Below are 105,470 nucleotides of genomic sequence, written 5' to 3' on the forward strand. Positions count from 1 at the left end.
CAGTCGCTGCCCGCCTCAACGAAGGCCAACCGCACCCAGGTTTTCCAGCTCAGATTCGGGATGCGATGCATCGGGCCAGCGCGCAGGTCGCCCGGCAGATGCATGCGTCCCAGGATCTCACCGACGGCGCGCAGCGGACGCTTGGGCGGYTCGTAGATGAAAGCYGGCACCTTGTCRGCGTGCCGMGCGATCARYAGRAAGCGYTTGCGGCTTTGMGCYAGRCCGCCAATYTCACCGCAGTCGTGGGCAGTTTCTCGCACGATGTAGCCGTAGTGACGCAGCAGCTGAACAATCTGATCCAGGAAGTCGCGTCCACGCGTGGCGATGCGYGGCACGTTCTCAAACAGRATGACCTCGACSGGGTCMTCCTTCCAYGCYTCCAGCATCAGCCACACGCCRCGCAGCGTCAGCGCATTGAGMGMCTGATACTTGGCCGTRAGGCTCAAGCTCTGCGAMAGMAGGCCGGAAAAGCCYTTGCATGGGGCAGACAAGAACACGATGTGAGGGCGGCGCCCACCAGCTGCGACACGCACGTCTGCCGGCAGCGCTTCGGCCCAGTCTGCGGGGGGCTCATGGCCATGGAATGCGAGGTACTGCTCACGGCTGAACAGGTCGCGCACCGTGCAGCGCACACCAGTGAATCGGTAGAAATCGGCGGCACCGGCAGGATCTACGTCAATCCCGCCCAGGCAAAACATGCGGCCTTGCAGCCCTGGAATGCTCGGTGTGGCATCTTGCATGCCCGCCGCTCCACTGCCGGCGCCAGCAAACAGGTGAAAGTGATTGATATCGGCCTGAATCATGACGGGTCGGCCTCTTGAACAGGGATCTGCATGCCCGCTACAGCCATCTGCCGCTCCACCGTCGCACGCGCCTGGCGCAACGCCACGATGGATTCCGATGTCTCGCGGTGGGCCTGAATCAATTCGTCCTTGGTGGCGCGGCCGTCGAGCAATGCCGCAAGTGCGGCGCTGGCCTCGGCCTGCTCTCGCAGAACATTGGCCAACTGCCCGACGCACAGGGTTTCGGCGCCTTCGGTAGCCAATGTCCGCACTGCCAAATTGAGCGGCCGCAAAAGGTCATCGACACAATGCCGGCGCCGGTCATGCGGCATCGCCGCCAGGACAGACGGCAGGAAATTCGCCGGCAGCAAGTTGTTGTCCTTGGTCTCGTCGTCCAGCCACCGGAACACTCGATCCGCGTTTACCTTCGTTCTCGCGAAGGTGTCTTGGGTGTGCGGTTCGAAGCGAATGCCCGTGGTGACTGGCCCTCCCCTCTGGTCGTGCACCTGGACAATGGCGTCCACCATCGTTTCCCGCGACCACCCGAGCGCCTTTCGCCAGGCTGTTGCGTGCTCACGCACGACGCCGATCAGGGTCTTGTTCGATTCATGTCGCATGCCGGCTGGACTCCTTGGCGCTACAGTGCGGCCATTCAGGCAAAGAGAATTTAGAAGACCAGCCCCAACACCTAGAATGAGTGCTCTCACACAACTCATCTTTAATGAAGGAGCTGGCCGTGACTGAAGCCAATACGTTGAGCAATGCGATTCTCAAAAGGCTTGCCGAAGTGCCCCTGACAGAGCCCGGGCGGACTGACGACGCATGGGCAGAAATTCAGCAGTTGGGAAGCACCGAAGCGCTCATCGCATCGCTGCAGAGCCTGGAAGAAGCAGGCCTTATCAAAAGCGGTTTGCAAAAGGGCGCGGATGGGGAATGGGCATTAAGTACAGGCATTCTTGCCATCACCGATCAAGGACGTCGTCAATACGAGCTTGTTCGCTGAACAACCCCTTGTCGCTTAGTTGGATGTGCCCGAAAGGTCGTCCCCACTCCCAGACGTCATCGGGCGGCGTCGTGCCCATGACGATCGCGGAAAGCTCGTAGGTAAAGCGGTCATGTGTGTTGCCTACCGGCCGAAAAGTGGCGTACCCAAGATGCTTGCCGGCGCCGTCAGTGAGGCGCATGCCCAACAAGGGAGGCGCCTGCTTTCGCATCTTGGGGCCGTCCAATATCAAGCGCACACCACCATTGGAGGGCTCGATGTGAACGTGAATGTCCAGCTCGGCGTAGGTCGAGAACGTGGCATCTGCCGGCCTCGACTTTTCATTCAAGGACGGGCGGATCATTGGATTGCGGTCGACCATAGCTGCCCTCCTCTGATGCTGTAGCAAATAGGTCATAGCGACGCTCCTTTAAACGCCTGTGGCCACGGGATCTCGTCGCCCCTTCGATTCCGTGCTGGCATCAGAAATCTGCTTGCGCACCTTTCCCGCATCAACGGTGACGAAATAGTTGTGGAGCGCTTGAACGGTCATAACGCGCGGGTCTTTGACCTCCCCATACCGAATCTTCCGCAGGGTGCTTTCRGGCACGCCCGACAGACGCGCGACTCCTCGAAGATCGGCATGTTTCAGCTCACGAAGCCGGGCTAGTACCTCTGATAGAAACTCGACATGGTCCATCGGCTTATCTTCAACCCATTTATGGGTTGTGTCAACCCACACATGGGTTACGAATCGCGGCATATTCCCATATATGGGCAACAGCGCAATGAAAACTCTCGCCGACAACCTCAACCGGCTTATCGGACCAGGCAAGAAATTTGCCTCCAACGAAGCCGCAGCAGCCGCTTCTGGAATTGGCAGATCGACCATTGACCGCGCTCGGCGTGCTGAAGTCGGCTTGCGCATCGATAATCTGGCTGAGTTGGCTCGCGCCTGCGGCTTGGAACCGTGGGAGTTGTTACACCCGAACTTGAACCTGCCGACGCTGACAGGTAGTCCGACAAGTGTCCCCGAGTGGCCTCTTCCTGGGATCACCGCCGAAGAATTCAGATTGATTCCGGCAGACGAACGGGACGAGGTCACTGCGCTGGCCAAGTCCAAAGTGAATAGGTACCAGGTGGGCCATTCGAAAAGTCCCTCACCTGGTGAAGCCGCCTAATTTAGCGCTGGTGTGGTCGTGTGGCCGCTTCTTGGAATGACTCAAGAAAGGCGTAAGAAAGCACTGCTCCACTAAGCGACAACGGCCCTCAGAATTATCAATGCCGCCCTCGGGCGGCTTTTTCTTCCCTTCAAAGCCCAAATTTGGGTTGCAATAACCCATATATGGGTTTATTGTCCCTGAATCAACCCATATATGGGTTTTCAAAACCTGCCGTTGACGGGCAAGCGACAAATTCAGGGAGGACACATGCGACACATGGATGGAGACGATCCCACACGTACAGCAGACCACGGCACCTTTCGCCGAGAAGGCACGGTCTGCGTCCCAAAGCTCTCCGACCAGGAAATCATCGGTGAACTCTGCGACCTCTTTGCCGGCCGTCAGAAATTGGCTTACGGCGAAACGCTCGAGTGGTGGATGGAAATCTGCGCCGACCTGCGCGCAGAAGACATGGCAGGAGCGTTGCTACCCGGCCTGAGCAAATGGCAGTTTGACCTCGACGCGGCCGCGCTGGGTATCCACACGGTTCGCTCGACGCTTGTCGCGCGAGCACGAGTGCTGATCGAAGCGAGCCTCCGCGAAACCGGCGAGTTGCCGCTGTGATTACCAAACTCGCTTGCTATGTGGTCCTCGCATATGCCATGGGCAAAGCCGGTGACCTTTGGATGGCTTTTCTACGCCGCACCGATCCGAGGATCGACTCATGAACGCCGTCATTTCTTGGGTCCTTCTGGCCTTCCTTCCACCGGGCCATGAGCGGCCGCCCGTCATGGTGATCGAGCGCTTCGAAACTCAGGGCGCATGCCTCGACGTGCTCGACATTTTTCCGCACACCACGCCCATCGAATTTGACTGCCTGCCGAGCCAGACAATTCGCACGGCTGCGGCGTCCGATCTGGAGAATCAAAAGTGAACGCTCCTCTTCTTAAGTTGCGGGTCGATCGCATCCAACGCGATGCGCTTGACCACATCATGCGTACCGCGCGCGCCAGCTCGACCCAGACCCGCCGTCTACGCTGGATAGCCAGCCGCGCCGAGGGCGCGCTCCAGGGCCTCCCCTACATCGCATCCGAGCATGTCCAACCCCGGATCGTCTCCGAGGCGGTATTGCAGACGAAGAATCTGCAACTGCGCCTGGCAAACGCTCGTCTCCGCGCCGCGCTCGCGCAGGTCGCAGGGGGTGCCACCGGCTATTCCGACCGAGATAGCGAGCTGGCACAAATTGCACAGGCCGCGCTCGATGCCGAGCGAGAGGCCCGCACATGACTTCCATCCGCAAGTTGATCCGAGTCGATGGAACCGAAACCGAGCTCATCGGACCGCACGCTTTGTGCGATGTCGCGCAGATGATTGGCGCGTCCTACGTGGGCGCTATTCGTCTCGCTGACCGCGTACACGTCATGCTCGTGGACGACGAAGGCCACTTCAAGCATCTGCCCGTCAATGACGTAGCAACGCGTCTTTATCACGCCGTCTGCGTACCGGGAACAACGCGCCCAATCGTCGGCGACGTCGTCGTGGTACCCGATGCCGACTACGCGAGAGCGGAATGAACCGCGTACTGCTCCATGTCGTCCGTCATCTGGACCGCTATGAATGGGTCGGAGTCGCGTGTGGCGTGATCCTGATCGCAGGGCTGACCGGTGTACTGGGTCCGACGATGGACGCGGCGGCCAACAACCAGCCGGGCGAACAACGCCAGGCCGCCCACAAATGACGGCCGCCATGAAATCCAACGTCTTCTCGGTTCGCGCCTCCAGCTGGGGCCGCCTTTTCGACTGCGCGCACATGTGGGAAGGCACGCACATCCTAGGCCTCAAGAAGCCTTCGGGCATACGCGCTCTGCTCGGTACCGCAGTGCACGCGGGCACCGCAGCGTATGACCGCGCACGCCTGGACGGCACCCAGTGCTCGCCGGACGATGCGGCCGGCGTCTTGGTCGATGAGCTGCACAACCCCGACTTCGAAGTCGATCAAGCAGCCGACAAGCTGACCATCCGCGATGCCGAGACCATCGCGCTCACGCTGCTGGTGCGCTATTGCGCCGACGTGGCACCGCGTTTCCATTACATCGACGTCGAGACACAGCTAGATCCTCTGGCCATCGATTGCGGAAACGGTCTGACGGTACGTCTGACCGGCACCATGGACCGCGCCCGCGTGGCCGAAGCCGACGGCGCAATCGTGATTCCAGACATCAAGACCGGCGCTCGGATCATCTCCGACGGCAAGGCCGTCACGCGTGGCCACGCCGCGCAGACAGGCACTTACCAGCTCATGTACGAGCACACCAAGAAGGTACGCACGGTCGGCGCCCAGATCATCGCCCTTTCCACTGGCGCGCAGGCGCTAACCGACGTCAGCCCGGTCTTCGATGCCCGGCGCGTCATGGTCGGCGAAGACGGTCAGCCTGGCCTCATCGAGCACGCCGCCGCGATGTTTCGCACCGGCCTATTCCCCCCCAACCCCTCCAGCATCCTGTGCAGCGAGAAGTACTGCGCGCGGTGGCGTACCTGCCTTTTCCATCGATAGGAGCCTGCATGTCCTTGCACCCCGTCAGCCGCGACGTGTTCGTCCGGCGTACCGACCCTACCGGCAAGCGCCGGCCGGTGATCACCCAGCACCTGGCATGGGACACGGCGTTGTTCGTGGCCTGCCAGGTCAAGCAGTACGACACCGAGGCCAAACCGAAAGACCGCCAGACCATTTCCATCGCAACCGTCGCGGAGTACCGCGCACAACAGAACAAAGGACGTTGAACATGACGACCGAAACAGCCACCGTCCAAGCGTTGCGTTCCCCTGCCGAAGCACAAATGCCTGCGGTTTCCCCCGGCTTCGGTAGCTTGCAAAGCTTTGAGCTGATGCAGCGCGCCGCACGCCTGCTTTCCAGCAGCGACCTGGTACCCGAGCAGTATCGGGCCACCATCGAAAAGCGCGACAAGTACGGCAACATCACGGACACGCGCGAGAACCCGAAAGCGCTGGCGAACTGCGTTGTGGCGCTCAACATGTCCGAGCGCATGCGGGCCGATCCCCTGATGATCATGCAGAACCTTCACATCATTGAGGGTCGCCCTTCATGGTCTGCGTCGTTCATCATCGCGATGATCAACAACTGCGGTCGATTCTCGCCGCTGCGTTTCGACATTCGCGATCGGGGCGAGCGCGAGATCGAGTACACGACGTTCGATTGGAAGACTGACGACCGCGGCAAACGGTACCGCGAAACCGTCGTCAGCAAGGCCGTCGTTCGTGATCGCTCGTGCGTCGCCTGGGTCATCGAGCGGGAAACCGGCGAGCGCCTGGAATCCGACGAGATCTCGATTGAACTCGCCGTGAAGGAAGGTTGGTACACAAAGAACGGCAGCAAATGGCAGACCATGCCCGGCCAGATGCTGCGCTATCGTGCCGGCGCCTTCTTCGGTCGCATCTATGCGCCCGAGTTGCTGATGGGGCTCCCGTCGGATCAAGAGGTCTACGACACCCTGGAGGCCCGCCCCACCTCGGACGGCACCATCACCGTGGACGTGGATCAGTTGCGTGCGCAAGCTGCTGAAGCGGTTGCCACCGACCGCACGCAGGCAAAACCCAAGCATCCCGACGCGACCGATCTGGATTCGCGCGAGCCGGTCCCCCCATCCAGCTCAGCGAGCTCGAAATCGCAAAGCAAAGCTTCCAAGTCAACAGCCGACGATTTATTCGAGGCTGACACCTCGACCGCCTCGAATCAACAAGAGCCACTCCACCACGATGATCCGCCCCTGACCGAGAGCATCAACCCTGCCCAGGTTGAAGCCCAATTGCGGACGGCTAAGGACATTGAGGTTCTGGACTTGGCGGCGGACTTCATCGGTGACGTTTCCAGCGAAGCGGAGAAGGAACGCCTGACGGCGCTCTACCAGCAGCTGCGCCTGTCAATGACGAACGTTCAACAGCGTACACGCCGCACGCGCGTAGTCGCACCTGAGTGAAAGGGAGCCAGAGATGAGAATCAACCGAATCACCATTGAGAACTTCCAAGGCGCTCGCACGGTAGACCTAGAGCTTCTCACGCCCGCCACGCTGATCGCCGGAGCCAACCACTCAGGCAAGTCCAGCATCGCCGAGGCCGTGCGCCTGGCGCTGCTTGGATCGCCCGAACGCGTCGGCCTGAAGAAGGAGTATGGCGCCTTGGTCAGCGATGGCGCGAAGCTTGGAGCCGTGACGTTGGATCTGGACGAAGGCGCCGTCGGTATCAGCCTGCCCAAAGGGGCGCAGTCCGGCGAAGCCCTGGTGCCGCAGTCGCCCGCCCTGCCCTTTGTGCTGGCGCCTGAGCGCTTCGCCGCCGCAAAGCCGGACGAGCGTCGCAGCCTGCTGTTTGCGATGACCGGAACCAACGTCAAGGCGGACGAAATCGAGCGCCGCCTGTTGGCGCGCGGCTGCGCCGCCCCGCTCGTCACTCAGATCAAGCCTATCCTGCGCACGGGCTTCGCTGGCGGCGCGGAATTTGCCAAGGGGCAAGCAACGGAGGCCAAGGGTGCCTGGAAGGCTGCGGCAGGCGAACAATGGGGCAGCCAGAAGGCCGAGGGCTGGAAGGCGGAGATCCCGCCGTTCGACCGGGCCGCGCTGGACAAAGCGCGAGCCGACTTGGCCACGCTGGACAGCCGTATCGACGCGACCGCGCAGTCCCTAGGTGCCCTGGAGCAAAAGGCTACGGCACACGCGGCTGCCCGCGACCAACTGGCGGCGTACCAAGCCAAGGCGACCCAACTGCCGGCGCTGCGCCAGAAGCTTGAGTTTGACCAGGCTGAGCATGCCAAGCTGGCCGCGCACGTTGATGCGCTGCAGGCCCGGGCCGGCTCCGGGCCGCGCGTAGGCCTGATCCATGACTTGGCCATCTGCCTGGACGAGGCCTACAACATCGACACGGTGAACGCGGCGCTGCACGGCACGCTCGATATGCGAATCCTGCAGGTGTTGGACCGCTACGAAGCTCAGTACGGGAAGCTGGACGCCAAGGGCGACACCGAGGCGGCGGGCGCGCTGCCGAAGGCCATCGAAGCCCGCGACCTGATGGAGCGCAGCGTCGAAAACGATCGGCGCGACATCGCCTCGGCCGAGGCGGCGGCCGAACAGCTGTTGGGGACGACCGAAGCGGAAGCGATACAGCCCGCCGACGTGGAGATAGTCCGCGCCAAGGTCACCGCGCTGCGCGCCGAGCGCAAGGCGATCGATGAGCGCGTCCAACTGCTGCTCAACGCCAAGCAGGCGGCCACTAGCGCTACCGAGCGCACGGCGAACGCCGCGCAGTACCACCAGGAAGTGCTGGCATGGTCCGCGATCGGCGACGCGCTGTCGCCCGATGGTATCCCGGGTGAAATCCTCGCCGAGGCGCTGCAGCCCGTGAATGACAAGCTGGCCGACCTGGCTGACCTGGCCGGCTGGCGCGTACCCGCAATCGGCGCCGACATGGTCATCACCTTCGCCGGTCGCCCGTACCGCCTGCTATCCGAGTCAGAGCGGTGGCGCGTCGACGCCCTGATAGGCGCGGCATTGGCAGAGATCTCGGGATTGCGTTGCATGATCCTGGACCGCTTTGACTGCCTGGACCTGCCCGGCCGCCAGGACGCGCTGGGCTTGGTTGACGCGCTGGCCAGCGACGGACGCATGGACACCGTCTTGGTACTGGGCACGCTCAAAACCGCGCCTGACGCGCCCACAGACGCCTTCACAACCTTTTGGATTGACCATGGCTCAGTGAGCCCGATCGCCGTTATGGAGGCTGCGTAATCATGAAACCGCACAACCGAACCGAAATGACCGCAGCGCGCCGCAAAGCGGGCGAAGAGTTGAGCAAGCTTGGACTTCACATCACACGCCACACGACGGCCAAAGTCATGGCCGGGATGATCGCCAATCACACTGGCTGGGCAGCGCCGCCGGCAGGATCGCTGTGCGAATTCCTGGAGCGATTCATTGAATCTCGTTCACATGGGCTGGTGGCGGCGCCCTACCGCCCGGTCGTGAGGAAGCCTTTGAGCTACGACAGGACCATGCGCGAGGCCGCGATACGTGCGGCTGCGGTGCAGCCTCCGATGGTCCACGCGGTCAGCAACGTGGTCACGTGGCGGGAGACGCCGATATGAACGTGACTAAGTTATCAGCTACGGGAGACGTTCCCGACCTGCACGTCGGGTACGCGCTCTCGCATGAGATTAAGCCGTCCAGCTTTGACGCAAGGTCCACACGCTCCAATAACCTTGCCCAAACCACTTTGCCCGTCACCGTTTATCGATGCGTCGACGAGCTCTCGGATCTGGCCGACGTACGGCTCTCGCACCCACAACCATGCATCAGAATCAGCAAACGAATGCCTATGGACCGTTGGGTGCTCGCTTGGAAGCACATGCAAAGTCCAGCTGTCGACCGGCTCGCCTTTCGAATCTCGCTTGTTGACGTAAAACGTCCACTCGTTCATGCCAATGCCTCCCGTGGCTCGACTGTTCTTCCAGGCAGCGATCTTCTCACGTCTGCCGTAAACACTGACATGCGGGGTCTAGAAGGTCATGCCTAATCTCAAGCCCCGCTTCATCCGGGCCGGAAAGGCCCCGGCATATCTCGGGATGTCCCGCACCGTCTTCACGCGCGATGCGAGGCCGCACCTTCTTGAGTTCTCGATAGGCAAACAAGGTATCGGATTCGATCGCATCGAGTTGGACCAATTCGCCGAACACTACAAGCAGGTACACGCGGTCGAAAAAGACATCCAGCCCTTGCTGCCGCGAGGCCAAGTGGATTCAGAATTGCAGGAAGGAATCACGGAGACATGGCGCAGAAAATCACAGGTCTATACCAGGAAGACGGGATCTGGCACATCGACAAACAAATCAAGGGGATCGGCAGAATTCGAGGCAGCACTGGCACAAGTTCTCGGAAGGCCGCCGAAACCCGCCTCCAAGAAGCGATCGACGAGGCTCGCGCCGCCGCGGTAAGCAAGAAGGAAGCCATACGCTCGCCGGTCTTCCGCGAAGCCGCTACCCGGTACCTCAAGGAATACGCTCATCAGCGATCCATCTGGCTATCTGCAACCTATCTAAAGCAGGTGGACCCTTACATCGGGGGGCTGCAGCTGCACGAAATCGATAGCGAGGCGCTGGAGCCCTATATCGAAGATCGTCTAGAAGCCGGGATCAAGGCACGGACTGTAAACATCGCATTGCAGCGCGTGGTACGCGTTTTGAATCTCTGCCAGCGCAAGTGGCGTACGGCAGAAAAGCGACCGTGGCTTAACGCCGTGCCGTTGATCGAGATGCTCGACGAGCGCACATCGCGCAAGCCTTACCCGATCTCGTGGGATGAAGAAGACCTTCTGATGAGCGAGCTGCCGCTGTATCTCAAGCGGATGGCGCTGTACACGACGAATACAGGCTGCCGCGAGCAAGAGGTATGCAAACTGCGCTGGGAATGGGAGATTCACGTACCTGAGCTCCGCACTTCGGTCTTCCTGTTGCCAGCAGACTTTGGTGGCCGGTTTGACGACTCAGGCGTGAAAAATCGCGAAGAGCGGCTCGTGGTGCTCAACGACGTCGCCAGTGAGGTCATCCGGCTTCAACGCGGTTTAGATAAGGAATGGGTGTTCCCATTCGAAGGAGGTCCGATGTCGCGAATGAATGCGACCGCATGGCGTAGCGCGCGCAAGCGTGCTGCGTCGGCTTGGGAGAAGAAATACGGCAAGCCGGCGCATCCGGACTTCGCACGGCTTCGCGTGCACGATCTAAAACACACGTTTGGGCGTCGGCTTAGGGCTGCGGACGTTTCGCATGAGGATCGTCAGGTGCTGTTGGGCCACACGAATGGCAGCGTCACGTCGCACTACTCTGCTGCGGAACTGGGCAAGCTGATCGAATTGGCCAATCGCATTACACGCACCAATGATCACACGCCTACGTTGACGGTATTGCGCCGACAACAATAGAGCAAAGTCCCCAGAAAGTTCCCACAATGAGAAAGGGGGTTAGTGATTACTATCACTAACCCCCTAGGGTATTGCTGGTCGGGACGGCGGGATTCGAACTCGCGACCCCTTGCACCCCATGCAAGTGCGCTACCAGGCTGCGCTACGCCCCGAAAGAAAAAGAGTATAGCAGAACAAAAATAAGTTTGCACGCATTGGTGCAAAAAAAGTGCTGAATACTCAAAAAAATTTGCGCCTCGTGTTCGTCGCTTGCACTAACGTCATGCAAAGCGGCGCGCGAGGCGCAACGTACTGCGGTGTGCAATGCGCATGGCTTCAAGAGCAACGCGCGTTGCGGGGCATGGCTTCAAGAGCAACGCGCGTTGCGGGGCATGGCTTCAAGAGCAACGCGCGTTGCGGGTACTGCGATCAATCAAACCATCTTGGACGACGAAGAAATCAACGCTCTCAAGCCGTGGTGCTGGCGTTGCTGCTGGCGTTGCTGCTGGCGTTGGCGGACACGTTGGCAGGCAAGCCCAAAGCATCAGCAAGCATCGTCGAAACGTTGCCGAGCTCGTTACGCAAGGCTTGCATCTCGGCGCCCGACAAACGCACGGCGGCGTCTTGATCGTGCGGCATATCGCGCGCATCGCCTAAGCGATTGCGAGCGCCGCTGATCGTGAAGCCTTGTTCGTACAGCAAGGAACGGATGCGGCGGATCAGCAGCACTTCGTGGTGCTGATAGTAGCGGCGGTTGCCGCGCCGCTTCACCGGCTTGAGCTGCGTGAATTCCTGTTCCCAGTACCGCAAGACGTGAGGCTTGACGCCACACAGCTCGCTGACTTCACCAATGGTGAAGTAACGCTTGGCGGGAATGGGCGGTAGGGTAACGGTGGATTCAGTACGTGTCATAAGCGAATTTTATGCCGCGAAGGCGCCGGGAGCCGATAACAATTACCGACAAAGCGTATCACTCCGCGGCTTCGGGTGCAGCAGGGGTTGCCTGCTCCACCACGCTCTTGAGTTTCTGACTCGCGTGGAACGTAACCACGCGGCGTGCGGCGATGGGAATGGTCTCGCCGGTCTTGGGGTTGCGGCCCGGGCGCGGCGGTTTGTCGCGCACCTGGAAGTTGCCAAAGCCCGAGAGCTTGACGGAGTCTCCGCGCGCCAGGGCGTCGCGGATTTCTTCGAAGAAAGTATCGACGATGTCCTTGGCCTCGCGCTTGTTCAGACCGACCCGCTCAAAGAGCAGTTCGGCCAGCTCAGCCTTGGTCAAGGTGCGTGGCTCGGCAGCAAGCATACTGTTCCCCATGGTTCATGTACGCTGGCGCGCGCCGTGAGCACTGACCAATGCATCCTTGATGCGGGACAGGCATTCCGCCACACGGGCTTCGTCCAGAGTGACTTCAGTGTCCTGTAGCCAGAATCGGAAAGCAAGGCTTTTCTCGGTGACGGGCTCGCTGCCGTGGGCCTTCTCGCGCCACACGTCGAACACGCGCACGTCCTGCACCACAGCCAGTTGCGCATCCGCTTTGACGGCGGCGGCAACGGTGTCGAGCATGGCTTGCGTGGACACGGGAGCATCGACCCACAAGGCCAGATCGCGCACCACCACCGGCTGGCGCGAGAGCTCGCGCACTTGCGGCAACTCACCTTCGGACAAGGCGTCAACATCGAGTTCGAAGACGACGGGCGCATGCGCCAGGTCTGCTTGCTGCGCCCAACGCGGATGCAGTTCACCGACCCAACCCACTTGCTTGCCGTCCAGTTCGATGCGAGCGCTGCGGCCCGGATGCAGCGCCGGATGCGCAGCGGCTTCAAAACGCAGACGGCGGCCGCGTGCGCCGAACAGCGCTTCGACATCCATCTTCACATCAAAGAAGTCCACTTGACGCGTGGCCACGCCCCACTGTTCTTCAACCGCTGGCCCCCACGCGGCGCCCGACAAACGCATCGGTTGACGCACGCCGGCCACTTCCAGCGGACCATCCTGTGCGGATGCATCACGCATGAACACGCGGCCCAATTCAAACACACGCACGCGCGACTGCTTGCGGTTGGCGTTGTGGCGAATGTTGGCGATCAGGCCACCGATCAGGCTCGAACGCATGACCGACAGATGGCTTGCAATCGGGTTCACCAGACGCACGGGCGTGTCGATACCAGCGTAGTCGCGCTCCCAATCTGCTTCGACGAAGCTGTAGTTGACGACTTCCTGGTAGTCCTGCGCAGCGGTCAGGCGGCGCAGCGCGTGCGCACCGCGATGCACTTCGGGCTGCGAGAACATCTTCGCGCGCGCCATCGGCGGCACGTCAGGAATGCTTTCGAAACCGTAGATGCGGGCCACTTCTTCGATCAGGTCTTCTTCGATTTCCAGATCGAAACGGTACGACGGCGGGCTGACAATGAAGTCGTCGCCTTCGACCGTGAATTCCAGACCCAGGCTGGCGAAAATCTTCGCGACCTGCTCTTGCGTGACGGGCACGCCCAGCACGCGATGGCAACGCGCCAGGCGCATGCGCACAGGCGGACGCGCCGGCAGGTTGACGATCTGGTCGTCGATGGGGCCGACCTGGCCGCCGCAGATGTCGACGATCAGGCGGGTGATGAATTCAAGGTGTTCAGGAATGCTGGCGTAGTCCACGCCACGCTCGAAGCGATGGCTGGCTTCGGAGCTGAACTTGTAGCGGCGCGCGCGGCCGGCGATGGCTTGCGGCCACCAGAACGCGGCTTCCAGATAGATGTTTTGCGTGTCCAGCGTGACCGAGGTTGCTTCGCCACCCATGATGCCGGCCAGGCTTTCCACCTGATCGCCGGCCACGACCACGCCGACCTTCGGGTCGAGCGTGATGGTCTGGCCGTTCAGCAGTTCAAGGGTCTCGCCTTCGCGCGCCCAGCGCACGGAGATGTCGCCGCCGATCTTGTCCAGATCGAACACATGCGACGGACGGCCCAGCTCAAGCATGACGTAGTTGGAGATATCCACCAGCGCCGACAGCGAGCGTTGGCCCGCGCGCTCCAGGCGCGTCTTCATCCAGTCGGGCGTTGCCGCGCGGGCGTTCACGCCGCGGATCACACGGCCACCGAAACGGCCGCACAAGTCAGGCGCTTCAATCTTGACGGGCAGGCGCTCATCCAGCGTGACCGGCACGGCGACGGCCGTCGGCACGGACAACGGCGCACCCGTCAGGGCAGCGACTTCGCGCGCCACGCCAAGGATCGACAGGCAGTCGGCGCGATTGGGCGTGAGCTTGAGCGTGAAGAGCGTGTCGTCCAAGTCCAGCGCTTCGCGGATGGACTGGCCGGGCACCATGTCGGCGGGCAGTTCCAGCAGCCCAGCGTGGTCTTGCGACAAGCCCAGTTCGCGGGCCGAGCACAACATGCCCGACGATTGCACGCCGCGCATTTTCGCCACGCCAATCTTCATGCCGCCAGGCAGTTCTGCGCCCACGCGAGCCAGCGGCACTTTCAGGCCAGCGGCAGCGTTCGGCGCACCGCACACGATTTGCAGGCGCTGGCCGGAACCATCGTCCACTTGGCAAACGCGCAGCTTATCGGCGTCGGGGTGCGGAGCGATCTCGACGATGTGGCCCACGACCACGCCAGTGAAGGCGGGTGCGGCGGGCGCGGTGTCTTCGACTTCCAGGCCAGCCATGGTGAGCCGGTGCGCGAGTTCGTCGGTTGCGATCGGAGGGTTGACCAGCGTACGCAGCCAGGATTCGGGAAATTGCATGATCAGCCGTCTGTTATTCGTTGAACTGGCGCAAGAAGCGCAAATCGCCTTCGTAGAACTGGCGCAGATCGTTGACGCCGTAGCGCAACATCGTCAGGCGCTCAAGTCCGGAGCCGAATGCAAAGCCGATGTAGCGCTCGGGATCAAGGCCGAAGTTGCGCACCACTTCGGGGTGCACCTGACCCGAGCCGGAGATTTCCAGCCAGCGGCCACGGTTGGGACCCGAGGTGAACATCATGTCGATTTCGGCGGACGGTTCCGTGAACGGGAAGAACGACGGACGGAAGCGCACGACGAGATCGTCGCTTTCAAAGAAGCAACGCAGGAAATCGGTGTACACGCCTTTCAGATCGGCAAACGAGATGTCCTCGGCGATCCAGAGCCCTTCCACCTGATGGAACATGGGCGAGTGCGTGGCGTCGCTGTCGACGCGATAAGTGCGCCCCGGCGCAATGACCTTGATGGGCGGCTTGTGCATGCGGGCGTAACGCACCTGCATGGGGCTGGTGTGCGTGCGCAGCAGCAGCGGCAGGCCGTCGGCGTCGTTCATGTCGACGTAGAACGTGTCCTGCATGGAACGCGCCGGGTGGTCCAGCGGGTTGTTCAATGCGGTGAAATTGGTCCAGTCATTTTCCACTTCGGGGCCGTCGGCCACGTCGAAGCCAATGGAACGGAAGATGGCTTCCACGCGTTCCCAGGTCCGGATCACCGGATGGATGCCTCCCGGCGCGCGACCGCGGCCAGGCAAGGTGACGTCAATGGTTTCGGAGGCCAGCCGGGCGTCCAGTTCCGCCTGCGCCAATGCGGCGCGGCGCGAAGTCAGGAGCTCTTCGACTTGTTGTTTGGCCTGATTGATCCGGGCGCCCATCTCGCGCTTCTGCTCGGGATCGAGCTTGCCCAGGCCTTTCAGCAGCACCGTCAGTGCGCCTTCCTTACCCAGGAATCGAGCCTTTGCGTTCTCAAGCGCGGCGGCATCCGTAGCCGCGGCGAACCGTTCTTGCGCCTGGGAGACCAGGTCGTCAACCAATAGAGTCATGAAATCCAGCCTTCAAAACGCAAACGGGGCTATTACAGCCCCGTTTGCAGCGATGCGCGATGAGTTAAAGCGCGCGATCAGGCAGCCAAGGCAGCCTTGGCTTGCTGCACGATGGCGGCAAAGCCGGCCTTATCGCGCACGGCCAGATCGGCCAGAACCTTACGGTCCAGTTCGATCGAAGCCTTCTTCAGACCAGCGATGAACACGCTGTAGCTAACGCCATGTTCGCGGACGGCAGCGTTGATACGCGTGATCCACAGAGCGCGGAAGGTGCGCTTCTTGTTACGACGGTCGCGGTAGGCGTATTGGCCAGCGCGCATGACTGCTTGCTTGGCAATACGGAACACATTACCGCGGCGGCCACGGTAACCCTTGGCGGCGGCAATGACTTTTTTGTGACGTGCGCGGGCAGTTACGCCGCGTTTGACGCGAGGCATATTAGATCTCCCTTATCAAGCGAAAGGCATCATGGCCTTGACGGAGGCCACGTTGGATTCATGAACGGCCGTCGAGCCGCGCAATTGACGCTTGGCCTTCGTGGTCTTCTTGGTCAGAATGTGGCGCTTGAACGCCTGACCGCGCTTGATGGAGCCGCTGCCGCGAACCTTAAAGCGCTTGGAGGCGCTTTTCTTGGTTTTCATCTTGGGCATGATGATTCCCTAAACTTAAACTCGTAGTTGATTTGACATGACGCGAGGTGTTTGGCGTTGCTGGCAAAAAGCCCTAGGGCTAGCACCGATGCGACGGCAAAACTTGTAAACCTGTTGCCACTTCTGAGGTACTTCTTGGCGTAGTGCCAACTTGCTGCGAACCGCGAAATGGCATTGCTGCCAGACACGGCTTCCTCCCAGGTCTTGGCAAAAAGGTAGCCGAGATCCGGGAAAGCCTTTGATTATATGGTGATTTCCTGGCTGTTGTCGAGTCAGCTGGTGCAAAAAGCTCAGCAGAACTGCGCCGGATGTTCCAGAGACGCATCATACGCCCGGACGCCGGTACTGCACCGCTTGCGCCACATGCCGGGCAGCCAGCGTTGCCTCTCCGTCCAGATCGGCGATTGTGCGGGCAACACGCAACGCCCGGTGCAGGGCGCGTCCAGACCCCGCCAGACGTCGCATCGCCTGGAACAGCAGTGTTTGCGCGTCCTTTTCCATCACACAGTGCTGATCAAGCTCCGGCCCCGCCAGCGCCGCATTCAGCTTGCCCTGCCGGGCCATTTGGCGAGCCCGGCAGCGCATGACGCGCTCCTGGACGGGCGCGGAAGCTTCGCCGGGCGGCCCTCCCATGGATTCGGGGTCGGATGGCGGCAACGCCATATGCAGGTCGATGCGGTCCAGTAAAGGGCCCGATATCTTGCCCACATAGCGCGCCACCTGATCCGGCGTGCAGACACAGGGCCGGCCGGGATGGCCGCGCCAGCCGCATGGGCAAGGGTTCATGGCGGCGATCAGCTGGAAGCGTGCGGGAAATTGCGCCGCACGCAACGCCCGTGCAATGACCACCCTGCCCGCCTCCAACGGTTCGCGCAGGGCTTCAAGCGTACGGCGACTGAACTCAGGTAATTCATCCAAAAACAAGACGCCATGGTGGGCAAGGCTGATCTCACCCGGACGGGGCCGGCTGCCGCCGCCCACCAGCGCGGCCACGGTAGCGGAATGGTGTGGAGACCGAAACGGCGGCTGCCCCATCAAGGCGTCGGGCAAGCCCGCTAGCGCAGCTACGGCCGCCGCCTCCAAGGCCTCGGCGCGTCCCAGGGGCGGCAACAGGCCGGGCATGCGCGCGGCCAACATGCTTTTGCCCGCCCCGGGCGGCCCGATCATCAACAAGCTATGGCCGCCTGCCGCCGCCACTTCCAGCGCTCGCCGGGCCGCCGGCTGACCGCGGACATCCGACAGGCATGGCGCGGGGGCCGCTTGCGGCCATGGCTTGGGCACGGCGTCCGGCAACAAACAAACCCCTGCGGCATGCGCGGCCACATCGGCCAGGCTACGCGCCGACAGGACACGCAAGCCCGGCACCCACGCCGCCTGTTCCGCGCTGCCCGCCGGCAGGATCAGCGTGGTGTGGGAGGCATCCCGCGCCACGCTTAGCGCGATGATCAGTGGCGACGCAACCGGCACCAACGCCCCCGTCAGCGAAAGCTCACCCGCCAACACCAGATTCGCCAGGGAGGGGTCTGGCGCCGGCAACACGGGATCACCACCATCGGTCGGAGCGGCCAGTTGGCCGGACGCCAGCAACAGCCCCAGCGCAATAGGCAGGTCGAATCGGCCCGACTCTTTCGGCAAATCGGCCGGCGACAAGTTGACGGTGATTCTGCCTGGCGGAAATGTGAAACCACTATTCAATATGGCGGCGCGCACGCGTTCGCGGCTTTCGCGCACCTCGGTGTCAGCCAAGCCGACCACATTGAAACTCGGCAACCCTGGGCCAAGATGCGTTTCCACGCGCACGGCATGCGCATGCAGGCCGCTAAGCGCCCGGCTGGCTAGAACGGCAAGCGTCAAGACGGTCTCCCGTGCGGAACAAGACCGTCAGTATCGGCAATCGGCAAGCGCTCGTGGACTGGGCTGGGACATAAACATCCCTTACCTAGCCACGATCAACCGCCCTTTTCGAACCACTACACCCAATGAAAAACGACCGCGATTAGCGGTCGTTTTGATATTCCTACGACAGGCGCCAGCTTACTTGTCCAGGGCCGACAAACGCGACTCCAGCTGCTGCACTTGCGCCGCCAATTGATCAACCTTGGCGCGTGTACGGGCAAGCAAATCCGCCTGCACGTCGAATTCTTCGCGGGTGACCAGATCCATCTTGGTGAAGGCTTGAGCCATCATCGCGCGCACGTTCTTTTCAACGTCGGCGGCCGGGCTGCGGGCGATCAGGTCGGAAATATTCTTCTGGATGTCTTCCATCCATTGGGTGCGATTGTTCATAGCGGCCTCTCTGTGTTCTTGATGCCTCAAGTGTAGTGCTTTGCCGATCCGGCGCAGAAGTCCGAAAAGGATTATGCAAAAAAAGAGGGCGGGCCGCATGCGGTGACCGCCCATCAAAGCACAGGAGAAAACCGGGCTGCCATGGCGGCAACCCCCTACCAACATCGTTACGGGCAGCCCATCTGGCTTGCCGATTGCGTGAACAGATCCGACGACTGCTTGCATTGCGCCGCCAACTGCGTCTTGTCGGGAATGGACGCCCATTGCGTTTTGGCCGCATCAAGCTGCTGCTTGATGCTGGCTGCGGCCGGGTTGCTGCTGCCTAATTTATCCATGCATGCGTTGACCTTGGCCAGATACGCTTCGCACTCCGCCGGCACCGCTGCCGCACTTGCCACGGGAGGCGACGCAGCCGGCCAGCGCCCCTATTGACGCGGCCAGCGCCAACACGCCGATTAACTTGCGTTGACTCTTCATTGTGTCCTCTTTCCGTTCTTGCTTTTTATTAAGAGCCACATCACCGGAACCCCTTATGCGGCCCGATCCGCTCATCAGAAAACATGAGCTGGTCTTGATTCTTCTTCAGCCAGCTGCCGTCAACAAGCTGATGGGTGTAAACCCCCGTATCAAGCCCTCCCCCATTTTGGGCACCTTGCAACATCGCTGGCTGGCAACTGAATTCGTCGCCACGTTGGGCTGCACGCCCGGCCCGTAAGGCTGTGCGGCCTGCGGAACAGGCGCCGAGGGTGCTGTTCATCGATGCAAAATCCAATACAAACCGCAACCGCCACAGCATCAACTGGCTACAAATGCCAGCGGCGAAACATATTTCGTTGCATCACCGGCATTCACCACGTTACGCACCACATTGAGGCTGACGCGTGGTGCATGGCGCACTATATTGGTGCAAACAGGCACAACTCATGCGCCTGCACCTCCCCTTTCCGGGTACGCACCAACATGGCATGGATCTTGCTTGATAGTCGAGGCCAACGTGCAACCATGAGAGGAAATGCCATGAAACTCATCATCGCCATCATCAAGCCCTTCAAGCTCGACGAAGTGCGGGTGGCTCTATCCGGGATCGGCGTCCAGGGCCTGACTGTTACCGAAGTAAAGGGTTTTGGCCGCCAAAAGGGCCATACCGAGCTGTATCGCGGCGCTGAATACGCCGTCGACTTTCTGCCCAAGCTGCGAGTTGAAGCGGCCGTGCCCGACCACCTTGTCGATCAGGTCATCGAAGCGATTGAACAAGCCGCCCGTACCGGAAAGATCGGCGACGGCAAGATCTTCGCCGCGCCCCTGGAACAAGTGATCCGTATCCGCACGGGTGAAGCTGGCGAAGCTGCGCTGTAAATAAATAAAGAAAGACTCATTGGAGCCTGAAAATGGATAAAGCAGATATCTCCTGGTTGCTCGTCTCTACCCTGCTTGTATTGATGATGGCCGTACCCGGTCTGGCGTTGTTCTATGGCGGCCTGGTACGCAGCAAGAACGTGCTGTCGGTGTTGCTCCAAGTGCTGTGCACGTTTGTGCTGGGCCTGGTTCTCTGGTTCATCTACGGCTATTCCCTTGCATTCACCGAGGGCAACGCCTTCTTCGGCGGCCTGTCGCGCGCCTTCTTCTCTGGCATGTTCACACCGGCTGACGGCAAGTACGCCATGTCGAACACCTTGACCGAGCTGCTGTTCGCCTCGTTCCAGGCCACGTTCGCCGGCATCACCTGCGCGCTGATCGTGGGCAGCTTTGCTGAACGCGCCCGCTTCTCGGGGGTGCTGGTGTTTACGGTGATCTGGTTCACGTTCGCCTACATTCCCATCGCCCACATGGTGTGGTTCGCGTCCGAAACGGCGCCGGGCCTGCTCAATGCCAAGGGCGCACTGGACTTTGCCGGCGGCACCGTGGTGCACATCAATGCTGGCGTGGCCGGTCTGGTGGGCGCGTATGTAGTCGGCAAGCGTGTGGGCTACGGCCGCGAAGCCATGCAGCCGCACAACCTGCCGATGACGTTTATCGGCGCCGCCCTGCTGTGGGTGGGCTGGTTCGGTTTCAACGCGGGTTCGGCGCTGGCCGCCAACGAGAACGCCACCCTGGCCTTCTTCAACACGATGATCGCCACGGCGGGTGCGGTGCTGGCCTGGCTGTTCACGGAATGGGCCATCAAGGGCAAGCCCTCGATGCTGGGCGCCGCCTCCGGCGCGATTGCCGGCCTGGTGGGCATCACCCCCGCCGCCGGCCTGGTTGGCCCGGTGGGCGCACTGATCATCGGCGTGGTTGCCGGTATCGTCTGCGTCTGGGGTGTGAATGGCCTGAAGCGCATGCTGCGTGCCGATGACGCACTGGATGTGTTCGGCATCCACGGCGTGGGCGGTATCGTCGGCGCCCTGCTGACCGGCGTGTTCAACGCGCAAGTCCTCGGTGGCCCCGGCCTGGCTGAACCTGGCATGATCGCCCACCAACTGTGGGTCCAGCTGGAAGGCGTGCTGCTGACCATCGTCTGGTCCGGCGTGGTGGCGTGGATTGCCTACAAGATCGCCAATGCCCTGTGCGGCATGCGTGTGCCGGAAGACCAGGAGCGCGAAGGCCTGGACGTCACGAGCCACGGCGAATCGGCGTATCACAGCTAATGCGGTATCTCGGCCCGCCGCGAAATGTGGCGGGCCGGCAAGAAACGGCGCCGGGATCACATCCCGGCGCTTTTTTTTGCGTTGCGCGAAGACAAAAAAACGCCCCGAATCGGGGCGTTCTACTGTCCGGGGTGGAGCGGATCAAATGGGATCAAGCCGGATCAAGCGCATCCAGATCAACGGGCAAGGCGCGGTTCAGCGCCGTCGCCACCTTGATGCGCAACGCGTTGGAATGCGCGCGGCGCACTTCACGCTTCACGTCCAGCAACTGCTGCGGATGCATCGAGAACTCGGTCAGCCCCAAGCCCAGCAACAAGCGCGTCATGCGCGAATCGCCCGCCATTTCGCCGCAGACCGCAACCGGCTTGCCCGCCCGCTCACCCGCATTGATGGTATTGGCCACCAGGCGTAGCACAGCGGGATGCAGCGGATCGTAGAGCGCGGCCACATCGTGGTCGCCGCGGTCGATCGCCAAGGTGTATTGGATGAGATCGTTCGTGCCGATCGACAGGAAATCCAGCGCCTGGGCAAACGGTTCGATTGCAATCGCGATGGCGGGCACCTCGACCATGGCGCCCACTTCCATGTGCGGCGCGTAGGCTTGACCGCGCGCATCGAGTTCGCGCCGTGCGGACTCGATGGCCGCCTTGGTCGCCACCACTTCATGCATGTGCGCAATCATGGGGATCAGCAGCCGCACAGGACCGTGAGCCGACGCCCGCAGAATGGCGCGTAACTGCGTCGCGAACATTTCCGGACGCGCCAGGCAATACCGGATGGCGCGTTGCCCCAACGCCGGGTTGGTGGCCACGGTGGCTTCACCATCCAGCGTTTTGTCCGACCCGATATCCAACGTGCGAATTGTGACGGGCCGGCCCGCCATCACCTTCACCACCGAAGAATAGGCTTCGTACTGTTCTTCTTCGCCAGGCAGGTCCGGGCGACCCATGAAGAGGAATTCGCTACGGAACAGGCCAATGCCATGCGCACCAGAAGCCAGCGCCAGCGCGGCCTCTTCGGGCAGTTCGATATTGGCGTGCAGGACGATATCGATACCATCCAGCGTGACCGAAGGTTCATCACGCAGCAGGCCGAGTTCGGCGCGCTCGTCGGCATATACAGCCTGACGGCGGCGGTATTCCTGAAGAATGCGGTCCGACGGATTGACGACCACGGCGCCGGCCGCGCCGTCGATGATCAGCATGTCGCCGTCGCGAACCAATTCGCGCACGTTGCCCATGGCCACCACGGCCGGCACGCCCATGCTGCGGGCCACGATGGCCGTGTGCGACGTGGGGCCACCAAGGTCGGTCACGAAGGCCGCAAAGCGCCCACCGCGCAAGCGCAGCATGTCGGCCGGCGAGATATCGTGCGCCACCACCACCAGCGCATCGTCGCCGCCCATGTGCGACATGTCGGGCAAGATCGCCGACGTGCCGGACAGCACATGCAGCACGCGCTCGATGACTTGGCGGACGTCAGCCCCGCGCTCGCGCAGGTACTCGTCTTCCATGGCGTCAAACTGCTGGCCAAGAATCTGGCCTTGCGTCGTCAGCGCCCATTCGGCGTTGTAGTGTCGTTCGGCGATCAGCGCCAGCGTCTGCTCGGCCAATAGCGGGTCGCCCAACAGCAGGCTGTGCACGTTCAGCATGGCGCCCAGCTCGCGCGGCGCATCGGCCGGCAAGGTGTCTGCCAACAGCAGCAATTCGTGCTGCGCCGAAGCCAGGGCCTCAGTCAGGCGGCTGCTTTCGGCGGGCACATCCTCGGGCGATATCCGGTAGTGCGCCACTTCCAAGGCAGCGGCGCCCATGACGACGGCGCGTCCGATGGCATATCCCTTCGCAACGCCTTTGCCATAAAGACAAACGACGGGGCTGGCAGGGCCAGCTCCGTCGTGAGCATTGTTCGGGGTCGTAGACGCGCCAGCCTCAGCAACGCTCAGGCTGGCGGATTCATGGGAGTTTCTATTCCTGCTCACCGAATTTGCTGTCGAACAAGGTTTCGATTTCGGAAAGGGCTTGATCGGCGTCGCCGCCGGAAGCCTCCAGTTTGACCGTCACGCCCAGCCCGGCCGCCAACATCATGACGCCCATGATGCTCTTGGCGTTCACGCGCTGCGCGCCACGCGAGATAAAGATCTCGCTTGAGAACTTGCTGGCCAGTTGCGTCAGCTTGGCGGCGGCCCGCGCATGCAAACCCAATTTATTGCTGATGACGATGTCTTTTGTAGGCATAGGAAATATTATGACTGCGGATTAACGCCGCAGTGTTGATCGCAGCAACAAACCAAACCGCTAACCGCTCTTCGGCTTGGATTGCCAGCCGACATAATAGGGCAAATTCCCGCCCGTCAGTCTACACGCAAGACGCCCTGCACTCCGCCGGCCAGCGCCTTTTCGCGCGTATCAGCCAATGGCAGATTGCGATATGTCAAAGCGCGCAGCAGCATCGGGGTATTCAAACCTGCCAGCACACAGCATTGAATGCCTTGTGCTTGCGCATCGGCGACGGCGCGCTTGGAGATATTTGCGGGCGTCGCGCCGATCAGATCCGTCAGCACCAGAACACCGGCGCCGTGGTCCTGCTCAAGAATGTCCTTCAGGACGTCCGGCGCCAAATCGTCCGGACGGTCTTCAGGCTGGATATCGTGAATGGCCAGCATGCCGTCAAGGTTGCCCATGACGTGGCTGGCGCACTCGCGCATCGCCGCGCCCAAAGGCGCGTGCACGACGATAACAATACCCGTGGTCATGACGGATTCCAGAGAGATCAGGCCGCGGTGGCAGTGGTCGCCACGGCGTTTTCAAGCGCCTGGACGAACATGCCCGCGACATCGAAACCGGTCTGTTCGGCAATCTCTACGAAACAGGTGGGGCTGGTGACATTCACTTCGGTGACGTAATCGCCAATGACGTCCAGGCCCACCAGCAGCAGGCCGCGAGCCGCCAGCTTGGGAGCCACGGCTTCGGCGATTTCGCGGTCGCGCGGCGACAATTCCTGCGCCACGCCACGGCCGCCTGCGGCCAGATTGCCGCGGGTTTCGCCGGCCAGCGGAATACGCGCCAGCGAATACGGCACGGGTTTTCCGCCAATCAGCAAAATCCGCTTGTCGCCCTTGACGATATCGGGGATGTAACGCTGAGCCATGATGGTGCGCGCGCCGTTGTCGGTCAGCGTTTCCAAAATGGCGTTCAGGTTCGGGTCCTTGGGCTGCAGGCGGAACACGCCCGTGCCGCCCATGCCGTCCAGCGGCTTCACGATCACATCGTGATGCGTATCGTGGAAAGCCTTCAGGCGAGCCATGTTGCGGGTCACCAGCGTGGGCGCGGTGAACTCGCTGATCTCGGTGATGGCCAGCTTTTCAGGATGGTTGCGAATCGCCGCGCCGCTGTTGAACACGCGGGCGCCTTGGGCCTCGGCGTATTCGAGCAAGTGCGTGGAATACACGTATTCCATGTCGAAAGGCGGGTCTTTGCGCATGACGACCGCCCCGAAATCGGCCAGCGGCAGATCTTGGGCGGGGGACTCCGTCCACCAGTCGTGGCCGTGCAGGTCGGCATCAGCCACCAGCGCGATCGGCGTGGTGACGGCTTTGACCGTGCCGCCCTCGATGTAGAGGTCGCCCTGCATGGCCACGCTAAGCGTATGCCCGCGCGCCACCAGGGCACGCATCATGGCAACCGAACTGTCCTTGTACGCTTTGAGCAGCGGCAAGGGATCCAAAACGAACAAAACATGCATCGCGACACCCTGAACGGACGCCGCCTTCCCTCGCGGGAAGGCGGCTTTATGACATCGTAGCGCAGAGCCGCCCAATAAGCGAACCCGCCGGTCACGAGGTGGACGGCGGGTCGGATGTCTAGCGGCCAAGCCTTCCGGGGAAGGCTACGGCTGGAACTCAGGCCGCCGATTCAGGCTTGCCAACCGGCACGGCCTTCTTCTTGGGCGCCAGCACCATGACCATCTGACGGCCTTCGAGCTTCGGCATGGCTTCGACCTGGGCAAGTTCCAGCAGATCATCGCGCACACGTTCAAGCACCCGCATACCGAGTTCCTGGTGAGCCATTTCGCGGCCACGGAAACGCAGCGTCACCTTGGCCTTGTCGCCCTCTTCGAGGAAGCGGCGCAGGTTGCGCAGCTTGACTTGGTAGTCGCCCTCGTCGGTGGCCGGACGGAATTTGACTTCCTTGACCTGAATGACCTTCTGCTTGGAACGAGCTTCGGCTTGACGCTTCTGCTCTTGGTACTTGAACTTACCGTAGTCCATCAAACGGCAGACCGGCGGCTCGGCGTTCGGCGCGATTTCCACCAGATCCACGTCGCTTTGCTCGGAAAGACGGAACGCGTCGGCGATCTTGACGATGCCCAGCTGTTCTCCTTCCAGACCTATCAGGCGCACCTCGGGGACGCGGATTTCACCGTTGATGCGATTGGCTTTTTCAGTGGCGATGTTGAAAGCTCCTAGAAATGTTAAGCAGCACTGCTATCAGGTTGATTGACGTCGCGACGGGAGGAGACATCCTCGGACAATCGCGCGACGAACTCGTCGTATGCGATGGCGCCAAGGTCCAATCCGCCCAGACCGCGTACGGCTACGGTGCCGTTTTGCTTCTCCTTGTCGCCGACGACAAGAATGTACGGCACCTTTTGCAGGCTGTGCTCCCGGATTTTACGAGTGATTTTTTCACCACGCAAATCGGACTCTACTCTAAAGCCTTGTTTTTTCAGGCTTTGTGTGATTTCAGCCGCATAATCGGCCGAAGGTTCAGAAATGCAGCATACGACAGCCTGCACCGGAGCCAGCCAAGGAGGCATCGCACCGGCGTGGTTTTCGATAAGCATACCGATAAAACGCTCGAGCGAACCCAGGATGGCACGGTGCAGCATAACCGGCGGACGGCGCTGGTCGTTCTGGTCCACGTACTCGGCGCCTAAGCGCACCGGCATGGAGAAGTCGACCTGAATCGTACCGCATTGCCAGTGACGGCCAATAGCGTCCTTCAGCGTGTACTCGACCTTGGGGCCGTAGAACGCGCCCTCGCCCGGCGAAATTTCGAATTCGCAGCCGGTGCGGCGCAGGCTTTCCATCAGCGCCTGTTCGGCCGTATCCCAGACTTCGTCCGAGCCGATACGCTTTTCAGGACGCGTAGCGACCTTATACAGCACTTCGGTGAAGCCGAAGTCGCGGTAGACCTTTTGCAGCAGGGCCGTGAAGTCGGCGCATTCGTCCTGGAGCTGTTCTTCGGTACAGAAAATGTGACCGTCGTCTTGCGTAAAGCCGCGCACGCGCATCATGCCGTGCAGCGAGCCCGAAGGTTCGTTGCGGTGGCATTGACCGAATTCGCCATAGCGCAGGGGCAGCTCGCGATAGGAATGCAGGCCGGAATTGAAGATCTGCACGTGGCCCGGGCAGTTCATCGGCTTCAAGCCATAGACGCGGTTCTCGGACTCGGTCGTGAACATGTTTTCACGATAGTTGTCCCAGTGGCCCGTCTTCTTCCACAGCGACAGATCCAGGATCTGCGGCGCTTTGACTTCCTGGTAGCCGTTGTTGTTGTAAACGGCGCGCATGTACTGCTCAACCTGCTGCCACAGGGCCCAGCCCTTGGGGTGCCAGAAGATCAGGCCAGGCGCTTCGTCCTGGAAGTGGAACAGGTCAAGTTCGCGGCCGATCTTGCGATGGTCGCGGCGCTCGGCCTCYTCCAGCATGTGCAGGTAGGCTTCCTGWTCTTCCTTCKTGGCCCAGGCSGTGCCGTAGATGCGCTGGAGCATCTCGTTCTTGCTGTCGCCGCGCCAGTAGGCGCCGGCCACCTTCATCAGCTTGAAGACCTTCAGCTTGCCCGTGGACGGCACGTGGGGGCCGCGGCACAGGTCGATGAAGTCGCCTTCGCGGTACAGGCTGAGCGGTTCGTTCGACGGAATCGAAGCGATGATCTCGGCCTTGTACTGTTCGCCAATGCTCTTGAAGAATTCAACGGCGTCGTCGCGCGTCCATTCTTCACGCGTGACAATTTCGTCCTTTTTGACGAGCTCAGCCATCTTCTTTTCGATGGCGGCCAAGTCTTCAGGCGTGAACGGGCGCTTGTACGAGAAGTCGTAGTAGAAGCCGTTGTCAATCACGGGGCCGATGGTGACCTGGGCGTCCGGGAACAGCTGCTTGACCGCGTAGGCCAGCAGGTGAGCCGTGGAGTGGCGGATCAGGTCCAGGCCGTCGGCGTCTTTGGCGGTAACGATGGCCAGACGCGCATCGCCTTCGATGCGAAAGCTGGTGTCGACCAGCTTGGATTCCGAGCCTTCAACCGTTACGCGGCCGCCCAAGGCGGCTTTGGCCAGGCCCGTACCGATCGATTGCGCCACTTCGGCAACCGTTACCGGCCCCGGATATTGGCGCTGCGAACCATCGGGCAATGTGATCTGTACCATCGGGAGTGCTTCCTGGGGTTCTTGGAACTAAAAATCGAAAATCAGAAACGAAAAACGCGGCTTGAGAGCCGCGTTCTTTTGGTTGTCTTGCTGAGTTCTACCGCCGACCTGACACGGTGAAACCCGACGCACGAAAAACTAACGCGACATAGGGCGAAAGTTCCGGGTCGTAGTTCGTGCCAGCGGGAAAAACATGATTCTAAGCCTGTTGGTACGCGCCCGAGGCGGCGCGAAGCAATGTTGCGCAATCAAGATCAACGTTGAAAACAAATCGGGCTTAAGCCCGAGTCAACCTGCGACATCAACGGATCAACTGCATTTATCGTTGCCGATTGTAGCACCCTTCGCGCCCTTTCCGTCGCAAATGCGCGACAAATCCGCCCTGATCAGACCAGGTTGCGGCAATTCGCAAGGGCCGCCAGCGCATGGCGCACGCCCTCTTGCCAGGGTGGCGCGTGGATACCGAACTGCCGGGCCAGCAGGCCCGTATCCAGGCAGGAGTTCAAGGGCCTGGCCGCCGTGTTGAGGTGCTGATCCGCGGACACGGCTTGGATATCGTCCGGGGTCAGCGTCACCGGCAAGCCCGCGCGCCGCGCCTGCTCGGCGATGAAGCAGGCGTACTCATGCCAACTGACCCGCCCCGCGGCGGCCACGTGGTACAGCCCGAATGGAAACCCGGCGCGGTCAAGGAAATAGCGCGCAACCGCCACCGCGGTCACATCGGCGATGAAGGCGGCGCCGGTGGGCGCGCCATGCTGATCACTGACCACGCGCAACGCCTCGGGCTGGCGCAACGCCATCAACATTGATTTCAGGAAAGAGTTGCCGAACACGCCGTAGATCCACGACGTGCGAAACACCAGGTGGGCGGCATTCATGGCCTGCACCGCGCGCTCACCCGCCAGCTTGCTGCGCCCGTAGACGTTCAGCGGGCCGGGCGTGTCGGTTTCGAAATAGGGGCTGGATTTCGCGCCGTCGAACACATAGTCCGATGAGTAATGAACGATCAGCGCTGCCCGGCTTGCGGCCAGGGCGGCCAGCTCTCCGGCCGCCTCTGCGTTGATCCGCATGGCGCGAACTGCGTCTTCCTCGGCACGATCCACCGCCGTGAGCGCGGCGGCGTTGACGATGACATCCGGCTTCTCTTGACGCACCAGGCGCGCCAGTTGCAAGGGGTAGGTCAGGTCGCAATCACTGCGCCCAACCGCCACCACCACACCGAGCGGAGCAAGGCTGCGCCGCAGCTCAAAACCCAGTTGGCCGTCGCGTCCTAACAGCAGAATCTTCTTGGTCATGCTCGCGCTCACTACTAGGCCGAGGGTGCAACGGTCTGATTTTGACGCGTTTCTCGTCCGCACAGCCGTATGAAAACGTAATCTGCCTTCGCAAATTTAAGACTACGTGCGGAGCGTGCTTCGGATGTCGCCTCACGCCGAGCGAAAACCGCCACCGACGTCCTCCTTACGGCTCGTGGAGCATCGATGAAAGCTGTCTCAATACGTGTGACCAAAGCGTCATCCCAATCAAACCCGCCGCGCGGGAACGAAGGGGGTGGCCGTCAGGGCGGCCGCCGGCATTTGTTGCTGTCGCGCACGCCAACCGTCATCAAAGTCGCCATCCTGGACGACCATCCCGTCGTGGCGCTAGGCGTGGATGCATATCTGGAAAGCCGGCCTGGGTTTCGCGTGCTGCATCGCGAAACGTCGGCGCGGGCCATGCTCGAAAAGCTGACCCACGCCCCCTGTGACGTTGCCCTGATTGATTTCTATCTGCCCCAGGAGCCCTGGGACGGCGTCAATTACTTGCGCCGGCTGCGGCGCTATCACCCGAACCTGGCGATCATCACGTTTTCGGCGGGCAACCGCCAAGAGACCCAGTACGCAGCATTTCGCGCAGGCGCAAATGGGTATCTTGCAAAGCAATGGGGGATGATGCTGCTGCCGGAAATGATTCGCGGCGTGCTTAGCGGCAAGAACGCTTTTCTGTCCGTGCACGAGGGAAAGATACGCCCGCTTGAACCCACCCACCCCCACGCGCTGCTGACGACGTCTGAAGTCGAAATTCTTCGCCACATCAGCCAGGGCTTGTCTGTCACGCAAATTGCCGCCCGGCTGATGCGCAGCAAGAAGACCGTCAGCACGCACAAGCGGCGGGCAATGCGCAAGCTGCAATTGGCCGACGACCTGTCACTGGCGCTCTATCTGCGCGAGAAATTCGCCGAGTGAAGCATCACTTCCCTCGCCTGCGCAGCCCGCTTCAGATGATGCGGGAATAGCTGGCGCCACTGCTCACGCTGCGCAGATAGCCGTCAAACGCCATGGCGACGGCGCGCACAAAATACCAGCCCAGACCGGTCACCTGCACCTCGCCCGACCGCAGGTTGACCAGGCCCAACTCCGCCAGATTCGCCATTTGCAGCAATTCGCGGCTGAAGTAGTCGCCAAAGCGCAGGCCGTGCCGGGCCTCGATGCGCGCAAAATCCACGCGGCCCTGGCACATGATGTCCATGATGACTTCACGGCGCGCGAGGTCATCGGCGTTCAATTCCAGCCCGCGTTCGACCGCAAAGCTCCCGGCTTCGATCGCGGCGTAATACTCGTCCAGCATCTTGGCGTTCTGGCTGTAGGTATTGCCGATGCGGCCGATGGCGGATACGCCCAGCGCGACCAGGTCGCGATCCGGCTGCGTGCTGTAGCCCTGGAAATTTCGGTGCAGCTCGCCACGCTGTTTCGCAATGGCCAGCGCATCCGTGTTCAGCGCGAAATGGTCCATGCCAATGTAGGTGTAGCCCTGCTGCAAAAAGCCATCGATGGCCGAGCTGAGCAGACCCACGCGCGTGGCGCGGTCGGGCAGGTCAGCTTCGTTGATGCGGCGTTGCGGCTTGAAGCGTTCCGGCAGGTGCGCGTAGGCGTAGAGCGCAACGCGGTCCGGGCGCAATGCCACCACTTGCGCGATGGTTCGCTCGAACGATTCGGTGGTCTGCAACGGCAGCCCGTAGATCAGGTCGACATTGACCGAGGCATAGCCCAGCCCCCGCGCACTTTGCATCAGCGTCCGCACATCTTCGAAAGACTGCACGCGATGCACCGCCACTTGCACGCGCGGATCAAAGTCCTGAACGCCGAAACTCAGCCGGTTGAAGCCCAGTTTGCGCAGATGCGCCAGGCGTTCGGGGGTGGCCGTGCGCGGATCGACTTCGATGGAGATTTCGGCATCCGGCTCAAAGCGGAAGGCCGTGCGCAGATCGTCCATCAGACGCGTCAATTCAGCGTCTGATAGAAAGGTGGGCGTACCGCCGCCAAAGTGCAGTTGCGACACCGGAACGCCGGCACCAAGCTCCTCGACATGCAGCGCCACTTCATGCGCCAGCGCGTCCAGATAACGCGCCGCGCGATCGTGGTGACGCGTCACCACCTTGTTACAGGCGCAGTAATAGCAGACCGAATCACAGAACGGAATGTGCACGTAGAGCGACAGCGGTTCCGCCGGTTGCGCGGCGCGGCGTTGCTGCAACGCCAGCCGGTAGTCTTGTTCGCCAAAGCCAGCGTGATAGCGGTCGGCCGTGGGATACGAGGTGTAGCGCGGCCCGTTCTTGTCCAGCCGAGCCAGCAACTGGGGAGGAAAAAAAGGTTCGGCGGCGGCAGGAGCCGGGGAGTCTGAAACGAGTGGGCGGAGGGCGGCTTGCATACCCCGAATTATTCGCCTGCGGGGCCCCACGCACCTTGATCTGGCGCAAACCCCGAAGCGCCCATTGCTTGCGCCCGTAAAATGCGCCCATTCACGTTGCAGAACCAGGACACACCCCATGGACACCGAACTGGATGGCCGCCTGCTGGCCATGCGCCAAGCCTTGGCCATTGCCATCGCCCTTTCCACCCGCAGCAGCCCCCAAGCGACCGACATGGCGCTGGAGCTGCTCAATGACTTGAAGGATGGCATGGACAAGGCGCCGTCCGACAGCCCGTTCGACAAACCCGAATGGGTCGTCGGCGCGCAAGATGAGCTGGAAGGCATCGCCCGCCTGGTCCGCGCATTCACGCAAACGCCCGAACCGGACGACGCAGCCGAATAAGGCCGCACTTCAGACTGGCTGCACCTCAAGCTAGCCGCACTTCAGGCTGGCTGCACCTCAAGCTAGCTGTACTTCAGGCTGGCTGCCCCTCAGGCTAGCTGCACTTCAGGCTGGCTGCCCCTCAGGCTAGCTGCACTTCAGGCGTGCGCCCTGCGCACGCCTAACTGGCCTGACCACCAGATAGGAAGACGTGGAATCCCTCTGATCGTTTTCCCTGAAATCCTCAAATTTCCCTGTTATTTCAATAACGGCGTGCCTATATTGGTGGCCTGACCACCAGGCCATATCGATACACCGATCCGTTATGAGCACCTTCCAGGCTGTCGCCGTCACCCGCCTGTACCGCATGATTGCCGACCAGATCGCCGGCCGCATCCGGGCGGGCGATTTCCCCCGCGGCGGGCGCCTGCCTTCGGAACGTGAACTGGCGGAGCAACTGCAAGTCAGCCGGGCGTCGATCCGCGAAGCGTTGATCGCCCTGGAGATTGAGGGGTATGTGGAAGTGCGCGTCGGCACGGGCGTGTTCGTCACGATCACGCCCGAGGGCGCCGCGTTTCCCGCGGCGTCCTCCACAGCCGCCAATGCCCTGCCCGGCCACGATGACATCGGCCCCTTCGACTTGCTCGAAGCCCGCATGCTGATCGAACCGGAATGCGCCGCGCTGGCCGCGCAACAGGCCACGCCCGCGCAGATTGCCACCATCCGCGACACGCACGCCGCCATGTCGCTGACCGATTCCCCAGGCCAGCATGACCGCGAATTCCACAGCGCCATCGCCATGGCCTGCGGCAACGCGGCGTTGGCGTCAGCGGTGGCGCACTTGTGGAATCTGACCCAGGCGAGCTCGCTGTACAGCCGCATGCAGGACTACTTCGTGAACACACAGGTGTGGGCCGCGGCCCATGCCGAGCACCAGCGCATCCTGGCCGCCATCATGGCGCGCGACCCGATCCGCGCCCGCCATGCAATGCACACGCATCTGCTGGGCATCCTGGCGCGGCTGCGCGAAGACGTCGATTCACTCACCGACCACCGAGGCTATCCATGACATCGTCTTCCTTGTCCATCAACGGCCAACGGCTATGGCAGTCGTTGATGGATCTGGCGCAGATCGGCGCCACGCCCAAGGGCGGCAATTGCCGCCTTGCCCTGACCGCATTGGACGGCCAGGGCCGCGATCTGGTCACGGGCTGGATGCGCGACGCCGGGTTGACGGTGCGGGTGGATCAAGTGGGCAACATCTTCGCGCGCCGCGACGGCCGCAACAACGCACTGCCCCCCGTCATGACCGGCAGCCACATCGACACCCAACCCACCGGCGGCAAGTTCGACGGCTGTTATGGCGTGCTGGCCGGGCTGGAGGTCATGCGCACATTGAACGACGCTGGCGTGCAAACGGAAGCGCCGCTGGAAGTCGCTATCTGGACGAACGAAGAAGGCTCGCGCTTCGTGCCGGTGATGATGGGATCAGGCGTGTTTGCGGGCAAGTTCCCGCTGGAGACGGCGCTATCCGCACGTGATGCGCAGGGCTTGACGGTGGGCGATGAGCTTCAAGCCATCGGCTACGCCGGCGCAGACCCCGTGGGCGGCCGGCCGGTCGATGCCTACTTCGAAGCGCATATCGAACAGGGCCCGATTCTTGAGCATGAAGAAAAGACCATCGGCATCGTGACCGGATCACTGGGCTTGCGCTGGTACGACGTCAYCGTCACCGGCATGGAAATGCACGCGGGCCCCACGCCCATGGCCATCCGCCGTGACGCGCTGTTCGCCGCCAGCTTCCTCGTGCAATCGGTGATCAACATCGCCAACGCGCATCAGCCGCATGGGCGCGGCACCGTTGGCGAAATCCATGCGCATCCGGGTTCGCGCAACGTCATCCCCGGCCAGGTCCGCTTCACCGCCGACCTGCGCCACGAAGACGCCGCCACGCTCGCACGCATGGATCAGGCCTGGCGCCGCGCCTGCGACGACATCGCCGTGGCGCATGGCGTACACGTGGATGTGAAAGACGTGCAGACCTTCCCGCCCACGCCGTTCGATACCGACCTGGTGGACAAGGTGCGCCAAGGCGCGGCCAGCCGGGGCTTGCCCGCCATGCACATCGTGACGGGCGCAGGACACGACGCCGTGTACATGGCCGCCGTCGCGCCCACCGCCATGATTTTCGTGCCGTGCAAAGACGGCATCAGCCACAACGAGATTGAAGACGCGCAGCCCGGGCATCTGGAAGCCGGTTGCAACGTCCTGCTTGACGCCATGGTGGCGCGCGCCAACGCCGCGCGTTAGCACCGCCGATTTCGCCGCAATGGTGCGCGGCCGCCTTACCCAGCACCTGTATGAAGCACGAATGGTGCGGCTTCACCCGTTGTACCCCTGAGAAACGCAGGTGGCACGAGGTTTGCTTGTTATTGCCCGGCATCTGCCGTGCAACGGCGGTCACCTGTCAGTCCCTTTCCAGCCCGGAGGCTCGCAGTGAAATCGAAGAAATGGTTCTCCCTTAGCATCGGCGCATTGGTCCTTGCGGCCGCGCTGCCCGCGACCCAAGCCCTGGCCCAGACCAAGGGCGGCACCTTGAACATGATCGTTCAGCCCGAGCCGCCCGTGATTGTCACGGCCATCAACCAGCAAGGCCCCACGCAATTCGTCGCAGGCAAGATCTATGAAAGTCTGCTGACCTATTCCACCGACCTGAAGCCGCAGCCCGGCCTGGCCAAGTCCTGGGAGGCCGCCGCCGATGGCCTGACGTACACCTTCCATCTGCAAGACAACGTGAAGTGGCATGACGGCAAGCCGTTCACGTCCGAAGACGTGGTCTTCTCGCTGGCGGACATGCTGCCCAAAACGCATGCGCGCGCTCGCGTCATCCTGAACAAGTTCGTGGATTCCGTGACGGCGCCCGACGCCAAGACCGTCGTCATCAAGCTGAAGACGCCCTTCCCCGCCTTCATGCTGATGTTCGAACCGGGCTTTGCGCCGATGATGCCCAAGCACCTCTATGCCGGCACCGACTACATGACCAATCCGGCCAACCAGAAGCCCGTTGGCACCGGCCCCTTCATGTTCAAGGAATGGAAGCGCGGCGAATACATCAAGCTGACGCGCAACCCCGAATACTGGAAGCCGGGCATGCCGTACCTGGATGAGCTGGTGTTCAACGTGATCCCTGATGCGGCCTCACGCGCGGTGGCGTTTGAACGCGGCAGCGTGGACGTGCTGCGCGGCGGTGACGTGGACAACGTCGATATCAAGCGCCTGCGCGCCCTGCCCAAGGTGGAATACACCACGGCCGGCTGGGAAATGTTCTCGCCGCAGGCGTACCTGATCTTCAATATGCGCAAGCCGCCGTTCGACAACGTCAAGGTGCGTCAGGCGATCATGGCGGCGATGAACCGCAATATGGTGGTCAACAATATTTTCTTTGGCCTGGGCAAGGTGTCGACCAGCCCCTTCGTGACGACCGAGATGTTCTACGACAAGAACATGCCGGCCATGCCGTTCGACATGAAGAAGGCGCGCGCGCTGATCAAGGAATCGGGCATCAAGCCTGAGGACTACACGATCCGCCAACTGAGCTTCCCCTACGGCTCCACGTGGGACCGCCTGGGCGAATACACCAAGCAGGCGCTGGAGCAACTGGGCTTCAAGGTCAACCTGGAATCCACCGACGCCGGCGGCTGGGCCAGCCGCACGGGCAACTGGGACTTCGACGTAACGACGACGTTCACCTACCAGTACGGCGACCCCGCGCTGGGCGTGCAGCGCCTGTATATCTCGTCGAACATCGTCAAGGGTTCGCCGTTTGCCAACGTGCAGGGCTACAGCAACCCCGAGACCGACAAGCAGTGGGAAGCCGCCGCCTCGGAAGTGGACCCGGCCAAGCGCCAGGCGCTCTATACGCAGCTGCAAACGACGCTGGTTAATGATGTGGCCAACGGCTTCCTGGTGGACATGGAGTTCCCGACGCTGTATCGCGCCAACGTCAAGAACCTGGTCAAGACGGCCATCGGCCTGAACGAATCGTTCGACGACGTCTACATCGAAAAGTAAGCGCAGCCAGGTAATACGCAGCCACGTAATACGCAGCAAGCCAAGTGCAGCAAGACGCCGCCGTGGAGCGTTCCACGGCGGCGGACCAGAGAGGACCCCGCATGAAATTCCTGTCTTTTCTTTTATCCCGCATCGGCAAAGCCCTGGTGGTGGTGCTGGGTGTGGTGATCATCAATTTCTTCCTGATCCGCCTGGCGCCAGGCGACCCGGCCGCCGTACTGGCGGGCCAGGCCGGCGCGGGCGACGCCGCCTATGTCGACCAGTTGCGCGTGGCCTTCGGCCTGGACAAGCCGATCCTGACGCAGCTGATGCTGTACCTGAAGGGCGTGGTCCAACTGGACCTGGGCTTTTCCTATCGCAACCACGTGCCGGTGCTGGACCTGATCGTCGAGCGCCTGCCCGCGACCTTTCTGCTGATGTCCTGCGCGTTTGTGTTTTCCATCGTGCTGGGCGTTTTCCTGGGGGTGGTCGCCGCCAAGGCCCGCTACCGCAACAAGCGCCGCTGGATCGACAGCTCGGTCATGACGGGCGCGCTGCTGCTGTACGCCACCCCGCTGTTCTGGCTGTCTTTGATGGGCATCCTGCTGTTTTCCGTAGTGCTGGGCTGGCTGCCCGCCTTTGGCATGGAAACCGTGGGCTCAGGGCTTACCGGCTGGGCCCGCGCTGGAGACATCGCGCAGCATCTGATCCTGCCCACCGTCACGCTCGGGTGCTTCTTCATGGCCGTGTATGTGCGGCTGACCCGCGCGTCGATGCTGGAAGTGATTGGCATGGACTTCGTGAAAACGGCGCGCGCCAAGGGCGTGAGCCCCAGCCGCGTGATCCGCGCGCACGTCTTGCGCAACGCACTGCTGCCCGTCATCACCTTTGCCGGCATCCAGCTGGGCCAGATGGCCGGTGGCGCCGTGCTGACCGAAACCGTGTTCGCGTGGCCCGGCATCGGCCGCCTGATGTTCGACGCCCTGCTACAACGGGATTACCAGTTGCTGCTGGGCATCTTCCTGGTCACCTCAATCATGGTCGTGATTTTCAACCTGCTGACCGATGTGATGTACCGCCTGATCGACCCCCGCATCGGCGCCGGGGCGCAGCAAGGAGCCGCCGCATGAAAGCCTTTGCCCAACGTTATATGCGCAACTACGGCGCGGTGGCGGGACTTGCCATCATGCTGATCGTGGTTGTCGTGGCGCTGGCCGCCCCACTGCTGTACCAGGAATCGCCCTGGATGATGGTGGCCGACCCGCTGATTCCGCCCTTCACCAACGCCGACTACCCGTTCGGCACCGACATGCTGGGCCGCGACATCACGGCAGGCCTCGTCTGGGGCGCGCGGGTGTCGCTGATGGTGGGCCTGTTGTCGACCGCGGTGGCGCTGCTGTTCGGCATTCTGGTCGGGGCCGTGGCCGGCTACTGCGGCGGCCGTGTGGACGATGCGCTGATGCGCTTCACCGAGTTCTTCCAGACCATTCCACAACTGGCGATGGCGGTGGTGCTGGTGGCCATTCTTAGCCCATCCGTGTATTCGATCATGGGCGCAATCGCCATCGTGTCGTGGCCGCCGGCCGCGCGGCTGGTGCGATCCGAGTTCATGACGCTCAAGCAGCGCGAGTTCGTGCAGGCGGCCATCGTCATCGGCCAGACGCCCGCGCGCATCGTCAGCACGCAGATCCTGCCCAACGCCATGTCGCCCATCATCGTGTCGGCGTCCTTCATGGTGGCCACCGCCATCCTGACGGAATCGTCCCTGTCCTTCCTGGGCCTGGGCGACCGCAACCTGATGAGCTGGGGCTTCATGATTGGCGCCGCTCGCACGATGATCCGCGAAGCCTGGTGGATGAGCGTGTGGCCCGGGGTGGCCATCTTGCTGACCGTGCTGGCCATCAACCTGATCGGCGAAGGGCTCAACGACGCCCTGAACCCGCAACTGCGCAAGCGCGGCGAATAGGAGGCCGACATGACCGAAGCCACGCCTCTGTTGTCCATCCAGAATCTGAGCATTGCGCTGCCTCGCGGCGGCGACCGCCCCTTTGCCGTGCAGGATGTTTCCTACGACATCCACGCGGGTGAAATCCTGTGCATCGTGGGGGAATCCGGGTCGGGCAAATCGATGAGCGCCAACGCCATCATGGGCCTTTTGCCCGATTACCTGACGCCGCAACAAGGCCGCATCCTGTTCCGCGGCCAAGACCTGCTGCAACAAGACGAAGCCACCTTGCAAGCCATGCGCGGCAAAGACATGGCGATGATTTTCCAGGAACCCCTGTCAGCGCTGAACCCGCTGATGACCGTGGGTGAACAGATCAGCGAAGTCATGCGCGTGCACAACGCCTACCCGGGTGCCGAGCGCATGAAGCGCACGCTGGAGCTGCTGGCGTTTGTTGGGCTGCCCGACCCGGCCACGCTTTATCACGTGTATCCGTTCCGGCTATCGGGCGGGCAGCGCCAACGCGTGATGATCGCAATGGCGCTGGTGCTGGAACCGGCGCTGCTGATCGCCGACGAACCCACCACCGCGCTGGACGTCACAACGCAGGCGCAGATCCTGGCGCTGATCGCTCGCATCCAGAAAGAAAAAGGCATGGGCGTGATGTTCGTCACGCATGACTTCGGCGTGGTGGCCGAAATTGCGCACCGCGTGGCCGTCATGGAAAAAGGCGTGCTGGTCGAGCAAGGCCTGGCCGATGATGTGCTCAACCGCCCGCGCCATCCTTACACGCAGCGTTTGATTGCCGCCGTGCCGCATCGCCGTGGCGAAGAACGCGTGGCAACCGAGAACGACGCGCCCGTGCTAGAAGTGAAAGACCTGAAAAAAACCTACGTCATCGGCCACGGCTGGCTGGGCGGCAAGCGCGAAGTGCATGCCGTGGATGGCGTGAGCTTCGCGGTGCGCCGCGGCGAGACCTTGGGTATCGTGGGCGAATCCGGCTCGGGCAAATCCACCATCGGCAAGTGCCTGCTGAAGCTGGTGGGCATCAATGGCGGCCAGCTGATTTTCAATGGCCAGGACATCGCTACGCTGCCGGAGTCGCGCTTTCGGCCGATGCGCCACGACATCCAGATGATCTTCCAAGACCCCTTTGCATCGCTGAACCCGCGCCACACCGTGGGCCGCATCATCAGCGACGGCCCGGTCGCCAATGGCGTGCCGCGCGCGCAGGCCGAAGCCCGGGTGCGCGAGCTACTGCAATTGGTGGGGCTGGACCCGTCCGCCTTTGACCGCTACCCCAACCAGTTCTCGGGCGGGCAACGCCAACGCATCGGCATCGCGCGGGCGCTGGCGCTGGAACCCAAAGTGCTGGTGGCCGATGAATCGGTATCGGCGCTGGATGTGTCCGTGCAGGCGCAGGTGCTGCAACTGCTGCACGACCTGCAACAGCGCCTGAAGATTGCGCTGGTGTTCATCACCCACGACCTGCGCGTGGCCGCACAGATCTGCAATTCCGTGCTGGTGATGCACCGTGGCAAAGTGGTTGAGTACGGCTCGCCCGCCCAGATTTTCGATAACCCGCAACACGCGTACACGCGGCAACTGATTGCCGCCGTGCCCGGCCAGCACTGGGACCCGACCCAGGCGACAATGGCCTGATTCCGATACCTGCCCATGACCCCACCAGGAGATTCCCCCGTGCAACGCCCCGCCGCCGTGCCTACCGTGCAGATCGACAACGACATGGTCACCGTCACCGAGTGGCGCTTTCCGCCCGGCGGCGAAACCGGCTGGCACCGCCATGGCATGAACTATGTGGTGGTGCCGCAAACGACTGGCCCCTTGCTGCTTGACACGCCCGATGGCCAGATCACCAGCCAGCTGACGACCGGCATCGCCTACTATCGACCGGTTGGCGTGGAACACAACGTCATCAATCCCAGCGATACCGAATTCGTTTTCGTCGAGATCGAACTCAAGCAGGCTTGACGCGTCAGCGAGGACCACCATGAAGGCGTTTTTCTCGGAAGAACAGTTGCTGCACACTCCGCAGCAATTCATGCGGCTGGGCCGGCTCAGCGCCCCCACCGATTTGCCGTCCCGCGCGGAAAGCCTGCAAGGCGCGCTGGCGTCGCGAGGCATCAAGGTTGAAGCGCCCTCGGACTACGGCCGCAAGCCTTTGGATAGCATCCACAGTGCCGATTACCTGAACTACCTGGAAACGGCGTATTCACGTTGGCAGTCGCTGAAGGCGCCCGGGGTGGACCCCGGCCCCGAGGTCCTGCCTAACCTGTCGCCCTACTACAACGGCCGCGTCGAACAGGCCGGCCGCGGCCCTTGCCCGTCGCCGTCCATCGTGGCGCAAACGGGCTACTACTTAAGCGACCTGTCCTGCCCGATCGGCCCGCAGACATGGCGGTCGGCGCTGCGCTCCACCCACAGCGCGGTAGCGGCCGCCGATCACGTCGCCAGCACGCACGGCATGGCCTATGCGCTGTGCCGGCCATCGGGCCACCATGCCCATCGTGACCGCGCGGGCGGCTTCTGCTACCTGAACAGCAGCGCCGCGGCGGCAAGCCGTTTGCTGCAAACGTGGTCCAAAGTAGCGGTGCTGGACGTGGACGCGCATCACGGCGACGGCACGCAGAACATCTTCTACCAGCGCGCCGATGTGATGACCGTGTCGCTGCATGCCGACCCCAGCGCCTACTACCCGTTCTACACGGGCTATGCGGAAGAACGCGGCTATGGCGCGGGCGAAGGCTACAACCTGAATCTGCCGCTTGCGCACGGCTCGGGCAACGATCCCTTCCTGGCTGCGTTGGACACGGCATTGACTGCATTGACGGGCTACGCCCCCGAAGCGCTGGTATTGGCCTTAGGCTTTGACACCTACAAAAACGACCCCATCAGCGTCCTGAAGCTGGACATCGACGCCTATCGTGACATCGGCGCCCGTGTCGCCAGCCTGCGCCTGCCCACGGTTGTCGTGCAGGAAGGCGGATACATGGTGCAGGCGATCGGCCCCGCGCTGGACGCGTTTCTGCAAGGCATGGGCCACGCCGGCGCCTGACGCGTTCACCCCACATGGCCTCCGTCCCCGCTGCGATCCTGCCCGCGCCCGCCGCGACGCGCAACGCCGGCATCCTGCTGTTCTTTGCCGCGCTGGTGGCGTTCGCCACCTTTGATGCCGGGTCCAAGCACCTGCTGGAACGCTACCCCGCGCCTTTTCTCAACGTGATGCGCTATCTGGCGGTAATCACGCTGGCGATGTTCATGCTGTGGCGGCACGGCGCGGGCGTGCGCTTGCGCGATGCGCCGGAAAAGCCGTTGCTGGTGCTGCGCGGCGTCATGCTGGCAACGGTTGCCACGTGCTTCATGACCGCCCTGATCTGGATGCCGCTATCGGAAGCCACGGCCATCTACTTCACGTCCCCACTGATCATGGTGGCGCTGTCGCCGTGGCTGCTGGGTGAACGCGTGCGGCCGGTGCAATGGCTGGCGGTGGCGGCGGGCTTTGCGGGCATGCTGCTGATCGTGCGCCCCGGCGCCGATTTGCCGCTGCTGGGCACGGTGCTGATGGCGGTATCGGCCGTCAGCTACGCCATCTTTCAGGTGCTGACACGCAAGCTGTCTGGCAAGGTTCCCGGGCCGGTTCAGTACGCCTATACGGCCATCATTTGCCTGATTGTCACGGCGCTGCCTGCGCCGTTCTTCCTGCCCGACCCCTGGCCAGATCTGGCCGACGCCATCTTCATCATCGCGCTGGGCGCATGCAGCGGGCTGGCGCAGATTCTGCTGATCGCCGCGTTCCAACGCGTGTCGGCAGCCACGCTGGCCCCGTTGAATTACTTTCAGCTGTTGCTGGCCGTGCTGTTCAGCACGTTCTGGTTTCAGCGTCCGCCCGATGCGCTGGCGTTGGCGGGCATGAGCTTGATCATGGCGGCAGGCGTGTTCCTGGCGATGCGCCGGGCGGCCTGATCGCGCACCACCCAATGCGGCATCTGCGGCTGACTCAACTGGTCTCGCGCTGCACCAGCGCGAAACCCAGATCCACATGCCGCTCGTCGATGTCATCGCCCGCCAAATGCCGCATCAGCAGGTCGGCCGCCGACACGCCGATCTGATAGCGCGGCGTGGCAATCGTCGACAAAGGCGGTGTCGTCCACGCCGTGCCGGCCAAGTCATGAAAGCCGATGATGGCCATCTGGCCTGGTACCTCCACGCCCAGCCGCCCGCATTGAAATACCGCGCCTTGGGCCAGATCGTCGTTGCAGAAAAACACGGCGTCGCAATCGGGATGCCGCGCCAGCAGGTCTTCCATCAACGACGCGCCCAGGCTGATGGACGATTTTTCCGGCGTCATGATTTCTAGCGCTTCGTCGTAGCAGCCGGCATCGCGCAACGCCTGCCGCGCGCCTTCGCAACGGCGCAAAGAACGCGGGTCCAGCTGCGCACCCACGATGGCCACCCGCCGATGCCCCCGTTCGGCCAGATGCCGGCAGGCCGCGTAGCCGGAGTCGAATTGAGAAAATCCGACGCTCATGTCCTCGCCATCCGACAGCGTTTCAATCGTATGGACGGTGGGAATATGCTGCGCGCGCAACAGCGCCCAAACGCCGGGGTTGTGGTCGATGCCCGTCAAGATCAGCCCATCGGGCGAATGCTGCAAATACTTGCGCACCAAGGCTTCTTCCGCGTCCGGCGAATAACCCGTCACGCCAATCAGCATGTGATAACCGTGGCGGTCCAGCACGTCTTTGATGCCCGTGATGATGTCCACGAACACCACGTTGCTCAGCGACGGGATCAGCACCACGATGGTCTGCGACCGCGCCGACGCCAGCGCGCTGGCGGCGTGGTTAGGGACATACCCCAATTCCTGGCACACCTGCGCAATACGCATCCGCAGCGTTTCCGCGACCTTGTCCGGCGTGCGCAAGGCGCGCGAAACCGTGATGGCGCTGACGCCCACCCGGCGCGCCACGTCCTGCATGGTGACGCGGCCAACGCGGGTGCTTCGGGGTTTACGAACGGACATTGGCCCTCGCAGCGTGGGATGGGAAGCGCGTAGTCTGACGCAACAAATGGGGCTTGCCAAATAGAAAATGTTAGCGCTAACATTCGCCACAGCATAATCCAAAAAATTCCGGGAAACGGATAGGAGACAACAATGCACGCAAGCCCTTCGGGCCGGCCGGGCGGTACGCCTTTGGCCCGCGCCGCCGACTGGTGTTTCACCTTGCAGACATGGCTGATGGTGGCCTGTCTGATCGTCATGGTCGTGCTGCTGTTCGGCAACGTTGCCCTGCGCTACCTGTTCAATTCCGGCATCAACGCGTCAGACGAAGTCGCCCGCCTGGCATTCGTCTGGATGATCTTTCTGGGCGCGGTCATTGCGCTGCGCGACCACCAGCATATTGGCGTCACGATGCTGGTCGAGCGATTCGGCCCGCGTGCGCGCCGCGTGTCCCACGTGTTCTGCCAATTGCTGGTGCTGTGGGTGCTGTGGCTGATGGCGCAAGGCAGCTGGGTGCAGACCGTGATTGGCATGGACACGGTGCTGCCGGTCACGGGCATGCGCCTGGCGGTGTTCAACACCGCGGCACTGTACGCAGCCGTCGCCATGGGCGTGCTGACGGTGATCGACCTGATACGGGTCTTGATGGGCGGCCCCTTGCCCGCCGAGTCCAGCCCCGAAGATCCCTTGGTCTGATCCCGACTACAGCCCCCCAACAGCCCCCTTCCCGCCCGGACACCCGCAATGATCCTGACCGTCTTCCTGCTTGTGCTGCTGGGGCTGATCGCCCTGGGCATGCCGATTGCCTTTGCGCTGCTGCTCAGCGCCTTGGCCATGATGTTCCAGCTGGACTTCTACGACACGCAAATCCTGGCGCAGAACATGCTTACGGGCGCCAACAGCTTCACCTTGATGGCGGTGCCGCTGTTCATGCTGGCCGGTGAACTGATGAACGCCGGCGGCATTTCGCGCCGCATCGTCAACCTGGCCACCTCGTTTGTGGGACACATCCAGGGCGGCCTGGGTTACGTCGCCATCTTCGCCAGCGTGCTGTTGGCGTCATTGTCAGGCTCGGCCGTGGCGGACGCCGCCGCGCTGGGTTCGCTGCTGATCCCGATGCTGCGCGAGAAAGGTTATGAGGCCGGCCAGGCATCCGGGCTGATCGCCGCGGGCGGCATCATCGCCCCCATCATTCCGCCATCCATCTCTTTCATCATCTTCGGCGTTGCCACCAACGTCTCCATCACCAAGCTATTTTTCGCCGGCATCGCCCCCGGGCTGATGATGGGCCTGACGCTGATCGCGGTGTGGGCGTGGGTGGCGCGCAAGCACGGCAGCATCAAGCCGTCACCGCGCGTGCCGTGGGCCAGCCGCCTGAAGGCGCTGCGCGATTCGCTCTGGGCGCTGATGCTGCCCGTGATCATCATCGGCGGCTTGCGCGGCGGCGTCTTCACGCCCACCGAGGCCGCCGTCGTCGCCGCCGTCTACGCATTGCTGGTCAGCCTGTTCGTCTACCGCGAGATCGGCCTGCGCGACCTGGCGCCGCTGTTCGTCAACGCCGCGCGCACCACTGCCGTCGTCATGTTTCTGGTGGCGGCCGCCATGGTGTCCTCCTACATGATCACGCTGGCCGACATGCCGCAAGACCTGATCGCCCTGCTGGAACCCGTGATGGACCAGCCCAAGATGCTGATGTTCGCGCTGCTGATCCTGCTGACGCTGGTGGGCACGGTGATGGACCTGACGCCCACCATCCTGATTCTTGGCCCGGTGCTCATGCCCGTCGTCATCAAGGCGGGCATCGACCCCGTCTACTTCGGCGTCATGTTCGTCATGGTGGGCAGCGTGGGCCTGTTGACCCCGCCCGTCGGCACGGTGCTGAACGTGGTCTGCGGCGTGGCCCGCATCAATATGGAAACCATCTGCAGAGGCGTGTGGCGCTACGTTGTGGCCTACACGCTTCTGCTGGTCCTGCTGGTGATCTTCCCTGAACTGATCACCGTACCCGCACGCTGGTTGCACTAGCGGCATAGAAAAACCCCAAGGAGGAGCACCATGATCACCCAATTCAAGACTCGTCTACTTGTGCTGGCGACGGCGCTGTCCTGCGCTGTTGCCGGCGTGGCCGCGGCGGCCGACGTCAAGCCGCGCCTGATCCGTTTTGGCTACGGCCTGAATGAAGAAAGCGTCCAGGGCCGCGCCGCGCGCTTCCTGGCGCAAGAGCTGGAAAAGGTCAGTGATGGCAAGCTGAAGATGAAGACGTTCGGCTCGGCCAACCTGGGCTCTGACGAACAGATGCAAGGCGCGCTGGCCGGCGGCGCGCAGGAAATGATGGTGGGCTCCACCGCGCCCTTGGCGGGCATGGTGAAGGAATTCGGCGTGTTCGACCTTCCCTTCCTGTTCAACAGCGAAAAGGAAGCCGACGCGGTGCTTGATGGCCCCTTGGGCCAAGACCTGATGAAGAAGCTGGAAGCCAAGGGCCTGGTCGGCCTGGTCTATTGGGAAAACGGCTTTCGCAACATGACCAATTCCAAGCGCCCCATCACGCGCGCGGAAGACCTGCAAGGCATCAAGCTGCGCGTCATGCAGAACCAGATCGCGCTGGGGGTCTTCAACACGCTGGGCGCCAACGCCGTGCCCATGCCGTTCTCGGAATTGTTCACCGCGCTGGAAACCCGCACGGTCGACGGCCAGGAAAACCCCATCACCACCATCCAGAGCAGCAAGTTCTATGAAGTGCAGCCCTTCCTGACCATCACGCGCCACGTCTACACGCCGTGGGTGGTGCTGGCGTCCAAGAAATGGTGGGACACCCTGTCGCCTGACGAACAGAAACTGATTCGGCAAGCCGCTGCGGCGTCGCGTGATTTTGAACGCAAGGACAGCCGCGCCGATTCCACCAAGGCCATGACCACGCTTGAGCAAGCCGGCATGAAGATCAATACCGTCACGCCCGAAGAAGTGGCGCGCATGCGGCAAAAGGTGCAGCCCGTGGTGGACAAGTACACGCAAGAACTCGGCCCTGACCTCGTCAAGCAGTTGAACGACGAGATCCAGAAGGCGCGCAACTGACGCCTCCCGATTGACGCAAGTGAAGCAAGCGAGCCTCTCATGTCTCAGACACCCCGCAAGTTACGCAGCCAGAAATGGTTCGACGATCCGTCTCACGCCGACATGACGGCGATCTATGTCGAGCGCTATCTGAACTACGGCCTGACGCGGCAGGAGCTGCAATCCGGACGGCCGATCATCGGCATCGCCCAGACGGGCAGCGACCTGGCGCCCTGCAACCGCCATCACCTGGCGCTGGCTGAACGCATCAAGGCGGGTATCCGGGACGCGGGGGGCATTCCGATGGAGTTCCCCGTGCATCCGCTGGCCGAACAGGGGCGGCGGCCCACGGCGGCGCTGGATCGCAACCTGGCCTATCTGGGCCTGGTTGAAATTCTGCACGGCTATCCGCTGGACGGCGTGGTCTTGACGACCGGTTGCGACAAGACCACGCCCGCCTGTCTGATGGCCGCCGCCACGGTCGACCTGCCCGCCATCGTGCTGTCGGGCGGCCCGATGCTGGACGGCTGGCACGACGGCCAGCGGGTGGGGTCAGGCACCGTCATCTGGCATGCGCGCAACTTGATGGCGGCCGGCAAGCTGGACTATGAAGGCTTCATGACGCTGGCCACGGCGTCATCGCCATCGGTGGGCCACTGCAACACCATGGGCACCGCGCTCTCCATGAACTCGCTGGCCGAAGCGCTGGGCATGTCGCTGCCCACCTGCGCCAGCATCCCGGCGCCCTACCGGGAACGCGCGCAAATGGCCTATGCCACGGGCTTGCGCATCTGCGACATGGTGCGCGAAGACTTGCGGCCGTCGCACATCCTGACGCGGCAAGCGTTTGAAAACGCCATCGTCGTGGCATCGGCACTGGGCGCGTCCACCAACTGTCCGCCTCACTTGATTGCGATGGCCCGGCACGCCGGCATCGACCTAAGCCTGGACGACTGGCAGCGGCTGGGCGAAGACGTGCCCTTGCTGGTCAACTGCGTGCCAGCCGGCGAGCATCTGGGAGAAGGCTTCCACCGTGCGGGCGGCGTGCCGGCCGTCATGCATGAATTGCTGGTCGCCGGGCGCCTGCATGCCGACTGCCCCACCGTGTCCGGCAAGACGATTGGCGACATTGCTTCGGCTGCCAAGACGCGAGACGCCGACGTCATTCGCACCTGCGATGCGCCGCTGAAACATCGCGCGGGCTTCATCGTGCTGTCGGGCAATTTCTTCGACAGCGCCATTATCAAGATGTCGGTCGTGGGCGAAGCCTTCCGCCGCGCCTACTTGTCCGAACCCGGTTCCGAGAACGCGTTCGAAGCGCGCGCCATCGTGTTCGAAGGCCCCGAGGACTATCACGCGCGCATCGAAGACCCTGCGCTGAACATCGACGAGCACTGCATTCTGGTGATACGCGGCGCGGGCACGGTGGGCTACCCGGGCAGCGCCGAAGTCGTCAACATGGCGCCGCCGTCACACCTGATCAAGCGCGGCGTGGATTCCCTGCCCTGCCTGGGCGACGGCCGGCAAAGCGGCACGTCGGCCAGCCCGTCCATTCTGAACATGTCGCCCGAAGCGGCCGTGGGCGGCGGCCTGGCGCTGCTGCGCACGGGCGACAAGATCCGCGTCGATTTGAATCAACGCAGCGTCACGGCCTTGGTGGATGACGCCGAAATGGCGCGGCGCAAACAAGAACCCCCGTATCAGGCGCCCGCCTCGCAAACACCGTGGCAAGAGCTGTATCGGCAACTGGTCGGCCAACTATCGACCGGCGGCTGCCTGGAACCGGCCACGCTCTATCTGAAGGTGATTGAAACGCGGGGCGACCCCCGGCATTCACATTGACTGGTTGTACGCCAGCCACGCTGTGAACAAGTCCGGCCAGGCATGCACGCGCGTGCCTGGTTTGCCCAGCCCCCAGCCATGCTTGCCTTGGGGAAAGATGTGCATCTCGGCGGGCACGCCCACCCGGCGCAGCGCGTTGAACATCAGCAGGCTGTTATCGACGGGCGAGATCGGGTCGTCCTGCGCTTGCGCCAGGAATACCGGCGGCATCTGCGCCGTCACCAGATGATCTACCGAGTACGCCACGCTTTGCTCGGCCGTGGGATGTTCGCCCACAATTTCGCGGCGCGCATGGGTGTGGTCAAACGGCGGCATGAAGGTCAGCACCGGGTAGATCAGCGCTGCAAAATCGGGGCGCGACGACATGCTGTCGGCAGCGTCCACCGCAGCGTAATGCGGCACGGTGGGCGTGGCCGCGGTAAAGCCCGCCAGATGCCCGCCGGCGGAAAAACCGATTACGCCGATACGCCCGCCATCCAGACCAAACCGCCCTGCCGCCGCCCGGATCACCCGCAATGCGCGCTGCCCGTCTTGCAAAGGCGCGATCGCTGGCCAATGCTCGCCCGGCAGGCGATACACCAGCTCAAACGCGGTCACGCCTTGCGCCTGCAACCATAGGCAAGTGGGCGTGCTTTCCGTTCCGCATTCGATATGCGCGTAGCCGCCGCCGGCAATCACCAGCGCCGCCGTACCGTTGGGTTGCGCCGGGCGGTAGACCACCAGACGTGGCCGCGACACCTGCGTGATGGAACCCTTGGCGCTGACCTGCTCAGGCCCTTCCGGGCCGCGCCCGTCAGGCGCGCGATTGCCCGGCCACAGGTCCAAGGTCTCTTGCTGCGTGGTCAGCGTGCCGGCGGCGGACGACGGACTCGCCCACCCCAGCGCCGCCCCCGACATGGCCGCAAATAGAAGTTCCCGACGCTTGTTCAACATGACGCATCCTTGCCCGGGCCATGGGCGCCTTCGGAACGATGCGCCGCTGCTTGAACAGCCCGACTGTGGGGCATTACATCAGAGAAGGCGCCCGCTGCGAGCAGGCGAAATGGCGCGAACCATTTCGCTGCGTTACGCCAAACCGGTGTCTTTCAAGGAGATATCAATCGCCTGACCGTTGGCCGAACCGATCGGGGGAATCAGCCGCTTTTGGCGCCGGGCGGCTCAGCACGTAGGCCGCGCTGGCAATAAAGAAGAGACCAACGCCCGCGGCCAACGGCCACGACGGATGCGCGCTCCACCAGAACACCGCGTAACCCACCGCCATGCCCAGGCAGGCATACGTCTTGCCCTTGCGCGACACCGCGCCCTGCTCGCGCCACGTGCGCAGCGCCGGGCCGTAGGTGGGGCTATCCAGCAGCCACTTTTCCAAACGCGGCGACGACCGCGAGAAGCAGCCCACGGCAAGAATCAGAAATATCGTCGTCGGCATGACCGGCAGGAACGCGCCGATGACGCCCAGTGCCAGCATCACGCAGCCCAACGCCAACCATAGAGCTTTGATCATGATGGTCAGCAGAATATCGCAAATGCGGGRCCGGAGCCGAGCAGGCAGACGCGCGGCAACGGTTACGACCGGGGTTCCGGCTGCTTGGCGCGCAGCATGTCCATGAATCTCGGGCTGGGGTTACCGCCCGCTGCACGAGACTTGACGACCATCGCCCACGCCTGGTCATACTGGCCACGCCAGTAATAGGCCGTTGCCCACGACGCATACAGATAGCCCTTGTCCGGCTCCACGGCTTCGCCCTTGCGGTACCACTCATCGGAACGGGCCGTTGCCGCCACCCGGGCTTCGGGCGGCAAGGTCTTATCGTCCGCCGCGCAGCGCGCGGCAATGCGCCCGGCGTCCGCATAAATGCCTTGGAACGTAGGCGGATCATGGCTGATCGCCTGGTCCATCATGCTCATGGCCTGGCAATATTTCCCCTGGTCGTGCAGCACCGCGGCAAAGCCGGTGTAGACCTCTGGGTTGTCGGGGTTCAGCAACCACGCCTGATTGAAGCGCCGCATCGCCATGCCCAACTGGTCTGACTGATAGAAGCGGTATCCCTGCCCGACCCACGCCTGCGACGCCTTTTCCGCAGAACCAAATGCGCGAGTCGCATCCGCGATGAGCTTTTTGTCACTGGCTTGAAGTTCAGCGGCGGCCGACCGGTCCATGCCGCCATACATGGGCAGCTCGTCCAGGCGCGATTGCGCCGGCTTTTCCGGCGGCGGCGTAATCGCGCATCCGGCGAGCCACAAGGCGGGGATCAAGACGATGGGCTTCAAGACGTTATGCATGGGCTAGGCAGTGGGGGACGTACCCGGACCTTATCAGATAACGCCGAGATAACGCCCCCGAGACAGCCCCGGGCCACGGCCCGAACGACGCTGTGTCAATCCGACCGAAGCTTGCCAGTCGCGGGGTCCGTCGTCGCCTCAACGGTAGATACCGACTCGCCTGGGTATTTAAGACTGGCGGCGGCAACGGCTTCATCCCGCGTGGGGTAATGCCCGGCGTCTTCTTCCACGCCTAGCAAAGCGATGCGCCGAAAACTCCAATGGCCGTCGGTATGCTGAAAAACTTCGATCATCATTTTCGAAATCCTCCGTGGGTGAGGCGCTTTTTTGGATTGTCATCGACGGATCAGCAAGTCTCTTTCCCAACCTGTGCCGTCGGTGTCGCCGCGTAGCCTGTCTTGCGGGATACGCTTTTCGGGATGCATCTGTCGGCATACCCCTTTCGGAAAGCGCCTTCCCGGCATGCTTCTTTCGGCATGAGTTTTGCTGCCTCGGCTCGCATTCCTATCTTCAAGGTCAGCAGCATGAACATCTCCGCATCTGACACGCCCCCCTCCAAAGCGCCCGAACCTGCAAGGCCGGCCGATAAATCCCCCCAACCACCTGACAAGCCGCCCCCCGTCAAACCGAGCGACGCCAGCGAAAATACCCAAGGCAATGAGGGGTAGCGGCGCGCGCGCCCATCGGGCACGCGAATTGCTGAACAGCCACGCCGCGGCGGTGGTCGCCATTCGGGTCAAGCATGGCGACACCGGCACTCCCCCTGCCGCTGCGGCGACAACCACCTGATCCGTGGATTTGCCCCGCTTGGCGGGGCTTTTTTTTGCTCGACCGGCAGAATTTGCGCTGGGCCTGAACTCAGCCATGCGTGGCATGGCACTTGCTGAATATCCGGCTCATCGAACCCGGGAGACCCCAATGAAATCCGACGCCATCGCCGAAGCCGACGTTCCCGCTCGCGGGGATCGATCGCTGATACAGGAATTGAAAGACATCGACGCAAGCCGGCCAGACTTTCCTGGTGAGCATCTGCTGGTCTTCGGGCTTGGCGCCTGGCTGCTCGTGGCCGGCATGCGGGGCACCACCGTGTTCAGGCGGATGGCCTTCACGGCGGCCGGCACGGCACTCATCGGACGCGCCGCAAGCGGCACAGGCGGCATCGCGCGTGTGGCCAGGCTGCTAAAGAAAATCAGCTAGGAGCAAACCATGAATTCCCCTGACGCCAGCCAAAAATCCGACCAACAGTCCGACCAACAACGCGACCCGCATCCCGCCGAGATCCCGCCCGCCAAAAGAAAGGATGAAGGCAAAGACGCCCCGTCGAAATCCGGCGAGAAGGACGGCAAACCCTGGCCGCCCGATAGCATCCCCAACCCGATGCCCGGTGTGGACCCGCAGCAAACGCCCGGAATTGATTGATTAAGTCTGCCCTGATTTCCTGCCGGCACCGGCTGACTTGGTATTGACCCTGGACGCGCCAGATGGAAGCGATGTGGGATTTTCTTCAATGGCCGGCCATGGTCACGTCGCTTGCGGCGGCTTGGCTCGTTGCCTCGCAAGGCCCAGGCAAACGCAAGGCAGGATTCTGGGTATTCCTGCTGAGCAATGTGCTGTGGATCGCATGGGGCATGCACGATGGCGCGTTCGCACTGATCGCGCTTCAAGTCGGGCTAGCGGCGCTGAATATTCGCCGCGTGATCAAGAACGCACATTCGACGCCAAGCGAACCGCAAGCGTAAACCTCGCCGCACGGCAGGACATAACGGGTTATGCATCAGGCGCCTGCATATTCTTGCGGCTGCCTAGCAATTGAAAACCAATATGAATGCATGAACTGCCAGGTGACACGACCGGTATCTGGTGAATACTTGGTTAACTCTGCCTCGCAAAAAGAAATGCCCCGGTTTTTTAGCCGGGGCATTTCTTTAGGTCGTAATTGCTACGAGTCTGGGCGAATTTTGCATAACTTGATTTACGTTATCAAGCTCGGAAGGTAGAGCTGGTCCATGATCCAAAGCCCCGCGACCCCAATGCAGGCAGCGGTCAGGAAAGACCGCCGCGAATGGCGCAGGCCGATGGATGCCAAGGAAAATGCCTTGTTCCTTTTCCGGCTCTGCTTCTCCCATATTTTCAAAGTGAATAGATATCCACCGTATATCACGGGATACGACGTCAACAGCATCAAGAAAGCGCGATGAGGCAGTGGCTCATCGAGCGCGGTCAGCGCCAATGCGCACGCAGAACTGACCAGCAACACGGCGCTTTCGATGTAATCCTGTATCGACGCGACAGCCAGTTCCGCTTTAGGCGTGCCACGCTGATGTCTCACTACGCCGCGGCCGGCTGTCAGTCCGGCCATCGCTGCGAGCCAAAACGAGCAATAAGATAGAAAGTGCGACCGCCCGGCCTCGGAAATCACAAATGCCGACACGCTGGACTTATTCAGGAAAACAATTACCAACACGGGCGGCACGAGCAAGAGAAGTGCCAGACCAAAGATGGCCCAATCAACGTGGGTCAATGTCTCGCTTTTTTTCAACACTCCAGACTCCCTACGGTGGGTTCGGGTTTTCTTGATAGCTGCGCGTCCAACGCCGGAAATGAGGAATTGGGGGCCCACCATTATCCGATTCAACCACCCGTATTCCCACCCGTAAATCTGCTGGCACCCGTTGTGGCTGTGGGGGGCATTAGCGGCGCAGAATGCAAAAAAGCCGCGAAGTCAAAGACTTACGCGGCTTTCTAGGCATTGCTACACAGTGCTTGGCACTGCTTTGCAGGAATCTGGTAGGCGGTATTGGAAGCGGAAGAGCTGCGTAGGCCGTTGATCTATAAGGAAGTGACCGTAGGGCACCCGCAAACTTACCCTCATTCCTACCCTTATATTCCGTCACTGAATCTGCTGCCCCCCAAACTGCATCCTGTTTAGAGGAGTCCACATCAGTGCTGCCGGACGCCGAGTTACTTGCCATATGGTTGCCGACGCTCAACATGGGCGCAGCACAACGGTCGCAAGCTTAATGTTCGGGGTAACTTTTCGCCATGAGCACGGTAACCAACTCGTCTACAGCAAGGTGGCCCCAGGATGCCTCCGATGGGCCATGCACTTTCAGCATACGCTTGTAGCCCTCCGCAGACGGGCCATGCGAATTGAAGCTGCGCCCCGTGAAACTGCTAAATCTGTGCATTTTCTCGACCAAGAATTTCGCAATTCCCATCAGCTCGCCTTCATTGTTGCCGTCAAACCCCTCGAACTTCGAGGTCACTCCGTAGGGAGCTGCGCGCCGATTAAGGTCTTCTCGTTGTTTGTCGTCAAGATTTTGGATGGAATGCTCGATGGACTCCCACATGTCCATGACTTCCATTACATAGAGAACGTTAGGAGGAGTGTCCTCTCCGTCATCCCCTACGATTCCTGGCATTCCCAGGGTTAGCGCCCAAGTATTTCCACTGAAGATCGCGGACTTTACGAAGTCAGCGTCCACCTCTCCGTTGACGCCAAGCTTTTCATACAACTCGGACAGCATCACCAAGGAGAGTTTTTCGGCGCTTGTCAGTTTCATATTGACACCTTTAGTTTAATTATGCATAGCTTAGCATGAGCTTGTTCCCACAGGATGCGGAAAATCTCTCTGTGCGTTGGCCGAGTGAGAGACCATTGGTCCCAATGGCGGTCCGGGGCATCTCCCTCACAGTTGCTTAGGCGCAACGCAATTTGACGGAATTGCCAATTTGACAAAATCGTCAAACTGGCTGGTAGAATGATCAAATGAATTCAGGCAACACCACGATCACTACGCCCGGCCAACGGATTTCCCAGCTATTGGACGATCGCGGCTGGACGAAACGCGTCCTCGCTGTCGTCTTAGGCATAGACGAGGCCAGCGTGAGCAGAATCATTGCAGACAAGAAGTCGCTCACTCCTCTTTTGGCTTTGGGCTTGGAAGACGTGTTCGGCCTGCCCGCGGAGTCTTTCTTAGAGGTACAGGCAAAATACGATGTCGCCGTCGCTCGGCTGTCTACGCCGCCCGATCCAAGCAGGGCCAGTCGCGCCAAGCTTTTTGGCGATTTTCCAGTTGCTGAGATGATCAAGCGCGGATGGATTCACGCCGAAAGTCTCAAAGACACGCAACAGGTAGAGGCCGAGCTGCTTCGCTTCTTCCGCGCCGAAAGCCACTTTGAAATTGAAAAATTGCCCCACGCGGCAAAGAAGTCTGATGCACTATCGCAAGTTTCGGGAGCCCAACTGGCATGGCTTTACCGCGTTAGGAAGATTGCATCGGAAATGCTAGTGCCGAAGTACAACGATCTGTCTGGACGGCGGGCCGTGAAAGAGTTAACGACCCTGCTCCGGTCAAAAGAAGAAACCCGGAAGGTCCCCAGAGTTTTGGCAGAGAACGGCATCCGGTTCCTCATCGTCGAAGCGCTACCGTCGACCAAAATAGACGGCGCGTGCCTATGGCTCAACGACCATTCACCGGTCGTAGCGATGTCCATGCGCTTCGACCGGATTGACAATTTTTGGTTCGTCCTCCGGCACGAGCTTGAGCATGTTTTGCGTGGGGATGGTAAAGAGTCTGCAATCCTTGAGGTGGATTTGGATGGCAAATCGTGCAGCGCTGATACCGACGTCGAGGCTATGGAGAAGGCCGCAAATGAGGCGGCGGCTGAATTCTGTGTTCCGACCAAGAAACTCGAAGCGTTCATTGCGAGAAAGGCCCCGTTCTTTGCCGACCGTGATCTCCAAGGTTTCGCGACCACGCTTGGGGTCCATCCCGGCTTGGTAGCAGGCCGGCTACAACATCAAACGGGCCGCTACGACCGGTTTAGATCCTACCTAGAGAAAATTCGTCATATTGTCGCCCCTAGCTCAATCGTCGACGGTTGGGGCGATTTCGTACCTGTCGACGAATGAGAGGATTATCTAATTGAGCAATAAATCAACCGAAATGCAGCGCTTCATTCGCCACTACAAAGAAGCCACCGGCGAAAAAGAAGTTGATATGCATAAAGTCGCAGAATTCGCTGCGCAAACGGGCTGGCCGCTGCCAAAACCCCGGACGGCACTTGATCGGCTGGCAGAACAGTTTTCGCAAGCCGCCCGCCAAGAAACCAGGCGCGACCCCAAAACTGGGCGTCCGTACCGCGCGAACCACGCATTGCAGCAGTGGCACGGAAAAACCCAACTGACGCTCTGGATCGATATTGACGAAGCCCCTAGAGGGCCGATGCTCAAATCACTGATCAACCGACGCGAACAAATGGTGGGCGATGGTCTGCAGCTCACGCTGGACGCCGATCATTGGAATAGTATCCATACCGACGAAGAACCGATTGCGATTCCTCTCGACTTCACTGACGACGTGGCGTGGCGGAAGAACGCTCCGGATGAAGACGAGAAAGCAGCTTAGAAAAGTGCGCCAACACCGATCTATCTGAAGTCACCCACCACATCCGGAGCATGCACGATTCGAGGTGCTGCGCGATGTTAAAGGTCGATCATCTTGCCGTCAACAAGGAAGCCGTAGCCTCAGTGCCACGGCTTCTTTACCTCAACTCGCGCCCATTTGACGGCGCACTTATGCGGGAGTCGCGTCAATCGCCTCCCCCGAACTCTCGGCGATAAAAGTCGTGATACTGATCAACGCCGAGCCGTCTTGCTCCCACGGCAAGCTTGGCGTCCGATCGCGGCATGATGGTCTGCGGCTTCGAAGAGATTGACGGTCGGCGCTACTACCAGGGCTGGTTGATGCAGTGGATGAGCACACGATAAAGCCTTACCACCTGTGCGTTGCGCGAGGCCGTCGGAACCAAAGAAGCAAATCGGTTCCCCACACCCGCGCCCATTGCTTCCACAGAAGTCGCGTTTTTTTCAAGCGTGCAGGTCGTTTCCATCGGATGGCGGATAGCGGCGCGCTCGCGGTCCAACCGACAATCCTAGGCAATGGGTGGGCACAGTGCACACCCACTCAGCCCGCAGGGGAACGAAGGAACGACCAATCATGCCCGCCGGCTCTCGGCTATCCGATGTGGTTCTCGAACTTCCCGATCATTCGACGTGCCGCGTTCAACGCCGTCTTGTGGTGGGACCAGGTCGGCGTGGCTCGTTGCACACGCAGTTCATCTGCACGCTGCCCACCGGCGAACTCGTGACCTGGCTCTCCGGAAAAAGGTATCGGTTGCCTGACGGCAAAGTGGGAATTGCGGTGGCATACAGTGCCTCGCTCTCATAGAGCCATCCTGCCGACGCACTCAGAAGCGCCCTCTCATAGATGCCCTCGCACTTCAGTCCGGCGATTCGGGCTCGATCTGCAAATGCCGCAAGTTCTTCAGCTCGGTCGCTAACCCGGCCGAGCATGTAGACCAGCAGATCGAGGGCAGTCGTTCCTGCCAGGCTTCCTCCCGCAGCCGCGGGATCGTGGATGACCGCGTCATTGAAGAGATCAACGGCCGCCGCTTCTAACGGAGGTGGTGGACGCAAGGGAGAGAGCCTGACAAGCGGACCACGGCGAATAGTGCTGCAACACTATTGCAGCCCAATACATGGTTGCGCAATACTGACCATCCCACCATCCATTTTTGGAGGCTACGGCAATGCATCGCGATGAGATCCAGAAGCTGGGCGCTCAAGCTGCCCGCGACGGTTTGAGCCTATGGGATTGCCCTTATTTGCGCGCCGCAGAGATGCCTGGCCACTGTGGTGGGTCGATTGCCGAGTGGCGAGAGAAAGTGGACGCATGGGAAGCGGGTTGGCGCAAAGAGGTGCGGAGCCGCCCGTCCGCCGAGAGGGGCCGGGCTCACCACTTAGTCGCCCAACGCCGAAGTGCGCCGGTAGTCCTCGGCGCGGGCTAACGTGCGATAGAACGAAGCCCCGACGGCAACCAGCCGTTCGCACTCTTCCCGGCTCAGTTTCGGGCTGACTTCGACGACACAGTTTGCGAACTCCGTCAGTACATCAGCCCAGTCGTCAAAATTGCGAGCAGGGGAAGTTTGAACAATCATTTTTGCAAGTAGTTCGTCTCGTAGCATGGTCGTACCTCCCAATGTCCGAACCGACTACGTTGCAGCAATTTGAATGCCTGAAGCGGCCCACTGCCCGACCGGCGCCCCAGAGATGGGGCGCTTTTTCTTGCTCGGGCCTGGTACGAGGTCGGCACTCAACCCCATGGCGGATATGCCGAACTGTGAAGGCGGTGCTTACTGTTAAGTGCCAGGGGACAACCGGTGGCCGCTGGCCTATGAAACTCATCCCGATGCGAACGCGCGAACTATAGGAGGGGATATTTATGGCTTCCGGCTCCCGTTTGGCCGATGTCATCGTCAAGCTACCCGATCGATCAACTTGTCGGGTAGAAAGGCGTCTAATTATAAAGCGCAGCCCTGATTCCACGCCGGTCCACCAGTACGTTTGCACCCTTCCAACAGGCGAAACAGTCATATGGCTTGGCGATGGCAAATACCGCCTGCCGAATGGCAGCATCGCCGTGGCAGTGGCCCACAAGCGCCCGGTAGATTGACGCGCGGGAACACCGCTTGCTGCTCCACCGGTTCTTACAAGGAGGATTCGCATGTCAGACGATCTTAAGAACCGAGGCCCGCAGGACCGGGCGCGGATCAACGTGAATGAAGACCACGAACTGCGCTACTGGACCAAAGAACTGGGCGTGAGCGAACAACGACTGAAAGAGGCGGTGAACGCAGTCGGCGTCTCCGTCGAGGCAGTGAAAGAGCATCTTAAGAAATAGCTACGGCGAGCCGCGCACGCCGTCATAGGCTCTCTCGCACATCAGTCCTGCGATGCGGGCGCGGTCTGCAATGCCCGCAAGTTCTTCAGCTCGGAGGCTAACCCGGCCGAGCATGTAGGCAAGCAGATCGACGGCGTCCGCTCCTGCCGGCCTTGCGTCGGTAAGGGTGGCATCGCGACCTGCTGCGGCACCAGCCAGCGCGTTGGCGCGCTCGAGCAGCCGGAGGCGCTCAGCACGAGCGCGAGCAGCATCCCCCGCTGCAGCAGCAGCCTGTTCCTTGGCAACATCTCGCTGTTCCTCCACGGCAGCAGTGCGCCGCCTCTCTTCGGTCCTGGCCGCTTCGACGGCGGTCACTGTAGCCTGGGCTTGGTCATCCCAGGCTTTGGCGTGAGCGCGTTCGATACCGGCGATCTCTGCGCCATAGCGCCAGCTCTGCGCCTTCCAGGCCGCACCGCCCGCCACGATCGCGCCCGCAACCAGGGCTGCGGCGTACCCCTTCCAGCCGATCAACGCTGTAGACAGACCCATGTGTCCACCTCCCTGCGCGTGACGAGGCCTGGCAACGTCACCAGCACACCACCCACGCGCCCTTTCACCCAGCGGTCCAGCTCGGCACAGGCGCCCGCGTAGTCGCCCGCGTTGAACTTGCGCCGCATGGTCGACTCAGCCAAGTTGCCGGCGCCCAGGTTGTACGTGAAGTCGATCAAGGCCGCGCGCTGCCAGTCATTCAGCGGCACGGTGATCAGTCGGCGTACCGCGCGGTCAGCAATGGCCAGATCGGCGTCGCGCCACGCATCGCACTCCGAGTCGGTGTAAATCCGCTTCGGGTCGATATCCGGGCCGGTGTGCCCATCGCACACGGTCAGCACGCCGACGGGGTCGATGTAGGGCTTACCCCGAATCTTCCCGGGCTCGAAGTGCGACACCAGCACGCCGGCAATCGCAATCGATCCGGCGCTGGCCGCCGCCATCAACTTGCGTTTCAGGCTGTCCGAGATCATTTCCAAATCCCCTTCACCGCCGCCACCGCGGCTAACGTGGCCGCGATCGCCGTAGCGATATATCCAATCGGGCGCGCAAGCCGGCCCAGCCCCTGCAAGACCTTGAAGCCCCCGGACAGTGCCGCGAACGTGTCTACGATGTCCTGTGTGTTTTGCCGGATCGTCTCGATAGAGTCTGTATTCCGCGCGGTGGCTTCCGCGTTGTGGGCCATGTCTTGCTCCATTTGCACGACGCGCGCGTGCAGTGACTTGATGAACGCATCGGACAGATGTTCGTCAGCCATGGCATTTCCTTTGAAGCGACAACATCGCGTCCCCTATAGACGTAAAAAAGCCCGCTAAAGCGGGCAGTAACGTTTGTGGCCGAAACCTCTTGATTGCATATAATCGCGCCAAAGAGATCCGAGAAAATGAAAACGCATAACAGAATAGAAGAGATCGAAGTCCTACGCGGGATCGCCGTTCTGGCGGTCTTCGTGTATCACGGCGCCGCTTTGCTCTACTCACCTGGCGTACTCGCTGCAACAATAAGAAGCCTCCACCTTGAACTAGGCGTAGATCTGTTCTTCGTAATTTCAGGGTTTGTAATTTCCCGTGAACTGATTGGCTCTATTGAGGCCGCTCGAGCCCAGGGGACCATGCGGCCCGTGGTGTACGCTTTCTGGACGAGGCGAGCATTTCGACTATTGCCCTCAGCATGGCTTTCGCTCGCAGTGCTGATCCTCATCGCCTTCTTCTACAACTCATCTGGCGCCGCTGGCTCCAAGTGGGGGAATGTGCGGGACGCCCTGTACGCGGTTGTGCATTTGGCCAACTTTCATTGGTATCAGTGCATGTGGGCGTCGGCTCAATGTGGGGTAAACCCGGTTTATTGGAGCCTTTCTTTAGAAGAGCAGTTTTATCTTCTATTGCCGTTAGTTCTGGTAACACTTGGCCCTAGGTCAATCTACTTCTTCGTGATCGCCTGCGTCGTACAGATATTCACCGTGCGTAATGGCTGGAGCGCGACATGGATCATCCGCACAGACGGCTTGATGATGGGGGTTCTTCTTGGTTATTTTTCTAAGACTAAATCCTATGAACACATCCTTATGGAGGCGTCCAAAATTCGCCCGTTAATGTGGATCACAAGTCTGGCAATCTTGGCGCTTGTCCCTTGGAACCCAACGGCTCATCCGCTCTGGATCGGTATCACCGCGATGCTTGCAGGTGCATTGGTTCTGCTCGCGTCTGCTGACAAGGGTCTATTGATGCCCGCGGGCATCTTGCGCACCGCGCTGACCTGGGTGGGTTCTCGCTCATACGCAATATATTTGTTCCACGTCCCGGTAAATATCTTTGTTCTGGAGTCCGCCAACAGATTCTTGGACACACCGAACCTCGCGGCCGGTAAATACAACACCTTGCTCGTCGCTTCCAGCTTTTTGCTGACAATGGGGCTGTCGAATCTAAACTTCCGGTTCGTCGAGACCCCATTCCGAAAGGTGGGCAGTAGCCTATCTAAGCGCATCCTTGCCCGCGCAGCGGCTAAACCGGCGACTGTCGCACCTTCGCTAGTCTCAAGTCAACCGGCCAAGCGATAGCGGCTAGCGCTAGAGCGGCGTTCGGCCCTTCTTCGACCGCATCGATATCGTCGAACAAGCGCTGGCGCCGCCCTGCCATGACCGCTGATACGGCCCGAAATTCTTCCGCCTTTCGGACGACTCGGTTCATCAGGTCCTCCCGGGAAATACCACGCTCATCTGCCAGAACGTCACAGAACGGCGTGGCCGCATTGGAATCGCGAAGCCAAGCGATGGCCTCAGACTCCTGCACCGCCCAGGTCGCCACTTCAAATGCAGGGTACTCATCGACGTACTGCTGAACGCTTAGCGATGAGGCACGCACAATTTCTGCACGTTTGATCTCTTTCGCCTGCCCAAGCTCCAGAGGGGGAAGATCGACCCAGCACGGATCACCATCGTCAGATGCTCCTAGGATCTTCCCATCTGGCGGGCTACCAGAAAACCGTTGGTACACCTCGGGTTCCACGTCTTTTGCATCGACAGGCCAAGTCCCTGCCGACATGTACATATCTTTAAGCTCTATTCCAACGAACGCAATCTGAGACGCAGAGAATGCCATCTTCATATCCATCTCCTTAACGACCAAAAGCGAAGCACCTGATAGACATCCCCGACGTTGGCGCAAGCGTGCCATCGAGAGTGCGAAATGACGTCTGGCCGCCTAGGCGGCTGACATTAGAAAACATCGGAACATATGCGTAGATGGCCCCCGTCGCGGCTGTCTCCACGCCATTGATCGAAATGCAACTATTCGGAAAGGCCATTGGAAAGGTGAAGTTGCCATTCCCTGACGTGACCGTGAACCCTTGAAGAATGAAGCCTCCCGGGAGCACCTGCGCGCCCGAACTTCCGGATATCAATTGATTCATCCCAGTGAACGCGTCGTCTAGCTTTCTCGGCGTGAGTGCGCTTGTGTCGTCGACTCGGGTTCGCGCCTGTGCGGCGGTCGCCAGTTTAATAACGCCTGCCGTCGTTTCGGCCGCGCCCGGGAGGCTCCCCACGCCTGGGTGATAGCACCAGTCTGACCACACTGCGTTATAGCGACCTCGCGTATACATCTCACCTGTGTCGTAAACGACATACATATGCGTGGTGATCTGCGCTCCAGCCATTCCGACGTCAAGCGATCCGGCTTTGTTTACCGGATAGTGCCTTGCGGGCGTGGCGTTGGCGTTCTGGCTCTGGCCGTACTTCCCCGGCACCAGAACCGTATCGAGGTCCGCCGTGCCAAGCGGATTGTCAGCGCCCAACCCGAAAGCGCCAACCGTGAGGATGCGCCCAGGGGTGGTGTCATTCGCACTGGTTTGAGTGTCCAACTCATGAGTGTGACTTGCCGTCTGCACGCCATTCGTGCTGGTAGCCGTGAGCGTGCTGGGCGTACCGAGCGTGAGCGTGCGGTTCGCAGCCAGCGTACCGCCACCACTCAGGCCATTGCCCGCCACGAGCGATACGGAGGAGTTGGCCTTCAGGTCTAACGCGTCTTGCAAGCCACTGACCCGCGCAATATCCGCGCGGCCAAATGCCAGGTTGCTCCCCGACAGCGTTTGCGACACCGTCTCGAACGATGTGGCAGGCTCCACCTTCCAGCCTGCGCCCCAGCCGGCGACGCTCGCTCCGGACACGTTGTACTTGGCCTGAACTTCGGCCACCGTCACGGTCGGGTAGGACCAGGACTTGTTGGCCTCACCGATCCAGATGCAAGGAACGCCAGAAGCATCCGATCCGAATCGAACGGGAAGGTCCGATGCCGCGCCTCCCGCCAGCACCGTCACCCCGCAACGCCCCCACGCCTTCGTCGTTTGCACGTAGCCTTGGATCAGCAGCGACACCGGCGGCACGCCATCCAGGTATTCGAACACGTCTACGCGCAGGCGTAGCATCGTGTTCACTCCGACCGCTGCGGCGGGCAACGTGATCTTCATCGCACCCGTAACGGTGGCGGTATGCGTCGAATACCCGCCACCGTCCGGCAGCAGCACATGCGCGGTTCGTCCCGAGGAAGAATTCAAGCCGTGCTGCGCGCCGATGGCCGCCCCCGTGCCCAACACCACCGGGCCGCTGATTTCACCGCCCGCCTTCGGCAACGCCTGGATGTCGTCCAGCACTTGCGCCGGCGTGCGCGATACCAACGCGCCCGTTCCTGCCCCAGCCAGGTACGAGCCAGCGGCAAGTGTCGTCGCGCCCGTGCCGCCGCGTGCCACCGGCAAGGTGCCGGCGGTGGCTTTCGAGACATCCAGCGCGATCACATTAAGCGCCACATTGCCGGTTCCGTCGAAGCTCACACCACCCGCCGTCGCGCCGCCCGTCACCGAGAACTGGCACGTCGTCGCTAGCTTCGTGGAGGTGGAGGCGTTGCCCAGCGCCACCTCGCCCGCCGCCGACACGCGGCCTTTTGCGTCCACGGTGAAGGTCGGCACCGCGCTGGCGTTGCCGTAGCTGCCCGCGGTGACACCACTCGCGGCCAGCGTCAGGCCCAGCGATAGGTTCGCCGACCCGTCGAACGTACCGGAGCCCGTCGCATCACCGGTCGCGGCAATGGTGCGCACCGTGGCCAGCTTTTGCGCCGCGCCTGCGGTCAGCGACGCCGCCGTGCCTGACAGGCGCGCAGCGGGCACCGTTCCGGTTTTCAGGTTGGCGGCATTCAGATTCTGCTGCGCATAGCTCAAGGCATCCGTGCTGGTGGCCATCAGAGGCCGGCCCGTCACCGCCGCCAGGCCCTCAAGCTGCTGATACAGCCAAGCCAAGCGCTCGTCGGTGGTCTGCTGGACCTTATTGAATTGTTCGACCGACGGCGGCACGGAGCCGATGTAGGCCCAGCCGGTTTTGTATTGCAGGTCGGTGATGCTCTCGGTCAGGCCGTTTTGCGCCCAAGTGGCCTTGAACAGTTCGAAAAAGGTGGGATCAGCCATAGTCAAATTCCTCGCGCCAGCACGCCGACGCCAAAGCCATAGAAACCTTGCTCGCGAAAGCCAAAAGGCTTTTCCGTTGAGCCGGTGATAAGTTGCACGCTGACGCCGGCGGCTTGGGGCACCCACTTGTAGGGGTTGGCCATAAGGGGATCGTTCGGGCCAGGGATTCGGCTCACCCAGATCCGGATCTTCGCGTTGCCCGCGTTCTGCACAATCACGCGCGCCACATCGAAGATGGGCTTTAACGAACTGGCAATTTCTGGCGCCGTACCGTGGCCGTTGTTCAGGGCGATCTTCCAATACAGAAGCTTGCGGTACTCGGCATCCAGCAACGTGGCAGCCCCTGCAACGGGCTTTTCATTGGCACGACGAAACCGCGCCTGCCCGAAGCCCCCGACATTCGGCTGCCCCAGGAATCCGAAGAACTGGATGTAGATCGCCTCGTCGATGACGCGCGGCAGGCCGACGATTTCGCCGATACCGTCCAGTTGCTTACCGACTGCCGTATCCAGCCAGCGGTCCTCATAGAGAGCCCGCAGCGCATCCTGCAGTCCTTCGGCCGGCTTGAGTAGCGCCTTCACCAGCGCCTGCAGACGAGGCTTTGCCTGGAACTGCCCCAACCAGTGTCCCCAGGCGACGCCCGCGTGATCTTGACGAAGGTCCATCAAATCACCTCGATTCGTGACAGGTCGAATGCTGCAACCTGGAAGTCCTGGATGCTAATGTTTGCCGCGGCGAAATCCTCCGGCTGGGGCACGAAGGCGGGGCTGGTCGAATGTGCCAACCGGAGGTCGACCGAGGCTAGGCCCGCGGTGCGATAAATGGCGCCGTACAGCCGCTGCAATATGACGTCCTCGCCAATTGCGAACGCCTCACCGGCGGCCGCCACGTTGTCAGCGATTTCCTTGAATCCACCGGGCGGAAATGCTTGCTCCGACGGCGGCAACAGTGTGGTCACGCAGCGCACCCAGACGTACACACGTTCCGGTCGATCAAACCGGATGGGATGCTCGGCGCCCTCGTCGTCTTGCACCACGACCAACTGCTGGCCGTAGGTGTCGATCCCCGCAGCAACCACCCGAAAGATCGCGTCGGCCACCTCGTCGTCAAGCCCGCCGTCTGCGACCACATGCACGCTGTGAGGCGGCCTCCCCAACTGGTCGGCCACGTCGGTGTTGTTCATGAACACCTTGACCGTACGTACCCCTGCGACGCGATCGCGGACATTGGGCGCAATGCTCGGAAGGGTCGCCGCGCCAAGCCTGAACAAGCCTGTCGAATAGCGCGCACGCAGTTCTGCGCCGTTCTCGGCCAATCGGCCGGCCACGCCCGGCTGGAGACTCGAGACGGCGCTCCAACCATCAACCTGAGACACGATTCCATCCAAGTCGCCCACCGCTGCGCCCTCCGTGGAAGCCTGCAACGTGAGTGCCAGCGCGGGCGAACCGAGCCGAGCAAGCGCGATCGATGCCGACCAGCTAAATGACGCCGCCACGCGCCCGTCGGTTTGGAGCCGCACTGCGACACCATCGCTCGACACCTCGAGGCCGCTGGGGGAAAGCGCGGCGACCAGGCCGGCAAGCACCTGCGGCAGATTGGCCGTCGGCCCCGTGGCGTAGACATAGGGAGTGCCGTCGATGGTGATCCGATATTCGGCGTTCGGGGCCACGGCCGGCTGGAGGGTGATATCTGCGGCCGCGCCCGGCAGAATTTGTGTGTCGCCCACGATCGCCCACAGATTCTGGCTTACCCGGTGGCGGATCTGGGCGCCGGCCGGCACTGTCGTGCCTGCTGAACCGTAAAGGACCACGTATGCCCGCGATGCCTCGTCGCGGTACCGCGACACGCCGGTGAAAGACACCGCCCGGTCCAAAGAGATGCCGGTGGCTGATCCGGGGTACATGGCGTAATAGACGCCCTCGGCTTGCTCCCATAGCGCCGCTTCGCGCTCGGCAAAGGTGTCGATCAAAAGACCGGTCACGCTGTCAGGGCGGGTTTCCACTGTCCCGCCAAAGCCGGCGGCTTGCATACGCGCGCGCAAATCCGCCACGATCTCCTGCCGGATCTCGGGCAGCCGCGGGCGCACGAACCCATCCGGCGTTACACCGTAGGCCATAGATACCTCGATAGAAATGGTTTAGGGCGTGCCCAGCTCGACAACCCGTTGGAGTCGCCCCGCCGTCGTGTCGGCGTCAAAGGCGACGCGCAGGACGCGCAGTTGCCGTTCGACCTGAAGGTCCAGGCTACGAACACGCTCCACTCCGGGCACGGCCCTGATGCGGGCGCGCAGAATCCCTTCGATACTCGCGCGGTCGGGTGCCTTGACCAGAATGTCCTCCAGATACGGCACGCCGAACGTCGTATCGAGGAACCACTCGCCCATAAATGCCAGCAACGTGACCTTCACCTGTTGCGCGATCCGGTCGGCGCCATCCACGAAGGAGGCGCGACCGAGCAAGTCCACGTCCAAGTCGTGATCGGACGCAAGTGCGAGATCCAAAGCCATCAGGTGGGGCCCTCCGTGATTCCGCCGGCATAAGGGTGACGGTGGCTGTCGCCGATGTTCTTGCCGTTGTGTGTGATCGCGCCGCCTTCATAGGCCACACCGCCGCGGATCCGCATGGATGCCCCGCCTTCGCCGCCCTCGCCTGCCATGCCCTGCGTATAGAGCAGCGGGCCATTGACGGTCAGCGGCGTGTTGAAAGTTGTTTGCTGGGCTTGAACCGTCCAGGTTTTGACCTGGAATGTAAGGTCGCCGGAGGGCGACAGCTTCATCGTCGCCGGCCCGTACTGAATGCTGACGTTTTCGGTGTCAGCCGCCATCGTGCCAGGCCGCACCAGAGGTGAGGCGAAGGCGTCAGACAAGTCGAACTGCCGAGGATCGTCCGGCGGCCCGTTGTCGCCCGCCAGCCAGTTCTCCAGCGCGCGCGCAGAGAACGACAGTTTCACCGCGTCGCCGGGTTTCAGCGGCACCGAGATAAGTGCCTGCGCGCCATTCACATCGCCTACGGGCCAGCACACCGGCACGCGGACGACCTGGGGCGGTGCCAGGGCATCGCCGTTGGCCAGGCGCTTGGCCAGCGCCGGCCGTGCCGTGACGAACGTGCCGTCGTAGGCAACCACTTCGCCCGGCAGAGTCGTGTAGACGTCGGCCAGCTCGGACGCGATCACTGCGCGCATCATCTTGACCATGTTGCTCATGTCTCACCCTTCTTCTTCGGCGGCGCCGACCTGTCCACCAGTTCCAGTTCGGTTTGCCAGTCCCCGCCCTCGCTGTCACCGGTATGCCGCACGGCCTCGACGCGCTGGAATGCATCCACCGACCGGCTCTCCAGCTTGACCAGGTCGCCTGGATTGATGGTTGGCAACAGCAAAGACGTCACCCGCCAGCCGTCGCGTTGCTGGCGCGCGCTGACTAGGTTGACGTCATCACCGGTGGATTTGTCCTTGACCTTCGCCTTTTCCCGTGCAGCCTCGCGCGTGCGCTCCGGATAACCCAGCAGCCCAGTGTCGGCGGCCAGCACCACTGCCTGACGGCGCGTCGTGCCTCGGCGCTGCACAACTTGAAGCTGCTGATTCTGGATCGACCATTCAAGGCCGGTTCCCTGGGTGACCTTGTGCAGCGCGGTGCGCGCAGCGCCATAGAATGAAAAGCCCTGCTTCCAGCGCCGGTCGGGGACATCATCGGCCATCACGAGAGGCAGGCCCATCTGGCGGGCGATGTCCCGGATGATGGCGCTGGCCTGGGCACCGGATCCCAGGCCGATGGAAACGGCTGTATCCCGAACTTCGGTGAAGCCGTCTTTGACGATCAACTCGGTGACAACGTCGGGCTGCTCAAACTTTGTGTAGGCGAAGACCACGCTGCCCGATGCCATCAGCAGCGGCCCGCCCTCCTCCGCGTAACCCGCAGACAGGACGCATCGCAAATCTGGCTCTTCCAGCGCCTTACGGGTGGCGGCCGCCAGGTTGTAAATCCAGATTGTGTGGTCGTTCGGCTCCTCATCGGCATCCTTCGAAATATCGAATGTCATCCGAATCGGAGGCAGAATTTCCAGGCCTTTTGCGCCGCCTTTTCCCACCAGAAGCCGATAGACACGGTTAAACCTGGCCATCAGCGATTTCCTCCGCGTCGACGTAAATGAGCGCGACATCGCCCGCCGGCAGGGCCGCCCGGCTCACGGCGTCGCGCCGATCGGGCGCAAGCGCCACCAAGTCGCCCGCCGGCACCGGAAGGTGGCGATAGGCGCCCAGCAAGGGGGTGTCCGGCACCACCGCCACGCCCGAGACGATGACCTCGTTGTAGGCGTTCTCAACCGCGAGAACCCACAATTCGGCCTCACTGTTCCAAGACAGATGCAAGAAGTAGGTGACGCCGTCGAGCTCGACCTCAGTGAGGCTGTCATTCGCGTTCAGCACAGGGATGACTTTCATTTTCCCCAGCCCGTCGTTTTGCTCAAATCCGTTTTCTGCCTACCGGAAACCTCCGCGCCGTTCGTCTTGCCCGCGTTGGCCTTGGTCTGTCCAGCTTTGCCGGTGGCGCTGCCCGAGGTTTTCTCAGGAGGAATGTCAGCCTGCCGCAATGTCACCTTGCGGATCCGTTTGAAATCAGCGGATATTTCGAATCGGTCCCCGCCCTCATTGGTCCGGCCGATCTCACATCGCTCCATGACCACGTCCACGTACACGTCCAACCCGGTCGTCACGGTGATGGGCAGTCGGTCCGCGTGGATCTTGCGCAGCGCGTCTTTTGCGCTGATCAGCTTGGAACGGCCTGCCTTTGCGGAAAGTCCCCCTAGCGAACCGCCGGTGCGAAGCGCACTGACAGCGCCTTCCACAAGCCCCCCGAGCAGTGACACCTCCGCTGCTGTGACCCAGCCATCAAGGGTCAACAATTCAGATTCCTGCACCACATGGTCGGTGACAGGCGGCCCATCTTCCACGGCGTAGTCGGTGGCGCGACTGTTGAGTGACGTCTTCTCACTCACCAGCGCGTCCAGCGGCACCGCGCCGATGCTGGTGCCGCCATTCCAGCCAAAAATCATTGCCACAAAGCTCATGCTCAGCCCCTTATTTACCGGCCTTCTTCGACCCCGGTGACAAAAAACCGCGACATGGCGTCGACCGTGCGCTGGCGTCCGACGTTCATACCGCGTTGCGTAGCGTTCGCCACGCTGTCCGGATTGGAATTCGGGGCGTTCACAGTGATGTCCGTGTGGTTCTCGACCGTAACCGAACCCCGCCCTGCGGAAACGCCGGCTTGCGCGACCGTGCCGCTGGAGACGAATGGCAATGTGCCGCCGTTGATCAGCGCGCTAAACGCCGGCTTGTCCACCAACGAGGGTGCGCGCCGGCGACCCGTCATGATCGCCCGAGTTTCCTCGTCAGCGTCCGGGGGCAGCAGCCCCTTGAACCAATTTTTGGCGCCCTCGACCTTGTCGTTTATCCAGGTCTGGATTGCCCCGCCGATTTCCTTGATTTTGGCGATCATCTTGCCGCCGATGTCTTCAAAATAGGTCCAGACACCGGTGAACGCCTCCCGCCAATGCTTTATCGCGCCGTCCCAATCACCCTTGAACCCTGCGATGACACCTTTAAAAATCTTCGCCCAAAAGGCCCAAAGCTCTTCGAAGTACTGCAACACCGGTTCCAGGAATGTCCCCTTCACCTTGGCCTTCAGTGCTTCCCACGACGCCGCGATGCGGGCTTTGATCTGGTCCCAGTTCTTCCAGATTTCCCAGAGCGTAGTCGCGAGCAGGACGACGCCCGTGACGATCCGGCCGATGGGCGTCATTGCAAAAGCCCGCCATAGGAGTGGCACCGCCGTACGGGCGAGGAACATGATCAACCCGCGAACGGGCGACAGGATTTTCCACAGGCCGTAGACGAGCACGGACACCGTTCCCCACTTCTTGATCCAGGGCTCCAACTCTTGGCCAGCGCCACCGAGCAGGTCCTTCACTTCGACCAGAACGGCCCTTACCGCGTCGATCTCTTCGCGCCATTCCTCCACGCGGCCGATCAGTTCACCGGTCACAGAAATATCACCACGCAGCCAACCGGCGATGTCGTCGCCAATCAGGTAAATGGTGGTGAGGACCGCGGCCATGCGCAACAAAGGCGCCAGCGACCTACGCCAGAGGGCCAGCATCCGAAGAGCGCCAGCAGGGCCGCGGCGCAATCCCATAGCGCTATCCAACCCGATCGCAGCCCGCGTGGCGCCGATCAGTGATCGCGCCAGTCCGCCCGATTGAAACGTGGCCAGCCGCAACCAGCCACGCAACTTGACCAGGCCCCAGGTCGCGCCCGTGAGCGCGAGAAGTTTGACCAACGTGGCGATGTGATCGGCCATGAACTCGATCGACTTGGTCACGCCAAGCACCACCGTGCGCCCTGCGGTCAGGGTCTTGCCAAAGAACCGATCAAAAGCGTCATTCCACACCGTCATGGCGTCCGCGACGGTAACCGGCATGCTCTCGGCCTCGATTCGCATCTTGGCCAACTGCGTTTGCAGCGCCGGCAAGAAGCGATCCGTCGTCACTTTGCCCGCTTTCACCTGCTCCAAAAGCATGGCCGTGGTGATGCCCAACCCATCGGCCAGAGCCACCTGCAGGCGCGGCGCCGCACGCATGAGCGTGCTGTACTCGTCCATGCCGACCTTGCCCTGCATGATGGCTTTGGTCAGCGAAGAAATGACTGATTCCTGGTCCTGCGCCTTGGTGCTGGAAAGCGCCATGCCCAGCGACAAGCTTTCAGTCACGTCAATCGTGTCTTGAGTCGTCTTGCCAAGATCGGCCATCGTGCGCCGGGTACGCACGAACAGTTCCGCATTGTCGGCGTAGGACTTGTACGAAACGCGGGAGATCCGCGCCAGGTCCTTGTCCACCTCGGCGTACTCTTGCGCCGAGGCAGTAGCCTGCCGCATCCGCGCTTCCATCTGGCCCCAGGCGTCGATACCGCCGAAGATCCGCTTGACCAAGGAAACGCCCAGAACCGCGCCGAGGATTCCTCGCAGTCCGGAAAACGCGCTCTGCTGCTCCTTGATTGCGCGCACGCCCTGCCATTGCGCCCGCGTCATACGGTCCTGCGCTTGGCGCGCGTCCTGGATTCCCAGGCGGATTCCCTGCCACGTTCCGATGCCAACCTCGCGCACGGTATGCAGCCCGCCCCGCACGCGCCCCATGAGGCCGTTATAGGCACCCTGGATCTGCGAGAACTTGCCTCGCGCGCCCGCCACATCCACGGGAAACGACACCGGCCGCCCGCGCTGCGCGGCGTACGCGGGAACGCGCGGCGCCGGCGACGCAGGACGAGGCAGTGGCGGCGGCGCCGAAGGCACCGATCGCGGCGGCAACGTCGGTGCCTGGGCCTTAGGCGCGTCCGACGCGGGCGCCAGCGGCACGCTGTTCAAGGACGGCTGCGGCACGCTGACCGCCGGCGCGGGAGGAGCCACCGGACGCTGAGACACAACAGGCGCAGGCATCGGACGCGGCGCCCATGCACTTGGGTGCACGCCGGCACCGACGACTGCCTGGCGCATGGCCCGAACAGTCTTCGCACTGGCGGCGCCCATGGCGGCCTGGGCCGCTTGATAGGTCTGCTGGTACTTCTTCAGCCCAGACTCATCCACCTCGTAACGCAGCAGCGTCACCAGTTCGCGTACCGTAGTCATCGCTACCCCATTTTCCTCTGCGCCGCCGCCTGAGCGGCCTCCTGGGCGTCCATCAGAGCGTTCAGCTTCAGGATGTCCAGTAGATCTACGTCGCCGCGATTAACGGCGTCCAGGCTGACAAGGCGGGCCAGAATGGGCCGCCAGATAATTAGCTCTTGTTCGAAGCCTGGTTCGAACCGGCCGACAGCTTCGCCAGCTTCTCGCGGGCCGGACCAAAGCGGCCGGCCCAGCGCACCAAAGGGCCGGCGAAGTTGTGCTCAAGGACGTGAAAGAGCAGCTCCAGGATTTCCGAAAAATCGGAAAACGCCATGCCGCGATGGGCGACCGTCAGCTTTTGCGGATCGCGGCCGGCCAATTCGAACGTGACCAGCTCGGCGTCTATCAGCCGATCGGCCCAACCGGCCAAGGCATCGCCGCCGAGCCGGACTGACAGGTCGCGGAATGCTTGCAGCATCGCCTGCTCGTCCTTGGCTTGCGCCTCGCCCTCGCCGCCAAATACGGCGGCCATCATTGACCCGGCGGCCGGCAGGACTTCCTTTTGCAGGTCGCCCAGCAGCTTCAACTGGCGGAACGGGTCGAATCGGGAAATGCGAAAGATCGTGGTCCCGACCGTGACTTCTTTGATGGCGCTCATCAGGTGTTACCCCCCACAACATTGATTGCCGGCCCGGTTTCGATGGTCCACTCGCGCGTGCCCACCTTGGCGCCGTAGCCCGCGTCCGGCGTCTTCACAATCCAGGCGGAATCCGATGCGTGAAGCGAGGTGCCGCGAAGATCGGTAATAGCCACCGGCACGGCGCCGTTGCCATCGGTCGATTTGTCGGCCTGGTGGAGTGCGGTGAGCGCGGCATTGCTGGCGCTGGTTTGCATCAGCGTGACGGTGATGCGCAGGCGGGAATCCCGCGACATGGAACGGGCCACCTCGCCATCGACGCCGGCGACGGACGAAATGCCCTCGCCGATTTCGGCCACCGTCACAAAGGTGTCCTCGGCCAGGCCCGACAGGGGCAAAGCCCCCATGACGATCTTCACCTGATTCGGTGCGTAAGTTTTAACGGACATGCTTTTGCACCCCGATTACAGTTGTTGATAGGTCAGGTTGCCTTTGATTTCGGCAACGTGGATGGCACCCGCGAGGCGCGCCGTGAATTTCAGGTCGCGCAAGATGCGATTCGCTTTGTCGTTCGACGAAATGCTTGCCGCGCGCGGCACGGTGATGACGAAGCCCGGAATCTTCCGGCCGGCGTCGTCGATCTCGTCCGGCGCGATCAGCCCCCGGGCCTGGCCCAGCATCAGTGCCTGCCGGATACCGTTGACGATGACCAGAATGCCGGCGTCGGTGTACGGCACCTTGCCGTCGGCGTTGATCAACTGGGAGGCAACGTTGATCTTTACCTGCTCGGCCAGCCAGTCACGCCCGCGGATCACGTCGATCCACTCGCCCGCCGCGACCTTTCCGTTCTGCGTCACCGCGAAATTGCGCATCTGCTCGAAGGTGTTGGCGTTCTTGGCGTGCGCGGCCAGCGCCTGACCCTCTGCCAAGTTGTCGTAGCTGACGCCCGCCAACCGCGCGTTCGCCCACGTTTCACCACCGGGGTAATACGTGAAGCGGTTTGCAGCGATCGCCGCTTCAAGAGCTTCCGTGCCCGCCTGACCGTGGTACCAGACGTGCGTTCGGAAGTACTGCTTCTGCTGGCACTTGGAGGCGATGTCGCTGGACACGGCCGCGTCGATGATGCCGGCCTGGTCGCTGGAGACGCCAAACAGCCGTTCGTTGGACTCGACCCACTCTGCGGCATCCAGGACGTCGGCCTCGACGCGGCTGGCCAGCGCCACGCCGTACCAGTCCGCGCTTTCACGCAGGCATGCGTTCAGGGCTGCCGACGGCGCTTCAGTGCTGGCCGGCGCCGCCAACTGGAGGTTTCCTTTAACCGAAACCCCGACCGCCTGGCCGGCTTGGTTTGCGGTGATAGACACTTCCGCGCCCACCGCGACCGCCGTGACCGGCGCGTTGGCAGCGGTCACCGCAGCCACCAGCGCCGTCGCGATGGTTTGAGGCGTGCTGCTGGCCTCGCCCGACGCCGTCGCCTGCGCTGTCTTGATTTCGCCCGTCTCATCGCGCCAGGTCAACGTGACCGCATAATCCGATGGCGAAGCGGTCGTGACGGTAAGCCGGGACGTGTCCACCTGCCGACGGCCGACGAAGACGCGGGTCACTGTGGGGATCTGCTTGAAGGCGTCGCGCACGGCGACATACAGCGGATCGTTCGGGGCAATACCCAGGTCCAGCAGTTCGCCGGGCTCGGTCACCACCATGATGCGATTCACGCCCATCGCGTGGGCGCCCAGGACGAGAAGGTCAGAAAAGCTCTGCTCTTTGATCGCCGTGGTGTTCAGGGAGATCGCCACGTTGACGATCCGGTCGATTTTGGCCATGTGCGGCTCCAATGAAAAAAGCCGCCAGGAGGCGGCCAGATGGCGATTGCGCGTCGCGGCCGCTATGGCGCGGGCACGACAGTCGCGGTAAATGGGGCTTCGATGCCCGGCTTCAGTCCGCCGGACGTTGTCACCGTGCCGGTGACGGTTTCGATGATGCCGACGAACTCGGAATGGACGCGGGTGTATCGGATTCCAAGCTCCAGCACGCCGCGCCGCTCAAAGCGCACGGCGTCGCGCATGACTGGAACGTTCTGCAGGCGCCCGACCTCAAACAAGGCAAGGCCCAACGCCTCGGCCCGATCCTCGTAGACGGGATGCCGAAGTTTCAGCACCAGTTCGTCCAGCGCGTCATACGCTGCGGCACGAAAGCTCTGCAGCTCCACAATGGCGTCGTCGTGGTGGTGCACTGGCTGGGCACCCTCATCGTCCACCCGCCCAGCCTCGGCGCCGCTGACGTTGGCCCAACGCACAGCCAGCATGATGTACGGCCCTTCCGGCCGTGGACCGTTGTCGTCGGCGAAGATCACCGGCATACCGCCCGCGGCGGCCTCGATCAGTTCGAAAATCGCGTCTTCTGGGAGCATGGCAGTCCGAAAAATTGGTAGTGCATCGATGGGACTATCGGCTACCCCACGCCTACGCGCGCGCCGACTCGATACTGCCCTACCCGGTAGCCTGGAATGCCGAGCCGGGCCTGGGGAGTCCTCCGGACGATTACCCCCGTCCGGCCCCGGACCAGGCGGCCGGGAATCCTTGGGCTTAGTGCATTTCGGAGGTGGCCAGCAGCACGGCCAGGTATCGGTAGTGCGGAATCACACCCGACTGCCAGGGCGCCACGCCCACCAGCAGGTACTCGCCCTCAAGCGGTCCCGCTCCCCAAACCAGGCGGTCGCCGTTCGTCCAATCCTGGCCGGCGACATCCAGCACCTCGGACGTGTAGATCCGAACGGCGGCACGCACGCGGCGTCCTTCCGGGTTCGCCTGCAACTGGTCGTAGTCTCCAGTCTTGGCCGGCTGTACCGATGCAAGGATCGTCTTGTCCTGGTCAGGCTCGCCCTCTTTCCAACGGCCACGCTTGCGAGAACCCGGCAGCCGCGTGCGTATGGTTTGCGGACGGCGAAAGCTGCTCATGACTTGACCACCTTGTATTTGATGGAGTTGAAGTGCAGCTTCTTGTCCAGAAGGGGCTGATCGAAACCCTTCTTCTTCGCCGTGGATTCTGCATTCCGCTCCCACGGGCCATTGATGAGATGGTGCTGGACAATTCCTTGGTACCAAGCCCCGACCGCATGCACGGCTTCTGTCGCAGTTTTCTTCCCGCCCATGACAGCGGCCACCTGCTGCTCCTGCACATCCGCAAGCTGCTGCTCATAGACCCGAGCGGCATCCCTGTGCAAAGGCCGAGCGGGAATATCCTCGGTACCGTATTCGTTGAATTCGACGTAATCGATCAGCGGAGTGCCGTTGCTGCCCGGGGTGTTCGCGTCTTCAGTCTGAATTCCGACCTTGACCGTGACCTTGTTCAACTGGCGCATTTCAGCTGCATAGCGCTGCAAACCCTTGTCGATGACCTTCAATCTTCACCCCCAAAGCACTTGGACCCACGCACCAAACCACCCACTCGGACCGTTCGTGAACATTTGTCGTTCAGCAGGTCATAGCGAGCACGAAAGCCCATGGGATCAATCGTCCCAGCGCTATTGCCGAACGTACGCTGCAAGTCGCCTTCCTTCTCCATCGTGATTCCGGCAGGCACGACGATCGCGACTTCTTGCTGCATTCTCATCGCGAGCAACCAAGCGGCGTACAGGGCCTGCGCTTCATCTTGCTCCGCTGGCGCCAAGCAGCCAGGCCGATGACCTATTGCGACGGCCAGGGCTTGCTCTTTGTCTTCGACAGGCCTGGCGGCGACGCCGGGCGCCAAGAAGTCCAGAAGCTCAACCGTTGCCGCCATGGCTCCCCCCTTCTACCGCCCTGAGATACACCTCGCGGAGTTCTGCGAGCCGCACGTCACGTGCGTAGGCAACGCCTCGGTCATCAAGCCAGCGCTTAAGCTGCGCCACGGTTGCCGGTTCCACAGTGGACTGATCCAGCTGCAGGATGCGACGGTCCAATAGGTCCTGGAGCGCGGCCGAATAAGCCAGGACCGCGCTGGCCCCCGGTTCGATGGGCGGGTCTCCGCCAACCGTGACCGTATGCCGGTCACTGAGATTGATATAGCGCTGCATGAGGTCTCCTTATGCAACGGCCGCCAGCAGCGCTTGCAGCTCAGCCTTCTTGGCCGTCTTGGGATACGGAATTTCCTTCGCTTCCAGCGCGGCTTTGAGGCTGTCGACCGTGGCTTTTCCGTCCTCCGCTGCCTCGCTAGCGCCAGCTATGGGCTCGGGCGGCGGCGCCGGTGCCTGCGTATCAGCGGGATTCGTAGCGTTTTCGCCAGTCGATCCCTGCCCCTTAGATGCCGTTAGGTCCACCGACACCTGCGGGGTAAACGGTCGCAGGAGCTCGGCCAGATCATTCTGAGTCAACTGGTCGTATCGCTCGCGGTACGCCGGCGGCGCATCGCCGGCCACGGCGTCACACGCCTCAACGAAATCACCCGCCCGGTAAGCGCACGGGTCGCGCAACTGAATGCCCGCCCGCCGCGCGAGCGCCTTGTCCTGCGGCGAGGGCACACCAGTCACAAACAGCAAGACCCGCTTGGGCTTGTGCTTTGTCTTCATGAAATACCTCTACACGGAAAGCGGGGCAGGCCCAGCCCGCCCCTGATGTGCTACTTGGTGACCACGAGGACGCCGGCCGTGTCCTTGTTGGAGGACGCCGTCTTGTCCCAGTTGGCGGAAGTCCCCAGAGCCGTATCGTTGGGGGATTTCCCGCCGTTGGCTTGGTCCCAGCTGTAGCCGGCCAGGCCGACGTTGTAGGTCCATTCCGCCTGGTAGATGCGCGAAATGTTCTCGTTGCCGACTTGGTCCACCATCACCGCATTGAAATCGCCGTTGTCCTGCACCAGGCCCGCTCCAGGGACCAAGCCCAGCGTGTTGTACGTGATCTCATCCTCGCCCGCGACCGGATTGATCAGCGGGTCGGCATCGGTCACCACGAAGATGCGGCCGAACGGGTCACGCATGACGTTCACGGTGCCGTAGGTGAACAGACGTTCAGCGTTCGACAGCGCGTTGTCGTATAGATTGGTCAGCACAGTGGAATGCAGGACCCAGGCCGCGAGTGCGCCCGATCGATCCCCGAACTTGCCGGCGCCTTGGTTCAGCACGCGCCAGTTGGGGCCGGCGTCCGTCCCGTCATGCACGATGGCGGGGTTGCCCTTCAGCGCCGCCACCAGCGTGCGAATCACGGCGTTGAGCATGTCCTGCAGCTTGGCCTTGGCCAACTGCTCGCCAATTTTCAGCGCGGCCAGCGTCGGATTCTCTTGAATCCACAAGTACTGCTGCGGCTCAAACTCGATCGGCGGCGTGCCGGCCGCGACCTTGACCGCAGTGTTGGCCAACTGCTCCAGGCGCTTGGGCGGCACCGCGCCGTTGCCGTAGGCGTCGCGGCGACGCACCAGGCCGCCGATCTGCTTGAACATCGACTCGATGCTGAAATCGCCCTTATTCGCGCCCGAGGCCAGCACCAGCACACCGCCGGACGCCTCGTTGAATTTGTTGACTTCCTGGTCCACCAGCTCCGTGATGGTCGTGGAAACCTGCTTGTTGAATACCACCAAATCGAAAGGCATGCTTTCGCTCCCTATTGTTTACCAACCTTGTCCAGGTAGGCCACGCGCTCGGCGTCGGTCTTGCAATCAGCAAGCGATCCTGCGGCGTGGCGCCCACCACCGTTTCCATTTGCACCGCTACTGCCACCCGAAGCGCCAGAGCTCTTCAGAATGTGGTCCTTGTGCGGGTACTGCTCGATGAGATAGTCCAAGGCCTCGTCGAACTCGGCGATTTCGCCCGGGCGCGAACGGCTGAAAATCTTGTTGCCGTCTTGCCCATAGGCCACGACCTTGCCGTCTTCGACCTTGAACGCTGACCCGAACCGCGCCTGCACCAGATCCGCCGGCACGGCCAGCTTTTCTGCGATCACCTGCGAGCGCGCGAAGCTGCCGCCGATCATGTGGCTGGCCAGGTTCTGGTTTGCCTGCACGAGCTGGGCGCGGGCCTCGTCGATCTGCGCTTGGAAGCCCTTGCTGACTTCGGACTTGACCTTCTCGACTTCGCCGGCATCCACCAGCTTTTTGTCATCCAAGTTCTTGACCGTTTCCAGCGCCTTCACCGCGGCGGCCGGATCTTCGATGCCCTTGAAAGCATCCAGCCGACCTTCAGCGGCTACCGCGCGTTCCCGGTGCGATTTCGCCTCGCCGTTCAAGCGGCTAATGGTCTGCACGGTCCCGGCCGCATCGAACGCGACCTCTTTACCGTCGTCCTGCACATAGACAGGCTTACCGTCTTGAACCACCACGTGGCCGTTCTCATCGAGCTTCAATTTCATGGTCATCCAACCTTGTCCAATGGGCCATCCGGCCCGAAACACCGCCTTGCATCCGCGCCGCGGCCAAAAGAAAGGGCCGTGGCGCAACAGCGCACCACGGCCCTACGTCACGCGCCCCGATGTTTAACGGGGAGCAGAAACCTCGTACTTCGCCCGGAGCCTATCAAGCGTCAGCGGGTTGCCTTGCATGTCCAGCAGATCGGTCAGGGTGAGCTTGCCCTCCTTCCACAATTCCAGCCGCCCTGGCCCGAAGTACTGCCGCTTGAACTTATCCGACTTGCGGGACAGCCATTGTTCAAAGGTTGGCCCACGGCTGAAGGTGCCATCGACGCCCGGCAGCGCCGCGCCGACGCCGGTCTGCAGCGGCTCCGGCACCAGAATGCAGCGGCAGCCAGGATGACGGGGCGGCCCGCCCTGCAGCGGCGTCAGGTGCCCCACCGGTTCGCCGGCCAACGTGAACAGCTTCCCGTCCAAACCACCACACACCATGCAGGTCTTGCTGTCGAAACGAGCTGACCAGCGATAGCCAGACAGCACGTCCCCGGCACTGCGCAACAGCGCCTGCTGTGCTTGGCCAGCGACCGCCAGTGTTACGCCCTCCGTCAGCGTCTTGGCCGTTTTGGCAGCCCGTCGAATCAGCCCAGGCGTGTCTGGGCTGCCCACCACCCTGGTCACCAGCGCCTGCGCCGTCGCTTTCGGGTCCAGCGAGGCGATTCGCACCTCGCGGGCGATCGCACGCTGCAGCGCGGCGCCTTGGTTCTCCCAGACTTCCCTCGGCGTCGCCCCTGCGAATACCGCATCCGCAATCTCGAACGCGGCGGCCCGCCGTCGGCTGCCCACGGCCTGCGCCGTGGCGTGCTGGACAACATCAGCGAACGTCGCAAGCACGGTCAACTGCTGTTCCGCTATCGCGGTGTGCGCCTTGCCGGTCGCTGCCTCGACGGCTACAAGCAGCCTATTAATCGCCGCCGGACTCGCTTGCGCGATGTCGACCGCGCCAATAAGCCGGCGCAACTCCCTCGCCAGTTTGCGCAGCTGCGCCTGCGCTTCGACGTCCAATCCTGCCGCCACGCGCAGCGCATCCAGCATTAATTCGGTTGCGGCGTCGTCCAGCTTGTCGCGCTTATCAGCCATGCGTCACCCCTACAGCCGTGGCTGGGAGCGCAAGCGCTCCTGCTCCGTTTCCCAGTTCACGCCGTCGGCCACCAAGCTGCGGCGTTTGGCCTCCTCAAAGAGAGTCTGATCGGAAAGGTTGCCGGCGCCGTTCATGGTGATCAGCGTGGCCATGGACTGATCCGGGGTCGAATCCAAGTCGAAGTCCTTATTGATCTCGACCGATCCACCGTCGCCCAGCTTCTGCCAGTCAGCCATGAATTGCAGGACCTGGTCGATCGCATCTTCCAGACCCTGCGCCATATTGCCCAGCGCGCTTTTCTCAGTGACCGAGTCGTCAGCCGCTTGTTGCACGGTCTTGGTGAACTGGGCATCTTTGCGGCGCAGCTTGGCACCCGCCTCGGACATCTGGCGTTCCAGGGCGTCCAAAGAGTCCCGTCCTACCTTGACGCTCTCAGCAGAGCCCTGCACCACGCCCATCTGTGCACCGGTCGGCAGGCCGATGACGGAATCTGCCGACGCCTGCAGTGGCTTGGGCTTCCCGTCTGGTCCCGTCTCGACATCGGCGCCCGCCGTCCACAGGAGCCTTACACGCGCAAAGCGCACGGACGTGTCTTGATCGGATTGCTCTTGCCAATGCTTGACGTTCAAGTGCGCGACCTCGCGCAGCGGGGGCTTTGCAGTCAATAGCCCGGTTCGTCCGGTGTAAAGCGTCACCAGCGGAATCTCCGCCACGGACATCGGGCCTTCGTCATGCACGAACCAGGCGCCGTCCTTACCCGAGCAACGCCACACCTGATAACTGCCCCGCCGTAAAACCCGGATCTGCTTGACGAGCTTTGTCCCAAATTCGCCGTCGTCTTCCTCCACCGATTCGACCAGGCGGGCCAAGGTCAGCTTCGGAACACCATCAATTTTCCCGAAGCGCCATCCGATCAACTGCCTGGCAGAATAGACCGTGCAATATGGCCTGGCACCGAGAGCCTTCTCGGCAGCGGCCGTGCGCGCACCCTGAACACGCGGATAGTCCACTAACACATGGGCCATGCCATAGGCCAATGCTCGGTAAAACCAGGTGGCGGCGAAGACCGTCAGGTTGCTGCCTTGCAAGTCAATGTTCGTGGCCTGCTCTTGAATCGTGGAGGGCACATCGTCGCCCACCACCACCGGTCGTGCAAAGACGTGCCCGGACAGGTTGCTTACGGTCTCCGAGAACGCCGGGAACAATGTGGCGGTCGCCAGGCGCTCCTTGTAGCTCGCCTCGCACTCGAGAGGGAAGCGAGGCATATAGGTCGCGCCAGCGTCGCGCATGGCCACGGTCCCACCCAGCAGAGCGTCGACCAGGTCCCAGTCGTCTGTCATGGCGCTGTACGCGGCCAGCGGCGTCGAAACATCACTCATAGGATCATCTCAAGACAGATTGCGTAGCCACACGGCTTTGGATCGGATAGCGCGACACGATGAAATACCCGCCGGCGTCGTTGGGGTGGTCATATCCGGCCTTCTTGTCGGGCGCACCGTCATCGCCGTAGATCTGACGTTCCAGCGCCTGCGTGAAGAGCGGGCAGCGATCGGTATTGACCAGGAGCCGGCGTTCGCCGACGGTATTGCAGAGCATCGCATTCACACTATTCACGCGGTCCCGGACCGCCGGATTCGCGGCGTCCACGCGGACCGTGAAACCTGCTTTGCGCAGCAGCGAGATATCGGATTCGCTGGCCTTGCTGGTCTTTCGGTTGTCACCCGAGGCATCCGGGTACACCACCAAGCTGAAGCCCGGATATTTCTCATGCAGCTTCTCGATCATGGCCGGCGTATCGAAGACCTTCATCGTTTCGTCCACGGCCACGGGCAATCCGCCGCGCACAACGAAGGTGACGGCCGCCATCTTCCCGACGTTGAAGTCCATGCCGATGTGCAGCACCTCGCCAGGGCGAATAACCGCGTCCGTATGGTTCGCCCGCCGGTCAAAGCAGTAGTACACGACGCCGGCGTAGTTTTCGAAGCTGGCCTCGTATTCCTGACGGAACGTGCGCGGGTCCATCTTGCGCCGCGCGGATTCAATTTCGTCAGACGGCACATTGCCGCCTTCCAAGGAGGTGTACAGCCAACTTTTGTGATCCGGCTGGCGCCCATCCTGCCCATCCCGGTAGGTGTCATAGCAGTGGTTGAAGCCCTTGGGCGTGCCGATGCGCAGCGCGTGTCCGCCGACGCGTTGGGCGCCGTCGACCACATATCGGCAGGTCGACAGCATCGGCCGGAGAACTTCTTCCCACGCCGCGTACTTGCAGTCGGCCCACTCATCGACCAAGACAAAGAACAGGCCAGAGCCGCGCAGATCGTCATAGTTCTCCAGGCCCACACAGCGAATCAGATGCCCCGTGGTCAGGGTGATCAGCATGTCCGTTTCATTGGGCTTGCAGGCCCGCCAGCCGGCCGGGATCGCTTGCTTCAACCGACGCCAGAACACTCGGCGGGCCTGCTTCTGCGTCGGGGCGGCGTACCAGATCTCGTCCTCGACACTTACGCCCCACTTCACCGCCAGGCGTGCTGCCCGGCGCATCTCGGCTTTGCCGAGGAAGGTCTTGCCGAATCGACGGCCGCACACTGCATCCCTGAAGCGCGCATTCGGCTGCCAGCCCCACACATAGATGTTTGCCTGCTTGGGCGTCAGCGACGCAGGCGCATCAAAGGACGGGGTTGCCTGGCGCGGGCTCGTCGGGAGCAAGGACATATTCAGCTTGCTCCGGGATCTGGGTACTGGCAGTCGCCGGATTCACCGGTTCCATGCGTCGGTTCACGTATGCGTCGCCGACCTCCTTCGCGGCCTGTTCAAGGACCTGTAGGACCATGGCCATGTTGCGCATGCTTTCTGCCTTGGTCGCAATGCGCTGCAGCGTCCGCAGGCGATAGGCGCGATGCGCGATGGGGATCTCCCCTGCACTTTTCTTCAAGTTCTCGCGGGTCGCAAAGAAAAGCTCGCGCCATTTCTTTGCCAAGCTTCTGCCTGCCACCTTGGTTGGGTCGTACTGCGCCACCTGGCCACGGGGCACATCTACCCCAAATTCTTCGCGCAAGGCTTCGGCGGCCTGAGTGGGCGAATCCCAACAGGCCAGAGCCTGGACGATGAAGTGCTTGTGAGTGTCCGTCAGTTTTGCCATGACCCAGGTCCTAAAGCGAATGGGCTGGCCTGCCGTTAAGTGATATTTACAACACTGGACTTCACGATGAGCACAATTCCACCGCCAGCGACGATTTCGTCCGATCCATTCACCGCACTCACTCCGGCGGGCCAGAAGCGCGCGATATTCTCTTGCTTTGGTACGGCCTTTCTGGTGTCGGCTGCATCCATATGGTTTGCATTGGGAAGCATGGGGGGAATCGACGAGATGGTTTGCTTAGCCGCATACTTAGGTAGCTTCGTTTCGATCACCTCACGACTTCTGGACCATGCGGCATTCACGATGAATATTCACGCGCGGCGCGAAACAAATTGGTGGGATGGCGCCTATCTCGCCACGAGAATATCCATCGGGGGTGCGCTGGGCATCGCAGCTGCGTATACGACGATGGCTATTCAGGCTGGTCTGGGAACAACTGCTCATGCGCCGCTGTTGCCCGTAGTGGCCGCCTTTGCAGCGGCATACGCGTTCAAAGCTCAGCCGGTAACACTCAAGTAGGGTCACGCGGCACGTATGCAACAACCACAAGCCCGGGCAATGTCCAATCGCGGCACACTCGGCGCGGCGCCAGCTGATGCAACCAGGCGCAGCACGTCCGACGACGGGCCGTAGCGGGCCACCACCCCCACGAACTCCTCGACGTCGTGCCCAACAATGCGCAGCTTCGGCCGCCCTTCCTTATCAAAGGCGGGCGCGCCATATGCGTCCTTGCTCTGCCCGATGTGATACAGCTCGTGCTCGACCAGTGCACAAAATTCTGCGTCGGTGCACCCGGCGCAGTAGTCCGCCGCCAGCGTTATCAGAAAGGCCGGCACACGGCCGAACCACTCCACCATCTGCTGCTCCTGGCGCGCCTTCTGCCACCCGCCCGCCCGGAGCATGACCTGTTCGGCTTGGCCAAGCACAGTACGGCCTGCCTTCTCAAAGGCGCTCGGCGCCCATAGGAACGCCAGATCTGCGTCAACCAGGTGGGCGTGGTCAGGGTTGTAGAGGGCGCCACCTCTTGCAAAGATCGTTTCCTCAACCCACTCCAGCAGCTCGGGTGCGGGACAGAAACCACCACGGCTATCCGGCCGCGAGGCAGGTCGAGGACGTTCGTTTTTGGTTGAAGCCATCTATTCCGCCGATCACTCGCACACGCCGAACGTTGTTGCCCAGAACAATAACTTGCCGGAATCAGCGGTCCGGAATACAAGTACTGTCATCCGGCCAACCTCGGCCACTTTCAGTCCCGTCACACCAGCCCAGCATGGATGCCCTGTGAAAGACATTGACCTTGCCGCATTGCAGATTGCGTGCCGGAACTTGGCGAGAGGAGCCCTATGGTCAGAACAGGGCACACCTGAGATCGCCGTGGCGGAGCTTGCCGGCGCATTCATGCGCATTGCTTCTGCGCAGGCCGCCGACGTGATCGAATTCGGCCGAGATCCCAACATAACTACACGCGCGATCAGATATCTGACCTATACCCATGTCGCTCCGATTGGAATCGATGCCAAATGGTGGTTCTCGGAGATGCTTGCTTGCCTTCTCGAACTGGCCGTTCCATCGATGATCCACGCGCCCGAATCCAGTGCATTCCTACTCGATGTGCAAGAAGGGATCGCTCAATCGATGGACCCGGGCGCGGGCTAGAGGCCCTGACCTAAAACAGTCCAGCCGGAGCGGCGGCCACATCCCAACTGAAGATCAGGATCTCGCCCCGCTCCACGCCACGTCCACCGCCCACCGTGTAGCGAATGTCAGTCGCTTCGATGTGGAAACCATCGAATGCGCGGCGGATATCCGGGTGGTCGTTCAGGCTGACAATGGCGCGGCCCTGCAGCTTGCGCATGCGCGCCGCCATGTCTTCGTATTGTTCGAATCCAAACTGCACGCCGTAGCCTTCGGTCGCCCAATACGGCGGGTCCATGTAGAAGAACGTATGCGGCCTGTCGTACATTTCCAGGCACTTCTGCCAAGGCAGGTTCTCAATGTAGGCCCCGGCCAGGCGCAGATGCGCCATCGACAGGTTTTCTTCAAGCCGCAGCAGGTTCAGGCCCGGCGGCGCCGTCGTGGCGGTTCCGAAGGTCTGCCCGTCCACCTTGCCGCCGAAGGCGTTCTGCTGGAGGTAGAAGAACCGGGCGGCGCGTTGGATATCGGTAAGCGTCTCCGGCCTGGTGATCTGAAGCCACTTGAACACGTCGCGGCTGGTGAGCGCCCATTTGAACTGCCGGACAAATTCCTCCAGGTGGTGCTGGACCACGCGATAAAGGTTCACCAGCTCGCCGTTGACGTCATTCAGCACCTCAACCTTGGCCGGCGTCGGCCGCAGAAAGAAAAGCGCAGCGCCTCCCGCAAAGGGCTCAACGTAGCAGTCGTGTACAGGGAAAAACGGGAAAATGCGATCGGCTAGGCGACGCTTGCCGCCCAGCCAAGGAATGATTGGGGATGCCATTGGTTCGTGAGGATGTGTTACCGTTGCCCCCGCCTGTACAGGTGGGACGGCCTCGGGTCGCTCACGGCCTAACCCGTGGGTCGGCTGTCGGTCAGAGGGTTGCCGCCCTTTGGCCGTCGCCGTCTTCTTAATTCGTTGCTGAATCAATCAACCGCCAGCGGTGAAGCGCGTCATGATTGAAGCTCTCTGGACCGTGAAGTTTGGCCGATATGGCGTTCAAGAAGGCGCCGGCATCATGGTGCTCGACGCCGGCCGAATCTTCGGTGGTGACAGTAGCGTGTCATTCGTTGGCACCTACACCGTCCAAGACGAAAAGCTGACGGCGAAGGTCCACGTCAAGCGGCACTCGCGGTTCTCAGTCAATATTTTTGAGATCGACGAATTCGACCTGGTCATCACAGGTGTCGCAGAGGCCAAGCAGTTGCGTCTTCTCGGTGAAGTCGCCGGTCAGCCGGGCGCCGTGGTTCAGATCCTAGCAACGCGCGACTCTGAATTACCGTAAGTTCCAAACGCAAAACGCCCCGGTTTTTGGCCGGGGCGTTTATTTAGAACGTACTTACTACGAGTATGGCCAAATTTTGACCTTTCTGTCCGGAGATGTCAAGTGGAGGCTAACCAGCGGAATGCCGCCTTTCGGCCGCCAAGGGGTCGGGTCCGACGCCTGCTCGAGAGGGCGCACCGCCACTGATGCACTGGTAATACGGACCGTGACAAAAGCACCATTTGGCCGCCGCGCCCAGCCGGTGCATACTGCTTTCTCCATGGGCCCTGGTTTACAGGCATGGCCAAGCCTGACTCGCAACGGCGGTAGCGGACCATTGCAGGAGTACTCATGAACATACCGAGTTTTATCCGCGAGCATCGCGATGACCTAATTGATGATTGGATCCGATACGCCAGGAAGCTTCAGCCCACGGCAGGGAATTTGTCAGAAGATCAACTTCGCAACTCCGGCTCTGAAATCCTGATGGCGATAGCCGTCAATATGGAGCGAACTCAAAACGAAGCGCAGCAAACGGCGAAGTCCTTTGGCACGAAGTCAGAAGGAGACGCTGGCTTCGATTTCGTTTCCGTTCTGCACGCTGACGACAGACGCGCGCAGGGATTTGGGCTGAACGATGTGGTTGCCGAGTTCCGTGCACTTCGCGCGAGCGTTCTGCGCAAGTGGGAGGCCGTCGGCAATACAGATCGAGAGTCATTTCAAGAGATGATTCGCTTCAATGAAGCGATCGATCAGGCGCTCAGCGAATCGGTACAGCAGTACACCAAAAGGGTAGAGCGAGCGCGCGATCTATTTGCTGGCGTGCTCGCGCACGACCTGCGCGCACCGATGGCCGTGATGCAGTACGCAACAGAAATTTTGCTACGTGACGATACGATTTCACCTACGGGTGTGCGTGCGTCTGCGACCGTGCAACGATCAGTACTACGCATGCGCGCGATGGTTGACGATTTGTTGATCTTTACACGTGCGCGCTTGGGTGTGATCCAGGCCACAAGCCTCACGTCGCTATCGATGCATACGCTGTGCAGCTCGGCGATTGAGGAAGCGCGGGTGCTCTTCCCCGAAGCAGTCATCACGCTGAACTGTCGCGGCAATCCTTTAGGAACGTGGGACGCCGGTCAGATGGGGCAACTATTGTCGAATTTACTCTCCAATGCAGCCCGTTATGGGGATGGCACCATCAACCTCAGTATTGAGGACCAAGGGGAGTGGCTCGAGTTTACAGTTTCAAACGGAGGAGAACCGCTTCCTTCCAGCGCCCTACCTACCCTCTTTGACCCATTGACCCGTGCGACGCCTTACCCGGAGCGCCGAACCTCGGCGGCTGGCCTCGGACTGGGCTTATTCATCTGTAAGAGCATCATTAACGCTCATCAGGGCACGATTAGCGTCGAATCGACTGCTCAGCAAACGACGTTCACCGTCCGTATTCCTCGCCATCCAAAATGAAAAGCTGCGGCACCTGACGCCAACCTATACGCCGCGCGTGCCGCGCCGCCACGGCGGTGCAGAGTCTTGAAGAGACCGTGGGAATGGGGTTTGCTGACCGTCGCAGCAGGGTTGCGGCGTATTAAAGCCGTGCCCGAAATCAATCAACCCTTTTCCACCTCAACCCAAGTCAGACATATGACTGATGACCAGACATGTGCGCGAGCTGGAACACCACCTGTACTTGTAGTGGACGACGACCCGGACGCCCGTTGGCTGTTGGCTGCGCTACTGGCGGAGGAAGGGTACGCCGTAAGTGAGGCCAGCAATGCTGATGACGCATTGCGGTGCCTTGAGGAGCAACCGGACATCCAAGCGGTGCTTACAGATATCCAGATGCCAGGGTCGATAGACGGTTTCGAATTGGCGATGCGTCTAACTAGGGAATCGCCAGAGATTGCTGTCCTACTTACATCGGGACGCGAACATCCAGCAGCGAATGCACTGCCCTCAGGGGTGAAGTTCTTATTGAAACCTTGGGCGCCTGCAGAGATGCTTGACCAGTTGAAAATGCTCCTAAGCGGGAAACGAGGTGCGGCGTGAACCAGGTGCGCTGCCGCTTCGGGTCGAACGCAGCGGCTCAGACCCGAACTCACGAATTCAGGCGGGAGTTGCGACAGCGCTGGCCACAATGCCGGCATCGGCCATCACCACTTCCAGCCTGCTGATAGCCGCCTCTCGCTCTGGCTCAATCAATCGGCGATAGGCCTGCAAAACGTCATGCAACGTCGATTTCGGCACATCGAACCGATCAGACAAATCCCGAATCCGTGGACGGCCTCGCAGCATCCGGCAGACCAACATATCTGTCACCAGACGCTCCCTGCCCTCGCCCACCGGGTTTAGCCATTCCGATACCTTGCGCGCGCTCTCGGCCCCCTCCAGCCCCGTCGCATGCTGCGCCCGCAGCAGATGGAAGCCGATGCTATCGCCCAAAGTGCGCTCCATGAGCTTTACGATAAACACGGCCTGCGCGTGCCATTCATGCGGCGACAGGCCGGATAACTCCCTACGCTCATACGTTGCATCGAACCGGTCCCGCAATGCCTCGCAGATCAGCTGCGTCGGGTTCTTCGGCTCGATCGGGTAAGCCAGCATCAGGTAGGCCACGGCGATCGCATGCTCGGGGCAGGAGAACGTTCCGGCTTCACGGCGCATTTTTCTTCACTCCCTGCGCGGGTTCCATGTCCAGCACGGTCAGAACCACTGCCACGCCCGGCACCAATCCGTAAATCTTGCGCTTGCTGGCCTGGACCACCTGGGCGTCATCGCGATACGCGACCCCGTTGCAGCCGTCCTTGATGGCCTTCTCGACGTTGTCAGCGTCCGGCTTCACAGTGGGCGCGATCTCGCCAGCGGCCGCGCGGCGCTGCCGCACGCCCGACCAGGACTGTGGGATGGGCAGGATTATGTCCAGGTCCATGCGTATAGGCCCCGTATAGGCCTCGCGCCCCGCCATAGCCTGGGCCGCGACCAGCTTGACCAGGCTTTCATAGGCCACTGTCGCCTCTGGCGTGTAGTGCCGCGTGAAAACGCGGGTGGCGCCCGACTTGGCATCGCGACCTATACGCGAGCTGGATTTCGAGCGGCCTTTGCCATGCGGTACGCCGGGCACCGTAAACGTGATCTGGTTCGACATCATGCTCCCTCGCTGCGCACGTCGCGCAGCCATTCGATACGCGCGGCCGTCTTGGCCGCTGGCGCTGGTTGGTGGTCCCGGCATTGCCGAGGGAATTGCGGGCTGACGAAGGTGCCCGGGCGGTCTGTCATGGCGGCGCAGCGGCCAAGCCCGAGCTGGGCAAACTTTGGGGCTTCGCGCAGCGTGAACAGGACGCAGCCGACGCACTGGACGGTGGCGGTCATATGTGGACCCCGAGATCTGCGCGAGCGCGGGCTTTGTCGTCTTCAGTCAGGCCCGCAGCGGCGATCACCTTGGCCTTGAACGAGGGGAACGGTTCGCCCTGCTCCTGCACGATGCCCAGTTCGGCGCCCTTCGCTTCCAGGCCTGACGCGGTGGTGAGCCAGGCCAGCGGGTCGGACTTCGAAACAGCCGGGCGTGTGCCATTGACGGCGCTGGTGGCCTGGGGCGGGTTCAGCACCTTGACGACGAAGATGTCCAGGAAGCCAGGCGTAATCGGGCCGGCGTCGCCGGAGGCTTCGCGGTCCAACACGGCCAGGTCATAGGCTTCGGCCAGCTGCAGGCCGGTGACGCCGGCTTTGATCCAGACCGCGATTCGCGGGTCATTGCTCTGCGTACCGCGGGGCTGCTTGCCCCGGGCCTGCTCCCTGCGACGCAGCCAGACAGCAACCGCCATGGCCAGTTCTTCGGCGGTCTTCTCGCCGTCGAGCGGCGGCGGCGCAGGGTCGTCTTCGTGCGCGGGCGTGTGCGCGAGAAACGCCGCCGCTGCTTCTTCTTTTATATATGTCCCTGTCCCTGTCCCTGTCTTAGCCGTGACACCCGCGTGACTTTCTTCGTGACTTCCTATTGATGTCACAGTGACACCTTTGTGACCCGCCGTGACGGTTAGAGTGATCCCGCGTGACGCCGCCACCTCGCGCAGATGTGACGTCGTCGTGCCCTTCGCGGGCAGAATTACCCCGATTTCACGCAGCGCCGCAAACAACAGCTTTCGGTCTTCCCGCTCTTCACGCTTGCGGTCGTTGTCGCCTTCCTTCGCGGCCTGGTGCTCCTCACGCCGGCGCATGGCCTCGATGGCCTTCTCGGCGATGACGGGGTGATACAGGCGACCGTCGCTACATTTCACGAAGCCGCGGAGCGCCATGTCCCTGACCTTGCGCCACGCCGACAAATCCTTACCCGCCAGATGCGCCAAGATGCGGTCGTCATCCGGCAACGACGCGGCCGGCTCCTGATTCCAGCTCTTGCACCACAAGCGCAAGGCCGTTTTGAACTCCTCCCCCGTCGAGAGCGCCATCATGTCGCTATCAAGCAAACGCTCGGTATCCAGGGGCATGAACGGTAGGCCTCGGAGATTGCAGTCGGCTGGGGTGAACGGCTCTGGGCCGCCTTGATGTTTCGTCATCATTGCCGTCCAATGGCCCAGTCGAGCAACCGAAGCGCCGAATAGCCGTGCACATCATCCCCACCCACCTGACCCAATCCAGCCACCAATCCTTCGGGCTGCTGTATCCAGCGCACATGCTGCAAAAGCTGGGTTGGGAGGTGGAGCAGTTGCGGGCGCTTGAAGACCACCTCGACATCCGATGCGTGTACCAATCGATTAATTGCGCTCTGTCGGCCTGGCACATGACGGACTGGGTGTTCCAGTTCATGACCGAAGCGCAAAGAGAGAAGTACACGCCGCAGTCGGCCGAGTCGCTCCTCTTCAAGATTGCCGCCGCTACGCCGGACACGTCGAAGTGGTTCAAGTTGCGCGGAGACCTTATGCAGGCTCAACTGAAAATTTTTCGCACACGTGCCCAACAGGCCTCGCCGGCTGTACGCATATGCCGGTACATTGCGGACGCGTCGAAGCACAGGTATCTGACCTCGAACCCCGATCCCAAACTGCACGCGACGGTCATCAACTGGCAGCCAGAAGAAAGCGGGAAATGGACGCTGCCGCTCGTGATTGACCACGGGAAGGAATACCGCATGCCCCAGTTGATGGCTTCCGCACATCGCTTTTGGTCGAGGTATGTCAATTGGCAGACGCGAGCGTCCGAGAAGAAATAGCGTCTTCGATATCATTACAGCCCCCCGGCGACTGCCAACGCCGTGGCGATAGGTCTCACCCAAATTGGCGACGCGGACAGCTGGAACGATTCGCCCGCGCGCGAAAGCAGGATGGCTTGGCCAATGACCTCGCCCATGGCCTTCGCCGCCTTTCGCGGCACGGCGTTGCCGATGCGTTCGCGGTGCGCGCTATCGGCGGTACCGTCCATCCGGAAAACTTCGCCGCGCTCTTCCGCCTCGGCATAGTCGTCCGGGTCGTAAAGGCTCTGCAAGGCGGCCAGCTCCAGGGTGGTGAAAGGCCGGTGCCAGGTGCCATCGAGGGACAGGATGCGGCAGGCCAGCTTATCGTCGGCTGCCGGCAGCAGTCGCGGATCTGCAACGGACCAAGCGCCGTTATCGTGGCAAGCTGACGCCGACACGGCGCCGATGTTCCGATCCCAGGCGGCCACTCCATAGTGCCCGGCTGTCAGGTAGTGATCGCCGCGTTCTCGGGCCAAGCCCGGGCGCGGATCGGCAACCGCGAAGGCGCCCTGTCCGGTCGTGCTGCCCGATATGACCGTTCGGCTGGCGCCGTCCCATTCCGTCACCGCGTACTTACTGTGCCCGCCGCCGCCGCGCGGGTCTGCAACGCAAAGCCCACCGCTTCCGAAGCGCGCGCCCGTCACAGTCTTGGCGGCTTCTTCAAAGGCTGTGACCGCCAGCTTGTTCCCGTGGGCACCTTCCGGCCACCCCGTGCGAGGGTCGGCCACGCACTGACCGGTACCGTGCGCGCTGGTCACGGCGCGCGCGGTTTCGTTGAACGGCACAATCCGAAATTCGTTGCTGTGCTTGGCCGGTCCGGCATGGCGCGGATCAGCAACGCTGAAAACGCCCTGGCCCGGCGATTTCACGCCAATTACAGCTCCGGCCGTGTCTTCCATGCGCAGGACGCCGAACTGGGTGTACTGCGCGGCACCAGCTGCTGCGCGCGGGTCGGCGACCGAGAATGCTCCATTGAGCGGATAGCTCCGACCGGCAACGACTCCCGCGGTGTCGCCCATACTATGAACGCCCAGCGCGCCGCGGTGCATTTCCGGCACGATGAGGTAGTCCCGCAGATGGCCGTCCTCGATCGCCAACCGGTTTAAGCTGCGCCAGTCGCTGCCCGCCTCAACGAAGGCCAACCGCACCCAGGTTTTCCAGCTCAGATTCGGGATGCGATGCATCGGGCCCTGCGAAAGAAGGCCGGAAAAGCCTTTGCAGGGTGCGGACAGGAACACGATATTTGGGCGGCGACCGCCAGCTGCTGCACGCACATCCTCGGGCAGCGCTTCGACCCAATCGGCAGGCGGCTCATGCCCATGAAAGGCAACGTACTGGTCGCGGCTGAACAGATCGCGCACCGTGCAGCGCACACCCGTGAAGCGGTAGAAATCTTCGGCACCCGCGGGATCTACGTCCATCCCGCCCACGCAAACCATGCGGCCCTGCAGCCCCGGAATGGCGGGCGCCGCATCTTGCATCCCGGCCGCCCCACTACCGGCGCCAGCGAACAGGTGAAAGTGATTGATGTCGGCCTGGATCATGACGGGTCCGCTTCTTTGGTAGGGATCTGCATGCCTGCGGCAGTCATCTGCCGCTCAACCGTCGCGCGCGCTTGGCGCAACGCCACGATTGATTCCGAAGTCTCGCGGTGCGCCTGGATCAGCTCGTCCTTCGTGGCCTGCCCGTCCAACAGTGCGGCCAACGCGGCGCTGGCTTCAGCCTGCTCACGCAAGACGTTGGCCAACTGCGCGACGCACAAGGTTTCGGCGCCTTCGGTTGCCAGAGTGCGCACGGCCAAGTTGAGCGGGCGCAACAGATCGTCGACGCAATGCCGGCGCCGGTCGTGCGGCATGGCCACCAGCACAGAGGGCAAGAAGTTGGCTGGCAAGAGATTGCTGTCCTTGCTCTCATCGTCCAGCCAGCGCGATACCCGGTCGGCATTTGCCTTCATGCGGGCAAACGTGTCACCGGTGGGCGGCTCAAAGCGGATGCCGGTCACGGCCGGGCCATTCAGGCCTTCATGTGCCTTGACGATGGCGTCGACCATCGTTTCCCTGGACCAGTCGAGGGACTTGCGCCAGGCCGATGTGTGATCGCGCAGAATGGCGATCAAGGACTTGTGCGATTCATGTCGCATGCGTTAAATACTCCGGACAGTTACATTCCAACCAGACGAGCAGACCGAGGGGTGCACGATGGGAATGAAGACGGACGACGGCGCAGCCCAGGCCACGCTGGCGCTGCTGAAAATTGCCAAAGGAATTGCCGACACGGTGGTGGGCGACGCTGACCAGGCGACTGTGCGCGCGGTGTTCGACCGGCTCTGCTTGGAGACAGACTGCCGCGCGGATCTGGAGGCCCAGCCAGCCGGAACTGCCTCGGTTCATTAGGGCGTAAGGTCGCACGCAGGAGCTGCTAGGCATTGAAGTCGCGCGCGTGTCTGAGCTGCGTGCAGCTGGTGGTGCAGCGCAAGCGCGCGAGTGCAGTTCACGCATAGCCACCGTCCCCGTCGCAGTTCCCACACACAGCAGAAGCGCGATAGCCTGAAGCCCCCATTTTTTTATCTCCAGAGGGACCGACAATCGGGAAAAGATTTGGAAACTTCAATCGGACACTGGGTGGAATGCCCCGCCGCTTCCAATTGCTTACCCGCTGGACGGCGCCGCGAACCTCACGAATGCCCATAAGCTCGGCGACCGAAGTCGGACCGCCCAGATCGTCAATGAGGGTGGCGTCAGGATGCAAATCGGTTTCCATAGAGGCTCCAGTTTGGGTGGATTAAACACCATGTTTACACGAAGGGTCAACACGGTGTGTACCCACTCASTATGGTCGGCCGCGAAAATCAGGGACATGAAAGCCCTGCATGTCCAAATGGAACGCCTCTACAAGGCGGCAAGAGAATCTGGTCGCTTGTCTGGTGAAGCTGATCAGACTGAAATGGCGCGCCTCCTCAATGTGGCGCCCCAGAATGTCAACAATTGGGAAAAGCGCGGTCCATCCAAAGAAGCGCTGCTCGACGCACAAGCTTCATTTGGGGTGAACGCCACCTGGGTGTTAAACGGCAGCGGTCCAATGTTTGTGGGCGGCGCAGCTGCACCGGGTGTCGAGTGGCCGTTTCGACGGCTGGACATAAGACGGCTACAGCGCCTCGATGCTGAAGATCGCGCGTATGTTGAAGGCAAGCTGGAGGCCGTCGTAGAAGCGGTCGAAGCGAGAATCCAAGCCGAGAAAAGCGACAGCGACGAGCGTGCGGCCTAAGCCGCCATCTCCCCGTCTCATCTGGTCGGATGGTGTTTTCCTGGACAGCATCTGAAGTGAAAGCCGCATAGCCAGAACGTTGCCGCTTGCGTCTGCACACGCCTGGAGGTCCCGCCCTACCCCGCCATATCAGGCCGCAAAGCAACTCAACCCGCCGATCACAGAACCGCCGCAAACTCGCGGCTATTTTTTCGTTCAAAAATAAACACCATGTTGATTTTAAAATAAACATGATGTTTAATCTCCCCATCGGCCATCCGGGCCGGCGAGTTCCAAAGGGAGATGGACGTGCAGACACGAGCAATTACGCCGCGCCACAGCGTCGCGGTTTTCACGCCAAGCCAAGCGAACCCCAAACACGGTGATAGCTCTCCCGTCGTTCCGCTGGCGAATCATGAACCGACCGACGCCGACCTCCTGAGCGTCATCTTCGACCTGTTCGCCGGCCGCACCCAGCTCGCGTTCGGCGAAGCCATCGACTGGTGGGCCGAAACCCTCCAATGCGATCTCGCTCCCGAAACCGCATCAGGTGTGGCCCTGGTTGCGCTGAGCAAATGGCCCTTCGACCAACGCGCCGGCGCGACTGGCGTGAAAACCCTGCAAGACGAACTGCTGAAGCGCGCGCGCATGCTGATTGAGCGCCCAGCCGTTTCCTGCGTGGAGGCCGCCTGATGCTCGGTTTCTTGATCGTAGGCCTGTTGGCCGCGGGCGCCGCCTTGCGCGACGCAATCGCCGCACGCCGGAAGGCGCGCAAATGATCGCCGCCCTCCTCCTTTGCACCCTCGCCTACTCCATGGCACGCGCCATCGATGCGTTCGCCGCCTATCGCCGCCGCACCGATCCGTGGGGACGCGTATGACCGCCGCCACTCTCTGGGTCCTCCTGGCCTTCCTGCCCGCCACCCACAACCGGCCGCCGGTCATGGTCATTGAGCGGTTCACAACCCAAGCCGAATGTCTCGACGTGCTGGCGGTTTTCCCGTTCGGCACCCGCGTCGATTTCACCTGCATGCCCAGCCGGCAGATCCGCGCCGCCGCGCCCATTCTGGAGTACCACCCGCGATGAACGCCCCAACCCTTCTTCCCGCAAACGAGCTGATCCTGCACGACGCGCTGGATCACATCATGCGCACCGCCCGCGCCAGCTCAACGCAGACCCGTCGCCTGCGCTGGATAGCCAGCCGTGCCGAGGCCGCGCTACTGGGCCGCCCCTTCGTCGTATCCGAGCATGACCAACCCAAGATGGTCAGTGAAGCGGTGCTGCAGGCGAAGAATCACCAATTGCGCCTCGCCAATGCGCGGTTGCGCACTGCATTGGCGCAGGTTGCCGGTGGCGCCACGGGTCATTCTGACCGTGACACCGAACTGGCACAGCTCGCGCAGGCCGCGCTTGATGCCGAGCAGGAGACCCGCGCATGAAGCCCACCCGCAAACTGGTCCGCGCCGACGGCACGGATACCGAATTGCACGGCCCGCACGCGTTGATCGACGTTCGACAGATGCTCGGCGCCGACGACCTTGAAATCGTCAGCCTTGGGCATCGGCAACACGCCATGCTCGTTGACCAATCGGCCGCCACCAAAGGCCTGCGCATCAATGCCACGGCGTCGCATCTTTACGCGTCATCTCGCGGCGAAGCTCGCCCGATCCATGGCGACGTCGTGATCGTGCCGGACACCGACTACGTGAGGGAAGCATGATCGCCCGCCGCCTGCTCGCTATCTGGAGGCGCGCGCGGCGCGCCGGCACTGATCTCGATGCCGTCAGCTACCTCGCGGCCGTTGCCGGTGGCGTGGTTTTCCTTGCGGCCCTGACGGGCGCGCTTGGGCCGACTTTGGACGCCGGAGTGATCCACACGACCCCGGCACAACATCACGCCGCGCGCTGATGGGAGTCGTGCACATGGAACCCAAGACTTTCACCGTTCGCGCCTCCAGCTGGGGCCGCCTGTTCGACTGCGCCCACGCTTGGGAAGCCACGCACATCCTGGGCATGAAGAAGCCCTCAGGCATGCGTGCGCTGCTGGGCACTGCCGTCCACGCCGGTACCGCTGCATATGACCGCGCTCGCCTGGATGGCACGGAATGTTCGCCGGACGATGCCGCCGGTGTGCTGGTGGACGAACTGCATAACCCCGCCTTTGAGGTCGACCGTGCGGCGGACAAACTGTCTATGCGCGACGCTGAACGCATAGCGCTGACGCTGCTGGTGCGCTACTGCGCCGACGTTGCGCCGCGCTTCCACTACATCGACGTGGAGACGCGGCTGGAACCCTTGGCGATCGACTGCGGCAACGGCTTAACCGTGCGCCTGACCGGCACGATGGACCGCGCCCGCGTGGCCGAGGCCGAAGGCGGGATCGTGATCCCCGACGTCAAGACTGGCGCGCGGATCATCGCCGACGGCAAGGCGGTCACCCGCGGCCATGCCGCGCAGACCGGCACGTATCAGCTGATGTACGAGCACACGAAGAACGTCCGCACCGTCGGCGCCCAGATCATCGCCCTTTCCACCGGCGCCACCGCGGAGACCGCCGTCAGCCCGATCTTTGACGCTCGCCGCGTCATGGTCGGCGAAGACGACCGCCCGGGCTTGCTCCAGCACGCCGCCGCCATGTTTCGCACTGGCCTATTTCCCCCGAACCCCTCCAGCGTCCTTTGCAGCGAGAAGTACTGCGCGCGCTGGTCCACCTGCCTTTTCCATCAGTAGGAGCCCGCATGTCCTTGCACCCCGTCAGCCGCGACGTGTTCGTCCGGCGTACTGATCCCGGCGGCAAACGCCCGCCGGTCATCACCCAGCACTTGGCCTGGGACCCGGCCGAGTTCCTGGCCAGCCAGGTCAAGCAGTACGACACCGAGGCGAAGCCCGAAGAGCGGCAGACCATTTCCATCGCCACCGCCGCGGACTACCGCGCCCAACAACAGAAAGGACGCTGATCATGACGCAAACCACCACCCTGGAGCAGGTCCGCCACCCGGCGCCATCGGCGCTGACCGTAAACATGTTCTCGGCCGCCGGCTTCGAACTTGCACAGCGCATCGCCAAGGCTTACCAGACCGCCGACGCCGTGCCGGCGGCGTTTCGCGCCACGGTCATCAAGCGCGAGAAGAACGGCAACGAGTACTACGACGTCGAAGTTCCGAACCCTGCCGCGCTCGGCAATTGCATCGTCGCAATCGAGACCGCCCAGGCGGTGGGCATGTCCATCACCGCCGTGATGCAAAACGCCAATGTCATTGAGGGGCGCCTTTCGTGGAGCGGCAAGTTCGTCATTGCCGCGATCAACGCATCACGACGGTTCTCTCCGCTTCGTTTCCGAATCAAGAGTCGTGGACGCATTACCGCGGCTTACAAGGAAAAGGGCACCTGGAACAAGGACCTGCGCCGATACAACATGGTCGAAAAGACCGTGGAAATCGACGACGTCGAGTGCGTAGCCTGGGCGTACGTCATGGAGGGCGGCCGCCGCACTGATGAAGTCATCGAAGGGACGCCCGTCAGCATAAAAATGGCAGTAGAGGAAGGCTGGTACAGCAAGCCCGGCAGCAAGTGGCAAACGGAACTCAAGCACTTGATGCTGCAGTACCGAGCCGGCAGTTTCTTCGGGAATATTCATGCGCCCGATGTTGTCATGGGCATGGGCCGCACGTCCGAAGAGCTGGAAGACATTCTGGACGCTGTCCCGGGAACCGGAGACAGCATTGAAGTCAACGTCGACGAGCTACGCCGCGCGCAGGCCGGCCGCGCCCCGAGCCGACCTGTCCCGGCCGACGTCACCGACGTGGAGGCCCGCGACACCCAGCCCACCCCGGGCGCCACCGGCACGAAGGCACAAGCCGAGGCCGGCAACCCGGCGCAACACTCGGCAGCGGCAGCGCACGCCGCGCCGAGTCCCGCCCGCCAGGGCAAGGTCGAGCCGGAAGACAGCCCCCAGCACGACGACGTTCCGGAGGTTGATCCGGTCAAGGTCGAAGAGCGGCTGCGCGCCGCAAAGGATATCGAGGTCCTAGACGTCGCGGCGGACTTTATCCAAGACGTCTCTGACGAAGCGGAGCGCCAGCGGCTGACCCAGATTTACCAGCAGCTGCGCCTGTCCCTTACCAATGCCCAGCAGCGCACCCCGCGCCGCCGCGTGGCCGCCCCGGAGTAAAGGAGCAGCCATGTTCAAGAACGCCAAAATCTACCGGCTCACGACTGCTGCGCCCTTCTGGAACCTAGAGGGGCTGAACGAAGCGTTTGAGGGCCACGCGTACGCGCCCGCCGGCGAGCTACAACGGCAGTCGATCGGCTGGGTGCCGCCCCGCGAGGACGCAGACCTGGTGCACGCAGTCAGCGGCAAGCTGCTCCTGACGCTGCGCATTGAAGCCAAGTTGCTGCCGGGCAAGGCGATCGCCCAGGCAACCACCGCGCGCGCGCTGCAGATCGAACAGCAGCAAGGCTACAAGCCCGGCAAGAAGCAACTAAAAGAGATCCGCGACGCGATCATTGACGAGAAGCTGCCCACGGCCCTGACGCAATATGACGATATCCGCCTCTGGATAGATCCGATCGAGCGCTGGCTGATCATCGACACCAGCACGCCCGCGAAGGCCGACATCGTTATCGGGCTGCTGGCCAAGTGCGTCGACCCGTTCCCGATCGAGAACCTGTACGTAGCGCAGTCGCCTGCATCCGCGATGACGGGCTGGCTGGCCGCCGATGAGGCGCCGGAGAATTTCAGCATTGACCAGGACGCCGAACTGCGCGCCTCGGGCGCCAGCGCCGCCGTCGTGCGGTACGTCCATCACTCGATCGATGCCGACGAGGTACGCCGCCATATCCAGGGCGGCAAGCAGTGCACGCGCCTGGCTATGACCTGGAACGATCGGCTTTCCTTCGAGCTGACCGAGGACCTAGACGTCCGCAAGATTCGCCCGCTGGACTTGCTGAAAGAGAACCACCCCGCCGCAGACACGGACGCCGAGGTGTTCGATGCGGAGTTTCTCCTGATGGCCGGCGAGATCGTCAAGCTGCTCGCCGAGCTGGTCTACGCCCTCGGCGGCGAAAAGCAGATCCAGGATTCTGCCGCGACGGCGGCGCCGGGCCAACGTGCGCTCGAAGGTGACGACGGTGACGCCGACAACGCCGTCGACCCGCTCTACATGGAGGCCGTCATGGTTGTCCGCAAGCACCGCCGCGCCTCTGTTTCCCTTGTTCAACGCCATCTGCGCATCGGCTACAACCGCGCCGCCCGTCTCCTTGAATCCATGGAAACGGCCGGCCTGGTGTCCGCCATGACGACCAGCGGCAGCCGCGAGCTGCGCGCATAAGGACCCACCATGCGAATCAACAGAATCACCACGGAGAACTTCCAGGGCGCGCGCGCTGTGGACCTGAACCTGCGCACGCCGGCCACCTTGATTGCCGGGCCGAACGGCGCTGGTAAGTCCAGCATTGCCGAGGCCGTGCGCCTGGCGCTGCTGGGTACGCCCGAGCGCGTTGGGCTGAAGAAGGAATACGGCGCGCTGGTCAGTGAGGGCGCAAAGGTTGGCGCCGTGACGCTGGATCTGGACGAAGGCGCGGTCGGTATCAGCCTGCCCAAAGGGGCACAGTCCGGCGATGCGCTGGTGCCCCAATCGCCAGCACTGCCCTTTGTACTGGCGCCGGAGCGTTTTGCCGCGGCCAAACCGGACGAGCGCCGCAGCCTACTGTTCGCGCTCACCGCGACCAACGTCAAGGCCGACGAAATCGAGCGCCGCCTGTTGGCGCGCGGCTGCGCCGCCCCGCTCGTCACCCAGATCAAGCCCATCCTCCGCACCGGCTTTGCCGGCGGCGCGGATTTTGCCAAGGGGCAGGCTACTGAGGCCAAGGGCGCCTGGAAGACTGCCACAGGCGAACAGTGGGGCAGCCAGAAGGCCGAAGGATGGCTGGCGGAAATCCCACCGTTCGACCAGCCCGCACTGGACAAGGCACGCGCCGACCTGACTGCGCTGGACAGCCGTATCGACGCGACCGCGCAGTCCTTGGGCGCCCTGGAGCAAAAGGCCGCGGCCTATGCGGCTGCCCGCGACCAGTTGGCGGCCCGCCAGGCCAAAGCCGCCCAACTGCCGGCGCTGCGTGAGAAGCTGGAGTTTGATCAGGATGAGCATGCCAAGTTGACGGCACGCGTGGATGAGCTGGAGGCGAAAGCCGGATCAGGGCCGCGCGTCGGCCTCGTGCATGACCTGGCCAGTTGTCTTTCGCATCTCTGGGCATCCGAGGCATCCAAGAACGTAGCCTTTGGGATTGGCCTCGATATCAAAGAGGTGCTCGCGGTCTATGAGCGCCAGTACGGCAAGATCGGCGCTACTGGCGACGCCGCGGCGGCGGGCGCACTGCCGAAGGCCATCGAAGCCCGCGACCTGATGGCGCGCAGCGTCGAAAACGACCGGCGCGACATCGCCGCGGCCGAAGCGGCGGCGGCCCAGCTGCAGGATGGCGCCGCGCCCGAGGCGGTCCAGCCCGCCGACGTGGAAGCCGCGCGCGCCAAGGTCACAGCGCTCCGCGCCGAACGCAAGGCGATCGACGAGCGCGTGCAGCAGCTGCTCAACGCCAAACGCGCGGCCACCAGCGCCACCGAGCGCACCGCGAACGCCGCGCAGTACCACCAGGATGTACTGGCCTGGTCCGCGATCGGCGACGCGCTCTCGCCCGACGGCATCCCGGGCGAGATTCTGGCCGAGGCCCTGCAGCCGGTGAACGACAAGCTGGCCGACGTGGCCGACCTGGCCGGCTGGCGCGTGCCCGCCATCGGCGCCGACATGGTTATCACCTTCGCCGGCCGTCCGTACCGCCTGCTGTCCGAGTCCGAACGCTGGCGCGTGGACGCGCTCGTCGGCGCCGCCCTGGCCGAAATCTCCGGTCTGCGCTGCCTCATCCTGGACCGCTTCGACTGCCTCGACCTGCCCGGCCGCAGCGACGCTCTCGGCTTAGTGGACGCCCTGGCGGCTGACGGCCGCATGGACACTGTCCTGGTGCTGGGCACGCTCAAGGCAGCGCCGGCAGCGCCCTCTGATGCATTCACCGTCCACTGGATCGACCAGGGCCACGCCGGCCAGGCCAAGCTCAAGGAGGCAGCATGACCCCGCCGCGCCACCAATCCCTCGAAATACAGATCGCGCGCCGACAGACAGCCGAGCATCTGCGCAAAATCGGCGCGCCGGTGAAGGCATCCACCACGGTATTGCAAATGGCCGCGATGATTGCCGATCGCACCGGCTGGCCGGCGCCCGCGTCGGCACCAGCCGACCTCCTCGCTTTCCTCAAGCGGTTCCTGGACCAGTGCCGCGCCGGCATCACCCCGCCACCCTATCGGCCCGTCGTTCGGCGCCCGATGCGGTATGACCTCGCCATGCGCGAGGCCCTCACCCGCGCCGCCGCTGCGCAGCCGCACCTGACCACAGCCACAAGCAACGTGATCACCTGGAGGGAATTGGCAGCATGAGCTTTTACACAACCATCGCGCGCCTACGCGAGGCCACCCATTCGCATGTACCCGGCGAAGCTCCGGACGGTTGCCGCGTGTCGCGCGAGGATCTACGGATTGCCCTTCACGTCATCGACCGGCTGGATGCTGATCTGCGCCTGGCTGGGGTGCTGAGCAATAACCTGACGCTCCCCGCAACGATGGCCTCCAGCGATGACTGCCCCGGCCACCAAGATCTTTCGGTGTCCACACGGGGATCGCATCGGGCAAGCAGTCAGATCGACGTCACCGTGCCGTTTGTCGCGTCAGTTGGGACGGCGGGCGAGATTTGTTTGCTCTACAGCGAAGGCTGCGGCGGCAAAGCCCATCTATCCATCGATGTGGGCCATCCGATTGCGGCAGGCAAGGTGGGCGCAGCGCTAAATGCAAAGTGCATGCATCAGTTGGTCAACGGTCTTATGGATTGCATAGCCGCCCCGGACCGGGAAGATCGTCTGTACGGTGACCTCCCATGATTGAGGCCACTGAGCGCCCTACAGCCTTCAATTGCCTCGTGTCCCACGTGACGCTGGCTCGCGACAAATCCCAATCCCCGGATGGCAGTGGCATATGCGTGCCCAGGAGGCATCAGAACCAGAGCGCAGTGCTGCCGATTAATGATCAGCGCCTACAGACAAAAAAGCCAATACCCAACATACCCACCAGCGTGCCGCCAATTGCGATCGCAGCGCGCATCGCTCTATCTGAGCCGTGCATATACAACAAAAAGCTTATGGCCGCGACGAACACAATTAGCACCCCTAGAACAAAGGGGCGCCAATTATTCCGTACAGCACGAAATATTCCGCTCTTGGCAAATCTATGTCTGCTCATGGGCTTCCGCGAGGTACTTAGGCCGGTGACACATTTTGCCAAAGTTTCCACATACGGAAAACACTTTTCCATCTGTAGTGCTAATGGAGCAATCCATGTCTGACCCTTATCTGCCAATGAAGGATGAGTATTTCGACGCCATGAAAGCGGGCACCAAGACCGAGGAATATCGGATGGCCTGCCCCTATTGGACAAAGCGAATTAAGGACAAGGATTTAACGCGCATCGTCCTTACTCGCGGCTACCCAAAGCAAACAGACGAAAAGCGCCGCCTTGTGCTGCCTTGGAAAGGATTCGCGCTGAAGCGGATCTCCCACCCCGCACTTTGGCAATAACCCCGTTCAGGTGTACTCGATCGACGTTCGCCACATCCCATAAAAGAAGGAGCAATAAATGACACACACAGTCCATCAGCAAACACCCGCCGGGGCGCCGGCACGTCCGGCAGCCATTCATCCGGATGGCCTTTATCGCTGGAATCAGTTTGAAGATCTGATCCCATTCTCGCGCGAGACTTGGCGTCAGCGGATTCTTCAGGGGCGCGCGCCGCGGCCCGCGTCTCAGTCGCCGAACTGCACCGCCTACCGCGGTTCCGACATCCTGGCTTGGCTGGCCAACCCCGACGGCTACAACGCCGCTTCCCAAAAAAAGAACTGAGGACGAAATGGCACGTCAAGTTGTACCGCTGACCGACCCCAAGTGTAGGCTCGCGAAATTCAATCCCGCCGGCGGCAATAAGCTGTTCGACGGCGGCGGCCTGTTCCTGGAGCTACTCCGTTCCGGCGCCAAGAAGTGGCGTATGCGCTACCGCAACCCAGCCACGGGCAAGGAGAGCATGCTCACATTCGGCGATTACCCTGCGGTGCCGCTAGCACGCGCCCGCGCCGAGCGCGCGCGCGTCGATCGGTTGCTGGCCGAAGGTGAAGACCCGGTGGCCCAGCGCCACGAAGAAGCGCAGGCGCAGAAAGCAGAGTCCGACCGACAGTTCCAGGCAGTCGCTGCAGAACTGCTCAAGCTTCGGCGCCCGACGTGGAGCGATGGGTACCACGCGCGGATCTCCAACTCCCTCAAGAACGACGCCTATCCCTACTTCGGCACACTCGCGGTTGACGAAATCCCCGGCAAGGTTGTCTTGGACGCCGCTAAGCGCATTGAAGCGCGCGGCGCGCCCGATATGGCAGATCGATTCATCAGCGCCACCAGCATGGTCTTCCAATACGCGGTGGGGACCGGCCGCGCGCCAGCTGACCCCACCCAAGGCCTAAAGCGCTTTCTTAATCCGCGGGCACCGGTGAAGCACTTCCCGCATGTCGATGAGGCTAGTCTGGGCAAATTGATCGCGCGAGTGCGGAACTATCACGGTCGGCCCGAAACGCGCATTGCCATCCAGATCATGATGCACACCTTTCCGCGAACCAACGAGCTGCGCTGGGCGGTATGGAGCGAGTTCGACACCGAGGACGCACTGTGGCGAATTCCGGCGAGCCGGATGAAGGGTACGTTGATCACCAAAGAAACAGGCGCCGACCACGCCATCCCGCTATCGCGCCAGGTGCTGGCGCTGCTGGCAGAACTGGGTCCGTACACAGGGCGCTATCGGCTGCTGTTTCCCGGGCTGCGCGACCCCGCCAACACACCGATGAGCTCCGAGACGATAAACAAGGCGCTCAAGATCCTGGGGTTTGAGGGAGAACAAACGGGCCATGGCTTTCGCGGCCTGGCGTCGACCATAATGAACGAGCGTAGCGGCGCGCGCGCGGAAGTAATCGAGCGCCAGCTCGCACATAAGGAACGCAATATGGTTCGCCGCGCATATAACCATGCGGAGTATTTGGATGAGCGCCGGCAGTTAATGCAGTGGTGGTCGGATTATCTTGATAACTGCGCGTGCGACGCCGGGAAATGATGAAATTGGGGGCCTACCCTTATCCGATTCAGCCCTACCCTCATTCCTACCCTTAAAACTGCTGGCGCCCCTTGGCGGCAGTTGGTAGTAGCTAGCGGCGCAGAATGCAAAAAAGCCGCGAAGTCAAAGACTTACGCGGCTTTCGGAGCAGTGCTAGGCACTGCTTTGCAGGAATCTGGTAGGCGGTATTGGGTTCGAACCAACGACCTCCACGATGTCAACGTGGCGCTCTAACCAACTGAGCTAACCGCCTGCAAAGAAGAAGAATTATATAGTGCTTTTTTAAACTGTGCAAATCGTCTTAAAAGACTTTTTGCTGTTTTTATTGCGTTTGAAGCATCAACGTTTGAACTAACAAACGGGCCGGATTGGGGTTGCGCATCGGATTGGAGCGAACCGAAACTCTGGCCAGAAACTTCACCTGCAAGCACTACTTTTTTCCCTTCAACTTCGTGTCTGCGGCGTGGGCTGCATCAACGAAGAACGAGATTCTATCAGAACTTTTTATTCCTTGCTCGACCTCGACGCCACTACTCACATCCACGCCCCACGGCCTGACCAACTCGATGGCTTGGCCGACGTTGTCGCCGTTCAAACCACCCGACAGGATCAGCGGGCGCGACACCGGATCAGCGCGGACGTCATCCAGCAACGCGTAGTCAAAACCATGGCCGCTGCCGCCGTAGCCCGCGCTGTAGCTATCGAACAACCACCCCGCCGCTTCACCGTAGGCGCGGCAGTGCGTGGCCAGACCTTCGGCGGTATCCAGACCCGGGGCGCCCGCCCGGAAGGCGCGCAGAAAACGGTGGCCGTATCGCGCGCAATCCTGCGGCGTTTCATCGCCGTGGAATTGCAGCAGTTCAGGGCCGACCTTGTCCAGCACCGCCTGCACATCGGCCGGGTCGGGGTTCACGAACAGGGCCACGACATCGACGAACGCCGGCACGGCACGGCGCAGTTGCGCGGCGCGCGTGGGCGTCAGGCAGCGCCTGCTCTTGGCATAGAAGACGAAGCCGATCGCATCGACGCCGGCCGAGACGGCAGCGTCGATGTCTTGTTCGCGGGTCAATCCGCAGATTTTGATGCGTGTGCGCATGGAACTCATTACCTGTGCCGCCCATCGCGGCATGACGATTCAGTATATCTGCCGCGCGGGCAAGCCGCGTTCAGGCAGCAGGCTGGCCCAAAGTGGCAAGCAGATTGTCGAAACTGCCTTCGGCCACGCGGAACCACGGCACTTCCTTGTCGCGAAAAGCGGTCATGCTGTCATAGAGCTTTTTGAACATCGGGTCCTTGGCGCTCATCTCTTTATAGGCCGCCATCGATGCCTCGTAGCATGCCTGCAAGACAGGCTTCGGAAACGCCTTCAGTTGCGCGCCTCGGGATACCAGCCGGCGCAACGCATCGGGATTGCCCGCGTCGTACTTGGCGATCATGTTGCCCGTGGCCATTCTGCACGCCAAAGCCAGCGCCGATTGATAGGGCTTGGGCAGCTCATCGTAAGCGTCCTGGTTGACGTATAGCGATAGCTGCAAGGTGCCCGCCCACCAGCCAGGAAAGTAATAGTTCCGCGCCACTTTATAGAGCGCAAGATTTTCGTCGTCGTACGGACCAATCCACGCGACCGCGTCCACCGTGCCCTGCTCTAACGCCGCATAGCTTTCCGAGACCGGCACGTCGACCGGCGTCGCGCCCAAGCGCGCCAGCACATGGCGCGCGAAGCCGCCTGCCTTGATTTTCAGGCCGCGCAAATCGTCAACGTTTTTGATTTCGCCCCGGAACCAGCCGCCCATTTGCGCGCCGGTATACCCACAGGGAAAGTTCAGGATGTTGTACTTGTCG

Annotated in this window: 131 protein-coding genes, 2 tRNA genes and 1 pseudogene (1 of these 134 running past the window's edge); 64 read left to right on the plus strand and 70 right to left on the minus strand. The window is 62.1% G+C overall.

Annotated elements, in window-relative coordinates; genetic code table 11:
- Positions 1-689, minus strand: a 689-nt coding sequence (locus AC1DSJ_RS27280) for a DNA cytosine methyltransferase (RefSeq protein WP_476760432.1), incomplete at its 3' end; no start/stop codon positions are given.
- On the opposite strand from AC1DSJ_RS27280, the gene AC1DSJ_RS27285 reads away from it, so the two are divergent.
- Entirely contained in the window at positions 573-821 is a 249-nt protein-coding gene (locus tag AC1DSJ_RS27285; RefSeq protein ID WP_476760433.1) for a hypothetical protein, read from the plus strand. The genes AC1DSJ_RS27280 and AC1DSJ_RS27285 overlap by 117 nt on opposite strands.
- Here AC1DSJ_RS27285 and AC1DSJ_RS27290 read toward each other — a convergent pair.
- Positions 800-1,399, minus strand: coding sequence for a hypothetical protein (locus AC1DSJ_RS27290; protein WP_441372617.1), 600 nt, complete (start codon positions 1,397-1,399; stop codon positions 800-802). The two genes, AC1DSJ_RS27285 and AC1DSJ_RS27290, sit on opposite strands and share 22 nt — an antisense overlap.
- A gap of 119 nt (positions 1,400-1,518) precedes the next feature.
- On the opposite strand from AC1DSJ_RS27290, the gene AC1DSJ_RS27295 reads away from it, so the two are divergent.
- Positions 1,519-1,785 carry a hypothetical protein gene (locus AC1DSJ_RS27295; protein ID WP_441372616.1) on the plus strand — a complete coding sequence of 89 codons (267 nt, stop codon included), beginning with the start codon at positions 1,519-1,521 and terminating at the stop codon, positions 1,783-1,785.
- On the opposite strand, the gene AC1DSJ_RS27300 is transcribed toward AC1DSJ_RS27295, so the two are convergent.
- Complete coding sequence (locus tag AC1DSJ_RS27300; protein ID WP_476760425.1) at positions 1,745-2,182, minus strand: hypothetical protein; 438 nt, start codon at positions 2,180-2,182, stop codon at positions 1,745-1,747. The genes AC1DSJ_RS27295 and AC1DSJ_RS27300 overlap by 41 nt on opposite strands.
- Before the next feature lie 370 nt (positions 2,183-2,552).
- Between AC1DSJ_RS27300 and AC1DSJ_RS27305 the strand changes: the two genes are divergently transcribed.
- The 12 genes from AC1DSJ_RS27305 to AC1DSJ_RS27360 all read left to right on the plus strand — a co-directional run bounded on the left by AC1DSJ_RS27305 (position 2,553) and on the right by AC1DSJ_RS27360 (position 10,904).
- Complete coding sequence (locus tag AC1DSJ_RS27305; protein ID WP_441372613.1) at positions 2,553-2,945, plus strand: hypothetical protein; 393 nt, start codon at positions 2,553-2,555, stop codon at positions 2,943-2,945.
- 258 nt (positions 2,946-3,203) lie between these two features.
- Positions 3,204-3,551 (plus strand): hypothetical protein, encoded by a 348-nt coding sequence (locus AC1DSJ_RS27310; RefSeq protein WP_441372612.1) that lies wholly within the window; start codon positions 3,204-3,206, stop codon positions 3,549-3,551.
- A gap of 100 nt (positions 3,552-3,651) precedes the next feature.
- Complete coding sequence (locus AC1DSJ_RS27315) at positions 3,652-3,861, plus strand: hypothetical protein (RefSeq protein WP_441372611.1); 210 nt, start codon at positions 3,652-3,654, stop codon at positions 3,859-3,861.
- Positions 3,858-4,214 carry a hypothetical protein gene (locus tag AC1DSJ_RS27320; RefSeq protein WP_441372610.1) on the plus strand — a complete coding sequence of 119 codons (357 nt, stop codon included), beginning with the start codon at positions 3,858-3,860 and terminating at the stop codon, positions 4,212-4,214. Before AC1DSJ_RS27315 ends, AC1DSJ_RS27320 begins: the two co-directional genes overlap by 4 nt.
- Complete coding sequence (locus AC1DSJ_RS27325; protein WP_441372609.1) at positions 4,211-4,501, plus strand: hypothetical protein; 291 nt, start codon at positions 4,211-4,213, stop codon at positions 4,499-4,501. Before AC1DSJ_RS27320 ends, AC1DSJ_RS27325 begins: the two co-directional genes overlap by 4 nt.
- Complete coding sequence (locus AC1DSJ_RS27330) at positions 4,498-4,665, plus strand: hypothetical protein (protein ID WP_441372608.1); 168 nt, start codon at positions 4,498-4,500, stop codon at positions 4,663-4,665. The genes AC1DSJ_RS27325 and AC1DSJ_RS27330 overlap by 4 nt, the downstream gene beginning before the upstream one ends.
- Before the next feature lie 8 nt (positions 4,666-4,673).
- Positions 4,674-5,480, plus strand: coding sequence for a RecB family exonuclease (locus AC1DSJ_RS27335; RefSeq protein ID WP_441372607.1), 807 nt, complete (start codon positions 4,674-4,676; stop codon positions 5,478-5,480).
- Positions 5,481-5,488: 8 nt separating this feature from the next.
- Positions 5,489-5,707 (plus strand): hypothetical protein, encoded by a 219-nt coding sequence (locus AC1DSJ_RS27340; RefSeq protein ID WP_441372606.1) that lies wholly within the window; start codon positions 5,489-5,491, stop codon positions 5,705-5,707.
- A gap of 2 nt (positions 5,708-5,709) precedes the next feature.
- Positions 5,710-6,921 (plus strand): recombinase family protein, encoded by a 1,212-nt coding sequence (locus AC1DSJ_RS27345; protein ID WP_441372605.1) that lies wholly within the window; start codon positions 5,710-5,712, stop codon positions 6,919-6,921.
- A gap of 13 nt (positions 6,922-6,934) precedes the next feature.
- Positions 6,935-8,719 (plus strand): AAA family ATPase, encoded by a 1,785-nt coding sequence (locus tag AC1DSJ_RS27350; protein WP_441372604.1) that lies wholly within the window; start codon positions 6,935-6,937, stop codon positions 8,717-8,719.
- Positions 8,720-8,721: 2 nt separating this feature from the next.
- Positions 8,722-9,075: a hypothetical protein gene (locus tag AC1DSJ_RS27355; protein ID WP_441372603.1), complete on the plus strand. Its 354-nt coding sequence runs from the start codon at positions 8,722-8,724 to the stop codon at positions 9,073-9,075.
- Between the two features lie 680 nt (positions 9,076-9,755).
- Positions 9,756-10,904, plus strand: a complete 1,149-nt coding sequence (locus AC1DSJ_RS27360) for a tyrosine-type recombinase/integrase (RefSeq protein WP_441372602.1) — start codon at positions 9,756-9,758, stop codon at positions 10,902-10,904.
- A gap of 75 nt (positions 10,905-10,979) precedes the next feature.
- On the opposite strand, the gene AC1DSJ_RS27365 is transcribed toward AC1DSJ_RS27360, so the two are convergent.
- The 10 genes from AC1DSJ_RS27365 to AC1DSJ_RS27410 all read right to left on the minus strand — a co-directional run bounded on the left by AC1DSJ_RS27365 (position 10,980) and on the right by AC1DSJ_RS27410 (position 18,923).
- Positions 10,980-11,056, minus strand: a tRNA-Pro gene (locus AC1DSJ_RS27365).
- A 295-nt stretch (positions 11,057-11,351) separates the two neighbouring features.
- Positions 11,352-11,795, minus strand: coding sequence for a MerR family transcriptional regulator (locus tag AC1DSJ_RS27370; RefSeq protein ID WP_441372601.1), 444 nt, complete (start codon positions 11,793-11,795; stop codon positions 11,352-11,354).
- 58 nt (positions 11,796-11,853) lie between these two features.
- Positions 11,854-12,195 carry an integration host factor subunit alpha gene (locus tag AC1DSJ_RS27375; protein ID WP_175169844.1) on the minus strand — a complete coding sequence of 114 codons (342 nt, stop codon included), beginning with the start codon at positions 12,193-12,195 and terminating at the stop codon, positions 11,854-11,856.
- 3 nt (positions 12,196-12,198) lie between these two features.
- Positions 12,199-14,616: a phenylalanine--tRNA ligase subunit beta gene (pheT, locus tag AC1DSJ_RS27380; protein WP_441372600.1), complete on the minus strand. Its 2,418-nt coding sequence runs from the start codon at positions 14,614-14,616 to the stop codon at positions 12,199-12,201.
- A gap of 13 nt (positions 14,617-14,629) precedes the next feature.
- On the minus strand, positions 14,630-15,652 hold the full coding sequence (gene pheS, locus AC1DSJ_RS27385; RefSeq protein ID WP_054422322.1) for a phenylalanine--tRNA ligase subunit alpha: 1,023 nt from the start codon (positions 15,650-15,652) through the stop codon (positions 14,630-14,632).
- 77 nt (positions 15,653-15,729) lie between these two features.
- Positions 15,730-16,089, minus strand: a complete 360-nt coding sequence (rplT, locus tag AC1DSJ_RS27390; RefSeq protein ID WP_006218741.1) for a 50S ribosomal protein L20 — start codon at positions 16,087-16,089, stop codon at positions 15,730-15,732.
- 15 nt (positions 16,090-16,104) lie between these two features.
- Positions 16,105-16,302: a 50S ribosomal protein L35 gene (gene rpmI / locus AC1DSJ_RS27395; protein ID WP_006218740.1), complete on the minus strand. Its 198-nt coding sequence runs from the start codon at positions 16,300-16,302 to the stop codon at positions 16,105-16,107.
- A 324-nt stretch (positions 16,303-16,626) separates the two neighbouring features.
- Positions 16,627-18,156 (minus strand): YifB family Mg chelatase-like AAA ATPase, encoded by a 1,530-nt coding sequence (locus AC1DSJ_RS27400; RefSeq protein WP_346552689.1) that lies wholly within the window; start codon positions 18,154-18,156, stop codon positions 16,627-16,629.
- Positions 18,157-18,336: 180 nt separating this feature from the next.
- Positions 18,337-18,588 carry an accessory factor UbiK family protein gene (locus AC1DSJ_RS27405; protein WP_054422324.1) on the minus strand — a complete coding sequence of 84 codons (252 nt, stop codon included), beginning with the start codon at positions 18,586-18,588 and terminating at the stop codon, positions 18,337-18,339.
- A gap of 167 nt (positions 18,589-18,755) precedes the next feature.
- The gene (locus AC1DSJ_RS27410; protein WP_346552688.1) at positions 18,756-18,923 is read right to left on the minus strand and encodes a DUF5339 family protein; all 168 of its coding nucleotides are present in this window, start codon (positions 18,921-18,923) and stop codon (positions 18,756-18,758) included.
- Between the two features lie 197 nt (positions 18,924-19,120).
- Here AC1DSJ_RS27410 and AC1DSJ_RS27415 point away from each other — a divergent pair, with 197 nt between their 5' ends.
- The 3 genes from AC1DSJ_RS27415 (at position 19,121) to amt (ending at position 21,215) form a co-directional block, all read left to right on the plus strand.
- The gene (locus AC1DSJ_RS27415; RefSeq protein WP_441372599.1) at positions 19,121-19,303 is read left to right on the plus strand and encodes a hypothetical protein; all 183 of its coding nucleotides are present in this window, start codon (positions 19,121-19,123) and stop codon (positions 19,301-19,303) included.
- Positions 19,304-19,605: 302 nt separating this feature from the next.
- Positions 19,606-19,944: a P-II family nitrogen regulator gene (locus AC1DSJ_RS27420; protein ID WP_006218735.1), complete on the plus strand. Its 339-nt coding sequence runs from the start codon at positions 19,606-19,608 to the stop codon at positions 19,942-19,944.
- A gap of 32 nt (positions 19,945-19,976) precedes the next feature.
- Entirely contained in the window at positions 19,977-21,215 is a 1,239-nt protein-coding gene (gene amt, locus AC1DSJ_RS27425; protein WP_054422326.1) for an ammonium transporter, read from the plus strand.
- A gap of 151 nt (positions 21,216-21,366) precedes the next feature.
- Here amt and ptsP read toward each other — a convergent pair whose 3' ends face one another.
- From ptsP to rfbD, 7 genes are all read right to left on the minus strand, one after another.
- Positions 21,367-23,157, minus strand: a complete 1,791-nt coding sequence (gene ptsP, locus AC1DSJ_RS27430) for a phosphoenolpyruvate--protein phosphotransferase (RefSeq protein WP_082387008.1) — start codon at positions 23,155-23,157, stop codon at positions 21,367-21,369.
- A 22-nt stretch (positions 23,158-23,179) separates the two neighbouring features.
- On the minus strand, positions 23,180-23,449 hold the full coding sequence (locus tag AC1DSJ_RS27435) for an HPr family phosphocarrier protein (RefSeq protein WP_054422328.1): 270 nt from the start codon (positions 23,447-23,449) through the stop codon (positions 23,180-23,182).
- A 116-nt stretch (positions 23,450-23,565) separates the two neighbouring features.
- Positions 23,566-23,967, minus strand: coding sequence for a PTS sugar transporter subunit IIA (locus AC1DSJ_RS27440; protein WP_054422329.1), 402 nt, complete (start codon positions 23,965-23,967; stop codon positions 23,566-23,568).
- 17 nt (positions 23,968-23,984) lie between these two features.
- Complete coding sequence (gene gshB / locus AC1DSJ_RS27445; protein ID WP_342066531.1) at positions 23,985-24,956, minus strand: glutathione synthase; 972 nt, start codon at positions 24,954-24,956, stop codon at positions 23,985-23,987.
- A gap of 157 nt (positions 24,957-25,113) precedes the next feature.
- Positions 25,114-25,665 carry a translation initiation factor IF-3 gene (gene infC / locus AC1DSJ_RS27450; RefSeq protein WP_082386983.1) on the minus strand — a complete coding sequence of 184 codons (552 nt, stop codon included), beginning with the start codon at positions 25,663-25,665 and terminating at the stop codon, positions 25,114-25,116.
- Between the two features lie 20 nt (positions 25,666-25,685).
- Entirely contained in the window at positions 25,686-27,638 is a 1,953-nt protein-coding gene (gene thrS, locus AC1DSJ_RS27455; RefSeq protein ID WP_476760426.1) for a threonine--tRNA ligase, read from the minus strand.
- Between the two features lie 386 nt (positions 27,639-28,024).
- Complete coding sequence (gene rfbD, locus AC1DSJ_RS27460) at positions 28,025-28,933, minus strand: dTDP-4-dehydrorhamnose reductase (RefSeq protein WP_441372598.1); 909 nt, start codon at positions 28,931-28,933, stop codon at positions 28,025-28,027.
- Between the two features lie 186 nt (positions 28,934-29,119).
- On the opposite strand from rfbD, the gene AC1DSJ_RS27465 reads away from it, so the two are divergent.
- Positions 29,120-29,863, plus strand: a complete 744-nt coding sequence (locus AC1DSJ_RS27465; RefSeq protein ID WP_054422334.1) for a response regulator — start codon at positions 29,120-29,122, stop codon at positions 29,861-29,863.
- A gap of 31 nt (positions 29,864-29,894) precedes the next feature.
- On the opposite strand, the gene hemN is transcribed toward AC1DSJ_RS27465, so the two are convergent.
- Positions 29,895-31,325 carry an oxygen-independent coproporphyrinogen III oxidase gene (hemN, locus tag AC1DSJ_RS27470; protein WP_441372597.1) on the minus strand — a complete coding sequence of 477 codons (1,431 nt, stop codon included), beginning with the start codon at positions 31,323-31,325 and terminating at the stop codon, positions 29,895-29,897.
- A 118-nt stretch (positions 31,326-31,443) separates the two neighbouring features.
- Between hemN and AC1DSJ_RS27475 the strand changes: the two genes are divergently transcribed.
- The 10 genes from AC1DSJ_RS27475 to AC1DSJ_RS27520 all read left to right on the plus strand — a co-directional run bounded on the left by AC1DSJ_RS27475 (position 31,444) and on the right by AC1DSJ_RS27520 (position 41,668).
- Entirely contained in the window at positions 31,444-31,710 is a 267-nt protein-coding gene (locus tag AC1DSJ_RS27475; RefSeq protein ID WP_346552684.1) for a hypothetical protein, read from the plus strand.
- 304 nt (positions 31,711-32,014) lie between these two features.
- Positions 32,015-32,758: a FadR/GntR family transcriptional regulator gene (locus AC1DSJ_RS27480; RefSeq protein WP_054422337.1), complete on the plus strand. Its 744-nt coding sequence runs from the start codon at positions 32,015-32,017 to the stop codon at positions 32,756-32,758.
- Positions 32,755-33,999 carry a Zn-dependent hydrolase gene (locus AC1DSJ_RS27485; RefSeq protein WP_476760427.1) on the plus strand — a complete coding sequence of 415 codons (1,245 nt, stop codon included), beginning with the start codon at positions 32,755-32,757 and terminating at the stop codon, positions 33,997-33,999. Before AC1DSJ_RS27480 ends, AC1DSJ_RS27485 begins: the two co-directional genes overlap by 4 nt.
- 186 nt (positions 34,000-34,185) lie before the next feature.
- Positions 34,186-35,760, plus strand: coding sequence for an ABC transporter substrate-binding protein (locus tag AC1DSJ_RS27490; protein ID WP_054422339.1), 1,575 nt, complete (start codon positions 34,186-34,188; stop codon positions 35,758-35,760).
- Between the two features lie 101 nt (positions 35,761-35,861).
- Positions 35,862-36,869, plus strand: a complete 1,008-nt coding sequence (locus tag AC1DSJ_RS27495; RefSeq protein ID WP_175169835.1) for an ABC transporter permease — start codon at positions 35,862-35,864, stop codon at positions 36,867-36,869.
- Positions 36,866-37,705: an ABC transporter permease gene (locus AC1DSJ_RS27500; RefSeq protein WP_054422340.1), complete on the plus strand. Its 840-nt coding sequence runs from the start codon at positions 36,866-36,868 to the stop codon at positions 37,703-37,705. Before AC1DSJ_RS27495 ends, AC1DSJ_RS27500 begins: the two co-directional genes overlap by 4 nt.
- 9 nt (positions 37,706-37,714) lie before the next feature.
- Positions 37,715-39,346 (plus strand): ABC transporter ATP-binding protein, encoded by a 1,632-nt coding sequence (locus AC1DSJ_RS27505; RefSeq protein WP_054422341.1) that lies wholly within the window; start codon positions 37,715-37,717, stop codon positions 39,344-39,346.
- A gap of 39 nt (positions 39,347-39,385) precedes the next feature.
- Entirely contained in the window at positions 39,386-39,676 is a 291-nt protein-coding gene (locus AC1DSJ_RS27510) for a cupin domain-containing protein (protein WP_054422342.1), read from the plus strand.
- Between the two features lie 19 nt (positions 39,677-39,695).
- Entirely contained in the window at positions 39,696-40,760 is a 1,065-nt protein-coding gene (locus tag AC1DSJ_RS27515) for a histone deacetylase family protein (RefSeq protein WP_441372595.1), read from the plus strand.
- A 14-nt stretch (positions 40,761-40,774) separates the two neighbouring features.
- Positions 40,775-41,668 carry a DMT family transporter gene (locus tag AC1DSJ_RS27520; RefSeq protein WP_441372594.1) on the plus strand — a complete coding sequence of 298 codons (894 nt, stop codon included), beginning with the start codon at positions 40,775-40,777 and terminating at the stop codon, positions 41,666-41,668.
- A gap of 34 nt (positions 41,669-41,702) precedes the next feature.
- On the opposite strand, the gene gntR is transcribed toward AC1DSJ_RS27520, so the two are convergent.
- Entirely contained in the window at positions 41,703-42,728 is a 1,026-nt protein-coding gene (gene gntR, locus AC1DSJ_RS27525) for an HTH-type transcriptional regulator GntR (RefSeq protein ID WP_175169834.1), read from the minus strand.
- Positions 42,729-42,860: 132 nt separating this feature from the next.
- On the opposite strand from gntR, the gene AC1DSJ_RS27530 reads away from it, so the two are divergent.
- Genes AC1DSJ_RS27530 through AC1DSJ_RS27545 form a run of 4 tightly spaced genes read left to right on the plus strand, consistent with a single transcriptional unit; the run spans position 42,861 to position 47,600 of the window.
- Positions 42,861-43,403: a TRAP transporter small permease gene (locus AC1DSJ_RS27530; RefSeq protein ID WP_054422346.1), complete on the plus strand. Its 543-nt coding sequence runs from the start codon at positions 42,861-42,863 to the stop codon at positions 43,401-43,403.
- Between the two features lie 48 nt (positions 43,404-43,451).
- Positions 43,452-44,732 carry a TRAP transporter large permease gene (locus AC1DSJ_RS27535; RefSeq protein ID WP_054422347.1) on the plus strand — a complete coding sequence of 427 codons (1,281 nt, stop codon included), beginning with the start codon at positions 43,452-43,454 and terminating at the stop codon, positions 44,730-44,732.
- Positions 44,733-44,762: 30 nt separating this feature from the next.
- Entirely contained in the window at positions 44,763-45,779 is a 1,017-nt protein-coding gene (locus AC1DSJ_RS27540; protein WP_054422348.1) for a TRAP transporter substrate-binding protein, read from the plus strand.
- Between the two features lie 39 nt (positions 45,780-45,818).
- Positions 45,819-47,600, plus strand: a complete 1,782-nt coding sequence (locus AC1DSJ_RS27545) for an IlvD/Edd family dehydratase (RefSeq protein WP_054422349.1) — start codon at positions 45,819-45,821, stop codon at positions 47,598-47,600.
- Here the strand turns inward: AC1DSJ_RS27545 and AC1DSJ_RS27550 are convergent.
- From AC1DSJ_RS27550 to AC1DSJ_RS27565, 4 genes are all read right to left on the minus strand, one after another.
- Complete coding sequence (locus AC1DSJ_RS27550; RefSeq protein ID WP_441372593.1) at positions 47,592-48,533, minus strand: alpha/beta hydrolase; 942 nt, start codon at positions 48,531-48,533, stop codon at positions 47,592-47,594. The genes AC1DSJ_RS27545 and AC1DSJ_RS27550 overlap by 9 nt on opposite strands.
- Positions 48,534-48,696: 163 nt before the next feature.
- On the minus strand, positions 48,697-49,101 hold the full coding sequence (locus AC1DSJ_RS27555) for a YbaN family protein (protein ID WP_441372592.1): 405 nt from the start codon (positions 49,099-49,101) through the stop codon (positions 48,697-48,699).
- Between the two features lie 62 nt (positions 49,102-49,163).
- Entirely contained in the window at positions 49,164-49,880 is a 717-nt protein-coding gene (locus tag AC1DSJ_RS27560) for a tetratricopeptide repeat protein (protein ID WP_441372591.1), read from the minus strand.
- 95 nt (positions 49,881-49,975) lie between these two features.
- Positions 49,976-50,176 carry a hypothetical protein gene (locus tag AC1DSJ_RS27565; protein WP_342066538.1) on the minus strand — a complete coding sequence of 67 codons (201 nt, stop codon included), beginning with the start codon at positions 50,174-50,176 and terminating at the stop codon, positions 49,976-49,978.
- Positions 50,177-50,798: 622 nt separating this feature from the next.
- Between AC1DSJ_RS27565 and AC1DSJ_RS27570 the strand changes: the two genes are divergently transcribed.
- The 3 genes from AC1DSJ_RS27570 to AC1DSJ_RS27580 all read left to right on the plus strand — a co-directional run bounded on the left by AC1DSJ_RS27570 (position 50,799) and on the right by AC1DSJ_RS27580 (position 51,619).
- Entirely contained in the window at positions 50,799-51,077 is a 279-nt protein-coding gene (locus AC1DSJ_RS27570) for a hypothetical protein (RefSeq protein WP_441372590.1), read from the plus strand.
- A gap of 9 nt (positions 51,078-51,086) precedes the next feature.
- Entirely contained in the window at positions 51,087-51,299 is a 213-nt protein-coding gene (locus AC1DSJ_RS27575; RefSeq protein WP_441372589.1) for a hypothetical protein, read from the plus strand.
- Positions 51,300-51,370: 71 nt separating this feature from the next.
- Positions 51,371-51,619 (plus strand): hypothetical protein, encoded by a 249-nt coding sequence (locus AC1DSJ_RS27580; protein ID WP_476760428.1) that lies wholly within the window; start codon positions 51,371-51,373, stop codon positions 51,617-51,619.
- A gap of 233 nt (positions 51,620-51,852) precedes the next feature.
- Here AC1DSJ_RS27580 and AC1DSJ_RS27585 read toward each other — a convergent pair whose 3' ends face one another.
- Entirely contained in the window at positions 51,853-52,422 is a 570-nt protein-coding gene (locus AC1DSJ_RS27585) for a hypothetical protein (RefSeq protein WP_441372587.1), read from the minus strand.
- Positions 52,423-52,897: 475 nt separating this feature from the next.
- A complete protein-coding gene (locus AC1DSJ_RS27590; protein ID WP_441372586.1) occupies positions 52,898-53,443 on the minus strand; it encodes a YfbU family protein in 546 nt (181 codons plus the stop codon).
- 206 nt (positions 53,444-53,649) lie between these two features.
- Here AC1DSJ_RS27590 and AC1DSJ_RS27595 point away from each other — a divergent pair, with 206 nt between their 5' ends.
- Both AC1DSJ_RS27595 and AC1DSJ_RS27600 read left to right on the plus strand, forming a co-directional pair.
- On the plus strand, positions 53,650-54,795 hold the full coding sequence (locus tag AC1DSJ_RS27595) for a helix-turn-helix transcriptional regulator (RefSeq protein WP_441372585.1): 1,146 nt from the start codon (positions 53,650-53,652) through the stop codon (positions 54,793-54,795).
- Between the two features lie 13 nt (positions 54,796-54,808).
- A complete protein-coding gene (locus AC1DSJ_RS27600) occupies positions 54,809-55,291 on the plus strand; it encodes a hypothetical protein (protein WP_441372584.1) in 483 nt (160 codons plus the stop codon).
- A gap of 656 nt (positions 55,292-55,947) precedes the next feature.
- On the opposite strand, the gene AC1DSJ_RS27605 is transcribed toward AC1DSJ_RS27600, so the two are convergent.
- Positions 55,948-56,361 carry a DUF2514 family protein gene (locus tag AC1DSJ_RS27605; protein WP_441372583.1) on the minus strand — a complete coding sequence of 138 codons (414 nt, stop codon included), beginning with the start codon at positions 56,359-56,361 and terminating at the stop codon, positions 55,948-55,950.
- A gap of 113 nt (positions 56,362-56,474) precedes the next feature.
- Between AC1DSJ_RS27605 and AC1DSJ_RS27610 the strand changes: the two genes are divergently transcribed.
- Positions 56,475-56,732 (plus strand): CrpP-related protein, encoded by a 258-nt coding sequence (locus AC1DSJ_RS27610; protein ID WP_441372582.1) that lies wholly within the window; start codon positions 56,475-56,477, stop codon positions 56,730-56,732.
- On the opposite strand, the gene AC1DSJ_RS27615 is transcribed toward AC1DSJ_RS27610, so the two are convergent.
- A complete protein-coding gene (locus AC1DSJ_RS27615; RefSeq protein WP_441372581.1) occupies positions 56,685-56,909 on the minus strand; it encodes a DNA-3-methyladenine glycosylase in 225 nt (74 codons plus the stop codon). The two genes, AC1DSJ_RS27610 and AC1DSJ_RS27615, sit on opposite strands and share 48 nt — an antisense overlap.
- Before the next feature lie 539 nt (positions 56,910-57,448).
- Here AC1DSJ_RS27615 and AC1DSJ_RS27620 point away from each other — a divergent pair.
- On the plus strand, positions 57,449-57,625 hold the full coding sequence (locus tag AC1DSJ_RS27620; protein ID WP_441372580.1) for a DUF3606 domain-containing protein: 177 nt from the start codon (positions 57,449-57,451) through the stop codon (positions 57,623-57,625).
- Here the strand turns inward: AC1DSJ_RS27620 and AC1DSJ_RS27625 are convergent, their stop codons facing one another.
- From AC1DSJ_RS27625 to AC1DSJ_RS27635, 3 genes are read right to left on the minus strand one after another with little or no spacing between them, the layout of a single operon-like run.
- Positions 57,626-58,153: a DUF2514 family protein gene (locus tag AC1DSJ_RS27625; protein ID WP_441372579.1), complete on the minus strand. Its 528-nt coding sequence runs from the start codon at positions 58,151-58,153 to the stop codon at positions 57,626-57,628.
- Complete coding sequence (locus tag AC1DSJ_RS27630) at positions 58,132-58,626, minus strand: lysozyme (protein ID WP_441372578.1); 495 nt, start codon at positions 58,624-58,626, stop codon at positions 58,132-58,134. Before AC1DSJ_RS27630 ends, AC1DSJ_RS27625 begins: the two co-directional genes overlap by 22 nt.
- The gene (locus tag AC1DSJ_RS27635) at positions 58,623-58,910 is read right to left on the minus strand and encodes a hypothetical protein (RefSeq protein ID WP_061302575.1); all 288 of its coding nucleotides are present in this window, start codon (positions 58,908-58,910) and stop codon (positions 58,623-58,625) included. Before AC1DSJ_RS27635 ends, AC1DSJ_RS27630 begins: the two co-directional genes overlap by 4 nt.
- 126 nt (positions 58,911-59,036) lie before the next feature.
- Between AC1DSJ_RS27635 and AC1DSJ_RS27640 the strand changes: the two genes are divergently transcribed.
- Positions 59,037-60,209, plus strand: coding sequence for an acyltransferase family protein (locus tag AC1DSJ_RS27640; RefSeq protein ID WP_441372577.1), 1,173 nt, complete (start codon positions 59,037-59,039; stop codon positions 60,207-60,209).
- On the opposite strand, the gene AC1DSJ_RS27645 is transcribed toward AC1DSJ_RS27640, so the two are convergent.
- The 25 genes from AC1DSJ_RS27645 to AC1DSJ_RS27765 all read right to left on the minus strand — a co-directional run bounded on the left by AC1DSJ_RS27645 (position 60,154) and on the right by AC1DSJ_RS27765 (position 81,973).
- Positions 60,154-60,756 (minus strand): tail fiber assembly protein, encoded by a 603-nt coding sequence (locus tag AC1DSJ_RS27645; protein ID WP_441372576.1) that lies wholly within the window; start codon positions 60,754-60,756, stop codon positions 60,154-60,156. The two genes, AC1DSJ_RS27640 and AC1DSJ_RS27645, sit on opposite strands and share 56 nt — an antisense overlap.
- A 10-nt stretch (positions 60,757-60,766) precedes the next feature.
- Positions 60,767-63,100 (minus strand): pyocin knob domain-containing protein, encoded by a 2,334-nt coding sequence (locus AC1DSJ_RS27650; protein ID WP_441372575.1) that lies wholly within the window; start codon positions 63,098-63,100, stop codon positions 60,767-60,769.
- Positions 63,101-63,102: 2 nt separating this feature from the next.
- Positions 63,103-63,765, minus strand: coding sequence for a baseplate wedge 1 family protein (locus tag AC1DSJ_RS27655; protein WP_441372574.1), 663 nt, complete (start codon positions 63,763-63,765; stop codon positions 63,103-63,105).
- On the minus strand, positions 63,765-65,216 hold the full coding sequence (locus tag AC1DSJ_RS27660) for a hypothetical protein (protein ID WP_441372573.1): 1,452 nt from the start codon (positions 65,214-65,216) through the stop codon (positions 63,765-63,767). The genes AC1DSJ_RS27655 and AC1DSJ_RS27660 overlap by 1 nt, the downstream gene beginning before the upstream one ends.
- A 21-nt stretch (positions 65,217-65,237) precedes the next feature.
- Positions 65,238-65,606, minus strand: a complete 369-nt coding sequence (locus tag AC1DSJ_RS27665) for a contractile injection system sheath initiator (protein ID WP_441372572.1) — start codon at positions 65,604-65,606, stop codon at positions 65,238-65,240.
- Complete coding sequence (locus tag AC1DSJ_RS27670; protein WP_441372571.1) at positions 65,606-66,301, minus strand: Gp138 family membrane-puncturing spike protein; 696 nt, start codon at positions 66,299-66,301, stop codon at positions 65,606-65,608. The genes AC1DSJ_RS27665 and AC1DSJ_RS27670 overlap by 1 nt, the downstream gene beginning before the upstream one ends.
- Positions 66,298-67,215: a phage protein gene (locus tag AC1DSJ_RS27675; RefSeq protein ID WP_441372570.1), complete on the minus strand. Its 918-nt coding sequence runs from the start codon at positions 67,213-67,215 to the stop codon at positions 66,298-66,300. The genes AC1DSJ_RS27670 and AC1DSJ_RS27675 overlap by 4 nt, the downstream gene beginning before the upstream one ends.
- The gene (locus AC1DSJ_RS27680; RefSeq protein ID WP_441372569.1) at positions 67,202-67,534 is read right to left on the minus strand and encodes a phage baseplate plug family protein; all 333 of its coding nucleotides are present in this window, start codon (positions 67,532-67,534) and stop codon (positions 67,202-67,204) included. The genes AC1DSJ_RS27675 and AC1DSJ_RS27680 overlap by 14 nt, the downstream gene beginning before the upstream one ends.
- Positions 67,531-68,160, minus strand: coding sequence for a phage baseplate protein (locus tag AC1DSJ_RS27685; protein ID WP_441372568.1), 630 nt, complete (start codon positions 68,158-68,160; stop codon positions 67,531-67,533). Before AC1DSJ_RS27685 ends, AC1DSJ_RS27680 begins: the two co-directional genes overlap by 4 nt.
- A 14-nt stretch (positions 68,161-68,174) precedes the next feature.
- Positions 68,175-70,772: a tape measure protein gene (locus AC1DSJ_RS27690; protein WP_441372567.1), complete on the minus strand. Its 2,598-nt coding sequence runs from the start codon at positions 70,770-70,772 to the stop codon at positions 68,175-68,177.
- A gap of 148 nt (positions 70,773-70,920) precedes the next feature.
- The gene (locus tag AC1DSJ_RS27695; RefSeq protein ID WP_441372566.1) at positions 70,921-71,406 is read right to left on the minus strand and encodes a phage tail assembly chaperone; all 486 of its coding nucleotides are present in this window, start codon (positions 71,404-71,406) and stop codon (positions 70,921-70,923) included.
- Positions 71,406-71,834 carry a phage structural protein gene (locus tag AC1DSJ_RS27700; RefSeq protein WP_438859440.1) on the minus strand — a complete coding sequence of 143 codons (429 nt, stop codon included), beginning with the start codon at positions 71,832-71,834 and terminating at the stop codon, positions 71,406-71,408. The genes AC1DSJ_RS27695 and AC1DSJ_RS27700 overlap by 1 nt, the downstream gene beginning before the upstream one ends.
- A 15-nt stretch (positions 71,835-71,849) precedes the next feature.
- Positions 71,850-73,208 carry a DUF3383 family protein gene (locus AC1DSJ_RS27705; protein ID WP_441372565.1) on the minus strand — a complete coding sequence of 453 codons (1,359 nt, stop codon included), beginning with the start codon at positions 73,206-73,208 and terminating at the stop codon, positions 71,850-71,852.
- Positions 73,209-73,270: 62 nt separating this feature from the next.
- Positions 73,271-73,795, minus strand: a complete 525-nt coding sequence (locus tag AC1DSJ_RS27710; protein WP_441372564.1) for a phage neck terminator protein — start codon at positions 73,793-73,795, stop codon at positions 73,271-73,273.
- Between the two features lie 175 nt (positions 73,796-73,970).
- On the minus strand, positions 73,971-74,342 hold the full coding sequence (locus tag AC1DSJ_RS27715) for a hypothetical protein (protein WP_441372563.1): 372 nt from the start codon (positions 74,340-74,342) through the stop codon (positions 73,971-73,973).
- On the minus strand, positions 74,339-74,788 hold the full coding sequence (locus AC1DSJ_RS27720; RefSeq protein WP_391568689.1) for a hypothetical protein: 450 nt from the start codon (positions 74,786-74,788) through the stop codon (positions 74,339-74,341). The genes AC1DSJ_RS27715 and AC1DSJ_RS27720 overlap by 4 nt, the downstream gene beginning before the upstream one ends.
- Complete coding sequence (locus AC1DSJ_RS27725) at positions 74,785-75,165, minus strand: DUF4054 domain-containing protein (protein ID WP_391568688.1); 381 nt, start codon at positions 75,163-75,165, stop codon at positions 74,785-74,787. Before AC1DSJ_RS27725 ends, AC1DSJ_RS27720 begins: the two co-directional genes overlap by 4 nt.
- On the minus strand, positions 75,149-75,439 hold the full coding sequence (locus tag AC1DSJ_RS27730; protein WP_441372562.1) for a hypothetical protein: 291 nt from the start codon (positions 75,437-75,439) through the stop codon (positions 75,149-75,151). The genes AC1DSJ_RS27725 and AC1DSJ_RS27730 overlap by 17 nt, the downstream gene beginning before the upstream one ends.
- 9 nt (positions 75,440-75,448) lie before the next feature.
- Positions 75,449-75,931, minus strand: coding sequence for a HeH/LEM domain-containing protein (locus AC1DSJ_RS27735; RefSeq protein ID WP_441372561.1), 483 nt, complete (start codon positions 75,929-75,931; stop codon positions 75,449-75,451).
- 50 nt (positions 75,932-75,981) lie between these two features.
- Positions 75,982-76,944, minus strand: a complete 963-nt coding sequence (locus AC1DSJ_RS27740; RefSeq protein WP_441372560.1) for a major capsid protein — start codon at positions 76,942-76,944, stop codon at positions 75,982-75,984.
- An 11-nt stretch (positions 76,945-76,955) separates the two neighbouring features.
- Positions 76,956-77,705 carry a DUF6651 domain-containing protein gene (locus tag AC1DSJ_RS27745; protein ID WP_441372559.1) on the minus strand — a complete coding sequence of 250 codons (750 nt, stop codon included), beginning with the start codon at positions 77,703-77,705 and terminating at the stop codon, positions 76,956-76,958.
- Positions 77,706-77,822: 117 nt separating this feature from the next.
- Positions 77,823-78,833 carry a phage minor head protein gene (locus AC1DSJ_RS27750; RefSeq protein WP_441372558.1) on the minus strand — a complete coding sequence of 337 codons (1,011 nt, stop codon included), beginning with the start codon at positions 78,831-78,833 and terminating at the stop codon, positions 77,823-77,825.
- Positions 78,834-78,842: 9 nt separating this feature from the next.
- Entirely contained in the window at positions 78,843-80,213 is a 1,371-nt protein-coding gene (locus AC1DSJ_RS27755; RefSeq protein WP_441372557.1) for a DUF4055 domain-containing protein, read from the minus strand.
- A gap of 4 nt (positions 80,214-80,217) precedes the next feature.
- Complete coding sequence (locus tag AC1DSJ_RS27760) at positions 80,218-81,546, minus strand: phage terminase large subunit family protein (protein WP_441372556.1); 1,329 nt, start codon at positions 81,544-81,546, stop codon at positions 80,218-80,220.
- Complete coding sequence (locus AC1DSJ_RS27765; RefSeq protein ID WP_441372555.1) at positions 81,500-81,973, minus strand: DUF2280 domain-containing protein; 474 nt, start codon at positions 81,971-81,973, stop codon at positions 81,500-81,502. Before AC1DSJ_RS27765 ends, AC1DSJ_RS27760 begins: the two co-directional genes overlap by 47 nt.
- Positions 81,974-82,039: 66 nt before the next feature.
- On the opposite strand from AC1DSJ_RS27765, the gene AC1DSJ_RS27770 reads away from it, so the two are divergent.
- The gene (locus AC1DSJ_RS27770; RefSeq protein WP_441372554.1) at positions 82,040-82,492 is read left to right on the plus strand and encodes a hypothetical protein; all 453 of its coding nucleotides are present in this window, start codon (positions 82,040-82,042) and stop codon (positions 82,490-82,492) included.
- Positions 82,493-82,494: 2 nt separating this feature from the next.
- Here the strand turns inward: AC1DSJ_RS27770 and AC1DSJ_RS27775 are convergent, their stop codons facing one another.
- Entirely contained in the window at positions 82,495-83,109 is a 615-nt protein-coding gene (locus tag AC1DSJ_RS27775) for a putative metallopeptidase (protein WP_441372553.1), read from the minus strand.
- 145 nt (positions 83,110-83,254) lie between these two features.
- Here AC1DSJ_RS27775 and AC1DSJ_RS27780 point away from each other — a divergent pair, with 145 nt between their 5' ends.
- Positions 83,255-83,629, plus strand: a complete 375-nt coding sequence (locus AC1DSJ_RS27780; protein ID WP_441372552.1) for a hypothetical protein — start codon at positions 83,255-83,257, stop codon at positions 83,627-83,629.
- A gap of 10 nt (positions 83,630-83,639) precedes the next feature.
- Here AC1DSJ_RS27780 and AC1DSJ_RS27785 read toward each other — a convergent pair whose 3' ends face one another.
- Positions 83,640-84,431 carry a DNA adenine methylase gene (locus AC1DSJ_RS27785; protein ID WP_441372551.1) on the minus strand — a complete coding sequence of 264 codons (792 nt, stop codon included), beginning with the start codon at positions 84,429-84,431 and terminating at the stop codon, positions 83,640-83,642.
- A 172-nt stretch (positions 84,432-84,603) separates the two neighbouring features.
- Between AC1DSJ_RS27785 and AC1DSJ_RS27790 the strand changes: the two genes are divergently transcribed.
- The 3 genes from AC1DSJ_RS27790 to AC1DSJ_RS27800 all read left to right on the plus strand — a co-directional run bounded on the left by AC1DSJ_RS27790 (position 84,604) and on the right by AC1DSJ_RS27800 (position 86,967).
- Positions 84,604-84,933 carry a hypothetical protein gene (locus AC1DSJ_RS27790; RefSeq protein ID WP_441372550.1) on the plus strand — a complete coding sequence of 110 codons (330 nt, stop codon included), beginning with the start codon at positions 84,604-84,606 and terminating at the stop codon, positions 84,931-84,933.
- Between the two features lie 330 nt (positions 84,934-85,263).
- Positions 85,264-86,385: an ATP-binding protein gene (locus tag AC1DSJ_RS27795; RefSeq protein ID WP_441372549.1), complete on the plus strand. Its 1,122-nt coding sequence runs from the start codon at positions 85,264-85,266 to the stop codon at positions 86,383-86,385.
- 90 nt (positions 86,386-86,475) lie between these two features.
- Complete coding sequence (locus AC1DSJ_RS27800) at positions 86,476-86,967, plus strand: response regulator (protein ID WP_441372548.1); 492 nt, start codon at positions 86,476-86,478, stop codon at positions 86,965-86,967.
- Positions 86,968-87,024: 57 nt separating this feature from the next.
- Here AC1DSJ_RS27800 and AC1DSJ_RS27805 read toward each other — a convergent pair whose 3' ends face one another.
- The 4 genes from AC1DSJ_RS27805 to AC1DSJ_RS27820 are packed head-to-tail and all read right to left on the minus strand — an operon-like array spanning position 87,025 to position 89,399.
- Entirely contained in the window at positions 87,025-87,582 is a 558-nt protein-coding gene (locus tag AC1DSJ_RS27805; protein WP_441372547.1) for a hypothetical protein, read from the minus strand.
- The gene (locus AC1DSJ_RS27810; protein WP_476760429.1) at positions 87,572-88,066 is read right to left on the minus strand and encodes a RusA family crossover junction endodeoxyribonuclease; all 495 of its coding nucleotides are present in this window, start codon (positions 88,064-88,066) and stop codon (positions 87,572-87,574) included. Before AC1DSJ_RS27810 ends, AC1DSJ_RS27805 begins: the two co-directional genes overlap by 11 nt.
- Positions 88,063-88,287 (minus strand): hypothetical protein, encoded by a 225-nt coding sequence (locus tag AC1DSJ_RS27815; protein ID WP_441372545.1) that lies wholly within the window; start codon positions 88,285-88,287, stop codon positions 88,063-88,065. The genes AC1DSJ_RS27810 and AC1DSJ_RS27815 overlap by 4 nt, the downstream gene beginning before the upstream one ends.
- Entirely contained in the window at positions 88,284-89,399 is a 1,116-nt protein-coding gene (locus tag AC1DSJ_RS27820; protein WP_441372544.1) for a DUF1376 domain-containing protein, read from the minus strand. The genes AC1DSJ_RS27815 and AC1DSJ_RS27820 overlap by 4 nt, the downstream gene beginning before the upstream one ends.
- A 116-nt stretch (positions 89,400-89,515) precedes the next feature.
- Here AC1DSJ_RS27820 and AC1DSJ_RS27825 point away from each other — a divergent pair, with 116 nt between their 5' ends.
- Positions 89,516-90,121: a hypothetical protein gene (locus tag AC1DSJ_RS27825; protein ID WP_391568670.1), complete on the plus strand. Its 606-nt coding sequence runs from the start codon at positions 89,516-89,518 to the stop codon at positions 90,119-90,121.
- 14 nt (positions 90,122-90,135) lie between these two features.
- On the opposite strand, the gene AC1DSJ_RS27830 is transcribed toward AC1DSJ_RS27825, so the two are convergent.
- Positions 90,136-91,686: a DNA cytosine methyltransferase gene (locus AC1DSJ_RS27830; protein WP_476760430.1), complete on the minus strand. Its 1,551-nt coding sequence runs from the start codon at positions 91,684-91,686 to the stop codon at positions 90,136-90,138.
- Positions 91,683-92,282 carry a hypothetical protein gene (locus AC1DSJ_RS27835; protein WP_441372542.1) on the minus strand — a complete coding sequence of 200 codons (600 nt, stop codon included), beginning with the start codon at positions 92,280-92,282 and terminating at the stop codon, positions 91,683-91,685. Before AC1DSJ_RS27835 ends, AC1DSJ_RS27830 begins: the two co-directional genes overlap by 4 nt.
- Positions 92,283-92,346: 64 nt before the next feature.
- Here AC1DSJ_RS27835 and AC1DSJ_RS27840 point away from each other — a divergent pair, with 64 nt between their 5' ends.
- On the plus strand, positions 92,347-92,535 hold the full coding sequence (locus AC1DSJ_RS27840) for a hypothetical protein (RefSeq protein WP_441372541.1): 189 nt from the start codon (positions 92,347-92,349) through the stop codon (positions 92,533-92,535).
- Between the two features lie 97 nt (positions 92,536-92,632).
- Here the strand turns inward: AC1DSJ_RS27840 and AC1DSJ_RS27845 are convergent, their stop codons facing one another.
- Positions 92,633-92,902, minus strand: a complete 270-nt coding sequence (locus tag AC1DSJ_RS27845) for a hypothetical protein (protein WP_441372540.1) — start codon at positions 92,900-92,902, stop codon at positions 92,633-92,635.
- Between the two features lie 96 nt (positions 92,903-92,998).
- On the opposite strand from AC1DSJ_RS27845, the gene AC1DSJ_RS27850 reads away from it, so the two are divergent.
- From AC1DSJ_RS27850 to AC1DSJ_RS27930, 17 genes and pseudogenes are all read left to right on the plus strand, one after another.
- Positions 92,999-93,406, plus strand: a complete 408-nt coding sequence (locus AC1DSJ_RS27850; RefSeq protein WP_441372539.1) for a helix-turn-helix domain-containing protein — start codon at positions 92,999-93,001, stop codon at positions 93,404-93,406.
- A 282-nt stretch (positions 93,407-93,688) separates the two neighbouring features.
- Positions 93,689-94,078, plus strand: coding sequence for a hypothetical protein (locus AC1DSJ_RS27855; RefSeq protein ID WP_441372538.1), 390 nt, complete (start codon positions 93,689-93,691; stop codon positions 94,076-94,078).
- 183 nt (positions 94,079-94,261) lie between these two features.
- A complete protein-coding gene (locus tag AC1DSJ_RS27860; protein WP_441372537.1) occupies positions 94,262-94,471 on the plus strand; it encodes a hypothetical protein in 210 nt (69 codons plus the stop codon).
- On the plus strand, positions 94,468-94,824 hold the full coding sequence (locus AC1DSJ_RS27865; RefSeq protein ID WP_441372536.1) for a hypothetical protein: 357 nt from the start codon (positions 94,468-94,470) through the stop codon (positions 94,822-94,824). The genes AC1DSJ_RS27860 and AC1DSJ_RS27865 overlap by 4 nt, the downstream gene beginning before the upstream one ends.
- Entirely contained in the window at positions 94,821-95,105 is a 285-nt protein-coding gene (locus tag AC1DSJ_RS27870) for a hypothetical protein (protein WP_441372535.1), read from the plus strand. Before AC1DSJ_RS27865 ends, AC1DSJ_RS27870 begins: the two co-directional genes overlap by 4 nt.
- Positions 95,102-95,293 (plus strand): hypothetical protein, encoded by a 192-nt coding sequence (locus tag AC1DSJ_RS27875; RefSeq protein WP_441372534.1) that lies wholly within the window; start codon positions 95,102-95,104, stop codon positions 95,291-95,293. The genes AC1DSJ_RS27870 and AC1DSJ_RS27875 overlap by 4 nt, the downstream gene beginning before the upstream one ends.
- Positions 95,294-95,307: 14 nt before the next feature.
- Positions 95,308-96,114 carry a RecB family exonuclease gene (locus tag AC1DSJ_RS27880; RefSeq protein WP_441372533.1) on the plus strand — a complete coding sequence of 269 codons (807 nt, stop codon included), beginning with the start codon at positions 95,308-95,310 and terminating at the stop codon, positions 96,112-96,114.
- Positions 96,115-96,122: 8 nt separating this feature from the next.
- Positions 96,123-96,341, plus strand: a complete 219-nt coding sequence (locus AC1DSJ_RS27885; protein ID WP_441372532.1) for a hypothetical protein — start codon at positions 96,123-96,125, stop codon at positions 96,339-96,341.
- A 2-nt stretch (positions 96,342-96,343) separates the two neighbouring features.
- Entirely contained in the window at positions 96,344-97,555 is a 1,212-nt protein-coding gene (locus tag AC1DSJ_RS27890; protein ID WP_441372531.1) for a hypothetical protein, read from the plus strand.
- A 10-nt stretch (positions 97,556-97,565) separates the two neighbouring features.
- Positions 97,566-98,468 (plus strand): annotated as a pseudogene (locus AC1DSJ_RS27895) (recombination-associated protein RdgC); the annotation flags it as partial.
- The gene (locus AC1DSJ_RS27900) at positions 98,457-98,714 is read left to right on the plus strand and encodes a DNA translocase FtsK (protein ID WP_441372619.1); all 258 of its coding nucleotides are present in this window, start codon (positions 98,457-98,459) and stop codon (positions 98,712-98,714) included. The pseudogene AC1DSJ_RS27895 and the gene AC1DSJ_RS27900, both read left to right, overlap by 12 nt.
- A gap of 9 nt (positions 98,715-98,723) precedes the next feature.
- Positions 98,724-100,505 (plus strand): AAA family ATPase, encoded by a 1,782-nt coding sequence (locus AC1DSJ_RS27905; RefSeq protein WP_441372530.1) that lies wholly within the window; start codon positions 98,724-98,726, stop codon positions 100,503-100,505.
- Entirely contained in the window at positions 100,502-100,867 is a 366-nt protein-coding gene (locus AC1DSJ_RS27910; protein ID WP_441372529.1) for a hypothetical protein, read from the plus strand. The genes AC1DSJ_RS27905 and AC1DSJ_RS27910 overlap by 4 nt, the downstream gene beginning before the upstream one ends.
- Positions 100,864-101,364 (plus strand): hypothetical protein, encoded by a 501-nt coding sequence (locus AC1DSJ_RS27915; protein WP_441372528.1) that lies wholly within the window; start codon positions 100,864-100,866, stop codon positions 101,362-101,364. The genes AC1DSJ_RS27910 and AC1DSJ_RS27915 overlap by 4 nt, the downstream gene beginning before the upstream one ends.
- Before the next feature lie 453 nt (positions 101,365-101,817).
- The gene (locus AC1DSJ_RS27920; protein ID WP_441372527.1) at positions 101,818-102,057 is read left to right on the plus strand and encodes an ASCH domain-containing protein; all 240 of its coding nucleotides are present in this window, start codon (positions 101,818-101,820) and stop codon (positions 102,055-102,057) included.
- 58 nt (positions 102,058-102,115) lie between these two features.
- Positions 102,116-102,379 carry a helix-turn-helix transcriptional regulator gene (locus AC1DSJ_RS27925; RefSeq protein ID WP_441372526.1) on the plus strand — a complete coding sequence of 88 codons (264 nt, stop codon included), beginning with the start codon at positions 102,116-102,118 and terminating at the stop codon, positions 102,377-102,379.
- Between the two features lie 7 nt (positions 102,380-102,386).
- Positions 102,387-103,628, plus strand: coding sequence for a tyrosine-type recombinase/integrase (locus tag AC1DSJ_RS27930; RefSeq protein ID WP_441372525.1), 1,242 nt, complete (start codon positions 102,387-102,389; stop codon positions 103,626-103,628).
- Between the two features lie 176 nt (positions 103,629-103,804).
- On the opposite strand, the gene AC1DSJ_RS27935 is transcribed toward AC1DSJ_RS27930, so the two are convergent.
- From AC1DSJ_RS27935 to AC1DSJ_RS27945, 3 genes are all read right to left on the minus strand, one after another.
- Positions 103,805-103,881: transfer RNA gene (locus tag AC1DSJ_RS27935), tRNA-Val, on the minus strand.
- Between the two features lie 177 nt (positions 103,882-104,058).
- Complete coding sequence (locus AC1DSJ_RS27940; RefSeq protein ID WP_441372524.1) at positions 104,059-104,733, minus strand: phosphoribosylanthranilate isomerase; 675 nt, start codon at positions 104,731-104,733, stop codon at positions 104,059-104,061.
- Between the two features lie 61 nt (positions 104,734-104,794).
- Positions 104,795-105,470 carry the 3' portion of a TRAP transporter substrate-binding protein gene (locus AC1DSJ_RS27945; RefSeq protein ID WP_441372523.1) on the minus strand. 419 nt of this gene lie beyond the right edge of the window, so 676 of the gene's 1,095 nt are visible here — the last part of the coding sequence; the start codon falls outside the window, past its right edge — the gene reads right to left on this strand; it ends in the stop codon at positions 104,795-104,797.

The organism is Achromobacter sp. 01N37 (assembly GCF_056399725.1).

What these genes read in the sequence shown, in the direction of transcription:
- AC1DSJ_RS27285 (WP_476760433.1), top strand. Translation starts at nt 573, where the DNA reads ATGGCCATGGAATGCGAGGTACTGCTCACGGCTGAACAGGTCGCGCAC.
- AC1DSJ_RS27290 (WP_441372617.1), bottom strand. Translation starts at nt 1,399, where the DNA reads ATGCGACATGAATCGAACAAGACCCTGATCGGCGTCGTGCGTGAGCAC.
- AC1DSJ_RS27300 (WP_476760425.1), bottom strand. Translation starts at nt 2,182, where the DNA reads ATGACCTATTTGCTACAGCATCAGAGGAGGGCAGCTATGGTCGACCGC.
- AC1DSJ_RS27305 (WP_441372613.1), top strand. Translation starts at nt 2,553, where the DNA reads ATGAAAACTCTCGCCGACAACCTCAACCGGCTTATCGGACCAGGCAAG.
- AC1DSJ_RS27310 (WP_441372612.1), top strand. Translation starts at nt 3,204, where the DNA reads ATGGATGGAGACGATCCCACACGTACAGCAGACCACGGCACCTTTCGC.
- AC1DSJ_RS27315 (WP_441372611.1), top strand. Translation starts at nt 3,652, where the DNA reads ATGAACGCCGTCATTTCTTGGGTCCTTCTGGCCTTCCTTCCACCGGGC.
- AC1DSJ_RS27325 (WP_441372609.1), top strand. Translation starts at nt 4,211, where the DNA reads ATGACTTCCATCCGCAAGTTGATCCGAGTCGATGGAACCGAAACCGAG.
- AC1DSJ_RS27330 (WP_441372608.1), top strand. Translation starts at nt 4,498, where the DNA reads ATGAACCGCGTACTGCTCCATGTCGTCCGTCATCTGGACCGCTATGAA.
- AC1DSJ_RS27335 (WP_441372607.1), top strand. Translation starts at nt 4,674, where the DNA reads ATGAAATCCAACGTCTTCTCGGTTCGCGCCTCCAGCTGGGGCCGCCTT.
- AC1DSJ_RS27340 (WP_441372606.1), top strand. Translation starts at nt 5,489, where the DNA reads ATGTCCTTGCACCCCGTCAGCCGCGACGTGTTCGTCCGGCGTACCGAC.
- AC1DSJ_RS27345 (WP_441372605.1), top strand. Translation starts at nt 5,710, where the DNA reads ATGACGACCGAAACAGCCACCGTCCAAGCGTTGCGTTCCCCTGCCGAA.
- AC1DSJ_RS27350 (WP_441372604.1), top strand. Translation starts at nt 6,935, where the DNA reads ATGAGAATCAACCGAATCACCATTGAGAACTTCCAAGGCGCTCGCACG.
- AC1DSJ_RS27355 (WP_441372603.1), top strand. Translation starts at nt 8,722, where the DNA reads ATGAAACCGCACAACCGAACCGAAATGACCGCAGCGCGCCGCAAAGCG.
- AC1DSJ_RS27360 (WP_441372602.1), top strand. Translation starts at nt 9,756, where the DNA reads ATGGCGCAGAAAATCACAGGTCTATACCAGGAAGACGGGATCTGGCAC.
- AC1DSJ_RS27370 (WP_441372601.1), bottom strand. Translation starts at nt 11,795, where the DNA reads ATGACACGTACTGAATCCACCGTTACCCTACCGCCCATTCCCGCCAAG.
- AC1DSJ_RS27375 (WP_175169844.1), bottom strand. Translation starts at nt 12,195, where the DNA reads ATGGGGAACAGTATGCTTGCTGCCGAGCCACGCACCTTGACCAAGGCT.
- pheT (WP_441372600.1), bottom strand. Translation starts at nt 14,616, where the DNA reads ATGCAATTTCCCGAATCCTGGCTGCGTACGCTGGTCAACCCTCCGATC.
- pheS (WP_054422322.1), bottom strand. Translation starts at nt 15,652, where the DNA reads ATGACTCTATTGGTTGACGACCTGGTCTCCCAGGCGCAAGAACGGTTC.
- rplT (WP_006218741.1), bottom strand. Translation starts at nt 16,089, where the DNA reads ATGCCTCGCGTCAAACGCGGCGTAACTGCCCGCGCACGTCACAAAAAA.
- rpmI (WP_006218740.1), bottom strand. Translation starts at nt 16,302, where the DNA reads ATGCCCAAGATGAAAACCAAGAAAAGCGCCTCCAAGCGCTTTAAGGTT.
- AC1DSJ_RS27405 (WP_054422324.1), bottom strand. Translation starts at nt 18,588, where the DNA reads ATGAACAATCGCACCCAATGGATGGAAGACATCCAGAAGAATATTTCC.
- AC1DSJ_RS27410 (WP_346552688.1), bottom strand. Translation starts at nt 18,923, where the DNA reads ATGGATAAATTAGGCAGCAGCAACCCGGCCGCAGCCAGCATCAAGCAG.
- AC1DSJ_RS27415 (WP_441372599.1), top strand. Translation starts at nt 19,121, where the DNA reads ATGCGGCCCGATCCGCTCATCAGAAAACATGAGCTGGTCTTGATTCTT.
- AC1DSJ_RS27420 (WP_006218735.1), top strand. Translation starts at nt 19,606, where the DNA reads ATGAAACTCATCATCGCCATCATCAAGCCCTTCAAGCTCGACGAAGTG.
- amt (WP_054422326.1), top strand. Translation starts at nt 19,977, where the DNA reads ATGGATAAAGCAGATATCTCCTGGTTGCTCGTCTCTACCCTGCTTGTA.
- AC1DSJ_RS27435 (WP_054422328.1), bottom strand. Translation starts at nt 23,449, where the DNA reads ATGCCTACAAAAGACATCGTCATCAGCAATAAATTGGGTTTGCATGCG.
- AC1DSJ_RS27440 (WP_054422329.1), bottom strand. Translation starts at nt 23,967, where the DNA reads ATGACCACGGGTATTGTTATCGTCGTGCACGCGCCTTTGGGCGCGGCG.
- gshB (WP_342066531.1), bottom strand. Translation starts at nt 24,956, where the DNA reads ATGCATGTTTTGTTCGTTTTGGATCCCTTGCCGCTGCTCAAAGCGTAC.
- rfbD (WP_441372598.1), bottom strand. Translation starts at nt 28,933, where the DNA reads ATGACCAAGAAGATTCTGCTGTTAGGACGCGACGGCCAACTGGGTTTT.
- AC1DSJ_RS27465 (WP_054422334.1), top strand. Translation starts at nt 29,120, where the DNA reads ATGAAAGCTGTCTCAATACGTGTGACCAAAGCGTCATCCCAATCAAAC.
- hemN (WP_441372597.1), bottom strand. Translation starts at nt 31,325, where the DNA reads ATGCAAGCCGCCCTCCGCCCACTCGTTTCAGACTCCCCGGCTCCTGCC.
- AC1DSJ_RS27475 (WP_346552684.1), top strand. Translation starts at nt 31,444, where the DNA reads ATGGACACCGAACTGGATGGCCGCCTGCTGGCCATGCGCCAAGCCTTG.
- AC1DSJ_RS27480 (WP_054422337.1), top strand. Translation starts at nt 32,015, where the DNA reads ATGAGCACCTTCCAGGCTGTCGCCGTCACCCGCCTGTACCGCATGATT.
- AC1DSJ_RS27495 (WP_175169835.1), top strand. Translation starts at nt 35,862, where the DNA reads ATGAAATTCCTGTCTTTTCTTTTATCCCGCATCGGCAAAGCCCTGGTG.
- AC1DSJ_RS27500 (WP_054422340.1), top strand. Translation starts at nt 36,866, where the DNA reads ATGAAAGCCTTTGCCCAACGTTATATGCGCAACTACGGCGCGGTGGCG.
- AC1DSJ_RS27505 (WP_054422341.1), top strand. Translation starts at nt 37,715, where the DNA reads ATGACCGAAGCCACGCCTCTGTTGTCCATCCAGAATCTGAGCATTGCG.
- AC1DSJ_RS27515 (WP_441372595.1), top strand. Translation starts at nt 39,696, where the DNA reads ATGAAGGCGTTTTTCTCGGAAGAACAGTTGCTGCACACTCCGCAGCAA.
- AC1DSJ_RS27520 (WP_441372594.1), top strand. Translation starts at nt 40,775, where the DNA reads ATGGCCTCCGTCCCCGCTGCGATCCTGCCCGCGCCCGCCGCGACGCGC.
- gntR (WP_175169834.1), bottom strand. Translation starts at nt 42,728, where the DNA reads ATGTCCGTTCGTAAACCCCGAAGCACCCGCGTTGGCCGCGTCACCATG.
- AC1DSJ_RS27530 (WP_054422346.1), top strand. Translation starts at nt 42,861, where the DNA reads ATGCACGCAAGCCCTTCGGGCCGGCCGGGCGGTACGCCTTTGGCCCGC.
- AC1DSJ_RS27535 (WP_054422347.1), top strand. Translation starts at nt 43,452, where the DNA reads ATGATCCTGACCGTCTTCCTGCTTGTGCTGCTGGGGCTGATCGCCCTG.
- AC1DSJ_RS27540 (WP_054422348.1), top strand. Translation starts at nt 44,763, where the DNA reads ATGATCACCCAATTCAAGACTCGTCTACTTGTGCTGGCGACGGCGCTG.
- AC1DSJ_RS27545 (WP_054422349.1), top strand. Translation starts at nt 45,819, where the DNA reads ATGTCTCAGACACCCCGCAAGTTACGCAGCCAGAAATGGTTCGACGAT.
- AC1DSJ_RS27550 (WP_441372593.1), bottom strand. Translation starts at nt 48,533, where the DNA reads ATGTTGAACAAGCGTCGGGAACTTCTATTTGCGGCCATGTCGGGGGCG.
- AC1DSJ_RS27555 (WP_441372592.1), bottom strand. Translation starts at nt 49,101, where the DNA reads ATGATCAAAGCTCTATGGTTGGCGTTGGGCTGCGTGATGCTGGCACTG.
- AC1DSJ_RS27560 (WP_441372591.1), bottom strand. Translation starts at nt 49,880, where the DNA reads ATGCATAACGTCTTGAAGCCCATCGTCTTGATCCCCGCCTTGTGGCTC.
- AC1DSJ_RS27565 (WP_342066538.1), bottom strand. Translation starts at nt 50,176, where the DNA reads ATGATGATCGAAGTTTTTCAGCATACCGACGGCCATTGGAGTTTTCGG.
- AC1DSJ_RS27570 (WP_441372590.1), top strand. Translation starts at nt 50,799, where the DNA reads ATGAAATCCGACGCCATCGCCGAAGCCGACGTTCCCGCTCGCGGGGAT.
- AC1DSJ_RS27575 (WP_441372589.1), top strand. Translation starts at nt 51,087, where the DNA reads ATGAATTCCCCTGACGCCAGCCAAAAATCCGACCAACAGTCCGACCAA.
- AC1DSJ_RS27580 (WP_476760428.1), top strand. Translation starts at nt 51,371, where the DNA reads ATGTGGGATTTTCTTCAATGGCCGGCCATGGTCACGTCGCTTGCGGCG.
- AC1DSJ_RS27590 (WP_441372586.1), bottom strand. Translation starts at nt 53,443, where the DNA reads ATGAAACTGACAAGCGCCGAAAAACTCTCCTTGGTGATGCTGTCCGAG.
- AC1DSJ_RS27595 (WP_441372585.1), top strand. Translation starts at nt 53,650, where the DNA reads ATGAATTCAGGCAACACCACGATCACTACGCCCGGCCAACGGATTTCC.
- AC1DSJ_RS27610 (WP_441372582.1), top strand. Translation starts at nt 56,475, where the DNA reads ATGCATCGCGATGAGATCCAGAAGCTGGGCGCTCAAGCTGCCCGCGAC.
- AC1DSJ_RS27615 (WP_441372581.1), bottom strand. Translation starts at nt 56,909, where the DNA reads ATGCTACGAGACGAACTACTTGCAAAAATGATTGTTCAAACTTCCCCT.
- AC1DSJ_RS27620 (WP_441372580.1), top strand. Translation starts at nt 57,449, where the DNA reads ATGTCAGACGATCTTAAGAACCGAGGCCCGCAGGACCGGGCGCGGATC.
- AC1DSJ_RS27625 (WP_441372579.1), bottom strand. Translation starts at nt 58,153, where the DNA reads ATGGGTCTGTCTACAGCGTTGATCGGCTGGAAGGGGTACGCCGCAGCC.
- AC1DSJ_RS27630 (WP_441372578.1), bottom strand. Translation starts at nt 58,626, where the DNA reads ATGATCTCGGACAGCCTGAAACGCAAGTTGATGGCGGCGGCCAGCGCC.
- AC1DSJ_RS27635 (WP_061302575.1), bottom strand. Translation starts at nt 58,910, where the DNA reads ATGGCTGACGAACATCTGTCCGATGCGTTCATCAAGTCACTGCACGCG.
- AC1DSJ_RS27640 (WP_441372577.1), top strand. Translation starts at nt 59,037, where the DNA reads ATGAAAACGCATAACAGAATAGAAGAGATCGAAGTCCTACGCGGGATC.
- AC1DSJ_RS27645 (WP_441372576.1), bottom strand. Translation starts at nt 60,756, where the DNA reads ATGAAGATGGCATTCTCTGCGTCTCAGATTGCGTTCGTTGGAATAGAG.
- AC1DSJ_RS27650 (WP_441372575.1), bottom strand. Translation starts at nt 63,100, where the DNA reads ATGGCTGATCCCACCTTTTTCGAACTGTTCAAGGCCACTTGGGCGCAA.
- AC1DSJ_RS27655 (WP_441372574.1), bottom strand. Translation starts at nt 63,765, where the DNA reads ATGGACCTTCGTCAAGATCACGCGGGCGTCGCCTGGGGACACTGGTTG.
- AC1DSJ_RS27660 (WP_441372573.1), bottom strand. Translation starts at nt 65,216, where the DNA reads ATGGCCTACGGTGTAACGCCGGATGGGTTCGTGCGCCCGCGGCTGCCC.
- AC1DSJ_RS27665 (WP_441372572.1), bottom strand. Translation starts at nt 65,606, where the DNA reads ATGGCTTTGGATCTCGCACTTGCGTCCGATCACGACTTGGACGTGGAC.
- AC1DSJ_RS27670 (WP_441372571.1), bottom strand. Translation starts at nt 66,301, where the DNA reads ATGAGCAACATGGTCAAGATGATGCGCGCAGTGATCGCGTCCGAGCTG.
- AC1DSJ_RS27675 (WP_441372570.1), bottom strand. Translation starts at nt 67,215, where the DNA reads ATGGCCAGGTTTAACCGTGTCTATCGGCTTCTGGTGGGAAAAGGCGGC.
- AC1DSJ_RS27680 (WP_441372569.1), bottom strand. Translation starts at nt 67,534, where the DNA reads ATGAAAGTCATCCCTGTGCTGAACGCGAATGACAGCCTCACTGAGGTC.
- AC1DSJ_RS27685 (WP_441372568.1), bottom strand. Translation starts at nt 68,160, where the DNA reads ATGAGCTTTGTGGCAATGATTTTTGGCTGGAATGGCGGCACCAGCATC.
- AC1DSJ_RS27690 (WP_441372567.1), bottom strand. Translation starts at nt 70,772, where the DNA reads ATGACTACGGTACGCGAACTGGTGACGCTGCTGCGTTACGAGGTGGAT.
- AC1DSJ_RS27695 (WP_441372566.1), bottom strand. Translation starts at nt 71,406, where the DNA reads ATGAGCGCCATCAAAGAAGTCACGGTCGGGACCACGATCTTTCGCATT.
- AC1DSJ_RS27700 (WP_438859440.1), bottom strand. Translation starts at nt 71,834, where the DNA reads ATGTCCGTTAAAACTTACGCACCGAATCAGGTGAAGATCGTCATGGGG.
- AC1DSJ_RS27705 (WP_441372565.1), bottom strand. Translation starts at nt 73,208, where the DNA reads ATGGCCAAAATCGACCGGATCGTCAACGTGGCGATCTCCCTGAACACC.
- AC1DSJ_RS27710 (WP_441372564.1), bottom strand. Translation starts at nt 73,795, where the DNA reads ATGCTCCCAGAAGACGCGATTTTCGAACTGATCGAGGCCGCCGCGGGC.
- AC1DSJ_RS27715 (WP_441372563.1), bottom strand. Translation starts at nt 74,342, where the DNA reads ATGAGCAGCTTTCGCCGTCCGCAAACCATACGCACGCGGCTGCCGGGT.
- AC1DSJ_RS27725 (WP_391568688.1), bottom strand. Translation starts at nt 75,165, where the DNA reads ATGGCGGCAACGGTTGAGCTTCTGGACTTCTTGGCGCCCGGCGTCGCC.
- AC1DSJ_RS27730 (WP_441372562.1), bottom strand. Translation starts at nt 75,439, where the DNA reads ATGCAGCGCTATATCAATCTCAGTGACCGGCATACGGTCACGGTTGGC.
- AC1DSJ_RS27735 (WP_441372561.1), bottom strand. Translation starts at nt 75,931, where the DNA reads ATGAAGACAAAGCACAAGCCCAAGCGGGTCTTGCTGTTTGTGACTGGT.
- AC1DSJ_RS27740 (WP_441372560.1), bottom strand. Translation starts at nt 76,944, where the DNA reads ATGCCTTTCGATTTGGTGGTATTCAACAAGCAGGTTTCCACGACCATC.
- AC1DSJ_RS27745 (WP_441372559.1), bottom strand. Translation starts at nt 77,705, where the DNA reads ATGACCATGAAATTGAAGCTCGATGAGAACGGCCACGTGGTGGTTCAA.
- AC1DSJ_RS27750 (WP_441372558.1), bottom strand. Translation starts at nt 78,833, where the DNA reads ATGGCTGATAAGCGCGACAAGCTGGACGACGCCGCAACCGAATTAATG.
- AC1DSJ_RS27755 (WP_441372557.1), bottom strand. Translation starts at nt 80,213, where the DNA reads ATGAGTGATGTTTCGACGCCGCTGGCCGCGTACAGCGCCATGACAGAC.
- AC1DSJ_RS27760 (WP_441372556.1), bottom strand. Translation starts at nt 81,546, where the DNA reads ATGTCCTTGCTCCCGACGAGCCCGCGCCAGGCAACCCCGTCCTTTGAT.
- AC1DSJ_RS27765 (WP_441372555.1), bottom strand. Translation starts at nt 81,973, where the DNA reads ATGGCAAAACTGACGGACACTCACAAGCACTTCATCGTCCAGGCTCTG.
- AC1DSJ_RS27770 (WP_441372554.1), top strand. Translation starts at nt 82,040, where the DNA reads ATGAGCACAATTCCACCGCCAGCGACGATTTCGTCCGATCCATTCACC.
- AC1DSJ_RS27775 (WP_441372553.1), bottom strand. Translation starts at nt 83,109, where the DNA reads ATGGCTTCAACCAAAAACGAACGTCCTCGACCTGCCTCGCGGCCGGAT.
- AC1DSJ_RS27785 (WP_441372551.1), bottom strand. Translation starts at nt 84,431, where the DNA reads ATGGCATCCCCAATCATTCCTTGGCTGGGCGGCAAGCGTCGCCTAGCC.
- AC1DSJ_RS27790 (WP_441372550.1), top strand. Translation starts at nt 84,604, where the DNA reads ATGATTGAAGCTCTCTGGACCGTGAAGTTTGGCCGATATGGCGTTCAA.
- AC1DSJ_RS27795 (WP_441372549.1), top strand. Translation starts at nt 85,264, where the DNA reads ATGAACATACCGAGTTTTATCCGCGAGCATCGCGATGACCTAATTGAT.
- AC1DSJ_RS27805 (WP_441372547.1), bottom strand. Translation starts at nt 87,582, where the DNA reads ATGCGCCGTGAAGCCGGAACGTTCTCCTGCCCCGAGCATGCGATCGCC.
- AC1DSJ_RS27810 (WP_476760429.1), bottom strand. Translation starts at nt 88,066, where the DNA reads ATGATGTCGAACCAGATCACGTTTACGGTGCCCGGCGTACCGCATGGC.
- AC1DSJ_RS27815 (WP_441372545.1), bottom strand. Translation starts at nt 88,287, where the DNA reads ATGACCGCCACCGTCCAGTGCGTCGGCTGCGTCCTGTTCACGCTGCGC.
- AC1DSJ_RS27820 (WP_441372544.1), bottom strand. Translation starts at nt 89,399, where the DNA reads ATGCCCCTGGATACCGAGCGTTTGCTTGATAGCGACATGATGGCGCTC.
- AC1DSJ_RS27830 (WP_476760430.1), bottom strand. Translation starts at nt 91,686, where the DNA reads ATGATCCAGGCCGACATCAATCACTTTCACCTGTTCGCTGGCGCCGGT.
- AC1DSJ_RS27835 (WP_441372542.1), bottom strand. Translation starts at nt 92,282, where the DNA reads ATGCGACATGAATCGCACAAGTCCTTGATCGCCATTCTGCGCGATCAC.
- AC1DSJ_RS27840 (WP_441372541.1), top strand. Translation starts at nt 92,347, where the DNA reads ATGAAGACGGACGACGGCGCAGCCCAGGCCACGCTGGCGCTGCTGAAA.
- AC1DSJ_RS27845 (WP_441372540.1), bottom strand. Translation starts at nt 92,902, where the DNA reads ATGGAAACCGATTTGCATCCTGACGCCACCCTCATTGACGATCTGGGC.
- AC1DSJ_RS27850 (WP_441372539.1), top strand. Translation starts at nt 92,999, where the DNA reads ATGAAAGCCCTGCATGTCCAAATGGAACGCCTCTACAAGGCGGCAAGA.
- AC1DSJ_RS27855 (WP_441372538.1), top strand. Translation starts at nt 93,689, where the DNA reads ATGGACGTGCAGACACGAGCAATTACGCCGCGCCACAGCGTCGCGGTT.
- AC1DSJ_RS27860 (WP_441372537.1), top strand. Translation starts at nt 94,262, where the DNA reads ATGACCGCCGCCACTCTCTGGGTCCTCCTGGCCTTCCTGCCCGCCACC.
- AC1DSJ_RS27865 (WP_441372536.1), top strand. Translation starts at nt 94,468, where the DNA reads ATGAACGCCCCAACCCTTCTTCCCGCAAACGAGCTGATCCTGCACGAC.
- AC1DSJ_RS27870 (WP_441372535.1), top strand. Translation starts at nt 94,821, where the DNA reads ATGAAGCCCACCCGCAAACTGGTCCGCGCCGACGGCACGGATACCGAA.
- AC1DSJ_RS27875 (WP_441372534.1), top strand. Translation starts at nt 95,102, where the DNA reads ATGATCGCCCGCCGCCTGCTCGCTATCTGGAGGCGCGCGCGGCGCGCC.
- AC1DSJ_RS27880 (WP_441372533.1), top strand. Translation starts at nt 95,308, where the DNA reads ATGGAACCCAAGACTTTCACCGTTCGCGCCTCCAGCTGGGGCCGCCTG.
- AC1DSJ_RS27885 (WP_441372532.1), top strand. Translation starts at nt 96,123, where the DNA reads ATGTCCTTGCACCCCGTCAGCCGCGACGTGTTCGTCCGGCGTACTGAT.
- AC1DSJ_RS27890 (WP_441372531.1), top strand. Translation starts at nt 96,344, where the DNA reads ATGACGCAAACCACCACCCTGGAGCAGGTCCGCCACCCGGCGCCATCG.
- AC1DSJ_RS27905 (WP_441372530.1), top strand. Translation starts at nt 98,724, where the DNA reads ATGCGAATCAACAGAATCACCACGGAGAACTTCCAGGGCGCGCGCGCT.
- AC1DSJ_RS27910 (WP_441372529.1), top strand. Translation starts at nt 100,502, where the DNA reads ATGACCCCGCCGCGCCACCAATCCCTCGAAATACAGATCGCGCGCCGA.
- AC1DSJ_RS27915 (WP_441372528.1), top strand. Translation starts at nt 100,864, where the DNA reads ATGAGCTTTTACACAACCATCGCGCGCCTACGCGAGGCCACCCATTCG.
- AC1DSJ_RS27920 (WP_441372527.1), top strand. Translation starts at nt 101,818, where the DNA reads ATGTCTGACCCTTATCTGCCAATGAAGGATGAGTATTTCGACGCCATG.
- AC1DSJ_RS27925 (WP_441372526.1), top strand. Translation starts at nt 102,116, where the DNA reads ATGACACACACAGTCCATCAGCAAACACCCGCCGGGGCGCCGGCACGT.
- AC1DSJ_RS27930 (WP_441372525.1), top strand. Translation starts at nt 102,387, where the DNA reads ATGGCACGTCAAGTTGTACCGCTGACCGACCCCAAGTGTAGGCTCGCG.
- AC1DSJ_RS27940 (WP_441372524.1), bottom strand. Translation starts at nt 104,733, where the DNA reads ATGAGTTCCATGCGCACACGCATCAAAATCTGCGGATTGACCCGCGAA.